Annotated in this window: 113 protein-coding genes, 1 pseudogene and 1 riboswitch (1 of these 115 cut by a window edge); of the genes and pseudogenes, 71 read left to right on the forward strand and 43 right to left on the reverse strand. The window is 32.4% G+C overall.

Annotation, left to right across the window (positions count from 1 at the left end; all coding sequences use genetic code 11):
• Positions 1 to 1,018: 1,018 nt before the first annotated feature.
• On the reverse strand, positions 1,019 to 1,387 hold the full coding sequence (locus tag HMPREF2706_RS05615; RefSeq protein WP_049428388.1) for a YbgA family protein: 369 nt from the start codon (positions 1,385 to 1,387) through the stop codon (positions 1,019 to 1,021).
• A 165-nt stretch (positions 1,388 to 1,552) separates the two neighbouring features.
• Between HMPREF2706_RS05615 and HMPREF2706_RS05620 the strand changes: the two genes are divergently transcribed.
• Positions 1,553 to 2,995: a sucrose-specific PTS transporter subunit IIBC gene (locus tag HMPREF2706_RS05620; protein ID WP_070862241.1), complete on the forward strand. Its 1,443-nt coding sequence runs from the start codon at positions 1,553 to 1,555 to the stop codon at positions 2,993 to 2,995.
• 62 nt (positions 2,996 to 3,057) lie between these two features.
• Here HMPREF2706_RS05620 and HMPREF2706_RS05625 read toward each other — a convergent pair whose 3' ends face one another.
• Both HMPREF2706_RS05625 and HMPREF2706_RS05630 read right to left on the reverse strand, forming a co-directional pair.
• Positions 3,058 to 4,005, reverse strand: a complete 948-nt coding sequence (locus tag HMPREF2706_RS05625; RefSeq protein ID WP_002432912.1) for a magnesium transporter CorA family protein — start codon at positions 4,003 to 4,005, stop codon at positions 3,058 to 3,060.
• A gap of 70 nt (positions 4,006 to 4,075) precedes the next feature.
• Entirely contained in the window at positions 4,076 to 4,687 is a 612-nt protein-coding gene (locus tag HMPREF2706_RS05630) for a TetR/AcrR family transcriptional regulator (RefSeq protein ID WP_023351218.1), read from the reverse strand.
• Positions 4,688 to 4,849: 162 nt separating this feature from the next.
• Here HMPREF2706_RS05630 and HMPREF2706_RS05635 point away from each other — a divergent pair, with 162 nt between their 5' ends.
• The 6 genes from HMPREF2706_RS05635 (at position 4,850) to HMPREF2706_RS05660 (ending at position 10,407) form a co-directional block, all read left to right on the forward strand.
• A complete protein-coding gene (locus tag HMPREF2706_RS05635) occupies positions 4,850 to 6,127 on the forward strand; it encodes a YhgE/Pip domain-containing protein (protein ID WP_030062329.1) in 1,278 nt (425 codons plus the stop codon).
• A gap of 247 nt (positions 6,128 to 6,374) precedes the next feature.
• A complete protein-coding gene (locus tag HMPREF2706_RS05640; protein ID WP_070597666.1) occupies positions 6,375 to 7,625 on the forward strand; it encodes a copper resistance CopC/CopD family protein in 1,251 nt (416 codons plus the stop codon).
• Between the two features lie 11 nt (positions 7,626 to 7,636).
• Positions 7,637 to 8,233 carry a YcnI family protein gene (locus HMPREF2706_RS05645; protein WP_037550230.1) on the forward strand — a complete coding sequence of 199 codons (597 nt, stop codon included), beginning with the start codon at positions 7,637 to 7,639 and terminating at the stop codon, positions 8,231 to 8,233.
• Positions 8,234 to 8,366: 133 nt separating this feature from the next.
• The gene (locus HMPREF2706_RS05650) at positions 8,367 to 8,783 is read left to right on the forward strand and encodes a DUF2871 domain-containing protein (protein ID WP_002432207.1); all 417 of its coding nucleotides are present in this window, start codon (positions 8,367 to 8,369) and stop codon (positions 8,781 to 8,783) included.
• 163 nt (positions 8,784 to 8,946) lie between these two features.
• The gene (locus tag HMPREF2706_RS05655) at positions 8,947 to 9,981 is read left to right on the forward strand and encodes an NAD(P)/FAD-dependent oxidoreductase (protein WP_070597665.1); all 1,035 of its coding nucleotides are present in this window, start codon (positions 8,947 to 8,949) and stop codon (positions 9,979 to 9,981) included.
• A 24-nt stretch (positions 9,982 to 10,005) separates the two neighbouring features.
• Positions 10,006 to 10,407 carry a GNAT family N-acetyltransferase gene (locus HMPREF2706_RS05660; RefSeq protein ID WP_049428377.1) on the forward strand — a complete coding sequence of 134 codons (402 nt, stop codon included), beginning with the start codon at positions 10,006 to 10,008 and terminating at the stop codon, positions 10,405 to 10,407.
• 55 nt (positions 10,408 to 10,462) lie between these two features.
• On the opposite strand, the gene HMPREF2706_RS05665 is transcribed toward HMPREF2706_RS05660, so the two are convergent.
• Positions 10,463 to 11,461, reverse strand: a complete 999-nt coding sequence (locus HMPREF2706_RS05665; RefSeq protein WP_070862242.1) for an acrylyl-CoA reductase family protein — start codon at positions 11,459 to 11,461, stop codon at positions 10,463 to 10,465.
• 307 nt (positions 11,462 to 11,768) lie between these two features.
• Here HMPREF2706_RS05665 and efeO point away from each other — a divergent pair, with 307 nt between their 5' ends.
• From efeO to HMPREF2706_RS05680, 3 genes are read left to right on the forward strand one after another with little or no spacing between them, the layout of a single operon-like run.
• Positions 11,769 to 12,623 (forward strand): iron uptake system protein EfeO, encoded by an 855-nt coding sequence (gene efeO, locus HMPREF2706_RS05670; protein WP_049428372.1) that lies wholly within the window; start codon positions 11,769 to 11,771, stop codon positions 12,621 to 12,623.
• Positions 12,620 to 13,846, forward strand: coding sequence for an iron uptake transporter deferrochelatase/peroxidase subunit (gene efeB, locus HMPREF2706_RS05675; protein ID WP_002432933.1), 1,227 nt, complete (start codon positions 12,620 to 12,622; stop codon positions 13,844 to 13,846). Before efeO ends, efeB begins: the two co-directional genes overlap by 4 nt.
• Positions 13,827 to 15,545 carry an FTR1 family iron permease gene (locus tag HMPREF2706_RS05680; protein ID WP_049428368.1) on the forward strand — a complete coding sequence of 573 codons (1,719 nt, stop codon included), beginning with the start codon at positions 13,827 to 13,829 and terminating at the stop codon, positions 15,543 to 15,545. Before efeB ends, HMPREF2706_RS05680 begins: the two co-directional genes overlap by 20 nt.
• Before the next feature lie 24 nt (positions 15,546 to 15,569).
• Here the strand turns inward: HMPREF2706_RS05680 and tatC are convergent, their stop codons facing one another.
• On the reverse strand, positions 15,570 to 16,349 hold the full coding sequence (gene tatC, locus HMPREF2706_RS05685; RefSeq protein ID WP_070862243.1) for a twin-arginine translocase subunit TatC: 780 nt from the start codon (positions 16,347 to 16,349) through the stop codon (positions 15,570 to 15,572).
• Positions 16,288 to 16,509: a twin-arginine translocase TatA/TatE family subunit gene (gene tatA / locus HMPREF2706_RS05690; RefSeq protein WP_002432296.1), complete on the reverse strand. Its 222-nt coding sequence runs from the start codon at positions 16,507 to 16,509 to the stop codon at positions 16,288 to 16,290. The genes tatC and tatA overlap by 62 nt, the downstream gene beginning before the upstream one ends.
• A gap of 162 nt (positions 16,510 to 16,671) precedes the next feature.
• On the opposite strand from tatA, the gene HMPREF2706_RS05695 reads away from it, so the two are divergent.
• From HMPREF2706_RS05695 to HMPREF2706_RS05705, 3 genes are all read left to right on the forward strand, one after another.
• Entirely contained in the window at positions 16,672 to 17,190 is a 519-nt protein-coding gene (locus HMPREF2706_RS05695) for a GNAT family N-acetyltransferase (protein WP_049428364.1), read from the forward strand.
• 399 nt (positions 17,191 to 17,589) lie between these two features.
• Positions 17,590 to 19,758 carry a bifunctional glycosyltransferase/CDP-glycerol:glycerophosphate glycerophosphotransferase gene (locus HMPREF2706_RS11890; RefSeq protein ID WP_083319930.1) on the forward strand — a complete coding sequence of 723 codons (2,169 nt, stop codon included), beginning with the start codon at positions 17,590 to 17,592 and terminating at the stop codon, positions 19,756 to 19,758.
• A 324-nt stretch (positions 19,759 to 20,082) separates the two neighbouring features.
• A complete protein-coding gene (locus HMPREF2706_RS05705) occupies positions 20,083 to 20,679 on the forward strand; it encodes a hypothetical protein (protein ID WP_049428362.1) in 597 nt (198 codons plus the stop codon).
• Between the two features lie 55 nt (positions 20,680 to 20,734).
• Here the strand turns inward: HMPREF2706_RS05705 and HMPREF2706_RS05710 are convergent, their stop codons facing one another.
• Positions 20,735 to 22,414, reverse strand: coding sequence for a CDP-glycerol glycerophosphotransferase family protein (locus HMPREF2706_RS05710; RefSeq protein WP_070862244.1), 1,680 nt, complete (start codon positions 22,412 to 22,414; stop codon positions 20,735 to 20,737).
• Between the two features lie 351 nt (positions 22,415 to 22,765).
• On the opposite strand from HMPREF2706_RS05710, the gene HMPREF2706_RS05715 reads away from it, so the two are divergent.
• Positions 22,766 to 24,373 (forward strand): L-lactate permease, encoded by a 1,608-nt coding sequence (locus HMPREF2706_RS05715; protein ID WP_070862245.1) that lies wholly within the window; start codon positions 22,766 to 22,768, stop codon positions 24,371 to 24,373.
• 54 nt (positions 24,374 to 24,427) lie between these two features.
• On the opposite strand, the gene HMPREF2706_RS05720 is transcribed toward HMPREF2706_RS05715, so the two are convergent.
• On the reverse strand, positions 24,428 to 25,573 hold the full coding sequence (locus HMPREF2706_RS05720; RefSeq protein ID WP_049428356.1) for a glycosyltransferase family 4 protein: 1,146 nt from the start codon (positions 25,571 to 25,573) through the stop codon (positions 24,428 to 24,430).
• A 344-nt stretch (positions 25,574 to 25,917) separates the two neighbouring features.
• Between HMPREF2706_RS05720 and HMPREF2706_RS05725 the strand changes: the two genes are divergently transcribed.
• The gene (locus HMPREF2706_RS05725) at positions 25,918 to 27,396 is read left to right on the forward strand and encodes a malate:quinone oxidoreductase (protein ID WP_023351236.1); all 1,479 of its coding nucleotides are present in this window, start codon (positions 25,918 to 25,920) and stop codon (positions 27,394 to 27,396) included.
• Between the two features lie 133 nt (positions 27,397 to 27,529).
• Here HMPREF2706_RS05725 and HMPREF2706_RS05730 read toward each other — a convergent pair whose 3' ends face one another.
• On the reverse strand, positions 27,530 to 28,897 hold the full coding sequence (locus HMPREF2706_RS05730; RefSeq protein WP_049428354.1) for a sensor histidine kinase: 1,368 nt from the start codon (positions 28,895 to 28,897) through the stop codon (positions 27,530 to 27,532).
• The gene (locus tag HMPREF2706_RS05735; protein WP_030063514.1) at positions 28,890 to 29,564 is read right to left on the reverse strand and encodes a response regulator transcription factor; all 675 of its coding nucleotides are present in this window, start codon (positions 29,562 to 29,564) and stop codon (positions 28,890 to 28,892) included. Before HMPREF2706_RS05735 ends, HMPREF2706_RS05730 begins: the two co-directional genes overlap by 8 nt.
• A gap of 132 nt (positions 29,565 to 29,696) precedes the next feature.
• Here HMPREF2706_RS05735 and HMPREF2706_RS05740 point away from each other — a divergent pair, with 132 nt between their 5' ends.
• Positions 29,697 to 30,752: an ABC transporter permease gene (locus tag HMPREF2706_RS05740; protein WP_037550194.1), complete on the forward strand. Its 1,056-nt coding sequence runs from the start codon at positions 29,697 to 29,699 to the stop codon at positions 30,750 to 30,752.
• Positions 30,752 to 31,414, forward strand: coding sequence for an ABC transporter ATP-binding protein (locus tag HMPREF2706_RS05745; protein WP_070862246.1), 663 nt, complete (start codon positions 30,752 to 30,754; stop codon positions 31,412 to 31,414). Before HMPREF2706_RS05740 ends, HMPREF2706_RS05745 begins: the two co-directional genes overlap by 1 nt.
• Positions 31,415 to 31,479: 65 nt before the next feature.
• Here HMPREF2706_RS05745 and HMPREF2706_RS05750 read toward each other — a convergent pair whose 3' ends face one another.
• Positions 31,480 to 32,433: a YdcF family protein gene (locus HMPREF2706_RS05750; protein WP_070862247.1), complete on the reverse strand. Its 954-nt coding sequence runs from the start codon at positions 32,431 to 32,433 to the stop codon at positions 31,480 to 31,482.
• A gap of 185 nt (positions 32,434 to 32,618) precedes the next feature.
• Between HMPREF2706_RS05750 and HMPREF2706_RS05755 the strand changes: the two genes are divergently transcribed.
• The 3 genes and pseudogenes from HMPREF2706_RS05755 (at position 32,619) to HMPREF2706_RS05765 (ending at position 36,075) form a co-directional block, all read left to right on the forward strand.
• Complete coding sequence (locus tag HMPREF2706_RS05755) at positions 32,619 to 33,074, forward strand: MarR family transcriptional regulator TcaR (RefSeq protein WP_049428348.1); 456 nt, start codon at positions 32,619 to 32,621, stop codon at positions 33,072 to 33,074.
• A 280-nt stretch (positions 33,075 to 33,354) separates the two neighbouring features.
• Positions 33,355 to 34,752, forward strand: coding sequence for a membrane-associated protein TcaA (locus tag HMPREF2706_RS05760; protein ID WP_070862248.1), 1,398 nt, complete (start codon positions 33,355 to 33,357; stop codon positions 34,750 to 34,752).
• A gap of 123 nt (positions 34,753 to 34,875) precedes the next feature.
• Positions 34,876 to 36,075 (forward strand): annotated as a pseudogene (locus HMPREF2706_RS05765) (multidrug effflux MFS transporter).
• Positions 36,076 to 36,165: 90 nt separating this feature from the next.
• Here the strand turns inward: HMPREF2706_RS05765 and HMPREF2706_RS05770 are convergent.
• Entirely contained in the window at positions 36,166 to 36,717 is a 552-nt protein-coding gene (locus HMPREF2706_RS05770; protein WP_016898612.1) for a TetR/AcrR family transcriptional regulator, read from the reverse strand.
• 131 nt (positions 36,718 to 36,848) lie between these two features.
• On the opposite strand from HMPREF2706_RS05770, the gene HMPREF2706_RS05775 reads away from it, so the two are divergent.
• Both HMPREF2706_RS05775 and HMPREF2706_RS05780 read left to right on the forward strand, forming a co-directional pair.
• Positions 36,849 to 37,496: an HlyD family secretion protein gene (locus tag HMPREF2706_RS05775; RefSeq protein ID WP_002432737.1), complete on the forward strand. Its 648-nt coding sequence runs from the start codon at positions 36,849 to 36,851 to the stop codon at positions 37,494 to 37,496.
• Between the two features lie 12 nt (positions 37,497 to 37,508).
• Positions 37,509 to 39,560, forward strand: coding sequence for a DHA2 family efflux MFS transporter permease subunit (locus HMPREF2706_RS05780; RefSeq protein ID WP_037550167.1), 2,052 nt, complete (start codon positions 37,509 to 37,511; stop codon positions 39,558 to 39,560).
• A gap of 173 nt (positions 39,561 to 39,733) precedes the next feature.
• Here the strand turns inward: HMPREF2706_RS05780 and HMPREF2706_RS05785 are convergent, their stop codons facing one another.
• Complete coding sequence (locus tag HMPREF2706_RS05785; protein WP_037550164.1) at positions 39,734 to 40,372, reverse strand: hypothetical protein; 639 nt, start codon at positions 40,370 to 40,372, stop codon at positions 39,734 to 39,736.
• A gap of 217 nt (positions 40,373 to 40,589) precedes the next feature.
• Here HMPREF2706_RS05785 and HMPREF2706_RS05790 point away from each other — a divergent pair, with 217 nt between their 5' ends.
• A complete protein-coding gene (locus tag HMPREF2706_RS05790) occupies positions 40,590 to 41,489 on the forward strand; it encodes an alpha/beta hydrolase (RefSeq protein ID WP_023351247.1) in 900 nt (299 codons plus the stop codon).
• A gap of 51 nt (positions 41,490 to 41,540) precedes the next feature.
• Here HMPREF2706_RS05790 and HMPREF2706_RS05795 read toward each other — a convergent pair whose 3' ends face one another.
• Positions 41,541 to 41,933: a hypothetical protein gene (locus HMPREF2706_RS05795; protein ID WP_002432953.1), complete on the reverse strand. Its 393-nt coding sequence runs from the start codon at positions 41,931 to 41,933 to the stop codon at positions 41,541 to 41,543.
• Between the two features lie 2 nt (positions 41,934 to 41,935).
• Positions 41,936 to 42,412: a thioesterase family protein gene (locus HMPREF2706_RS05800; RefSeq protein ID WP_037550161.1), complete on the reverse strand. Its 477-nt coding sequence runs from the start codon at positions 42,410 to 42,412 to the stop codon at positions 41,936 to 41,938.
• 107 nt (positions 42,413 to 42,519) lie between these two features.
• On the opposite strand from HMPREF2706_RS05800, the gene corA reads away from it, so the two are divergent.
• Both corA and fni read left to right on the forward strand, forming a co-directional pair.
• On the forward strand, positions 42,520 to 43,467 hold the full coding sequence (corA, locus tag HMPREF2706_RS05805; RefSeq protein ID WP_002432313.1) for a magnesium/cobalt transporter CorA: 948 nt from the start codon (positions 42,520 to 42,522) through the stop codon (positions 43,465 to 43,467).
• Positions 43,468 to 43,512: 45 nt separating this feature from the next.
• Positions 43,513 to 44,562, forward strand: a complete 1,050-nt coding sequence (fni, locus tag HMPREF2706_RS05810; RefSeq protein WP_047796623.1) for a type 2 isopentenyl-diphosphate Delta-isomerase — start codon at positions 43,513 to 43,515, stop codon at positions 44,560 to 44,562.
• 129 nt (positions 44,563 to 44,691) lie between these two features.
• Here fni and gltS read toward each other — a convergent pair whose 3' ends face one another.
• Positions 44,692 to 45,900 (reverse strand): sodium/glutamate symporter, encoded by a 1,209-nt coding sequence (gene gltS / locus HMPREF2706_RS05815; RefSeq protein WP_002453872.1) that lies wholly within the window; start codon positions 45,898 to 45,900, stop codon positions 44,692 to 44,694.
• Between the two features lie 330 nt (positions 45,901 to 46,230).
• On the opposite strand from gltS, the gene HMPREF2706_RS05820 reads away from it, so the two are divergent.
• Genes HMPREF2706_RS05820 through HMPREF2706_RS05830 form a run of 3 tightly spaced genes read left to right on the forward strand, consistent with a single transcriptional unit; the run spans position 46,231 to position 47,910 of the window.
• Complete coding sequence (locus tag HMPREF2706_RS05820) at positions 46,231 to 46,554, forward strand: PadR family transcriptional regulator (protein WP_016898615.1); 324 nt, start codon at positions 46,231 to 46,233, stop codon at positions 46,552 to 46,554.
• Positions 46,547 to 47,107 (forward strand): HAAS signaling domain-containing protein, encoded by a 561-nt coding sequence (locus HMPREF2706_RS05825; RefSeq protein ID WP_002453870.1) that lies wholly within the window; start codon positions 46,547 to 46,549, stop codon positions 47,105 to 47,107. Before HMPREF2706_RS05820 ends, HMPREF2706_RS05825 begins: the two co-directional genes overlap by 8 nt.
• The gene (locus HMPREF2706_RS05830; RefSeq protein WP_070597498.1) at positions 47,104 to 47,910 is read left to right on the forward strand and encodes a DUF4097 family beta strand repeat-containing protein; all 807 of its coding nucleotides are present in this window, start codon (positions 47,104 to 47,106) and stop codon (positions 47,908 to 47,910) included. Before HMPREF2706_RS05825 ends, HMPREF2706_RS05830 begins: the two co-directional genes overlap by 4 nt.
• Before the next feature lie 45 nt (positions 47,911 to 47,955).
• On the opposite strand, the gene HMPREF2706_RS05835 is transcribed toward HMPREF2706_RS05830, so the two are convergent.
• On the reverse strand, positions 47,956 to 48,564 hold the full coding sequence (locus HMPREF2706_RS05835; protein ID WP_023351251.1) for a DNA-3-methyladenine glycosylase: 609 nt from the start codon (positions 48,562 to 48,564) through the stop codon (positions 47,956 to 47,958).
• Between the two features lie 204 nt (positions 48,565 to 48,768).
• Here HMPREF2706_RS05835 and HMPREF2706_RS05840 point away from each other — a divergent pair, with 204 nt between their 5' ends.
• The 4 genes from HMPREF2706_RS05840 to HMPREF2706_RS12370 all read left to right on the forward strand — a co-directional run bounded on the left by HMPREF2706_RS05840 (position 48,769) and on the right by HMPREF2706_RS12370 (position 50,425).
• Positions 48,769 to 49,362, forward strand: a complete 594-nt coding sequence (locus HMPREF2706_RS05840; RefSeq protein ID WP_023351252.1) for a DUF805 domain-containing protein — start codon at positions 48,769 to 48,771, stop codon at positions 49,360 to 49,362.
• Positions 49,363 to 49,489: 127 nt separating this feature from the next.
• On the forward strand, positions 49,490 to 49,687 hold the full coding sequence (locus HMPREF2706_RS05845; protein ID WP_002453866.1) for a helix-turn-helix transcriptional regulator: 198 nt from the start codon (positions 49,490 to 49,492) through the stop codon (positions 49,685 to 49,687).
• A complete protein-coding gene (locus HMPREF2706_RS12365; RefSeq protein ID WP_002469682.1) occupies positions 49,680 to 49,958 on the forward strand; it encodes a hypothetical protein in 279 nt (92 codons plus the stop codon). The genes HMPREF2706_RS05845 and HMPREF2706_RS12365 overlap by 8 nt, the downstream gene beginning before the upstream one ends.
• The gene (locus HMPREF2706_RS12370; protein ID WP_037560636.1) at positions 49,955 to 50,425 is read left to right on the forward strand and encodes a hypothetical protein; all 471 of its coding nucleotides are present in this window, start codon (positions 49,955 to 49,957) and stop codon (positions 50,423 to 50,425) included. The genes HMPREF2706_RS12365 and HMPREF2706_RS12370 overlap by 4 nt, the downstream gene beginning before the upstream one ends.
• Before the next feature lie 44 nt (positions 50,426 to 50,469).
• Here HMPREF2706_RS12370 and HMPREF2706_RS05860 read toward each other — a convergent pair whose 3' ends face one another.
• A complete protein-coding gene (locus tag HMPREF2706_RS05860) occupies positions 50,470 to 52,089 on the reverse strand; it encodes a ribulokinase (protein WP_070862249.1) in 1,620 nt (539 codons plus the stop codon).
• A 193-nt stretch (positions 52,090 to 52,282) separates the two neighbouring features.
• On the opposite strand from HMPREF2706_RS05860, the gene HMPREF2706_RS05865 reads away from it, so the two are divergent.
• The 5 genes from HMPREF2706_RS05865 to HMPREF2706_RS05885 all read left to right on the forward strand — a co-directional run bounded on the left by HMPREF2706_RS05865 (position 52,283) and on the right by HMPREF2706_RS05885 (position 56,932).
• Positions 52,283 to 53,182, forward strand: a complete 900-nt coding sequence (locus tag HMPREF2706_RS05865) for an ABC transporter ATP-binding protein (protein ID WP_070862250.1) — start codon at positions 52,283 to 52,285, stop codon at positions 53,180 to 53,182.
• Positions 53,175 to 54,410, forward strand: a complete 1,236-nt coding sequence (locus HMPREF2706_RS05870; protein ID WP_070597501.1) for an ABC transporter permease — start codon at positions 53,175 to 53,177, stop codon at positions 54,408 to 54,410. Before HMPREF2706_RS05865 ends, HMPREF2706_RS05870 begins: the two co-directional genes overlap by 8 nt.
• A 244-nt stretch (positions 54,411 to 54,654) precedes the next feature.
• Entirely contained in the window at positions 54,655 to 54,981 is a 327-nt protein-coding gene (locus tag HMPREF2706_RS05875) for a YnfA family protein (protein ID WP_002432587.1), read from the forward strand.
• A 29-nt stretch (positions 54,982 to 55,010) separates the two neighbouring features.
• Positions 55,011 to 56,021, forward strand: a complete 1,011-nt coding sequence (locus HMPREF2706_RS05880) for an aldose epimerase family protein (protein ID WP_070862251.1) — start codon at positions 55,011 to 55,013, stop codon at positions 56,019 to 56,021.
• A gap of 224 nt (positions 56,022 to 56,245) precedes the next feature.
• A complete protein-coding gene (locus HMPREF2706_RS05885) occupies positions 56,246 to 56,932 on the forward strand; it encodes a ribose 5-phosphate isomerase A (RefSeq protein ID WP_023351260.1) in 687 nt (228 codons plus the stop codon).
• 168 nt (positions 56,933 to 57,100) lie between these two features.
• Here HMPREF2706_RS05885 and HMPREF2706_RS05890 read toward each other — a convergent pair whose 3' ends face one another.
• Positions 57,101 to 58,177 carry a peptidoglycan release complex CPBP-like subunit SdpC gene (locus tag HMPREF2706_RS05890; protein WP_049428334.1) on the reverse strand — a complete coding sequence of 359 codons (1,077 nt, stop codon included), beginning with the start codon at positions 58,175 to 58,177 and terminating at the stop codon, positions 57,101 to 57,103.
• A 246-nt stretch (positions 58,178 to 58,423) separates the two neighbouring features.
• Between HMPREF2706_RS05890 and hutG the strand changes: the two genes are divergently transcribed.
• The gene (gene hutG / locus HMPREF2706_RS05895; RefSeq protein ID WP_049428332.1) at positions 58,424 to 59,359 is read left to right on the forward strand and encodes a formimidoylglutamase; all 936 of its coding nucleotides are present in this window, start codon (positions 58,424 to 58,426) and stop codon (positions 59,357 to 59,359) included.
• 119 nt (positions 59,360 to 59,478) lie between these two features.
• Here hutG and HMPREF2706_RS05900 read toward each other — a convergent pair whose 3' ends face one another.
• On the reverse strand, positions 59,479 to 60,348 hold the full coding sequence (locus HMPREF2706_RS05900; RefSeq protein WP_002432524.1) for a LysR family transcriptional regulator: 870 nt from the start codon (positions 60,346 to 60,348) through the stop codon (positions 59,479 to 59,481).
• A gap of 269 nt (positions 60,349 to 60,617) precedes the next feature.
• On the opposite strand from HMPREF2706_RS05900, the gene hutU reads away from it, so the two are divergent.
• The 9 genes from hutU to HMPREF2706_RS05940 all read left to right on the forward strand — a co-directional run bounded on the left by hutU (position 60,618) and on the right by HMPREF2706_RS05940 (position 70,142).
• A complete protein-coding gene (gene hutU / locus HMPREF2706_RS05905; protein WP_070862252.1) occupies positions 60,618 to 62,279 on the forward strand; it encodes a urocanate hydratase in 1,662 nt (553 codons plus the stop codon).
• Complete coding sequence (hutI, locus tag HMPREF2706_RS05910; RefSeq protein WP_049428328.1) at positions 62,279 to 63,514, forward strand: imidazolonepropionase; 1,236 nt, start codon at positions 62,279 to 62,281, stop codon at positions 63,512 to 63,514. The genes hutU and hutI overlap by 1 nt, the downstream gene beginning before the upstream one ends.
• A gap of 227 nt (positions 63,515 to 63,741) precedes the next feature.
• Positions 63,742 to 64,920: a SulP family inorganic anion transporter gene (locus HMPREF2706_RS05915; RefSeq protein ID WP_070862253.1), complete on the forward strand. Its 1,179-nt coding sequence runs from the start codon at positions 63,742 to 63,744 to the stop codon at positions 64,918 to 64,920.
• 3 nt (positions 64,921 to 64,923) lie between these two features.
• Positions 64,924 to 66,060: an amidohydrolase gene (locus HMPREF2706_RS05920; RefSeq protein ID WP_023351265.1), complete on the forward strand. Its 1,137-nt coding sequence runs from the start codon at positions 64,924 to 64,926 to the stop codon at positions 66,058 to 66,060.
• Positions 66,061 to 66,176: 116 nt separating this feature from the next.
• Positions 66,177 to 67,058 carry an SDR family oxidoreductase gene (locus tag HMPREF2706_RS05925; protein WP_030063404.1) on the forward strand — a complete coding sequence of 294 codons (882 nt, stop codon included), beginning with the start codon at positions 66,177 to 66,179 and terminating at the stop codon, positions 67,056 to 67,058.
• Between the two features lie 189 nt (positions 67,059 to 67,247).
• The gene (locus HMPREF2706_RS12220) at positions 67,248 to 67,421 is read left to right on the forward strand and encodes a hypothetical protein (protein ID WP_002453847.1); all 174 of its coding nucleotides are present in this window, start codon (positions 67,248 to 67,250) and stop codon (positions 67,419 to 67,421) included.
• 14 nt (positions 67,422 to 67,435) lie between these two features.
• Complete coding sequence (locus HMPREF2706_RS05930; RefSeq protein WP_070862254.1) at positions 67,436 to 67,837, forward strand: hypothetical protein; 402 nt, start codon at positions 67,436 to 67,438, stop codon at positions 67,835 to 67,837.
• A 71-nt stretch (positions 67,838 to 67,908) separates the two neighbouring features.
• Positions 67,909 to 68,005, forward strand: a riboswitch (SAM riboswitch).
• Between the two features lie 195 nt (positions 68,006 to 68,200).
• Entirely contained in the window at positions 68,201 to 69,502 is a 1,302-nt protein-coding gene (locus HMPREF2706_RS05935) for a Na+/H+ antiporter NhaC family protein (RefSeq protein WP_002432627.1), read from the forward strand.
• A gap of 127 nt (positions 69,503 to 69,629) precedes the next feature.
• Entirely contained in the window at positions 69,630 to 70,142 is a 513-nt protein-coding gene (locus HMPREF2706_RS05940) for an SRPBCC family protein (RefSeq protein ID WP_002432851.1), read from the forward strand.
• A 62-nt stretch (positions 70,143 to 70,204) separates the two neighbouring features.
• Here HMPREF2706_RS05940 and HMPREF2706_RS05945 read toward each other — a convergent pair whose 3' ends face one another.
• The gene (locus HMPREF2706_RS05945; RefSeq protein ID WP_002432676.1) at positions 70,205 to 70,966 is read right to left on the reverse strand and encodes a MurR/RpiR family transcriptional regulator; all 762 of its coding nucleotides are present in this window, start codon (positions 70,964 to 70,966) and stop codon (positions 70,205 to 70,207) included.
• A 212-nt stretch (positions 70,967 to 71,178) separates the two neighbouring features.
• Here HMPREF2706_RS05945 and HMPREF2706_RS05950 point away from each other — a divergent pair, with 212 nt between their 5' ends.
• Positions 71,179 to 72,777, forward strand: a complete 1,599-nt coding sequence (locus tag HMPREF2706_RS05950) for an alpha-glucoside-specific PTS transporter subunit IIBC (RefSeq protein ID WP_049428326.1) — start codon at positions 71,179 to 71,181, stop codon at positions 72,775 to 72,777.
• A gap of 103 nt (positions 72,778 to 72,880) precedes the next feature.
• Here HMPREF2706_RS05950 and HMPREF2706_RS05955 read toward each other — a convergent pair whose 3' ends face one another.
• Entirely contained in the window at positions 72,881 to 73,411 is a 531-nt protein-coding gene (locus tag HMPREF2706_RS05955; protein ID WP_002432504.1) for a hypothetical protein, read from the reverse strand.
• A 260-nt stretch (positions 73,412 to 73,671) separates the two neighbouring features.
• Here HMPREF2706_RS05955 and HMPREF2706_RS05960 point away from each other — a divergent pair, with 260 nt between their 5' ends.
• The 3 genes from HMPREF2706_RS05960 to HMPREF2706_RS05970 all read left to right on the forward strand — a co-directional run bounded on the left by HMPREF2706_RS05960 (position 73,672) and on the right by HMPREF2706_RS05970 (position 75,531).
• The gene (locus tag HMPREF2706_RS05960) at positions 73,672 to 74,586 is read left to right on the forward strand and encodes a bile acid:sodium symporter family protein (RefSeq protein WP_070862255.1); all 915 of its coding nucleotides are present in this window, start codon (positions 73,672 to 73,674) and stop codon (positions 74,584 to 74,586) included.
• A gap of 106 nt (positions 74,587 to 74,692) precedes the next feature.
• Positions 74,693 to 75,331, forward strand: a complete 639-nt coding sequence (locus tag HMPREF2706_RS05965) for an HAD family hydrolase (RefSeq protein ID WP_037550110.1) — start codon at positions 74,693 to 74,695, stop codon at positions 75,329 to 75,331.
• An 11-nt stretch (positions 75,332 to 75,342) separates the two neighbouring features.
• A complete protein-coding gene (locus HMPREF2706_RS05970) occupies positions 75,343 to 75,531 on the forward strand; it encodes a hypothetical protein (protein ID WP_002453841.1) in 189 nt (62 codons plus the stop codon).
• Between the two features lie 131 nt (positions 75,532 to 75,662).
• Here HMPREF2706_RS05970 and HMPREF2706_RS05975 read toward each other — a convergent pair whose 3' ends face one another.
• Positions 75,663 to 75,848, reverse strand: a complete 186-nt coding sequence (locus HMPREF2706_RS05975) for a hypothetical protein (protein ID WP_002432292.1) — start codon at positions 75,846 to 75,848, stop codon at positions 75,663 to 75,665.
• Between the two features lie 2 nt (positions 75,849 to 75,850).
• The gene (locus tag HMPREF2706_RS05980; protein ID WP_023351271.1) at positions 75,851 to 76,204 is read right to left on the reverse strand and encodes a hypothetical protein; all 354 of its coding nucleotides are present in this window, start codon (positions 76,202 to 76,204) and stop codon (positions 75,851 to 75,853) included.
• 276 nt (positions 76,205 to 76,480) lie between these two features.
• Between HMPREF2706_RS05980 and HMPREF2706_RS05985 the strand changes: the two genes are divergently transcribed.
• Positions 76,481 to 77,899, forward strand: a complete 1,419-nt coding sequence (locus HMPREF2706_RS05985) for an amino acid permease (protein ID WP_002432870.1) — start codon at positions 76,481 to 76,483, stop codon at positions 77,897 to 77,899.
• A gap of 88 nt (positions 77,900 to 77,987) precedes the next feature.
• Here the strand turns inward: HMPREF2706_RS05985 and HMPREF2706_RS05990 are convergent, their stop codons facing one another.
• The 5 genes from HMPREF2706_RS05990 to HMPREF2706_RS06010 all read right to left on the reverse strand — a co-directional run bounded on the left by HMPREF2706_RS05990 (position 77,988) and on the right by HMPREF2706_RS06010 (position 82,782).
• A complete protein-coding gene (locus tag HMPREF2706_RS05990) occupies positions 77,988 to 78,860 on the reverse strand; it encodes a MurR/RpiR family transcriptional regulator (protein ID WP_023351272.1) in 873 nt (290 codons plus the stop codon).
• A 1-nt stretch (position 78,861) separates the two neighbouring features.
• Positions 78,862 to 80,304, reverse strand: coding sequence for a PTS transporter subunit EIIC (locus tag HMPREF2706_RS05995; protein ID WP_070597513.1), 1,443 nt, complete (start codon positions 80,302 to 80,304; stop codon positions 78,862 to 78,864).
• A gap of 12 nt (positions 80,305 to 80,316) precedes the next feature.
• Positions 80,317 to 81,204: an N-acetylmuramic acid 6-phosphate etherase gene (gene murQ / locus HMPREF2706_RS06000; protein ID WP_049428320.1), complete on the reverse strand. Its 888-nt coding sequence runs from the start codon at positions 81,202 to 81,204 to the stop codon at positions 80,317 to 80,319.
• Complete coding sequence (locus HMPREF2706_RS06005) at positions 81,176 to 82,252, reverse strand: MupG family TIM beta-alpha barrel fold protein (RefSeq protein ID WP_049428318.1); 1,077 nt, start codon at positions 82,250 to 82,252, stop codon at positions 81,176 to 81,178. The genes murQ and HMPREF2706_RS06005 overlap by 29 nt, the downstream gene beginning before the upstream one ends.
• A 191-nt stretch (positions 82,253 to 82,443) precedes the next feature.
• Positions 82,444 to 82,782, reverse strand: coding sequence for a hypothetical protein (locus HMPREF2706_RS06010; protein WP_002453833.1), 339 nt, complete (start codon positions 82,780 to 82,782; stop codon positions 82,444 to 82,446).
• Between the two features lie 51 nt (positions 82,783 to 82,833).
• On the opposite strand from HMPREF2706_RS06010, the gene HMPREF2706_RS06015 reads away from it, so the two are divergent.
• Positions 82,834 to 83,580 (forward strand): CPBP family intramembrane glutamic endopeptidase, encoded by a 747-nt coding sequence (locus tag HMPREF2706_RS06015; RefSeq protein ID WP_049428317.1) that lies wholly within the window; start codon positions 82,834 to 82,836, stop codon positions 83,578 to 83,580.
• 23 nt (positions 83,581 to 83,603) lie between these two features.
• On the opposite strand, the gene HMPREF2706_RS06020 is transcribed toward HMPREF2706_RS06015, so the two are convergent.
• Positions 83,604 to 84,302, reverse strand: a complete 699-nt coding sequence (locus HMPREF2706_RS06020) for a helix-turn-helix transcriptional regulator (protein ID WP_002432593.1) — start codon at positions 84,300 to 84,302, stop codon at positions 83,604 to 83,606.
• Between the two features lie 466 nt (positions 84,303 to 84,768).
• Here HMPREF2706_RS06020 and HMPREF2706_RS06025 point away from each other — a divergent pair, with 466 nt between their 5' ends.
• The 7 genes from HMPREF2706_RS06025 to HMPREF2706_RS06055 all read left to right on the forward strand — a co-directional run bounded on the left by HMPREF2706_RS06025 (position 84,769) and on the right by HMPREF2706_RS06055 (position 92,909).
• Positions 84,769 to 85,557, forward strand: coding sequence for an inositol monophosphatase family protein (locus HMPREF2706_RS06025; protein ID WP_049428315.1), 789 nt, complete (start codon positions 84,769 to 84,771; stop codon positions 85,555 to 85,557).
• 236 nt (positions 85,558 to 85,793) lie between these two features.
• The gene (locus tag HMPREF2706_RS06030; RefSeq protein ID WP_002432962.1) at positions 85,794 to 86,744 is read left to right on the forward strand and encodes an LCP family glycopolymer transferase; all 951 of its coding nucleotides are present in this window, start codon (positions 85,794 to 85,796) and stop codon (positions 86,742 to 86,744) included.
• A gap of 290 nt (positions 86,745 to 87,034) precedes the next feature.
• Positions 87,035 to 89,989 carry a formate dehydrogenase subunit alpha gene (fdhF, locus tag HMPREF2706_RS06035; RefSeq protein ID WP_049428310.1) on the forward strand — a complete coding sequence of 985 codons (2,955 nt, stop codon included), beginning with the start codon at positions 87,035 to 87,037 and terminating at the stop codon, positions 89,987 to 89,989.
• Positions 89,989 to 90,456 (forward strand): helical membrane plugin domain-containing protein, encoded by a 468-nt coding sequence (locus tag HMPREF2706_RS06040; protein ID WP_002432356.1) that lies wholly within the window; start codon positions 89,989 to 89,991, stop codon positions 90,454 to 90,456. Before fdhF ends, HMPREF2706_RS06040 begins: the two co-directional genes overlap by 1 nt.
• Positions 90,457 to 90,624: 168 nt before the next feature.
• Positions 90,625 to 90,846 (forward strand): hypothetical protein, encoded by a 222-nt coding sequence (locus tag HMPREF2706_RS06045; protein ID WP_002443867.1) that lies wholly within the window; start codon positions 90,625 to 90,627, stop codon positions 90,844 to 90,846.
• A 21-nt stretch (positions 90,847 to 90,867) separates the two neighbouring features.
• Positions 90,868 to 91,641, forward strand: a complete 774-nt coding sequence (locus HMPREF2706_RS06050; RefSeq protein WP_002432770.1) for an N-acetylglucosaminidase — start codon at positions 90,868 to 90,870, stop codon at positions 91,639 to 91,641.
• A gap of 143 nt (positions 91,642 to 91,784) precedes the next feature.
• Complete coding sequence (locus HMPREF2706_RS06055) at positions 91,785 to 92,909, forward strand: FAD-dependent monooxygenase (protein ID WP_049428309.1); 1,125 nt, start codon at positions 91,785 to 91,787, stop codon at positions 92,907 to 92,909.
• 61 nt (positions 92,910 to 92,970) lie between these two features.
• On the opposite strand, the gene HMPREF2706_RS06060 is transcribed toward HMPREF2706_RS06055, so the two are convergent.
• The 5 genes from HMPREF2706_RS06060 to HMPREF2706_RS06080 all read right to left on the reverse strand — a co-directional run bounded on the left by HMPREF2706_RS06060 (position 92,971) and on the right by HMPREF2706_RS06080 (position 96,468).
• A complete protein-coding gene (locus HMPREF2706_RS06060) occupies positions 92,971 to 93,930 on the reverse strand; it encodes a 2-hydroxyacid dehydrogenase family protein (RefSeq protein ID WP_070597517.1) in 960 nt (319 codons plus the stop codon).
• A gap of 138 nt (positions 93,931 to 94,068) precedes the next feature.
• A complete protein-coding gene (locus HMPREF2706_RS06065) occupies positions 94,069 to 94,383 on the reverse strand; it encodes a DMT family transporter (protein WP_002432642.1) in 315 nt (104 codons plus the stop codon).
• Between the two features lie 2 nt (positions 94,384 to 94,385).
• Complete coding sequence (locus tag HMPREF2706_RS06070; protein WP_002432921.1) at positions 94,386 to 94,715, reverse strand: DMT family transporter; 330 nt, start codon at positions 94,713 to 94,715, stop codon at positions 94,386 to 94,388.
• Positions 94,716 to 94,905: 190 nt separating this feature from the next.
• Positions 94,906 to 95,580 carry a CHAP domain-containing protein gene (locus HMPREF2706_RS06075; protein ID WP_070862256.1) on the reverse strand — a complete coding sequence of 225 codons (675 nt, stop codon included), beginning with the start codon at positions 95,578 to 95,580 and terminating at the stop codon, positions 94,906 to 94,908.
• A 327-nt stretch (positions 95,581 to 95,907) separates the two neighbouring features.
• Positions 95,908 to 96,468 (reverse strand): DUF4870 domain-containing protein, encoded by a 561-nt coding sequence (locus HMPREF2706_RS06080; protein WP_049428303.1) that lies wholly within the window; start codon positions 96,466 to 96,468, stop codon positions 95,908 to 95,910.
• 351 nt (positions 96,469 to 96,819) lie between these two features.
• On the opposite strand from HMPREF2706_RS06080, the gene HMPREF2706_RS06085 reads away from it, so the two are divergent.
• Complete coding sequence (locus tag HMPREF2706_RS06085) at positions 96,820 to 97,890, forward strand: NAD/NADP octopine/nopaline dehydrogenase family protein (protein ID WP_070597519.1); 1,071 nt, start codon at positions 96,820 to 96,822, stop codon at positions 97,888 to 97,890.
• Positions 97,891 to 97,955: 65 nt separating this feature from the next.
• Entirely contained in the window at positions 97,956 to 99,353 is a 1,398-nt protein-coding gene (gene nhaC, locus HMPREF2706_RS06090) for a Na+/H+ antiporter NhaC (RefSeq protein WP_037550066.1), read from the forward strand.
• Positions 99,354 to 99,743: 390 nt separating this feature from the next.
• On the opposite strand, the gene HMPREF2706_RS06095 is transcribed toward nhaC, so the two are convergent.
• Complete coding sequence (locus HMPREF2706_RS06095) at positions 99,744 to 100,454, reverse strand: CHAP domain-containing protein (RefSeq protein ID WP_049428300.1); 711 nt, start codon at positions 100,452 to 100,454, stop codon at positions 99,744 to 99,746.
• A 601-nt stretch (positions 100,455 to 101,055) separates the two neighbouring features.
• On the opposite strand from HMPREF2706_RS06095, the gene HMPREF2706_RS06100 reads away from it, so the two are divergent.
• The 4 genes from HMPREF2706_RS06100 to HMPREF2706_RS06115 all read left to right on the forward strand — a co-directional run bounded on the left by HMPREF2706_RS06100 (position 101,056) and on the right by HMPREF2706_RS06115 (position 104,879).
• Positions 101,056 to 103,026 (forward strand): helix-turn-helix transcriptional regulator, encoded by a 1,971-nt coding sequence (locus tag HMPREF2706_RS06100; protein WP_070862257.1) that lies wholly within the window; start codon positions 101,056 to 101,058, stop codon positions 103,024 to 103,026.
• 35 nt (positions 103,027 to 103,061) lie between these two features.
• On the forward strand, positions 103,062 to 103,790 hold the full coding sequence (locus HMPREF2706_RS06105; protein WP_070862258.1) for a transcriptional regulator, SarA/Rot family: 729 nt from the start codon (positions 103,062 to 103,064) through the stop codon (positions 103,788 to 103,790).
• Between the two features lie 36 nt (positions 103,791 to 103,826).
• Positions 103,827 to 104,150: a PH domain-containing protein gene (locus HMPREF2706_RS06110; RefSeq protein WP_002432947.1), complete on the forward strand. Its 324-nt coding sequence runs from the start codon at positions 103,827 to 103,829 to the stop codon at positions 104,148 to 104,150.
• Between the two features lie 387 nt (positions 104,151 to 104,537).
• Positions 104,538 to 104,879 carry a SarA family transcriptional regulator gene (locus tag HMPREF2706_RS06115; protein WP_002432301.1) on the forward strand — a complete coding sequence of 114 codons (342 nt, stop codon included), beginning with the start codon at positions 104,538 to 104,540 and terminating at the stop codon, positions 104,877 to 104,879.
• A gap of 110 nt (positions 104,880 to 104,989) precedes the next feature.
• Here HMPREF2706_RS06115 and HMPREF2706_RS06120 read toward each other — a convergent pair whose 3' ends face one another.
• From HMPREF2706_RS06120 to HMPREF2706_RS06150, 7 genes are read right to left on the reverse strand one after another with little or no spacing between them, the layout of a single operon-like run.
• Positions 104,990 to 105,826: an urease accessory protein UreD gene (locus HMPREF2706_RS06120; RefSeq protein WP_070862259.1), complete on the reverse strand. Its 837-nt coding sequence runs from the start codon at positions 105,824 to 105,826 to the stop codon at positions 104,990 to 104,992.
• Complete coding sequence (gene ureG / locus HMPREF2706_RS06125; RefSeq protein WP_002453820.1) at positions 105,826 to 106,440, reverse strand: urease accessory protein UreG; 615 nt, start codon at positions 106,438 to 106,440, stop codon at positions 105,826 to 105,828. The genes HMPREF2706_RS06120 and ureG overlap by 1 nt, the downstream gene beginning before the upstream one ends.
• A 12-nt stretch (positions 106,441 to 106,452) precedes the next feature.
• On the reverse strand, positions 106,453 to 107,142 hold the full coding sequence (locus HMPREF2706_RS06130) for an urease accessory protein UreF (protein ID WP_002432764.1): 690 nt from the start codon (positions 107,140 to 107,142) through the stop codon (positions 106,453 to 106,455).
• Positions 107,135 to 107,587: an urease accessory protein UreE gene (gene ureE, locus HMPREF2706_RS06135; RefSeq protein WP_049428293.1), complete on the reverse strand. Its 453-nt coding sequence runs from the start codon at positions 107,585 to 107,587 to the stop codon at positions 107,135 to 107,137. Before ureE ends, HMPREF2706_RS06130 begins: the two co-directional genes overlap by 8 nt.
• Positions 107,588 to 107,598: 11 nt before the next feature.
• Positions 107,599 to 109,314 (reverse strand): urease subunit alpha, encoded by a 1,716-nt coding sequence (gene ureC, locus HMPREF2706_RS06140; RefSeq protein ID WP_023351288.1) that lies wholly within the window; start codon positions 109,312 to 109,314, stop codon positions 107,599 to 107,601.
• On the reverse strand, positions 109,314 to 109,721 hold the full coding sequence (locus tag HMPREF2706_RS06145) for an urease subunit beta (RefSeq protein WP_023351289.1): 408 nt from the start codon (positions 109,719 to 109,721) through the stop codon (positions 109,314 to 109,316). Before HMPREF2706_RS06145 ends, ureC begins: the two co-directional genes overlap by 1 nt.
• A gap of 13 nt (positions 109,722 to 109,734) precedes the next feature.
• A complete protein-coding gene (locus HMPREF2706_RS06150; protein ID WP_002469713.1) occupies positions 109,735 to 110,037 on the reverse strand; it encodes an urease subunit gamma in 303 nt (100 codons plus the stop codon).
• Between the two features lie 256 nt (positions 110,038 to 110,293).
• On the opposite strand from HMPREF2706_RS06150, the gene yut reads away from it, so the two are divergent.
• The 5 genes from yut to HMPREF2706_RS06175 all read left to right on the forward strand — a co-directional run.
• Positions 110,294 to 111,193 (forward strand): urea transporter, encoded by a 900-nt coding sequence (yut, locus tag HMPREF2706_RS06155; protein ID WP_049428292.1) that lies wholly within the window; start codon positions 110,294 to 110,296, stop codon positions 111,191 to 111,193.
• Between the two features lie 247 nt (positions 111,194 to 111,440).
• Positions 111,441 to 112,586, forward strand: a complete 1,146-nt coding sequence (locus HMPREF2706_RS06160) for an acyl-CoA dehydrogenase family protein (protein WP_070862260.1) — start codon at positions 111,441 to 111,443, stop codon at positions 112,584 to 112,586.
• A 152-nt stretch (positions 112,587 to 112,738) separates the two neighbouring features.
• Positions 112,739 to 113,659: an ABC transporter substrate-binding protein gene (locus HMPREF2706_RS06165; protein ID WP_070862261.1), complete on the forward strand. Its 921-nt coding sequence runs from the start codon at positions 112,739 to 112,741 to the stop codon at positions 113,657 to 113,659.
• 125 nt (positions 113,660 to 113,784) lie between these two features.
• The gene (locus HMPREF2706_RS06170; protein WP_165764339.1) at positions 113,785 to 114,723 is read left to right on the forward strand and encodes a nucleoside hydrolase; all 939 of its coding nucleotides are present in this window, start codon (positions 113,785 to 113,787) and stop codon (positions 114,721 to 114,723) included.
• A gap of 94 nt (positions 114,724 to 114,817) precedes the next feature.
• On the forward strand, positions 114,818 to 115,343 hold the 5' portion of the coding sequence (locus HMPREF2706_RS06175) for a biotin transporter BioY (RefSeq protein ID WP_002432276.1). Its footprint extends 23 nt past the window's final position; only the first 526 of its 549 coding nucleotides appear in the window; its start codon is at positions 114,818 to 114,820; the stop codon falls past the right edge of the window.

A 115,343-nucleotide genomic window follows, 5' to 3' on the forward strand; every position in this document is an offset into this window, starting at 1 on the left:
TTAGCTATATTTTTTTACTTTGCAACAGAACCAATGTTATTATAATCGATTCGTCTTGAAATAGTAATAGAGAAATATAAAAATTTTTCCTTGTAAAGTTAAGCAACCAATCAAAAATTATAAGTAGCACACAATACAAATAATTATTTAGAAATATAGAGTTCTTATTTTGAAAATTTTGGATAGAGTGCAAACGAATTTTTTAGTACATAATAAATATAGATTTCGACCCAATTGAAATTCTAAAAAGAAGTTAATGTAAATTTTTAGACGATTTGCGATTAATTTTATAGTGAATTAATTTTTGGATGGAAATCGTAGCAATAAATGTACTATGTATGTTAATATATCAAGAATCAACAGCATAAAGAGAGAGACAACAAAGAATAGCACACATTTTCTATTATTTAATTGTTTAACTATACTAATAGAATAAACAACTAGAAAAATTCAGTTATACTTAATAATTTTCTCGAAACTTATTCATCAACCAACTCAAGTTAAGTCATCTAGAAAGAAATGACACCATGGAATAAGAAGAATGCATAACATCGAAGAATAAGATCAACAAGAATAAAATTCATTCTTCTCAAACATCAGGAATCAACATCAAGACTAATTAATGTTAAGACAAATTATTGAAACACATGAAATACTTACTATTTCAACAACAGGAATCAACATCTATGCACATTAAAGTATAATCGATCAACAACAATTGTTTAGTAGCAACAATTAGAAGATTTTTAATTAAAATTACTCTCCCCCGAAGTACTATTAAATTAAAGAAATATATTTCGTGTAGTGTCATGGTAAAGTTTTATATTTTATTAATTATCAGCTTAATGTTTTAATTATTCGAATGACATAGCTATAAGGCAAGATATTCCATTAGTGTTTTATTAACAAGCCTTAATGCTATTACAGTGTGAAACAACTTAGACAATTACTCTTTTTAGAAATAATATAACACGTACATTATTGCGAAAGACTTAGGTGTTTTCACCTAGGTCTTTTTTTAATTTAGTACTGTACTTTCTTGAAGGTATTTAATGTCATACTTATTAGCAAGTTGACTCAAATAACTTAGTAGGGCGTCCAATTCAATTTGATGATTCATAAAGTCATCCTTTAACATCAATGCCTTATGTTTTTCATTATCAGTTGCTATATTTTTAAAATAACCCCACATGTGTTCATAGGCATTAATTATTGAGCCAGTTGTTGGAGAATGATTAATTGCTTCATTAATTTGAAATTGTACTTCTTCAAGAGAGGGTGATTCTTTTAGCAGTGCTCTAATTTTGTTATAGGCATTTTGAACATGTAGTAATACGCGATATTTCTCTTCTCGCCAAAGCTTTTCTATTTTTCCACGTTCTTTCATTAAATTATTCACCTCATCTTATATTATTAAGGTTACCCAGAAGTTAAGTTTCTAAATTAATATTATTACTAATAAACGATTGATGAGCTATTGCGTAAAAGTTTGGAACCGGTTACAATAAAGTTAAATAAATGGAACCGGTTTCTAAATAAGGAGGCTTATTTAATGAGCTATAAGAAATCTGCTGAAGATATATTACAAGCAATAGGTGAGGAAGAAAACCTTGATGCTATTGCACATTGTGCTACAAGATTAAGATTAGTTCTTAATGATGAAAGCAAAGTTGATGAAGAAACGCTAAATAATATGGATGTAGTAAAGGGAACTTTCTCAACTGGGGGACAGTATCAAATCATTATTGGTATTGGGACTGTTAACAAAGTATTTAATGAATTAGAGAAAATTACTGGTAAAGAGGCATCAACGACATCAGATGTTAAAGATAAGTCGACTAAAAATATGAATCCTTTACAAAAATTTGTGAAAATGTTGTCTGATATATTTGTTCCTATTATTCCAGCAATTGTAGCTGGTGGTTTATTGATGGGATTGAATAACATTCTAACTGCCAAAGATTTGTTCTATAAAGGACAATCATTCATTGATGTTCACAGTCAATTCGCTGGCTTGGCTGAAATGATAAACGTCTTTGCAAATGCACCATTTACTTTACTTCCTATTTTAATAGGATTTAGTGCAGCTAAACGTTTTGGGGGTAATCCTTTCTTAGGTGCCGCACTAGGCATGATATTAGTTCATCCTAGTTTAATGAGCGCTTATGATTTTCCTAAAGCAGTGGAAGCAGGGAAAGCTATTCCCCATTGGGATATTTTTGGATTACATATTAATCAGGTGGGCTATCAAGGACAAGTGCTTCCCATGTTAGTTGCTGCGTATATTTTAGCTACAATTGAAAAGTGGCTACGTAAAGTGATACCGACTGTTTTGGATAATTTACTGACACCATTGTTATCTATATTTGTTACAGCTTTTATCACATTTTTATTCGTTGGACCTATTACACGTCAATTAGGATATTGGTTATCAGATGGACTAACTTGGTTGTATGATTTTGGTGGGGCTATAGGAGGTCTCATATTCGGCTTACTTTATGCACCAATTGTAATTACTGGCATGCATCATAGCTTCATCGCAGTTGAAACGACCTTGATTGCTGACGCCACCAAAACAGGAGGTTCGTTCATCTTTCCAATTGCTACTATGTCTAATGTTGCTCAAGGTGGTGCAGCCATTGCAGCATTCTTTATAATTAAACATAATAAAAAACTAAAAGGTGTGGCATCTGCAGCTGGAATTTCTGCATTATTAGGTATTACGGAACCAGCGATGTTTGGTGTCAATCTTAAATTAAGATATCCATTTATAGGTGCTGTTGTGGGATCTGGATTAGGTTCAGCTTATATTTCATTTTTCAAAGTGAAAGCTATTGCACTGGGTACTGCAGGTTTACCAGGATTTATATCTATTAATCCAGCGCATGCAGGTTGGTTACACTATCTCATAGGTATGATGATTGCCTTTATTGTGTCAATCGTTGTTACATTTGTTTTATCGAAAAGAAAGACCTATAAAGCTGCAGCTAAATAATTAAAAAGTCCCGCTTGAATTTAAAATCAAATTCAAGTGGGACTTTTTATATAAAATATGATTTAAAGCTTTTGTTTACGCCATAAATAGATACTCACTATTGCAACAAGTATCAATGATATACCTACAACGATTACCCATGAAACATAACTATGGTCGTCTATAGGTAATGGTACGTTCATACCGAAGAAACTAAACACGAGCGTAGGAAGAGTAAGTAATACAGTAAACAGTGTTAATGTCTTCATTATTGTATTCATGTCGTTAGATAGTAATGAAGCATAAGATGTTGTAATACTTTCAAGGATACGTTGATGTAATTCGGTTGTTTCAATAGCTTGATTATTTTCGATTACTAAGTCTTCAAGTAATTCTTCATCTTCTTCAAAGCGTTTGATTGCAGGTAAACGAAATAGTTTTTTAATAATTGTATCATTACCTTTTAATGCCGCTAAGAAATAAACTAAGCTTTTTTCAACTTCCATAAGTTTAAATAATTGTTTGTTAGTAATGTTATTCTTTAAATCTTTCTCGATACGAATTCGCGATTTATTTAATAATCTTAAATTTCTATTATAGTGATTTGCAATTGTTAATAAAATTTCAAGTGCAAAGCGACTATGAAATTTTAAATTAATATCATCTTGTCTTGCAAAATTTTCAAGAAATTCATTTTCGGCATCACAAACGGTCATGATAATGCCATTACCTATAATGATACCTAGTGGAATAGTAACAAACGAAAGTACGCGACGGTTTGTAGAGTTGACAATAGGTAAGTCGATAATAATGAGTGAATAGCCAGTATCTTCGTCATATTCTATACGTGCACTTTCTTCAGAATCTAATGGGTCACGGATAAAGTCCTCTGGAATGTTGTAGAATTCCATTAATTCTTCAATTTCTTCACGTTCAGGTTCAACAACGTTAATCCAAGACGCGCTATGATCCACTTTAGTTTCAATGATTTCATTTGAATTTATACTTTCATGTTTATAAGCAGTAATCATAACTATAATTCCTTTCAAAGTCTTCTATATTCAATTTGATTAACAGTTAGATAGTATTTGAACGATTAAGTTAGGCATGATTCATTTTATATTTATATTCTGCCATAATTCGTAATGGTCCATTATAAACAATTTTATAAATATGATGTGTTAATTCATCAACTGAAATACGATTTGGGTCTAAAACCCAATATTTAATAGTATTTATTGTAGCGCCTGCGACATAGCTATGAAAATACATCTCTGGTATACCATCTATTTCATGATTAATACTCATATATCGATTCATATTTTGTTTAATTAATAAACTTATTTTCTCTTCAAGTTTACTTCGACGATCTAACTGTAGAATGATTTGATAAAAATCTAAATTATCATCTATATGTTGAAGGATTTTAGTAAGAACTCTATCTATAAAGAGTTCTGAAATAGCTTCAACAGTGTCCCCATCTATTTGATTAAAATCCGTTAGATGAGCTAGCTCTGAAATACACTCATCTTCCATATCTGAAAGCAACATATATTTATCTTCATAATGTAAATAGAAGGTTCCTCTATTCACATCAGCTTCAGTTGTAATATCTCTAATCGTAATTTTATCGAGCTCTTTGTATTGTAATAATGTTGTAAATGCTTTCTTAATGGAAGATTTTGTCTTTCTTATTCGCCTATCTTCTTTCAATTAAATATAACCTCCCAATGATTTAATAGACAATTTACAACAAAGTGTTCAATAACAGACGTATTTTATTAAATTGATTATTGTTAAATTGTTCTTACCTATTATAATAGACAACGTAAAGAATATTCAACACATTGTTCAATAAAAAAAGGAGGTCAATTCATGAATATCTTTAAAAGCAAATTATTATGGTTAGCACCAATTGCTGCGATTTTAATCTTAGTTATTTTTTCACTAGCATTTTATCCAGCATTTAATCCAAAACCTAAAGATTTACCAATTGCCATCGTCAATAATGATGAAGGTACAACTATTCAAAGTAATAAAGTTGATATTGGTAAGAAAATAGAAGATAAATTATTAGATAGTGATTCAGATAAAATTAAATGGGTTAAAGTTGATAAAGAATCTGATTTGAAAAAAGGATTCGATAATGAGAAATATTATGGGGCAGTTGTATTTGAAAAAGACTTTTCAAAAAATGCAATGAGTAAAACTCAAAAAGTTGTTATGGATAGTAAAAAGTCAGAGATGAAAGAAAAAGTTGAATCTGGTGAAATTCCAGCACAACAAGCTCAAAAAATGAAAGAAAAAATGGGTAATCAAAGTGTTGATGTAAAACAAGCAAAACTTAAAACGATTGTAAGCCAAGGTTCAAATTTACAAGCATCAAACATTGTTACAAATGTACTATCAGGTGTCGGACAAAACTTAAATAAACAAATTACTAAACAAAGTTTATCTACACTTCAAAAACAGAACGTAGATGTAAGTCCTAAAGATATCCAAGGCATTACTAATCCAGTTAAAGTTGATGATCACAAAGTAAATAAAGTTAAAGATCATCAAGGTGGCGGTAATGCACCATTCTTAATGTTTATGCCAGTTTGGATGGGCTCAATGATTACTTCAGTGTTATTATTCTATGCGTTTAGAACTAGTAATAACTTTGCGATACAACATAGAATTATTGCATCTGTAGGACAAATGGTAACTGCAGTACTTGCAGCTTTCCTAGGCAGCTTTGCATATGTGTACTTTATGAAAGGTGTATTAGGATTCCATTTCGATCATCCTAATAGAGTTGCTTTGTTCATTGCTCTAGCAATAATGGGATTTGTTGGATTAATACTAGGAATTATGGTTTGGTTAGGTATGAAATCTCTACCTATCTTCATCTTACTCATGTTCTTCAGTATGCAAATGGTTACTTTACCAAAACAAATGCTCCCAGAAGGATATCAAAAATGGGCTTATGGATGGAATCCATTTACACACTACACTACTACACTCAAAGAGCTTATTTATATGAATAAAGCAATTGAGTTAAACAGTACAGTTTGGATGCTAATTGGCTTTATGATTTTCGGTATCATTTCAAGTTTAATCGCAGCAATAGTTAGAAAACATAGTACTAAACGTACTGAAATACCTTCATAATATGAATTAAACAGCGTTAGTTTATAATGAGCTAACGTTGTTTATTTAGTAGTTGATAAAGAAGAGTTGCTTCCAGAAGTATAATTTTAAAAGACAAGTTTAAGAGACGTTAGAGGATAAGGTTTCTTACTTGTCTTCTTTTTTGTCGAAATAGTGAAAAATTAGAATTGTTATTGTTAAGTGGAAATGTAAGCTATATTATTGGGAACAGGGCAAAATTTAAAAGCACTTATATGGGGAGGTTTCAATGTTAGTACATAGTAAAATGACAAAGTACATGATTGCATTGATAGTTATAATATTAATGACATTGGTTCCAGCCTTTCAGCAACAAGCTTCTGCACATGCAACTTTAGAAAAAACAACACCGCAAGATAGAGGAGTTGTTAAAGATAAACCAGAAGACATACAGCTGGAATATAATGAGCCAGTCAATGCAAAGTATTCAAATATAACTTTATATAATGATAAAGGTAAAAAAATAAGTGAAGTTAAACCTACAACTTCAGGATGGTCAAAAACTTTAGAATTTCCTGGAGATCAAATTGCTAAAGGGACAAATACAGTTGAATGGCATGCGATTTCAGCAGATGGTCATGAAGTGAGTAATAAATTTGAGTTTTCAGTAGGCAAGGTGACTGCTAAAAATGTTGATACCTCTGATTCTTTTTATGAACAACCAAGCTTTTGGTTTGGTGTATTTAGATACCTTACAGAAGGTGCAACGATTATTTTAGTTGGCTTGTTCTGGATGAATGGTATTGCTAAACGTCGAGGATTAAAGCAATTTAACATATTACCTAAACAGGTCGGTGTCGCATGGATAATGGGGATGTCGATTCTTATGTCGATACTCGTTTATATGATGACACTCACATCAGATGTGTTAAACGATATTTTATCTTTTAAAGCTAACGTCATTATGCAATTTCCATATATCATTAGTTCAATTGCGCTTATTGTATTATTTATATTAATGGTTCTTAAAGATATGGAAAAATTATGGTACTGGCTTGTGTCGTTTGCAATGATATTAGCTGTAGCAATGTCTGGTCATGCGTGGTCACAACATGTGCCACTTTGGTCTATAGTAATTAGAACGCTACATTTAGCAGGAATGACACTATGGTTAGGCGCGTTAGTCTATCTGATTTGTTACGCTAAAAATGGACGTGGCAATCAATTAACAAATGTTAGACATATGCTTTTGAAAACGAATATTACAGCGGTAGCTATATTGATAATTTCTGGTGTCCTGATGGCTATTGATGAAACGAATGTCTTAGCTATATGGAATAATATACAAGCTTGGACAGTATTTATCATTATTAAAGTGATTGGTACATTAATCATGATGATTTTAGGATTTTACCAAACATACCGTGCTTTAGGTAAAAGAAATCATGTAAACAAAGTAACTCTATTTACAGAACTTATTATCGGCATTATTTTAATTTTTGCCGGTGTGATGATGAGTCAAATTAATATCCCAAGTTAAGGAGGAAAATCATGTTACGCAAATTGATATCAATGACAATTGTTTTATTTTTTGCGATTGGATGTTTTAAATACGCCGATGCGCACGTGACACTTAATCCCAACCAAAGTGAACCAGGATCTTATGACAAATATGATGTGAGGGTTCCAGTTGAGCAAGATAATAACACTGTCAAAGTTGAATTGAATGTCCCTAAAGGTGTCAACGTAGCAAACGTTGCACCTGTTGAAGGATTTAAACATCAATTTAAAAAAGATAAGAAAGGCAATATCACAAAAATTACATGGAAAGCTACTGGTAAAGGAATAGGACCTAACGAGTTTATAGAATTTCCGATTGTAGCAGCTAATCCTGAAGATGAGGGCACATTTAAATGGAAAGCATATCAAACGTATGATAACGGTGATGTTGTAAAATGGACTGGTAAAGAAAATAGCGAACATCCTGCTCCAACTACTACTGTGAAAAAAGGTGCAAGTTCAAATGGTAATAAATCTGAAGCATCTACTTCAAATGGTGGAGGCTCAATCGCTTTATGGATTGTGTCCATCTTTGCAATAATTATTTCATTAGTTGCTCTATTTAAACATGCACGTAATAAAAAATAAAGAGCTCAAAAATTCCTAAAAAGTTTACTTTATCTTTTTAGGAATTTTTTGTAATCATCTCTATTCTTCGTGATTTTGTCACTTTAATATTTAGTAATATGTTCTATAATATAACCGTGAGGGAGGATTCATCATGCGTAGATTACTATATTCTTTTTTATTCTATATGATTATAGGACTATTAAGTGGTTTCTATTACAGAGAATTAACTAAAGCGCATCATTTTACGGGTGATACACAATTAGCATTAGTACATACTCATACACTTATACTCGGAATGTTTATGTTCTTACTTTTATTACCACTTGAAAAGGTATTTAAATTAAGTAGTTATTATTTATTTAATTGGTTCTTTATCGTCTATCATTTAGGTGTCATAGTGACAATAGGCATGATGACTTATAAAGGTACTTTACAAGTGATTGGTGCAAAATATTCACCAGAAGCTTTAGCAGGCTTTGCTGGTATAGGTCATACGGGAATGCTAGCAGGACTGTTATTATTATTCTTTTTACTTAGACAAGCAATTATTACTGAACCTAAGGATTAATTTTAACTCGTGAGTTTTTAATGACTCACGAGTTTTTTATGTAGTGCTAATATGAATATCTTCAATACGCATTTCACATATAGTATAATATTGATGAAATAAATGATAATAATTATCACTGGGAATTAATTTATATGCTTTACATATTACAGGAGGAAGCAATATGAAAGACGTTACGATTATAGGTGGCGGTCCAGCTGGCTTGTTTGCAAGTTTCTACTCTGGGTTGAGAGGGATGTCAGTTAGAATCATTGATGTGCAAGATAAGTTAGGTGGTAAAATGCAAATTTATCCGGAGAAAATTATTTGGGACATTGGTGGTGTTGCACCTAAACCGTGCTACCAGATTATAGAAGATATGATTGAACAAGGTTTACATTTTAATCCTAAAGTAAATTTAAATGAACGTGTTACTGATATACGTAAAGTTTCAGAAAGACATTTTGAAATTGAAACAAGTGAAGGGCACATTTATGAATCCAAAGCAGTTATTTTCGCTATTGGAGGAGGAATCATTAATCCAAAACCGCTTGATATTAAAGGTGCAGAACGTTATCAACTTACCAATCTTCACTATGTCGTTCAGTCATTTTCAAAATTTAGAGATAAAGATGTCCTTATTTCTGGCGGAGGAAATACTGCATTAGATTGGGCGCGAGATATTGCGAAAATTGCCAAAAGCGTAACGGTGATTTATCGAAAATCAGAAACAAGTGGTTATGAAGCTATGAATGGGATTCTTAAAGAACTTGGTGTACAATTACTGCCAAACACTAAAATTAAACAACTTATTGGAAATGACAATGATACACGTATTCATCAAGTGAAACTGGAGAATGTTGAGAGCGGTAAAATCGAAACTCAAGCTTTTGATGAAGTCATAATTAGTCATGGCTTTGATCATGAGAATCCATTACTCAAAGATTGTACATCACAATTTGAACTTTATGATGAATACCGAGTTAAAGGCTTTGGGAATACGACTACTAGTATAGAGGGTATTTACGCATGTGGCGATATCGTGCACCATGATGCTAAAGTACATTTAATTGCGAGCGCATTCAGTGATGCTGGTAATGCTGCTAATTTAGCTAAGACGTACATCGAACCTCATGCAGCAACTGAAGGTTATGTATCAAGTCATAACGATATCTTTAAGGAATCAAACAAAGATATTGTGAACCAATATCTATACTAAGTTTATTGAAAGGATAGCATAGTGATGGTAGAAATTAATTTTGAAGCACCTAAAGTTCAAGAATACTGTGATTTAAGACTCAACGCTGGTATGAGTCCTAAGTCAATTGAAGCTGCTGAAAAGGGGTTACCCAATGCCTGTTTCAATGTCACTATTTATGATGACAATAAGCTCATTGGTATGGGGCGTGTTATAGGAGATGGTGGTACTGCTTTTCAGATTGTAGATATCGCAGTAAATAAAGAATACCAAGGTTTGGGACATGGGCGTACTATAATGGAAGAAATTATGAAGTATATTGATCGAGTGGCTGAAAAAGGAACATATATAAGTTTAATGGCAGATTATCCAGCTGATAAACTTTATGAAAAGTTTGGGTTCATAAGTACCGAGCCATATTCAAAAGGAATGTATATCAAGTATTAAAGATTTGAGCGCGAGTAGACTATGAGGTGTACTCGCGCTCTTTTTCTTATATTAATTATTTTGAAGCATTAAAATCTATTATAATGCGACCAGTATTTTCATGGTTAATCACTTTATCAATAGCTTGAGGAAGTTCATCAAAAGAAATGACATGCTTAATATCATGAAGTTGATTTGGTTTTAAATCTCTTGCTAATCTTCTCCATACACGACGACGTAACTTGATTGGTGTGAAAACTGAATCAATGCCAATAATACTTACACCTCTTAAGATAAATGGGAAAATCGAACTTTCAAACTCATTGCCACCAGTCATACCAATTACTGCTACACTGCCATTATTATCTAAACGTTTAACAATATAAGGTAAATTTTGACCACCGACAGAGTCAATGGCTGCTTGCCAAGTGCGTGATGCCAATGCTTTTTCATCATTATCTGGTAGGCGATTGATTACTTCAGTAGCACCAAGTTCTTTTAAATCAGCGTCAACATTCTTTCGTCCGGTACTAGCTATCACGTCATATCCCAGATTCTCTAACATAAGCATAGCAAGTGTGCCAACGCCACCTGTTGCTCCTCTTACTAAAACTTCTTTTCCTTCAATAGTCATGCCAGCTTTTTCTAATTTTTCAATAGCTAAGCCAGCTGTATATCCAGCAGTTCCATAAATCATAGCTTCTTCTAGAGTAAGTCCCTCTGGTAAGTTAATAACCCACTCTGATTTCACACGTGCGTATTCACTGAAACCACCATAATGACTTACACCTAAGTCATAGCTTGTAACAATGACTTCATCTCCAACTTCTAATCCAGGTGCATTCGTTTCTTCAATAGTACCAGTCAAATCAATACCAGGCACCATAGGATAACTTTTTACAATTGCATTGTTATCTTGTGTAGCCAAAGCGTCTTTATAATTAATTCCAGAATAGTGAACCTTAATGAGAACGTCACCTTCAGGTAAATCCTCTTTACTTATCTTTTTAAAATCATGAGAAACGTTACCTTTGTCGTCTTGATCAACTATAAATGCTTGAAACTTTTCTACCATAGTATAGCCACTCCTATAAGTATCTTTTTAAATTCTAAAAATTATAGTAATCGTCAACTCTAAATTCCCTTATTCATAGTTTACCCAGTCATTTTATTTTTAAAAATAAATAACACATAAATGTCTCCTAAATTCTTTAAAATTTAAAAGGATTTTTAGATAAAAAATCAAAAGAGTTGTTATTGACACAAATATCACCCACGAATATAATATTCTTGATAATGATTATCAATTGAGAACTTTAACTCCAACTCGATGTGAGTCACAATAGGTTAATCATTTATTTATCAATCTATGAGGTGAAGTAATGAAAAAGTTACCGGTTATTTTATTAGCATCAACGTTAATGTTAGCAGCATGTGGAAACGACAATAATAGTAAAGATAGTTCAAGTTCAACAAATAATAGTAGTGGTGGTAATAAAAAGGAATTAAATGAAGCTACTAAGAAGTATGAAAAGTACACAGATAAGCAACTCGATCAATTCTTAAAAGGTACGCAACAATTCGTTGATGCAATTAAAGATAACAATCTGCAAAAGGCTAAAGAATTATATCCTAAGGTACGTATGTATTATGAACGTTCAGAACCAGTTGCCGAGGCTTTCGGTGATTTAGATCCTAAGATTGACGCTCGTTTAGCAGATATGAAAGAAGAAAAAAAAGAAGATCAATGGACTGGATATCATAAAATTGAAAAACAACTTTATCAAGATAATAAAATTGACAGTACAACTAAAAAGGATGCTGATCAATTGTTAAAAGATGCTAAAGAATTACATGCAAAAGCTGATACATTAGATATTACACCTAAATTAATGCTTCAAGGATCAGTAGATTTATTAAATGAAGTTTCAACATCTAAAATTACAGGTGAAGAAGAAATTTATTCTCATACTGATTTGTACGACTTTAAAGCTAATATTGAAGGCGCGCAAAAAATATATGAGTTATTTAAACCTACTCTAGAGAAAAAAGATAAAAAGTTAAGTTCAAATATTCAAAAGAACTTTGACAAGGTAAATAAATTACTTGATAAATATAAAGACGGTGATGGTTATAAATCTTATAATGATGTAACTAAGAAAGATAGAAAAGCATTGGCTGATGCTGTAAATGCTTTAGGTGAACCATTAAGTAAGATGGCTGTGGTTACAGAATGAGTAAACTAGACAAAGACCAATCATCACAAATGTCACGCCGTTCATTTCTAAAAATGTTAGGCATAGGTGGCGCTGGTGTAGTCATTGGTGCAAGTGGAGTAGGAAGTATATTCTCTTTTAAATCAATGTTTGATACACCAGAAGATGAAGAGAAAGATGCATATGAGTTTTATGGCAAAGTTCAAGCCGGTATTACTACACCCACACAACGCTCAATTAACTTTGTAGCTTTAGATTTAAAATCGAAAGATAAAGCTGCAATCAAAGATATGTTCAAACAGTGGACGAAAATGGCAGCGCAGATGACGGACGGAGATTCTGTCGGTAAAGAGAGTAGTAACCCATTATTACCACCTGTTGATACTGGTGAAGCAATTGGCTTAAGTGCGAGTAAATTAACGCTTACGTTCGGAGTAAGTAAATCTTTCTTGAAAAAGATTGGTATGAAAGACAAGATACCGAAAGATTATAAAGATTTACCACATTTCCCTAATGATCAATTATCGGATGATTTTAGTGATGGAGATATCATGATTCAAGCATGTTCAATGGATGATCAAGTTACTTTCCATGCTATCCATAACTTAATAAGACCATTTAGAGATATTGTACAAGTTAAATGGTCTCAAACAGGTTTTGTTTCAGGACAACTTCATGAAACGCCACGTAACTTAATGGCATTTAAAGATGGGACTGTTAACCCTCGCCATACTGACGAGTACAAGGATTATGTATTTATTGATGACGGTTGGGCTAAAAATGGTACATATTGTATTATTCGACGCATACAGATTCATATTGAAACATGGGACCGCACTGCACTCGAAGAACAAGAAGCGACGTTTGGACGTAAACGAATCTCTGGTGCTCCGCTAACTGGTAAGAAAGAATTTGATGAAATGGATCTCGGTGCAAAGGATAGTAGTGGAGAGTATGTAATTCCTGCAGATGCTCATGCACGTTTAGCGCATGAAGCGAAGACGTCCATTAAACGTCGTGCTTATAACTACACTGCAGGAACAAATGACAAAACTGGAGCTTTAGAAACAGGGTTATTATTTATTAGTTTCCAAAAGGCGACTCAACAATTTATTGATATTCAAAACCATTTAGGTCATAAAGATAAATTAAATGAATACATTACACATCGTGCCTCCGCAACATTTATCGTATTACCTGGTGTGAAAAAGGGAGGATACCTCGGTGAAACACTATTCGATTAAGATACTTATCGTCTTAATTCTAATATTAAGTTTATTTAAAATAGCACCAGTACATGCTGAAAATGCCTCAATGAGTGAAGTATATGTTTCAATTACGGATGCTAAATCAACGATTAGTGATAATTCAAAAAAGGATAGCGATAAGAAAAAAGCTATCAAGCAAGTTAGAAAAGAAATTAATGCTTTAAAAGTAAAAGATAATAAAGAAGGTAAAGCAGTCAAGAATAAACTGAAGGAAGTTGAAAGTGCTAAAACTTCAGATGATCAAGCTGATAAGTTATCAGACTTAACTAAAGCATTAATTACATATGAAAATACACAAAGTTCTAAAGATGCATCAGGTCAAATTAAAGAATTAAAGCAAGCAGTAGACGCCAAAGATGAACCTATTCAAAAAGCGATTAAAAATAAAAATCGTTCAGAACTCGAATCCATTAATAATAGTTTGAACCAAATTTGGACTAGTCATGAAACTGTCATTCGTAATTACGATGAAGGGAAATATGGGACGATTGAAGTGAATTTAATGCAACTTCGTGTAGCCATACAAAAGGAACCATTAGATCCAAAGAAAGTTAAGAACGCTTGGGATACGTTCAAATCAAGTATAGATACTGTGGACCAAAAACAATCATCAGAAGAAAATGGTAAGTACAAAGTGTCACAATTGAATGATGAGTTAGATAAGGCGATAACTGGTATCAATAAAAATGATTTAAAACAAACGGATGCGGCTTTATCTAAATTTATTCAAATTTGGCCATATGTCGAAGGTAAAATTCAAACTAAGAATAATAGCTTATATACAACTATTGAAGATAAAATACCTTATTATCAAAGTATTTTAGATGACAGCAACAAAGAGCGTGTCAAAGACGGTTTAAAAGAGATCAATAATGATATTAAAGATACGGTTGGAACAGGAGATTATACTTTCGTTGATGTAATGGTAATCTTCTTACGTGAAGGCTTAGAAGTACTATTAATCGTCATGACCTTAACAACCATGACCCGCAAGGTGAAAGACCATAAAGGTACATCTAGTGTGATAGGTGGTGCACTCTTAGGATTAGTATTAAGTATAGCGTTAGCAGTTGTTTTGATTTCAACAATTGGCAATAATGGTATTATTCGTGAGGGTATGGAAGCGGTACTTGGTATCGTAGCCGTTATTTTAATGTATGTGGTTGGTGTGTGGATGCATAATCGATCAAGTGCAAAACGTTGGAATAAAATGATTCAGTCGATGTACCAAAATGCAATTAGTAACGGTAACCTTGTTTTATTGGGAACAATCGGCTTGATATCAGTACTTCGTGAAGGTGTTGAAGTTATCATATTCTATATGGGTATGATTGGTAGTATTAAAACGCAAGACTTTATAATAGGAATAGTAATAGCGATTGTAATTTTAATCATCTTCGCTTTACTATTTAGATTTATTGTCAAGTTAATTCCAGTTCACTATATATTTCGAGTGCTTTCAATACTAATCTTCATTATGACATTTAAAATGTTAGGTGTAAGTATCCAAAAAGCTCAATTACTAGGTTGGATACCTCAACATAGTATCGAAGGTTTGCCTACAGTGAGTTGGATTGGTTTCTATCCTAGTGTCGAAACAATAGTAGCTCAAATCATTTTAGTTATTTTAATACTATTATTTGTATTTAAACAACGTAAAAAGAATCAACAATAAAGAAAAATCACAAATGAGACTCATTTAGAGTTCATTTGTGATTTTTTGTTTTCTATAAGTGAATTTTGCGATAAACATGCTGATTTCAAATAAGAGAATTAATGGAAGTGTTAATGCTAAGTTTAATATTAAATCAGGTGGTGCGATAATACTTGCTACTACAAAACAAGCAAAGTAAACATATTTTCTATAATGACCTAACTGATTAACATCTATAAGTCCAAAATGAGCTAATCCCATAAATAATATAGGTAATTGGAATATAAATCCAAAAACGAGGAGCCATCTAATTAGCTCTCCTAGGTATGCTTTAAATCCAATAACTTGGTCTATATTGAGCATATGAGATAGTTTTTCAGAGAAATTAATAATCATTGGAAAGCCAACAAAAAATGCGAAGGCTACTCCTATAATGAATAATAAAGCACAGAAAAAACTATATTTATAAATAAATTGTCGCTCGTAAACATGTAGGCCTGGTGCTATAAAAGACCATAGCTGATAGAAAATAATAGGTACAATTAAACATATTGCTACTGTGAAAATAATCATTACATAAATTTGTATCGTTTCGGTAAACGAGAAGGTATGTAAAGTAACATGTGCTCGTTTAATATATTTTATAAAAGATTGCATCCACCAATGTGATGAAATATAAACTAAGAAGACTGAAACGATAAGTGCGATCAATACAATGACAAGCCTGTGACGTAACTCTCCAAAATGCTCTAATAGTGAAGAACTATTTTGATTGTTCTCGCTGTGATTTAGAAGCTTTACTGGGAGTCTCGTGTGAATCTTCATCAATATGTTCTGCTGCGGATTTAAATTCTTTTAACGTTGAACCAACAGCTCTTCCAAATTGTGGTAATTTTGTAGGTCCAAAAATAATTAATGCGATAATTGCGATTACGACTAAACTTGTAGGACCAGTGATACCTACGACAAACATATTTTCAAACATATAATAACCTCACTCTATTTTTTAAACAATTTTCATCTATAACTTTATACTCATTGATAAAGATTATCAATAGAAAAATGATAGTATTATAAAACAAAAAAGCGTGACTCGTCCGATAAAATAAGTTAAAGTAGTTTAAACGACAAAAAGGGGTTGTTTGGTATGAGTGAGAGTATCCGTGAGGTAAGAAGTGATGAAGTTGAAATATTACAGGATATAGCTAAGAGAACTTTTTATCATACATTTAAATCGTCTTATGATGATAGAGATTTTAATAAATTTTTTGAAGAGGCGTATAACATTAATCAATTATCTCGTGAACTTCAAGAGAAAGATTCATTTCACTATTTTTTTAGAGATGAACAAAAAGTAGTAGGATATTTAAAATTAAATATTAATCATGCCCAAACAGAAAAAAAGGGAGAAGATTATTTAGAAATTCAACGAATCTATTTCGATGAGGCATATCAAGGTGGCGGGAGAGGTAAAAAATTCATTGACTTGGCTGTCAAAAAAGCAAAGGAATATCATAAAACTAAGATTTGGCTTGGTGTATGGGAGCACAACCCACAAGCACTTCGATTTTATGAAAAAAGAGGGTTTGTCGTTACAGGTTCACATGAATTTTATACTGGTGATGTCGTAGATAAAGATTTAATTATGGAAAAAAGTTTAATTTAAAATATACCAAAAAGTATATAAAATTAGAACGTTGAACTTGTTATTATTAGCGTAGGTATTAAAAATTAGATATAATTATCACGTTAAATTTTTATGAATTTTACGTAAAATTTTAGTAAAAGCAAGGCGTTGATTTTATTATAACTAGTAATCATTATCGTCAATGTTTCAGTTGCTATGATGACAGTTAATCATTGAATTAAAATGTGTTTATGATAATCGTACATTTTATTTTAATGAGTATACTAGTTTTAATTATCCTAAGCATTTCACTTATGAAGAATTAAATACGTAATACAAAGTGAAAGAGGAATTACAAATATTAGATTTATAAAATCTAATAGCATGTCTGCCAAATCACGTTATATTCATATAGAGTTATTAGAAAGGACGTATAACATGAGTACACTGACAATTATTGTCACATATTACAACTCAGAAGAGTACATAAAAAGTTGTATTGAAAGTATTAAACAACAGAGAACTCAAGATTTTGAAGTGATTATCGTTAATGATGGTTCTACTGACAATAGTGAACAATTAATGAATGAAGCTTTAAAAGATTATGATAAAGATATTAATTATATCAAATTAGAGAGTAATCAAGGACATGCACATGCACGTAATGTTGCTCTAGAACAAGTGGAAACACCTTATTTTATGTTTCTTGATTCAGATGACGTTTTAGCCTCATATGCAATCACATTTTATCTAGATAAATTTAATTATACTGATGGCTTGATAGCGCCTATTCATTCATTTACACTTCAACGTCCTCAATACGTTGATTTAGATCGTGTTAGAGTTGAGTATTACAATGCTGACGCGAACGTTAATTCATTTTTAAGAAAGCAAACAGCTTGTAATATAATATTCCGAACTGCAATCGTCAAAGCACATCATCTGAAATTCAACGAAGATTTAAGTATTTATACTGATTGGTCATTTACGCTTGAATATATGAAGTATGTTAATAAGTTTATGCGTATTTTTAACTTCCTGTTCTACTTCCGTGGAGAAGTTTACGATCCTTTTGAAACAGTAACGTTAAGTGAGCAAAGTTTTGATGTTCTTTTTGAAGAATATGTAAAGAGCTTCTATGATGCTTTAGAACGTACTTCGAATAAAATGACGCGAACATTTATTATTAATAAAATGGAAAATAGAATTTCCCGTGATTTTGATCCAACTCATTATGATATTAAAGCGAGATACGAGGCTCACAAAGATACACTTGTTGAATTAGCACAATATCTTAACGTCCAACTAGTTAAACATCAAAAACTTATCAATATCATAGAAACGGTTTTATTGATGAATCAAGATACAGAGAATGCTTTTAAAGTGAACCAATTTAGAAAGACATTGCGTCATGTTAAAAATGTCTTACTCAGAAGAAAAAATAAAGATCGTTCTATATATGAACTTACTGATAAAGAAGAAAATGTTAATCAAGGAACGATTGTTTTCGAGGCATTTGGTGGTAAAAATTATAGTGATAGTCCGAAATATATATATGAATATATGCAAAAATACTATCCAAATTACAATTATGTTTGGTCACTTAAAAAACCTGATAAGAGTGTAATTCCAGGTAATGCTAAAAAAGTGAAACGTGGTTCTGCTGAATACTATCAAGCATACTCTGAAGCAAGTCATTGGGTAACAAATGCACGTACACCGTTATATTTAAACAAAAAGGATAACCAAACTTATATTCAAACTTGGCACGGTACGCCATTAAAACGACTTGCAAATGATATGAAAGTCGTTCGTATGCCTGGTACAACAACTTCAAGATATAAACGAAACTTCAACCGTGAAACGTCACGTTGGGATTATTTAATTTCGCCTAATAGATATTCTTCAGAAATTTTCAGAAGTGCATTCTGGATGGATGAACCTAGAATATTAGAAATAGGCTATCCAAGAAACGATGTATTAGTGAATCGTGCAAACGATCAAGACTATATCGATGAAATCAAGACAAATCTTAACTTACCAAGTGATAAAAAAGTAATTATGTATGCTCCAACTTGGAGAGATGATGAATTTGTTAGTAAGGGTAAATATTTATTTGAGTTAAAAATTGATTTAGAAAATCTATACAATGAGCTAGGGGATGATTACGTTATCTTATTACGTATGCATTATCTTATCTCTAATGCTCTTGATCTAACAGGATATGAAAACTTTGCAGTTGATGTGTCTAATTATAACGATGTTTCAGAGTTATTCTTGGTAAGTGATTGTTTAATCACTGATTATTCATCTGTTATGTTTGATTATGGTATTTTAAAACGTCCTCAATTTTTCTTTGCATATGACATTGATAAATATGATAAAGGATTACGTGGATTCTACATGGACTATATGAAAGATTTACCAGGTCCAATTTATACTGAACCATATAGATTGGCTAAAAAACTCAAAGACTTAGATAAAGTTCAAGATGAATATCAAGACCAAATTGATGCTTTTTATGATAGATTCTGTTCAGTTGATGATGGTAAAGCTTCTCAATATATCGGAGAGCTTATTCACAAAGATATCGAAGAAAACAAGTAGAAATATAATATTTATATATAAGGCTGTGACTAATTTTATTGTCACAGTCTGTTTTGTATCTAAACTTAAGAAAATTCATTTGAAAGTTAAATCAATATATGGGACAGGTGTCTCGAAAGTAATTTGAAAATGTTTATTTGATACTAATTAGATGGGAGAGGACTTCTTATAGTCTGTATATAAATCTAATACTCAATTAATAAATATAGGGTATAATATTAATAAGGAATTAATATTATACTCTTTTTTTATGCTTTTTATAAAAATACGATGTTATAAAATGAGAGTAATGGTAGATAGATTCAAAAGCTGGAGGAGAGATTCATGAAGAGATTATTCGCAAGTATCACAGTTCTAACATTAATACTAGCAGCATGTTCTCATAGTGGAAGTGATGAAAATGAGAAAAATGATGATAGTTCGAAGAAGGAACAAAAAGAGAAAAAGTCTAAAACTGATTCAAAGGATAAGTCTAAAAATCATAAAGATAAAGACAGTACATCTAAATCTAGTAGTAATAATGAACTTTCGTCGTCTGATTCACAAACTGAAAATACTAATACATCAAAACAGCAACCTCAATCTAACCAAGATAATAGTAAAAATAAGGACTATGTTGCACCTTATCAAAGCAACCACGCGACACAGGTCGCTAGAAGCTTGTCTCCATTTAATGGAAATGAAGGTCAAGCACTACAACAACTTCCAAATTTTGAAACAGCACTAGATATAGCAAAGAATGAGGCAAACATGTTTGGTAACTCACATAAAAAATATAATGACTACTCACTCGAGGCTACTAATGATGGATTTAGATATGTATTTAGCTTTAAAGATGCCTCAAAAGACAATAGTTATTCAATAGTCACAGTGAATCGTCAAGGTCAACCAACACTTATAGATCCAAACTATCATCAATAGTATATAAATAACGCGTTCACTTAATTTAAAAGTGAGCGCGTTATTTAAGTAATTATCAATGTATTTGCTGAGCTATTAAATGACTAAGTTTGTCTAATGAATGATTTTGTCTATTAATATATTTACTATTTACATGTGGTATTGAATCAGAAATTAAATGATTTGTAAGTAATTCTGCATCTGTATACCATACTTCTTTTAAGCTATTGAGTACATCTTCATATACACCACGTTCTTCAACATATTGAGCATGATTTGGCGTATATAAACATACGTTTTTATTAAGAGTGAGTGCATCAAAAATAATAGAAGAGTAGTCGGTTAGAACAATATCAGCTATCATAATTAAATCTTGTGTTTCTACACTTTCAGGTGGGACAATCACGCCATCAGGAATGTAATTATCTTTACTTTCAACGTGCCCTTTGAATATTACATTATATTTATTGAGTAACTTATCAGATAAAGGTAGTATATCTTCTTCAGATGTATTTGATTTCCAAGTTGGGGCATACAACAGAACTGGCTTAGAGGTATCTAATTGTAACCCTTTGATAATTCTTTTTCTTAGGGTGAGATCTTGAGATTTATTTAATAAATAATTGACTCTTGGATAACCGATAGGTAGGATATCTAATTTATGACTCGGAAAAGCAGATTCAAAATATTTTACAACCTCTGTAGAATCAACGACAAGATAATCTTGATGGACCCATTTATTATATTTACGTGCTCGATAGTTATAAATGTTTAGATTTTGATGCGGTTCTTTACTATCTAAAAAGAGACGCTTAATAGGTGTTCCATGCCATAATTGAATGACCTTTCCATTAGGACGAACATCATCAGGTAGATAGCTTTCTATGATTACAACACTAGCAGTTTCAATGACTTCCTTTGCATTCTCATCATTAGGAGATATGAAATGTGGGCCAGTTCTATCATCAGTAATAAAATATGATTCTACTGTAGCGTTATGTTTTACAAAGTAATTAAATAGATACTTAGAATTTCCTCTATAATGATAATCAAAACCTAAAAATACGACATGTGATTTAATTTTAGAATCATCTTTATCATAAATATAACTAATTTCCTTATGTTTACGTAATGAATAATTTTTAATTGGATTTACGAGCCATCTTGGTGCTTTGAATTTAGTACTTAATAACACGGAATCAGAATAACGTATACTATCATGATCATTGAAAGGTACACGTGTGAAAGGGATTCTACGTTGATGTTCATATGCAATTTTATTAAGAAAGAATTGATCTCTATAATTTAATCCATTACGGTCAAAACTTCTCCAGAATACCTTGCTTGTTCGGAGGGAGTCTTTAAAATCAAGTGCCACATGTCCTTCTACAGCTACATGGCCCTTAAGAATAGTAAATAAAGCTAAGTCAAATATCGTTTCAACCTCAAATTTATTCAATATCTTAAGCACTGAATTGATTTCGTAAATAACATTAGGATATAAATTAATATTTTGTACCCAATCTTCAAAGTTAATATATGTTTTACCAAAGTATCTACAATCATTAAGATACGTATTATGTATTGTATAATCGACAACAAATGAAGTTGAAGGTAGCTCAATGGATTTTAACATTGATTGATGAATCTGAATTTCATTTGAATAGGGTACAAAATGTGTGTAACCCTCATGTAAAGCTTTTTCTAATAGTCCTTCCAACTTCTCCATATGTGAAATGTTTATTTGTTTTATCATTCGTTTTCCTTCTATCTATTAAACTTTTATTACTACTATTTTATCATGTGGCTCACTATAATTCATGAATTCAATGCTTAAAAATGACTTTCAATGTAATAAATCTAAAAACTTAGTACTATATTTTTTTTAGGAAAATATTAAACTTTGAGGTTTTGAAATCTTCTTGAATAAACTATAAAAAGTCTATTGTATTTTTAAAAGAAAGATGATATATTTTTCTTGTGAAAAAGTTCACAAATATTTGTGGGGATGACATACTAATTTTTATTTAATTTTTGTTAACTGTTTAAAATTAGTATGTTGCTAGTTAAATTCATAGAAAATTTTTTAGGAAAGAAGAGTCAAAATATGTTAGTACAAACATTTAATCCATTTGGTAATTTAATATTATCAAGTTTAGTAGCAGCAATACCTATCATTTTATTTTTACTATGTTTAACAGTTTTCAAAATGAAAGGAATTTATGCAGCGATAACTACACTTGTAGTGACATTGCTCATTGCAATTCCATTTTTCAAATTACCAGTGGGAATCGCTTCTGGTGCAGTTGTAGAAGGTTTCTTCCAAGGGGTGATACCTATTGGTTATATTGTAATGATGGCGGTATTACTTTATAAAATTACTTTAGAGTCTGGGCAATTTTCAACTATACAAGATAGTATAACAAGTATTTCTCAAGACCAACGTATTCAATTATTACTGATAGGATTTTCGTTTAATGCGTTCTTAGAGGGTGCTGCAGGTTTTGGGGTGCCAATTGCAATTTGTGCTTTATTATTATCACAACTTGGCTTTAAACCACTTCAAGCAGCAATGTTATGTTTAGTAGCTAATGCAGCGTCAGGTGCCTTTGGGGCAATAGGTATACCAGTTGGAGTGGTCGATACATTACATTTACCGGGAAATGTTACAGCTATGGGTGTTTCACAAACCGCAACACTGACATTAGCCATTATTAATATTAACTTCTTTATTCCGTTTTTATTAATTTTTATTATTGATGGCTTCCAAGGTATTAAAGAAACATTACCATCTATTTTAGTTGTTTCTGTCACTTATACAGTTTTACAAGCACTATTAACTGTATTCAATGGACCAGAGTTAGCAGATATTATTCCGCCACTTGCATCTATGCTAGCTTTAGCTTTATTTTCTAAAAAGTTCCAACCTAAACATATCTTTAGAATTCAAAAAGATGTTGAACCAGAACCAGTTAAACATCATAAAGGTAAGGAAATATTATATGCATGGAGCCCATTCGTTATTTTAACAATCATTGTCATGATATGGAGTTCTCCATCATTTAAAGGGTTATTCTTACCAAAAGGTAAATTATCATCACTTGTGTTTAACTTTAATCTACCAGGTACATTCAGTGATATAGCACACAAACCAATTGTATTATCACTTAATATTATTGGCCAAACAGGTACAGCTATTCTACTAACGATCGTTATTACTATATTGATGTCTAAGAAAGTAAACTTTGGAGATGCTGGTCGTTTATTTGGTGTCACTTTTAAAGAACTTTGGCTACCAGTCCTTACTATTTGCTTTATTCTGGCAATCTCAAAAATTACAACATATGGTGGATTAAGTAGTGCGATGGGTCAAGGTATTTCTAAAGCAGGTAGTGTCTTCCCAATCTTATCACCTATACTTGGATGGATTGGCGTATTCATGACAGGTTCCGTCGTCAACAACAACTCATTGTTTGCACCTATTCAAGCATCAGTTGCTCAACAAATAGGTACTAGTGGATCATTGCTTGTTGCTTCAAATACTGTAGGTGGTGTGGCAGCCAAACTCATCTCACCACAATCTATAGCGATTGCAACAGCTGCCGTTAAAGAGGTTGGTAAAGAATCTGAGTTACTTAAAATGACATTACGATACAGTATCGGTTTACTCGTATTCGTATGTTTATGGACATTCATCTTATCATTATTACTATAAAAAAATAACATCTCCAAGCCTTTAAAAGTTCTTAGTAGGCTTGGAGATGTTTAATTATTTGAACATATTCATAAAGTCTTCATATACTGAATCCGGGTGATATAATTTTAAGGTTTCTTTGGTATTTTGAATAATATGATCAAGTTCATTATAATTATGTGTTGTTAAATCAATTTGCTTGGCTAATTGTGATACATTTTCATACTCTACAAGATAACCATTATGGCCATTTTTTATAATAGCTTTAGGACCTACATTGCCTTTAAAACTAATAACTATATTATCCTGAAGCATCGCTTCTAAAATAATCATCCCAAAACCTTCATTACGTGAAGGTACAACAACAATTTTGCTTTGCGCTAATTTACTATTTAATTCTTGTGTAGACGCATTGATTTGAATAATATCGCTTAAGTTATATTGATCGATAAATTCTTGTAATTGTTGTTGTTCTTTTCCATCCCCATAAAGATGTACTTCATAGTTTAAACTTCTTAAATAATCTTGTATAAGTCTCACACTCTCAAGAAGTAAATCGAATCCTTTTTCATATTCTAAACGACCAGCGGCCAAGATAATATTTTTCTTCGGCGCAGCAATTTTTTTCTCAGTTACCATGTTTGGTACGACGTATACAGGAGTTTTAAGTCGAGATTGATAGTTTTTTTGATCACTTTCAGTTAATGTAGTGACTTTATTTAAGTTTCTATAGGCAGCAATAATTTCTCTTTGATATTGCTCAGGATGAGCATCAAAATTCATGTGTTCCATACCTATTTTGGTGATATGAGTTTTGGCATATTTTGAGATTAAAATATTGAAGCTCGCACGAGTACCAATTAATACATCTGAAGACACATTTTTGATGGCTTTAATCATTTTCTTTTCGACATAACTTGAAAACTGATTAAATCCTGGTTCATGTTGAGAAATTTTTTGCGGTTTTAAAAGTGGAGTGTAAGATTTTACACGATTAGCGACAATCGCTTTGAAATTTTTGGCTTTAAAACGATAGTCAACTAATACTTTAATATTAATATCTTTGTTTAATTTAAAATAGGGCGATTGAGCGCCTCTAAATACTGAGATGATTGTAACTGAGTGACCTTTTTTAGACAGAGTATTAGCGAGCTGGGAAATAGATTTTACTGTTCCACCCATAGCATATATATTATGCATGAAAAACGTGAACGATTTCATGTAAAACACCTCATTGTTTCTATAATCTTGTAGTTCATTATAACATTAGTCAGACTACTAAAGGTAATATGTTAGAATGGATTAATAGCATTATTTAAGGGTAAGAGTTTAACAATTTATAGATATCTGACTTTTTATCCTTTTGTGAATAGCAATTTATAGTATATAATTAAACTAGTTTAATCAATGGTTATGATGAGGGAGAATCAAGTCTTCCTTAAATAACTCTTGGGATAAATTTTTTATAGGTTTAGAAAGCGCTTTAATATAGAAATCTATATTAAAACAAATCCATTAGAGTCAATCGTTCCATTTATTCATTGAAAAGGGGGACTGTATTTGTTATGAGTACACAACATAGCAAAACAGATGTCATCTTAATTGGTGGCGGCATTATGAGTGCAACATTAGGAACATTACTTAAAGAATTATCACCTGAGAAAGAAATTAAATTATTTGAAAGATTGGACCAACCTGGTGAGGAAAGTTCAAACGTTTGGAATAACGCTGGTACAGGGCATTCAGCATTATGCGAGCTGAATTATACTAAAGAAGGTAAAGATGGCTCAGTTGATATCACTAAAGCGATAAAGATTAATGAACAATACCAAGTGTCTAAACAGTTTTGGACGTATTTAGTACGTACGGGTCAATTAGATAGCCCAGGTAAGTTTATCCAATCTGTACCACACATGAGTTTTGTTAAGGGCGAAAATAATGTGCGTTTCTTGAAAAGTCGTGTAGATAGTCTTCAAAAGAATGTTCTTTTCGAAAAAATGGAAATCTCTGAAGATCCTGAAAAAATTAAGAAATGGGTACCATTAATGATGGAAGGGCGTAAGTCAGAAGAGCCTATTGCTATCACTTATGATGAAACAGGGACAGACGTGAATTTTGGTGCTTTAACGAAAAAATTAATTAGCAATTTACAAGAGAAACATGTCGAAGTGAATTATAAGCATGAAGTTCAAGACATTAAGAAACAGGATAATGGTAATTGGAATGTTGTTATTAAAGATTTAACATCTGGTCAAATAACAAATTATGAAACGGAATTTGTATTTATCGGTGCTGGTGGCGCTAGTTTACCTTTATTACAAAAAACAGGTATTAAAGAATCTAAACACATTGGTGGTTTCCCAGTAAGTGGATTATTCTTAAGATGTAAAAATCCTGATGTTATTAAACAGCATCATGCAAAAGTGTATGGTAAAGCAGAGGTGGGAGCACCTCCAATGTCTGTACCTCACTTAGATACACGTTTTGTTAACGGTGAACGTTCTTTATTATTTGGACCTTTCGCAGGTTTCTCACCTAAATTCTTAAAAACTGGCTCATATTTAGATTTAATTAAATCTGTTAAACCAAATAATATAGTAACGATGTTAAGTGCAGGTGTTAAAGAGTTTAATTTAACTAAATATCTTGTATCTCAATTAATGTTATCTAATGAAGAACGTGTTGATGACTTACGTGTGTTCTTCCCTGAAGCTAAAGACGAGGATTGGGAAGTAATTACTGCAGGACAACGTGTTCAAGTGATTAAAGATACTGATAAATCTAAAGGTAACCTACAGTTTGGTACGGAAGTTATTACTTCTGAAGATGGTACACTAGCAGCTCTTTTAGGTGCTTCACCAGGTGCGTCAACAGCAGTAGATATTATGTTTGATGTATTACAACGTTGTTATCAATCAGAATTTAGTGGTTGGGAATCTAAAATCAAAGAAATGGTACCTTCATTTGGCTTGAAACTCTCAGAACATGAAGATGTATACCATGCCGTAAATAAAGAAATTACAAAGTATTTAAATGTTAAATAATTTGTAGAAGCTAAGTTAATGATAAAGTAAGTCAATTAAAAACAAAGGCTCTAAGATGGTTTCAAACTTGAAATCATCTTAGAGCCTTTTTTATGAAGATAAAGTATAAACTAAAACATGGTTAGGAGTTAGTTTATACAGTGTTTTTAATTGGTAATTGAATTGTGAAGATTGTAGCGTCGTTAGATTGAACAGAAATAGTACCATTGTGCAATTCTACGATGGATTTTGTAATTGCGAGACCTAAACCATTACTACTCTGATCATTGTTTAATTTATAAAATCTTTCGAAAATGTGAGACATATCTTTATCACTGACTGCGCCCTCATTTTCGATGGTAAAAATAATATTGGAAGCTTCTATTGATAAATGTATCTGGATTAAGCCATATTGTGGTGTGTATTTAATGGCATTAATGATAAGATTGCTTAACGCTTGATGAATAAGTCTTTCATTTCCTAGGAAATATACCTCATCTAATTCTGTCATAATTACTAAATCTTTTTCTTCAATATGGAATTGCTCATGTCTGACAATATCTTTAATTAAATCATTTAAGTGGATGCGATTATCTAAAGTTAAATGTTCTGCGTTATCTAATTCAGATAGTAATAATAGTTCTTGCGTTAAATCACTGACTTGAGTAGTAATATTAAATAGCTCATTAACATGCATTTGTCTTTCTTCTTTACTTTTAGAAAATTGTAGTTGAGTTAATATACTTTGAATGTGTGTCAGTGGAGTTTTGATTTCATGAGATACATTTTGGACAAAATGTTGTCTCATTTCATCTACTTGTCCTAAACGTTTGCGCATTGTATCAAACCTTGATTGTAAGGTGCCAATTTCATCTTGACGTGTTTGATTGATAGGAGTTTGAAAATCGCCTTTCATCAGTCTATGGGTTGCACTTTTCAGAGCAGAAACGGGTTTAATAATTGAATACGTAGAAGCAATAACTAATGAAATTGAGATGACAAGTAATAGCCCAAGTAACACGGCTAAAAATATTCTAAACTCACTAAATGTTTCACCAATATCAGGACGCATAAATACCGCAACTGGTTTATCGTTAGTTTTAAAGCGTAAGCCTACCGTGTTATCCGTTTCATTATCGAAAAAACCTGTGACAAATAATTCAAATGGCTTATTTTTAATACCGTGATAATTTTTACCATTCATTACAGATTGAATAGCAGATTGTGGTAATGTATCTCGACGGAATGGTTCTCCATAAAAATGTTTTGTACCATGATTATCTACAGTAAGTATTTGATAATTCATATCTCCCAAATGTTTAAAATAAGAGGAGAGTGATTGAGTGTTTTGTGCGTTTTCATAATTGCGTGCTTCTTCTAAGGTTTTCATAATTTTAGCATCATTAGAGGCTTTTAAATTAAAATGATAATAGATATTTGTAAGGACAAAGCTTATAAAGGCGCTAAAAAGTATCACTGTGATGGTATAGATTGCAATTCTAGAATAAAGTGTTTTAAACATCTTGATTCACCTTATACCCTTGTCCACGGACCGTATGTATTGAAATTGATGCACCTAATCTAGACAACTTTTGACGGAGTCTTTTAATGTGTACATCAACAGTTCGATCATCACCTTCATAATCAAAGCCCCAAATTTTTTCAATGATGTCATTTCGAGTAAAAATGTGTTTTGGATTAGACACTAATAAAAATAATAATTGGAATTCTTTATTAGGAAGATTTATCGTTTTAGCATCAACGCTTATCTCCATATATGGTTGATTGAGTGTTAAATTTCCAAGTTTAAGTTCAGACTCAGCATTGATTTGATATCTTCTTAACACCGCTTTGATTCTAAATAGTAATTCTTTCACCTCAAATGGTTTAGTTACATAGTCATCTGTCCCGCTTAAGAAAGCACGTTCTTTATCACTTAAAGCGTCTCTTGCCGTTAACATAATAACGGGTATATCATAATCCTCTTTTAAAGTTTTACATAATTCGAAACCATTTATGCCATTCATCATAATATCAACGATAGCTATGTCGACATTCTCTTTTTCAAGAAAATGAAGTGCCTCCTCACCACTTAAAAAAGCGTGTGTTTCAAAATGTTCATTTATTAGATGAGATTTTACATAATCTAATATTTTTCGATCATCATCAACAACTAAACAGCTCGCCATCATCTTTTCGCTCCTAAGTTTTTTATTTATTATACTATTTTCAATTTTAATTTAACATATCGAAGTTCGTTCATATTCAGTTCACATTCACTTCTTAAAATTTTGGTGACAAAGATAAAGGAGTGACTATAAATGAATTTAGCATGGAAGGAAATTAAATTTTATAAATTCAGATTTATTCTTATAATGCTTATCGTATTTTTAATGTCTACGATGGTTTTATTTATCAGTGGGTTGGCTCAAGGACTAGCCAGGGAAAACATTTCTCTATTTGATCACCTCAAAGGGAACCAATTTATTATTCAGAAAATGAAGGAACCACAACTAGAAAAATCTTCATTAAACTCTAAACAACAATTTAAAATAAACAAAATCGTTAACGAGCAACCAATAAAAATGATGTCAAAAACTTTAAATATAAAAGGTAATGAAGAAAATGTCGTTGCATTAAACTATACGACCGAAAATAAATTTAATCTAAAATCTGGAACATATCCAAATCATAAAAATGAAATTGTAGTGAATGAAAAACTTATCGCAAAAGGGATTAAAAAAGGAGATAAAGTGAAGTTCACCAAAGAAGGTAAGCCATATAAAGTCGTAGGAATTCTTAAAGATGCTATGTATTCGCATAGTAATGTGATTCTTATGAATCAAAACGTATTTCAAAATAAAAATAATGGTGTGGCTTCATTTTATTCATTGAGTCATTTATCTAGTAAACAGAAGCATGAAATCAATTCAATTAAAGGTGTGCAACATGTAAAAGCACAAGAATTAACGAATCATATTGCTAGCTACAAAGCTGAGCAAAGTCCATTGAAAATGATGATTTATAGTTTATTTATTATCACAGCAATAGTATTAAGCGCATTCTTTTATGTAATGACGATACAGAAAATTTCCGAGATAGGAATACTTAAAGCTATAGGCATTTCCACACCACATTTACTTATTTCATTAATCGTTCAAATTTCAGTAATTACTCTGATTGGTGTAATTATATCTGAAGCTTTAATTATATTAATAAATCAAATTTTACCGGTTACAATGCCATTTCATTTAGAAGTGAGCAACATGTTAGTTGTATTAATAATATTTTTATTCGTTGGTTTAATTGGCGCGTCACTCTCGTTCATTAAACTTTTAAAAATTGATCCGATAGAAGCGATAGGGGGAAATGAATAATGACATTAATGGTAGATAATATTGTTAAAACTTTTGGAGAAAATGAATCTGAAACGCAAGTTTTAAAAGGAATCAATTTTGAAGTTCAGGATGGAGAATGCGTTATCTTAAATGGTGCTTCTGGTTCAGGCAAAACTACATTATTAACGATACTAGGCGGTTTATTATCACCTACATCTGGTAAACTCATCTATGAAGAAAGACCTTTATTTAATAACAACAACAATACTAAAATGAGGCTCAACGACATCGGCTTTATATTTCAAGCGTCATATCTCATCCCGTACCTCACTGTAGAAGAACAACTGATCACTGTTGGTAAAGAAGCGGGAATGTCTAAAAGAGAAGCAAAGTTACGGGCTAATGAATTACTTGATGAGATTGGTTTAACACATAGGGTGAAAAGCTATCCCTATATGTTATCAGGTGGAGAAAAACAACGTGTAGCGATTATGAGAGCGTTTATGAATCATCCTAAAATCATACTAGCTGACGAACCTACCGCAAGTTTAGATGCAGAGAGAGCTAGAGATGTCGTAGCAATGATTAAAGAACAGATTAGTGACAAACGTATGATTGGTATAATGATTACACATGATGAAAGTTTATTTAAATATGCAGACCGTGTTATAGAACTTTATGACGGTAAAATAATCAACTAATAAAAAGAGCGAGGTAACGTTAGTCTACTTGAATAGTAATTTTCGTTATCTCGCTTATTCATTTCTTAGACGATGATCATGCGTATAAGACTTACCCAAAAGATAATCGCAAAATAAATAGTTAGAATTACTTTATATTGATACATTAATCCTAAAAAATCTTTGATAAGCGCTATACTGAAAAAATGATAGGGTGTATGGCTCCCGAGACCATAGAATTCTAAACCTACTTTATTAGCAAGACGCAATGATCTTAAAATATGGAATTGGCTTGTAACACATAAGAATTGTGCCCGTCTTCCAAAATGTCCTTCTATGATTGGCTTTGAATATTGAAAATTGGTATACGTATTAGTAGATTGTTCTTCCATTAGAATACGTTTCTCCGGCACACCCTTCGCGATGAGATAGCGTTTCATTGCTAGCGCCTCAGTAATGGGTTCATCGGGACCTTGCCCACCACTTACTAACATATATGGAGAATGCTTTTGAGATTCATAAACTTTGATTGCGCAATTTAACCGTTCAGCAAGCATAGGAGTGACTTCCTCTGTAAAAATACCTGCTCCTAGTACCATAATTAGGTCTACATTTTTAGAACATAAATGACTACCATAAGCTGATGACCAAGAAATATAACAAATAAAAGCGAATATAGTACTATAAGCGATGGTGGCGAACCATAAGGCCAATCCATTAATAATTGGGATGTCTACCGTACTGATATATATACATGCTGATAGGAATAATATGATGCGATAAAGGTAAATAAACATGTGTTTCAAAAATAGACGTCCACGTTTAAAGTTAAATAAATGTCGATGTTTAATGAGAATAAATAATGAAGCAATCAACATTAAGCTTGTTAAATCATACGGAATAGTTAAATGATAAATTGTAATGATAAATCCGATAATAATAGAAGAAATATAAGCTCTTAAATTAAGAGTGAGTGGTTGATTGACATACAAAGATGCAATAAGGATAAAAGCAATGATTGTTAGTATAATTGATATCATGAATGGATTACCTCTACATTTATTGTATATATAATGTAGACTAGCTATTCATAATTAGCAATCTTTTAGCTATAAAATACATGAGCTCATTAGAGGTTTCAATTTGATAGTATTCTTGCTATTATTTAAAAGTATGAAAAATAATTTTTTTATATAAATAGATAAAATAAATTAGGAGATTCTACATGGTAAGACGAATAGAAGATCATATCATTTTTTTGGAAAAATTCATAAATGACGTAAATACATTAACTGCAAAGCTACTTAAAGATTTACAAATTGAATATGGCATTTCTATAGAGCAATCTAATGTGTTGAATATGTTAAGTAATGAATCATTAACAGTGAGTCAAATTACTGAAAAACAAGGCGTCAATAAAGCAGCAGTAAGTAGAAGAGTTAAAAAATTATTAGATGCTGACTTAGTTAAACTCGAAAAAACAAATGCCAATACTGACCAACGCTTAAAAATTGTAATTTTATCAGAAAAAGGCAAAGAATATATTGTAAAAAGAAAAGCAAACATAAGTAATATTGCTAATGATATGACAAGTGATTTCTCAACAGAGGAAATAGAAAAAGTTAGACATGTTTTAGAGGTCATTGATCATCGTATCAAATCGTTTAATTCTAAATTATAAATATTCTGAGAATCAGACTATACACTGAATCATTGATAGGAATATAATGAAAAGTGTAAATTATTTTATGTATTTAGGACTAATTATGTATTTAACTTAAGCTGTTTTATTAATATAATTCGAATAAGTGCGTAAATGCTTTTTAATTAAAATAAAATGAAAACTACATATATTAGAAATTGTAATTTTAAATCAAAATCTGTAAAATAAACCAGGTGGATAAAATAATTATATAATATAAAAATTAAGTGAATGTAGTGTGGGAATAAGAGGTGATATAATGAATCAATGCCCAAACTGTGGACATACAGTTAGTGGTGATAATGAAAGCTGTCCAAATTGTGGGCAATCATTATCAAGAGATAAGAAAAGAAAAAATAAAACTAAACAGCAATCATCTCAATCGCAAAATAATAACGCTACGAACCTCAAATTACGTAGAATTGTTCCACTAGGAATCGTCTTTTTTATTTTAATACTTATTGTGGTTTTATTTTTCCTATTAAAGAACTTTAATTCTCCAGATGCACAAGCTAAGATTCTTGTTAATGCAGTAGATAATAATGATACGCAAAAAGTAGCAACTTTATTAAGTACTAAAGATAATAAAGTAGATCCAGATGAGGCGAAAGAATATATTAAATATATTAAAAACGAAGTAGGTATGAAAAGTTTTATTAGTAATATTCGAGAGACAGTGGACAAATTGAATAAAAATAATTCAAGTGTCGCATCGTATATCCAAACGAGAAGTGGTCAAGACGTACTGAGAATTAGTAAAAATGGTACGAGATATTTGTTCTTTGATAATATGAGCTTTACTGAACCCACGAAACAACCAATTATTAAACCTAAAGAAGAAACAAAATATGAATTTAAAACAGGTGGTAAACGCAAAACTGTCATTGCAGATGCACACAAGAATACACCATTAGGTGATTTCATACCGGGTACTTATCACATGCCTGCTAAAAAGATTACTAAGAATGGTACATTCAATGGCTATTTAAATTTTGATTTTAGAGAAAGTAGTTCTGAGACAGTAGAAGCTTCGGAAGATTTTGATCAGACCTATTTAAATATCAAATTAAAAGGTGCAAGTAAATTAAGTGATAGTTCAGAAAAAGTAAAAATTAATGATCGTGAAATGTCATACTCAAATTCTAAAGAGTATGGTCCGTATCCGAAAACGAAAGATATTACTATATCTGCCACAGGTAAAGCAAAAGGTAGAAAATTTAGTTCAGAAACCAAAACAATTAGTGCTGATGATTTAAAAAATAATACGACTGTGACATTAAATTTTGAAAGTGATAAAATCAATAGTTATGTTGAGAAAAAAGAAAAAGAAGAGAACAGTCTCAAAAATAAATTAACGGAGTTCTTCAGTGGTTACTCAATGGCGATTAATTCAGCTTTTAATATGAATAATTTTGATTTTATATCAAGTTATTTTAAAAAGAATTCTTCTATTTATAAACAAATGAAAAATAACTTTGCAAATCATACAACTGTTTCAATGCTATCACCACAAGTATTAAGTGCCAGTAGAAGCGGAGATAAAATTAAAACCACGATTCAACAAATTGATAACTCAGGTAACTTTGTTAACAAAGACTATGAACTAGAAATTGACTCTGATAATAGTAATATGCAACTCACAAAAGGTGATGAATAAAAGCCAAATGCAAAATGCATTTGGCTTTTTTATAGCTATTTAGTAATATAATTAATTATCAGAAAAAGCTTAAGAAAAAATAAATGCTTGATTTCCTTTTAAAGGTATAAAGGAGGCTTCACTTTGGAGCAATCACAACCCAAACATCGCAATTCCCTATTATTTATCATCATTTTAGGTGCGCTTACTGCTATAGGACCGTTGTCAATTGACATGTTCTTACCAGGTCTACCTAACATTAAGAATGATTTTCATACAACAGCATCAAATGCTCAATTAACAATTTCATTTTTCATGGTGGGATTAGCATTCGGTAACTTGTTTGCTGGTCCTATTTCCGATTCTAAAGGTCGTAAAAAGCCTCTTCTTATTGCGATGGTTATTTTCACGCTGGCAAGTTTAGGAATCATTTTTGTTACGAATATTTGGGTGATGATTATATTACGTCTTATACAAGGTCTAACTGGTGGGGCAGGTGCAGTCATATCCAGAGCAGTGGCAAGTGATAAATACTCAGGAAATGATTTAACCAAATTCTTATCACTTCTAATGTTAGTTAACGGTGTTGCACCAGTTATCGCACCAGCACTTGGGGGTTTGATACTAAGTTTTACTGGTTAGAGAATGGTCTTTATTATATTGACCATTTTCGGTTTACTTATGTTCATAGGAACACTTTTCAAAGTTCCAGAATCCCTTGAAAATGAACACCGTGTTAATAGCAACATTGGCACAATGTTTAAGAACTTTAAAGATTTATTTGCTACACCAAGATTTGTATTACCTATGTTGATACAAGGCGTGTCATTTGTTTTATTATTTACTTACATTTCAGCCTCACCATTTATTGTTCAAAAAATATATGGATTTTCGCCTTTACAGTTTAGTATCATGTTTGCATCCATAGGTATTACTTTAATTATTTCAAGTCAACTGACCGGAAAGTTAGTAGATTACTTTGATAGGCAATCTATACTTAGAATGATGACTGTAATCCAAATTTTAGGTGTCATCATAGTAAGTATGACATTAATCAATCATTGGAATATCTGGTTATTAGCGTTTGGCTTTGTAATACTTGTAGCACCTGTAACAGGTGTAGCAACACTTGGTTTCTCTATTGCAATGGATGAAAGTAAAAGTGGAAAAGGCAGTTCTTCAAGCCTTCTTGGACTATTTCAAACATTATTAGGTGGACTGATGTCACCACTCGTAGGTATTAAAGGGGAAAATGATCCAACACCCTACATTATTATTGCTATAACAGCTGTAATTCTGATTATATTACAACTTTTAAATAGACGCGTATTTAAAAAAAGCTAAACCGTTTAAGATGATTTAATCTCAGTCTACTTCAGAGTTAAAATTAACTTCGAAGTAGACTTTTTTCATCTTCAGTTTAGCTTTAAATGTTTACCTTTGCAGTTTAATAGTATTTGCGAGTAAGACTTCTGCTATGACTTTTGGAGACTCTACACAACCACGTCGTAACCAATCGATAATAATACCGGCTTGACCTCCTACAGAATAAACAACAAACATGTGTTTATTCTGAATTGAGGTTTCATATCTATTCATCACCTTTTCATAACAATCTCTAGTTTCATTAATATAATCCAAAGCAATATCTTTATTAGGATGAGTAATTAATGTTGCTTTATAAAAGGCTTCCCTACGTTTGATATAACTCGCAACAAGTAAAAAGAATTTATACATTTTCTTTTGATCTTGCTTAATGCTATGAAAGTCATGATAAAAAGAATTAAGTAAAGCTTTATATTTATCGAGATGATAATTTTGTATACGTTCTAATAAATGATATTTATCTTGAAAATGATCATAAAAAGTTGAGCGATTTACGTTACTATATGCACAAATCATTTTGATAGTAATGTCCTCAAATGGATATTCTTCAAGTAATTCAATAAGACTTTGAATGATTTTATATTTAGCACGTTGCTTCATTGTTTCACCTGATTAATTTTTTTATATAAGTTTTTATCCAACACAATTATAAAAATTGTTGGTGTTATTTTTAGATTCACATCTCTATAATAGATAAAGTGAATTTTAAAAGCAAATAGGAGGATATATTCATGAAGAAAATGGTATTAGTGAATGTCATTACTATCATTGTCTTAGTAGTTATAGGTGTTCTAGCTTTCTGGTTCTGGAACAATGCGACTAGCTACGTAACTACTGACAACGCAAAAGTAGACGGAGATCAAATTAAAATCTCAAGTCCAGCTTCAGGACAAATTAAATCTCTTGATATTAAACAAGGAGATAAACTTGATAAAGGTGATAAAGTAGCTGAAGTTTCAGCTCAAGGTGAAGGTGGTCAATCTAAAGATATGAGCATCAAAATGCCTCAAAAAGGTACTATCGTAAAAACTGATGGTATGGAAGGGTCTATGGCTCAAGCTGGTAACCCAATCGCTTATGCATACAATTTAGATGATTTATACATTACTGCTAACGTAGATGAAAAAGACATTTCTGATGTAGAAAAAGGAAACGATGTAGACGTTGATATCGACGGTCAAAAAGCTTCTATCAAAGGTAAAGTTGAACAAGTTGGTGAAGCAACTGCAGCTAGTTTCTCATTAATGCCTTCATCAAACAGTGACGGCAACTACACTAAAGTGTCTCAAGTAGTGCCAGTTAAAATTTCTCTAGATTCTGAACCATCTAAAAATGTTGTTCCAGGTATGAACGCTGAAGTTAAAATCCATAAAAATTAAGGGGGTCATTTTATGACAGCGACCTTCATTATTGTTTATATTGTTATAGCGCTCATACTTATTGGTCTTATTAATGTTTTTCTTTCTAAATCTAGGAAAAAAGCAAAAGGTCAAAAAGCGGAACAACGTTCGACTAAGGATTCTAAGAATCAAAGTTATCAATCTAAATTTAAAGCAAGTGATCTAGATAAACAATCTGAGTCTAACAATGCTTCAAGTCATGTCAGAAATCATTCTGATAATATCGAAGATGATAAAAGAAAACATCACTTCGAATCTACTAAAGAGGGAGATCAAAGATCTTCTAATGCAACACATTCAGAAAGTAGATATGATGACTATCCTGGTTCTTTACGTCGTTCAGATCAACATGAAGAAGAAAACGTAGAGAAACACGATAATCAAAATAATCATTCTACAGAATCAAATGAAGAATCAGATGAAGTTTTAAATCCTATTAACCCTAATTCTGTAGAAGGTAGAGTTAATGAGAAAATTAAAAACCAAGAATCTAACTTCATTTTTGGTAAAGGTATTTCAAGAGGTAAGATTTTAGCTGCAATGTTATTTGGTATGTTTATTGCGATTTTAAACCAAACATTATTAAATGTGGCATTGCCTAAAATTAATACTGAATTTAATATTTCTGCATCAACTGGACAATGGTTGATGACAGGTTTCATGTTAGTCAATGGTATTTTAATTCCAATTAGTGCTTTCTTATTTAACAAATATTCGTATAGAAAACTATTTATTGTGGGCTTAGTGCTCTTTACGATTGGTTCACTTGTCTGTGCGATTTCGTTTAACTTCCCAATTATGATGGGAGGACGTGTGTTACAAGCCATTGGTGCAGGTATCTTAATGCCATTAGGTTCTAACGTTATTGTAACGATTTTCCCACCTGAAAAACGTGGTGTTGCAATGGGTACAATGGGAATAGCTATGATCTTAGCACCAGCCATTGGTCCAACACTATCAGGTTATATCGTTCAAAACTATCATTGGAACGTCATGTTCTATGGTATGTTCTTTATCGGTTTAGTTGCAATTATTGTAGGTATGTTTTGGTTTAAACTTTACCAACGTACCACAAATCCTAAAGCCGATATACCAGGAATTATCTATAGTACAATAGGTTTCGGTGCTTTATTATACGGTTTCTCCGAAGCTGGTAATAAAGGCTGGGGTTCTACGGAAATTGTAACAATGTTTGTTATTGGTATTATCTTCATTGTTCTATTTGTAATTAGAGAGTTAAGAATGAAGGCTCCAATGTTAAATCTTGAAGTATTAAAATATCCAACATATACACTTACAACAGTTATCAATATGATTGTAATGATGAGTTTATATGGCGGTATGATTTTACTTCCTTTATATTTACAAGATTTACGTGGCTTCTCAGCATTAGACTCAGGCTTACTCATGCTTCCGGGTGCCTTAGTCATGGGTGCTTTAGGTCCTATAGCTGGTAAGCTATTAGATACTATAGGTATTAAACCATTAGCAATCTTTGGTATCGGTATTATGACTTATGCTACATGGGAATTAAGTAAATTGAACTTAGAAACGCCATATCTTCATATTATGGGCATATATGTATTGCGTTCGTTCGGTATGGCATTTATTATGATGCCTATTATGACAGCAGGTATGAATGCTTTACCTGCAAGATTGATCTCACATGGTAACGCATTTGTTAATACAATGAGACAATTAGCAGGTTCTATCGGTACAGCTATATTGGTAACAGTAATGACGACTCAACAAACCAATCATGTTGCAGCATTCGGGGATGAATTAGATAAAACCAATCCTGTTATCCAAGATCATATGCGTGAATTAGCACAACAATATGGTGGCGAATCAGGTGCATTAAAAGTGTTATTACAATATGTTAATAAACTTGCATCTGTTGAAGGTGTTAATGATGCATTTATCATTGCTACTGTTATTAGTGCTATCGCATTAATCTTAAGCTTATTCTTACAAAGTAAGAAAAAAGCAGAAGCGTCAGCTAAAAAAGCTAACGCAGAAGATAAAACAGCTCACCAAGAGTAAAAACTAATTAAGAGATAAAAATGTGTTGTGGGGACACTTAGAGCCACTTACAATCGGAAGATTGTTAGTGGCTCTTATGCATGCGCGAGAGCGCAGGCGAACGGATTAAATTATTAATACGAATAAAAGGCCAATCCAGAACTTGATTAAAAGTTCTGGATTGGTCTTTTGCATTATCTTATACGTGCTAGTCGATTACGGAAGAATAAACTAATGAATAAGAGTGCAATACTACAAGCAAGTAAAATGAGTGCATTATGTATTGCATCAGCTTCATTAATTACTTGGTCTGGAGAAACAGTTAAATAATATTGTTTAAGAGATTCAGAAATTTTTTGCGCAATTGTATGAATAATATAGCTAAAATACAAAGTAATCAGTAACATAGCTGCTAAAATAAATAAATTGAAAATCTTCAATAAAGTTCTATTAAGAATAATTGTAATTACAGTAATAAACATACTAACTAAACAAAGAATAAAGAATATATTAAACACCATTATGAGGTTATCTATAGATTTTTGTAGATCATCCATATTGCCCAAATTAATATTTAAATTACCGATTTTAGTTAGAGTATCTTGGAAGTTTTGAATTTCATGGAAATTAATTGTTTTATTAGCGAAAGCAAGGTTAAAAATAGGTTGTTTCAACATACTATAACCTGTTATAGCAGTTAAAATGAGTATGATCAGATGGATGATAATACTAACCCATGAACGCTTTTTCTTCCCATATCTTTTGCCTCGGTGTATTTCTTGCTCATGAAATTGAGCGTTGAAGTTACTTGGATTTTGATTAGGTTCAGACACTAAGATGCCTCCTTTAATTTTGCTGTCCTATATTTATCATTTTCACTTTATGTTTGTTATAATTGGCTTTATTCAAGACATATACGCGCAAACATAAAGTGGTTTAAGATTCATCTAACTCATATAATATTATATCTTTTTTAGAAAAATGAATATAGCACTTTAAACAAATTGTTTTCTAAATTTAAAATTTGAAAAGAGGTAGGTCAAGCAAGCTATGAAAAATCGTTTAATGAATAGAGTAGTCAATAAATATATACTTCATAACAGATCAATATTTTTCGAAAATGACGATGAGGTAGAGCAATTTTTAGAAAAAAGAAGAGACGAAAATAGTAAAAAACATAAACAACCCTCATCATTAAATGTAAAAGCAAATCTTGATAAATTATCTTTAGGGGATATGCAAGTATTCAGATTTAATTTCAGACATGAGTCTAATAATAAAATTCTGTATTTACATGGGGGATACAATACATTGCAACCCTCACCATTCCACTGGAGATTGTTAGATAAATTAGCATTAAATACATTACATGAAGTTGTGCTACCTATTTATCCTAAAGCGCCTGAATATCACCTAGAAGATACATACAACGCGATTAAGGAAGTTTATGATGAATTAGTAGCTGAAGTTGGTGTTGATCATATCGTCATCATGGGAGACGGTTCAGGTGGCGGATTAGCTATGCGATTTGTACAATCCTTAATTGAGGAAAATGAACCTGTTCCAAGTAAACTATTCTTAATTTCACCACTTTTAGATGCGACACTATCAAATAAAATGATTACCGAAGACTTAGAAGACGAAGATATATTAGTAAGTCGATTTGGTGTGAATGAACTTATGAAAGTATGGTCTAATGGTCTACCATTAACGGATAAACGTGTTTCACCACTCTATGGTGAGCTAAGAGGATTACCTCCTGTATACATGTATGGAGGAGGCAAGGAAATACAAAATCCTGATATGAAAGAGCTCGCACGTTTACTAGAAGATTATGGTCAATATGTTGAGTTTAATGAATACCCAAAAATGGTGCATGATTTTCCATTATATCCAATAAGACAATCACATAAAGTCATCAAACAAATTACGAAGGCTATTCGGAAATAAAGAACAAGGACTTTGGTTAAATCAAACTACCAAAGTCCTTGTTCTTTATTGTTATTCTATTATCGAATTAATATGTGTGACAATAAAATTTTGTCCTTTTAAATAGTAAAAAGATGCCATAAAATCATCAAATTGACGTGGTATGTCAGTAAAATTACTAAAAGTAAATTTCTTTTCTAAGTTTTGATCTTGAACATATTTTTCAAAATTATTATATTGAATAAGAAATTCTTCATCGATTTGGTTCTCATCAATAAGCGTAAATATTTCATCAATCGCAAACTTTTGTCCTTGTAAATAACTCATATGAATTGCTCGTTTAAAAAGTTGAGATGCAGGCCCATTGATGACTAATTCTTTCTGATTGTTTAACTCACTCAACTCAAATTTAACGTCATCTTTCAAATCTATAAGCTCGTTTTTTATACGTTTCCTAGTAGGCATAACTATTCTCCTTTCTTAGGTATACCAATGCGATGTCCTATTTGTTTAGGCCACTCAATTTTTTCCTGTTCTAAATCATAAGCTTCTATAATTTCCATATATTTCTCAGGAAATGGTGCAGAGCGCCGTTGATTCTTGTCGATACCCATCATCATTACTTCATTTGTAGCAGCTATAGTTCCATCTTCATGCAACATTCTTAAAAATAAGTGCGTACGTTTATAATCATAGTCGTAAAGGTATAATTCTACAGTGAATGACTGATCAAGAGACAGTTCTGCTAAATATGTAGTATGTGCTTCTATTGTAAATACTGTAAATTGACTTTCTTCTCTTTCTTTAAGAGATAGCCCATGACTATAATTAAACTCATTAATTACATCGCTAAAAATTACATTATAATATGCATCATGCATATGGTTATTATTATCAATCAAATCTTCAGTTACTTTTCGTGTTACAGTAAATGTTTTAGACATCTCTTATCCCCCTTGAATATAACTCTATCTTACTAAATTAAATTAACACATACACGTGATTGATTTCATGATAGAATGTAACTGAGATAATTGGAGGGGGAAGTAAGATGACAATGACCGTAAGATATCAATCTTTAACACAACCTCTTACGGAAGTATCAAATATTCAAGACGTCCCTAGTGATGCGACAATTATTTGGTATGATTTTGAAAATGCTTCAAATAAAGAAAATGAATTTCTAAGAAATAAATTCGATTTTAACTATTTAGAAATTGATGATGCTATTACAGGTATACCACGAGTTAAATACAAAGAATATAAAGAATATCAATATATGATTTTTCACAGTATTATTGATAAAGATTATTCACCCATCGCATTAAATGTATTTCTTCAAAATAATATACTTGTCACGTATCATCATAAACCTTTTCAATCTTTAAAGAGGGTCGCCGAATATAATGCTGAAAACCATGATTCAGAATTAGATTGCGCGGATATAGTGATACATATACTTGATAGTATGGTAGATAAATATTTCGATTTCGTATATGGTATTGAAGATAAAGTTTATAATTTTGAAGCTCGTCATGTTGATGATCGCTATAGTAAGAATGTGATGGAAAACGTTTTTCAGTTACGTTCAGATTTGATTAAAATTAAACGAGTTATGTTTCCAATGCAAGAAGTTGTTGATACGATTAAGAGTGAAGGTAATATCATTAAAGATGCTAAACACTCAATGTACATTCAACATATTGATGACCACCTTATTAAACAGAGAAATGTCATTAGAACAGCTCAAGAAATGACAAATGAAATTCGAGAAAATTATGAGTCATTCACCTCATTTAGAATGAATAGTATTATGCAAATACTCACACTTGTATCAGTTATTTTCTCACCTTTAACATTTATAGCTGGTGTTTATGGAATGAACTTTGATTATATGCCAGAGTTAAAATGGCATTATGCTTATTTTATATGTTTAGGCGTAATGCTTGTGATAACAATTGTTTTAGTCGTCTTTTTCAAAAGGAAAAAATGGTTCTAAAACTTTAACAAAAATATTTGAATTTAAACAAAGGAAGGTATTTCAATGAGTGATTCACTGAGAGAACAAAGAAAAAATGAACATGTAGAAATTGCTATGTCTCAACATGATGCGCCTCAATCTGATTTTGATAAATTAAGATTTGTTCATCATTCCATTCCTAGCATTAATGTCGATCAAGTTGATTTAACAAGTCATACTTCTCACTTTGATATGCAATCCCCAGTGTATATTAATGCGATGACGGGCGGTAGTGATTGGACGAAGCAAATTAACGAAAAGTTAGCAGTAGTCGCTAGAGAAACTGGACTAGCAATGGCGGTTGGATCTACACATGCTGCTTTAAGAAACCCTAAAATGGCAGAAACATTTAACATTGTAAGACAGACTAATCCTGAGGGTATGATATTTAGTAATGTTGGTGCAGATGTGCCTGTTGAAAAGGCGTTACAATCAGTTGAATTACTTGAGGCACAGGCATTACAAATTCATGTGAATTCACCACAAGAATTGGTTATGCCAGAAGGTAACCGTGAATTTGTAACTTGGATGGATAATATAGAAGCTATTGTGAATCGCGTGGATGTACCAGTAATTGTTAAAGAAGTTGGGTTTGGTATGAGTAAAGAGACCTTTAAGTCTTTAGCTGAAATTGGCGTTCAATATGTAGATGTAAGTGGTCGTGGTGGAACGAATTTTGTTGATATAGAAAATGAACGTCGTTCAAATAAAGATATGGATTACTTAACCCAATGGGGGCAATCGACAGTTGAATCTCTACTTGAAAGTACAGATTATCAAGATAAATTAAATGTATTTGCAAGTGGTGGGTTACGTACACCTTTAGATGCAGTAAAAAGTTTAGCCTTAGGTGCTAAAGCTGTTGGTATGTCTAGACCATTTTTAAATCAAGTAGAGCAATCAGGTATTACTAATACGATTGAATATGTAGAATCTTTCTTAAATCATATGAAAAAAATTATGACGATGTTAGATGCTAAAGATATTGATTCACTTACTCACAAAGATATTGTATTTAGTCCTAAACTACTTTCTTGGATTGAACAACGTGGCTTAGATATTCACAGAGGCTAAAGTTTAATATATAAAATGTACGAAAATATAAATTAAAGGCTGAAAGAAGGCTTCGTTACGAAGCTTTCTTTCAGCCTTTTTTAGTTTAATTATATGCACGATTGTTTTCATGCTATTAGAGGTTACGTATTAACTAAAAAATTGTATAAAGCTCATTACAATAATAACGCCGATTAGATCTATTAAAAATGCACCAACTATAGGAACTACAAGATATGCTTTAGGTGAGCTACCATACTTTTTAGTAATAACGTCAAGGTTAGCCATTGCATTAGGTGTCGCACCTAAACCATGACCAATAAATCCACCAACCATTACTGCAGCATCATAGTCTTTACCTAGTCCTCTGAATAATACGAAGATAGAGAATAGTACCATGAAGACGACTTGTATCAATACAATGATGATTAAAGGAATAGCGAGTGAATAAATTTCGGTAAGCTGAATACTCATTAATGCTAAAGATAAAAAGATACCAAGTGAGATATCACCAATTTGGTCGTTAATTTTTAAATCAACAATGTTTAATCCAGCAAATTCTGATACATTTCGAATGATAACGGCAACAAACATTGAACCAACATACATAGGAATGTTGACGCCAGTCATGTGAGTGAATGTATCTCCGATATATGTCCCTAAAGCCATACAAAATACTAGAATTGTAAATTGAATGAAAAATATTTGTGTTGGTTTAAATTTATTATGAAGTGATTGGTTATATTCTACTTCACCATAATTCTTATATGATTCATCACGATGTTCTGGAGTAAGGTTATATCGTTTTATTAAGTATTTAACAACTGGTCCGCCGATTAATCCTCCAAAAACAAGACCTAGTGTTGCGGCAGCAAGTGCTGCGGTTACAGCGGAATCAATACCCATGTCTTGGATTGTTTTACCGTATGCAGCTGCATTACCATGTCCACCTTCCATTGACATAGAGCCAGCAGTTAACCCTAATAAAGGCTGGATATTTAAAATTTTAGCGAGAGATACACCTATAATATTTTGACATATCGCCATGATTCCACAAAACATGAAATAAAGAAGCATGACTTTACCGCCAATTTTAAACAACTTTAATGATGCGCCTAAACCAATAGTAGTGAAAAAGGCCAACATAAAGAAATCTTGTATAAATGATGCATCGAGTTTGATTTTAACAATATGTAAAGAATCAAGAATGGCTACGAGAATTGAAAAGAGTAAACCGCCTATAACTGGAGCAGGTATACATATTCTCCTTAATATCGATACATGATTAATGATTGATTGTCCGATTAAATATAGAACACATGCTAAACACAAGGTTGTGATTGCATCTAACTCTATCATAAAAATGCCCCCTTAGAAGTAGTCCCAAAACCTATGTTTAATACTTAATCTATATAATTATGTAAGCGTTATAAAAAGCCATAATAACCATTATACATGTAGAATTTAAATAAATCTAGGAAATCAAATAATATTATTTATATATATCTAGTATTCAGAACATTTTAATTTGAATTAAATAAAAGTTTAACAATAAATTAAAAAATGCACGTTAAATTTACATAATGTTAAAAATCAGTACCTTGCAATGTACAGTAGTGGGTGCTATATTAGTTATAACAACTACTGTGTATTGTTCAATACTGAATAATACATAAAGGAGGTAGATACATGAACACTCAATTTAAAAAGGGCGCTCTAGAGTTAATTGTCTTATTAATTATTAAAAAAGAAGATCAATATGGGTATTCTTTAGTTCAAAATATCTCACGCTATATGACTATTGCGGAAGGGACTGTGTATCCATTGTTAAGACGTTTAGTCAAAAGTGGAGAACTTGCTACTTATTATCAACCATCATCAGAAGGTCCATCTCGAAAGTATTATAGTCTTACTGAACAAGGGCTGGAAAGATTAGACATACTTAAAAATGAATGGGATTTATTCTCTAAAGCAGTCAATCAATTTATAGAGGAGAGTGAAGCAAATGAATAAAGATCATTATTTAAAGTTACTAAAGAGATATTTAGGACATATCAATAATGATGAGAAGCAAGATATTCTAAATGAGTATGAAACACATTTCTATAGTGGAAAACAAGAAGGGAAATCTGAAGAACAGATTTCTCAAGAACTAGGTAATCCAAAATCTATTGCAAAAGAATTAAGAGCTACTGCAGCGGTCGAGAGAGCAAAAAGTAATAGCTCAATAAGTAATATTTTTTCTGCGATTATTGCAGTTATGGGACTCAGTTTATTCAATTTCTTTATTATATTGTTCCCCGCTGTCATGATCTTTTTTGCAATTGTATCTTTAATTCTCTTCACTATTTCAATGCTAGGTGCACCAATAATGCTAATTGTTAAAGGATTTATTGATGGTTTTAGTTCAATTATTCTTTACGATGTTTTTATGGCTGGACTAATGTTCGGCATTGGATTAATGGTCGTAGTTATAACTATTTATATTATTAAATGGATATATATTATGATTGTGAAATATCTAAAATGGAATGTCTCAGTTGTGAAAGGAAGTGTTCAGTCATGAAGAAATTTCTTATCACATTATTTATTTTTGGCTTTGCTTTAGTTGTTATATGTGGTATAGGTCTGTATGCACAAGGAGAAAAACTTGAAAAAAAAGATAGCTACAACGATAAAGTAACGACAAATCTCTCAAAAAAATATAAAAAAGATATTCGCTCGATTGAAGTCAATTCTGACATGAGCGATGTTACAATCAAAAAAGGAAATCACTTCTCAGTAACATCTAGAGGTGATGATAAGAATGTAAAAGTTAAGAGTTACATTAAAGATAAACAGTGGATTCTTAAAGAAGAAACTAAAGAATCAGTGATTAACTTTAGGCCTTTAAATAATGTCGAAAATCATATCACTATAACAGTTCCTAAAAAAACTAATAAATTGTCTGTGAATGCGAGTGATGGAGATTTAAAAGTAAATAATATTAATGTTGAAAAAGCAAAATTGAATGCTGATTCAGCTGATATATCAATTAACAAAGGTAAGTTTGATCAGCTTTATGTGAATAATGATTCAGGAGACATTTCAACATCAAATATTAATTCCAAAAAACTTATAAAATTGATCAATGACTCAGGAGATATTAATTTGCAAAAAATGCAACCTGATGTAAATACAAATATTAAAAATGATTCAGGAGATATTTCATTACATTATAAAGAAAAGCCTAAAGATACCCTTTTAAAAATACATAATGATTCAGGTGATTCTTATGTAGGGTTAAGGGAATTAAAAGATAAAAAAGTAGGTAATGGTAGTAAAAAACTACAATTATTTAATGATTCAGGAGATATTAAAGTGAATTAAATGCAAAGAAGCGAGGATGCTCTTAACGAGTTCCTCGCTTTCTAATTATTTCCAAGTATGATCTGGGTTTTGAAAGTCTGATTTACGCATTCGTGATACATAGGGATTTCCTTTGACAGTATAACGTAAGGGTTTATCAGTCCATTCTCCTTTATTTGGGATGCCTATTCTTCCACTTTCAATTATTTCTTTAGGAAATTTTCTGTTTTTAGTATCTATGGATAATCTGCAATCATTTAATGTTGAGCCATCGATAGCTCTTGGTATATTTAAAGCTTTAGTCCATTTACCTGGACCGTTAGTTATCTCATATCCAGTTTTTCCACGATTAGCTTTCATTGCTTCAATACCGTCTTCTGGTTCAATTGCACGAATGAGTACTCCTTCTGGAACACCCTTAGTGCGAGTAACAAAATTAATCAATAAATGAGTATGCATGACATGTGCGTATATGGTCCCACCATTTTTGTATAGTGAGGTGACTTTGGGAGTTTGCTTTCCACCATAACCATGTGCAGCCTTGTCTTTAAAACCTAAGTAGGCTTCAGTTTCTACAATGTAACCAGAATAATATTGGTATTCATCTTGATATATGATTTTAACCCCTAATAAATCTTTTGCTGTTTGAATCGTTTGTTTATTAATAAAGTCCACTGTGATCTCACCTTAGAAATTTATAATAAGAATTCTTTTTGACTTTTTAAATTGAGAAATAAATTTAATTATATATTTTGATTAAACTTATGTTTTGATATACTCAAAATGCTAGTTACTTTCCAAGTGTACTCTTCTTAATTTATCAAAGAGTAAATAAATTTAAAACACTTTTACATAACAGAGCATAAAGGAGATTTAAATATGCGACAAAAAGCGAGATTTGGACAAGCGCTTAAATTATTTTGGTCTAACTATGTGAACTTCAAAGGACGCTCAAGACGTAGTGAATTTTGGTATGCTATGTTGTGGAATTTAATATTTATGATTCCTGGCATCATAGGACTATTTCTTGGGTACGTTTTTATTATTTCTGGTGCAATAAGTAATAAAGAAGGTAGTCTTCTCTTCGGTGGAGCGTGTCTTATTATAGGTGGTTTATGGTATCTAATCTATTCACTCGCAACATTAATTCCCAATTTAGCTATTTTAGTGCGTAGATTTCATGATTTGTCACTTTCAATGTTGATACCTATTTGTTTTATTGTTGCCAATTTTATCATATATATCATATCTAATATTATTGTGGAAAATCCTAATACGTCTGAAAATGGATATGCTTTAACTTTTATTATGATATTAAATATATTCATCTGGGTTTTCTCAATTTATGTTTTAGTGATGACATGTTTAAATAGTAAAAAAGAAACTAATAAGTATGGTCCGAGTCCTAAATTTACAGATTTCAATCATAGTTTAGATGGCGAAAATCATAATCCATTAGATAAAGATGAATAATTTCAAATTTTAAGCGATCTCTTTATGAGGTCGTTTTTTTAGGTAAGGATGTCGTATATAATTGACTATTCATTGTTCATTTTATTATGATAAAAGTAATTATGATTGAGGAAAAGGGGCTGTAACATTGAATAGAGTAAAGCAATATAGAGCACATCAAAAAATATCGCAACTTGCTTTAGCCCGAGCAGTAGGCGTTTCTCGACAAACGATTAATATGATAGAAAATGATAGATATAATCCATCTTTGAAATTATGTATAAACATCGCTAAAGAACTCAATGTCACATTGAACGATTTGTTTTGGGAGGATAAAAATGGTTAGCAAGCTATTTAATGTCAAAGACGAGTATCAACTAGAACAATTTAATCGCTTATTTGCCAAAATAAGTGCCCTTGTATCTATTTTAATGTTGGCTTTGTTATATTTTGAAGCTATTTTTGATGTTGAGAGGTCTTATTTATCACCTTATTTAATAGGTGTATTACTTTGTCTCATCGTATTAGCATGTATGTTAATGACAAATGGGTATAGTGAAGAATCGAAAGAAATATATGTTAGAAATGAAGAAGAGAAAAAGTGGCTTAAAAAATGAGTTTAAAAAAACGTATGATAGCTTTCGGTATTACTAGCATTTATTTACTTTTAGTAAATTTAATCATTGTGCCTTTAGTAACTAAGGGCCATATCGATAGGTTTCAATTTTCGCAAATTACTCCATTTATTGTACCATTTATAATTTTGATACTCAGTGATAAAAGGATTAAAGTATCAAAGACACCTACCGCACCAGCTAAGGAAAAGCTGAATACCACAGATAGGTTACTTAATTTAATCCCTCAATACAATTTTAGCGATGAGTATGAACGAATGAGAATAGAAATGGAATATGCCAAAAATTGTATATGGTTATTACCTGCATTATTAATCATATCCATTGTAGATATCATCATTTCAGTGGTTATGCACCATATGCCGTATGCACCTTTGATTACACTTCTTATAATTGTCATTTTTATAGCCATTGCTTTATTCAAAGTACACAAGATAAAAAAAGCTTAAAATAATAGTGGTCAAAGTAAAATATCTACTTTGACCACTATTTATTATTTGTGTATATAAGATAAAGTTGGATGTTCACGTCCAAGAATATCATGAAGTTGACGATACTTATCAAAGAGTCTTTTATAAGCTTTCACTTTTTCGCTTTCAGGTTCTTTAACGTAATGAATAGGTTGCTTCATATGCTCTACAGCATCTTTAAGCGTCGAATAAGCACCACCAACATTTGCGCCTAACATAGCAGCGCCTAATGCTGTTGCGTTTGATGATTCCAGCACAACTACTTTTTTATTTAACACATTGGCGTAAATATCGACTAAGAGTTTACTTTTTTTAGGGATACCCCCAGAAGCATAAACGGTATGAACAGGAATATGATGGTCTTCAAATTGATTCATTATCATTTTTGTACCGAAGGCAGTAGATTCTAAGTAAGCACGATGAATCATTTCGAAAGGTGTTTGTAATGTTAAACCGAACACACTACCTGTAAGGTGACTATCACTTAGAATACTTCTATTACCATTGTGCCAATCAAGTACTATAACATGTTGATCTTCTACATTAATATTACTTGCTAACTCTTCCAAGTACTCAAGTAAGGGGACATCACTTTCAAGGGCAGTATCAGTAATTGACTTTGGAGCCAGTTGTTCTGAGTAATTAAATAGATCACCAACAGCGGCTTGGCCTGCTTCATAGGCATATAAACCGGGTATAATAGCATCTTTTACTGAACCAGTAATTGCAGGAATAGGTTCTTGTTTAGGATCTAGCATAAGGTGGCAGGTACTCGTTCCAATAACAGCTGTGAATTCGCCTTGTTCAATGGCACCTGCTCCTAGAACGCCTGAATGTGCGTCAATCATGTATGGAGAAATTTGAACTTGAGAGGGAAGTCCCCACAATTCCTGATAATATTCAGCTAAAGTGCCTGCGCTTTCTCCAATATTAATTACTGGTGCTTCACATTTTTCTTTTACAATATTAGGTAAATCTTTGTCTACAGCTTCGAAAAACGCATAGTTAAAACCATTTTCTCTATTCCAAAAGCCTTTAAAACCTATACCGCAATTGGAACGTATATTTTTATATGTAAGTAAACTGGTAATGTAATCTCCAGCTTCCATAATATAATGAGTGTGTTCTAACAATTCAGGAGCTTTATGTTTCATTTCAAGTATTTTCGGAATCATCCATTCACTATTGACGCTTGAACCATAATAATCAAGCCAGTTCTGATTCTCTTGTTGATTAACTTCAACCATTTGTGTTGCTTCATCTTGAGCCCCATGATGCTTCCATAATTTGACATATGCATGGGGATTACTTTTAAAATTATCATGTCTATGTAGAGGTTCGAAATGTTCATCTAAAAATACAATAGTACAACTTGTAAAATCTACACCAATTCCTATTACCTCATTTCTATTCACTTGACTTTCTTCTAATACATGCGTAACACCATTTTCAAGTATGTACTGATAATCATCAGCATTTTGTAAAAAATAATTACGCGGTAACGTTTCCCCGTATAGTGATTCAGCAATAGTACCGTGAGGATATGTCTCTTCATAGCTTGAAATAATATCGCCATTTGATGTATCCACCAGAATCACTCGACCAGAAGCGGTGCCATAATCAATTCCAATACTGTAGCTCATTTTACTAACCCCTTTATTTTATGAAGATAATCAACGTCTATCTAACGATGAATTGTTTGTGAATAATGATAGGGCTTTCAAAATTATTTGTAAAGTTTATTAATTTTATGAAGTTTACTTATATTATGCAATTAAATAATGTTATATTGAAAAAGAATTCAAAATAGAAATTTTAGTGTTAGGAGTAGAAACGATGGGTTTGTTAATTGAACATGTCACCAAGAAATTTGGATATTTTACAGCAGTAAATGATATTTCGCTAAGACTTGATAAGGGGAAAATGTTGGGATTCTTAGGGAGAAATGGTGCGGGAAAAACAACGACATTTCGCATGATTCTTGGCTTAAGTGAAACAACAACAGGCCATATTACATATGAAGGGAAAAATATTAACAAACATATGTATAACAAAGTTGGCTATTTGCCAGAAGAGCGTGGCCTACATCCCAAAATGACTGTAGAGGAAGAACTCACTTATCTTGCCACTTTAAAAGGTTTATCAAGTAGAGATATTCAACAACGTATTGATTATTGGTTAGAGCGATTTGCAATTACTGAGAATCGAAAGAAACGTATTCAATCTTTATCTAAAGGTAATCAACAAAAAATTCAATTACTTGCAAGTATGCTTCATGAGCCAGAATTACTTATTTTAGATGAACCTTTTAGTGGGCTAGATCCCGTTAACGTTGAATTACTTAAACGTGCAGTTAAAGATTTAAATGATAAAGGATCTACTATAATATATAGCTCACATCGAATGGAGCACGTTGAAGAACTATGTGATGACGTTTGTATTATTGATAAAGGACAACTTGTTGTTTCAGGAGATATACAGAAAGTTCGCTCTGAACATGGTAATAAATTAGTTATCGTCGAATCAGATCACCAGATAGATGGTCTTGATGATATACCAGGAATCTTGAAAAAGGAGCATCGTAAACATGATGTTCGTTTAACGATTGAAAATGAAGCGGTTGCGGAAAAGATTTATAATACTGTAATTAAACAAGGATACGTGAGACGTTTTCAAGTCTTAGAACCATCGCTTAATGATATATTTATCGATAAAGTAGGTGAACTACATGAGTAAATTTTGGTCAACATTCAAACTCACTTATATGAGTAAAATTAAATCAAAAGCATTTATTATATTTATGGCCATCGTTGTTGTGCTCATGGTTGGACTTTCAAACATAGATAAAATTATGGGGTTATTTGATCATGGTCCAGATAAAGTAGGTATAGTTACACAGAATGAACAAATATATAAAGTGTTAAAGCAACAAGGACATAGTCTTGAAGATGACGCGAAATTTAAAAAAGTAAGTAAAACCAAAGCAGAAAAGTTAGTTAAAAATGAAAAATTAGATAGAGCCTATATAGTCAAACAAAATAAAGATAATCAATTGTCAGGTACTATATTAAGTAAGGACAATGTTGATGTTGAAGATAAACAGCGGTTTACTGAAGTATTAACAACAATGCAATCTCATTTAGTTGCCTCAAAGCTTGACTTAAGCCAAAAAGAGTTAAAACAATTGCAATCGCAAAGTCAAGTAGATAGTAAAATCATGTCTGATAAAGAAGATAGTCAATTAAATTCTGGCCAAAAAACGCTAAATTACATTTTGATTTACGCAACATTAATGCTAATATTTTTCATCATTTTCAACTTTGCAGGTCAAGTGGCAATGGAAATTGCTACGGAGAAAACATCCCGGGTGATAGAAATGATAATTACAAGTGTTTCACCAGTTGTACATATACTTGCTAAAATTGCTGCAGTAATTGCTGTTGCTTTCACTCAAGTTATCATGATTATTCTTACGGCATTAATATGTATATTTGCATTTGATTTAAAGAAATTGTTCAAAAACTTTGATATACAAATGAATCACCTTGCATGGCAAATTATTGTTGTGAGCTTGCTATGTCTGATTGTAGGTATTTTCTCTTATGTGTTGCTTGCAGCTATTCTTGGATCGCTCGTCTCAAGAATTGAAGATATGAATCAAACTTTAATGCCATTAACATTATTAGCTATGATTGCATTTTACATCGCGATATTTAGTATCATGAAGCCAGATATGTTACTCACTAAGATTACAAGTTTTATACCATTTTTAGCACCGTTCGAATTATTAGTACGATCTCAATCATCTGATCTAGACATATGGGAAATTATTGTCAGCATGGGGTTATCAGTGATTGTGATTATCTTATTATTATGGATAGCAGTAAAAACATATAAAGATTCTGTTCTCACATTTGAGAAAGGATTATTTAAATCTATACATCGACTCATTAAAAATAAATAACTCAGTAAAGCCAAGTATTTGAATTTTCATCAAATATTTGGCTTTTTATGTGGTTAACCTATGGAATAATAAAAGAAAAAGTGTAACAATATGTAAGTGAAAACATCGTCGTTAAATTAATGATAGATTTATAGAATTTAACATTGATACAATGTAACTTAACATATTAAATAAATTTCTTTTGAGTTTATCTACCTCTAAACAATAAAGAATGAGACTATTTGATAGGGTGGTGCATTGTATCGTGTTTTATCCAGTATTTATTTTTATATTAGCAGGCCTTTGTGAAATTGGCGGAGGCTATTTAATATGGTTATGGTTAAGGGAAGGCCATACATATTGGCTAGGTTTAATGGGAGGCATCATACTCATACTTTACGGCGTGGTTGCAACGTTTCAATCATTTCCTACTTTTGGTAGAGTATATGCAGCTTATGGAGGCGTATTTATTATAATGAGCCTGTTTTGGGCTTATGTAGTAGATAAACAATCGCCAGATAAATATGATGTTATAGGCGCTATAATATGTATCATCGGTGTGCTTGTCATGTTATTACCTAGCAGAGCTTAATTTAACGTGGTTGAAAGGGAGATTATGTAATGATAGTTGAAGTTGAGCATCAAAGACATGATGTTGATTTAATTAAAATCGATAATGATGAAACAAAAATTGTATTCTCGAACTACGGTGCTAGAATTGTATCGTGGAAATATCATGACAATAACATTATTTTAGGGAATGTAGTAGAAGCGGATGAATTCTATTTTGAAAATCCATTTAACTTTGGTGCGACAATTGGTCGTTATGCAGGTAGGATTAAAGATGCATCATTTAAGTTAGATGGACATACATATGAATTAGAGAACAATGATAGCCCACATCATATTCATGGTGGTTCCAAAGGTCTGGATAAACGTATCTTTGATTATGAAATTATTGATGAAATTGGACAAATTAAAATTATATTCACTACAACAATTAAAGAAATGGAAGATCATTATCCTGGAGATATGACTATTAAGGTAACGCATACATATGATGCTGACCATCGATGGACTGTACAATATGAAGCTGAATCAACGAAAAGGACATTATTCAACCCTACAAACCATGTATATTTTAATTTAAATCGTGATAACAATGTGGTTGATAATCATCGAATGTCCAGTTCATCGTTAAAGATGTATACACTTGATGATGAAAATATCGTGACAGGCGATGAGCCACTCAACTTTAGTCAAATATTTGAAGACGAACACATTCTCTTTAAAGATATATTTGATAGTACGAATCAAAAGCTTCAAGAACAAATGCAACGTTATAAAGGTTTAGATCATCCATTTAAAGTGGGTGACCAACAACTTGCTATAGATAATAAAGAGTTTGAACTTCTGATCGAAACGGACATGCCCAATATGGTTATATTTACATTTAACGAACCTCAAAATTGGGACAGCGATTTTAATATTTATAAATCTCATTCTGGTTTCACAGTAGAAACGCAACATATTCCTAATGACATTAATATGTATGGAGAAAAAGCACAATCAATTTTAAACCCCCATACACCATATTTTTCTAAAACAAGTTATCAAATCAATGAAAAGTAACTCATATCGGATACATTGCTTTATAGCAGTAGTATCCGATTTTTTAGTTTTAAAATTATTTATTATCTCAAAATATAAAGGCTGTTTCAGCAACACTTTCAAAAATTTAAAAATTGATGAAGTAATAATGTACAGACTTTTTTAAAAATAATCGGGTATTCAAAAATAAACAAAGTCATGTAAAATAATATTAAGGATTAAAGAGAAAAGGAGACTTTCGGCTAATGAAAGACGTAAAAGAACTTAAACTTATGACATTAGATGATGTAACGAGCCAAATAAAAGATGGTATGACACTCGGAATCGGTACAGGAAGTACTATTGAGTTGTTAGTACCTAAAATTGCTGAGTTGATTCATCAACATCATTACGAAATTACAGGCGTGTGCACATCAAATAAAACTGCTTTTCTTGCCAAGGAGTTAGATATAAACATTGTTGAAGTCAACGACGTAAAAAAAATTGATCTTGCTATAGATGGTGCAGATGAAGTTGATCCAAATCTCAACCTTATTAAAGGTGGGGGCGGTGCACTGTTCAGAGAAAAAGTGATTGATGAAATGGCTGAAAGGTTTGTTGTCATTGCCGATGAAAATAAAATCGTTGACTATTTAGGTCAAACGTTTGTTTTACCAGTTGAAGTTGATAAATTTAATTGGTATCAAGTTTCCAAAAAGATTGAGAGTATTAAGGGCGTAAAAGTGAATAGACGTGTGAATGAAGACGTTCCATTTACAACAGATAATGGAAATTATATATTAGATTGTAATTTACCAGAAGGCATTGATCCGTATGAAATGCATGAATTTTTGATTCATTTAACAGGAGTATTAGAAACAGGATATTTTCTCGATATGACTGATCAAGTGATTGTAGGTACCCAAAATGGCGTAAAAATCATGGATAAATAAATTGAGTTAAGATGATGAGATAAATTTTTGAAATGACTTACATAGGTGTATTGTCATCAATCCTGGTATCAAAATATGGTTTTGCAAATGAAATTTAGAATTTGAATAAACAAAATTAAAAGGCAACTTCTACTGAATTAATTTAGAAGTTGCCTTTAATATACTTAATTATTCTTTTTTAGTTGAATCACTCATGTCTTGTTCTTCAACTTGATTAATTTCTTTCTTTACATCGCTAACAACAGATGAATGACGATCTTCTGTATATTTAGCGCTGTCCTTTAAATCTGTATCACTCGTGTTTGAATGCTCTGAACTCGCTTCTGAATTATTATCTTCTTTATTAGCAACGCTATCATTTTCAAATTGATGATTTTTTGAATCATCATTTTTATGACTTTCAAAATCATCTTCTTCGGTGTGGTCTAAATAATTATTGGGTTGCACTTCATCTAAACTTTGTTTCGTTGTTTTGTAAGCAATGGCACGAATAATTAAACTGATAATGATAAACAATACGCCTACAATTGTAGTGGAAAGTGCAATCACTTTCATTGAGAAAAGATCACCAGTTTCTTCACTGAAAAGAAAAACTAAGGCGAATGTCATTGCTGCATGGAATATAGTCGCAATATAGATTGTACGTCCATGTGTTGCTCTGATTAATTCACCAATAATCATCGAGAACATAAATGTATATAAGAAATGGTAACCAGCATATTCAATACCATAAGTAGTGTTTGCGGTGAAGATTGAATAAATTACACCTACAATAATACTAGCAAAGAATGTGTTCATCTTAGATTCAAGAATACTTTGTAAGTATGAACGGAAACCAAATTCAGTAACAAACGCCATTAATAAATGGCCAATTAGAATTGTAATTAAAGATACTGATAAATCTGATGTTTGTAAAAGGATAAAACTGTCAGCAAAAGTATTGAAACAGAACATACCAATCATAAAAATGATAAGCGGTAAAATGAGTGCTAATAGGATACGTTCAATAACTTTTAGACTGAATGAAAATTTTAATCCGGCTAATTGTTCTTTTTTATACTTAAATACTAAAATACATACTAATGATGCAATAAATGGAGCTAAGTCTTTGATGTCAAAAACAAATCTTTTAACTCCAATGGACGCTTGGAAATCTCTAAGTATAATGGATAAGGCCATTGTAATAACAAAGAAGACAAAGACCATCATTGCCCATTGAAACCCAGAAATTCGAGAGTTTTTCATTTTTGTAACCTCCATTAGGTAACAGCCAAATTTCTTTTATTTGCAATTATACATCTTACAAGCATATGTTTAAATTGTCTATTTTAATTATCATAAAAATGTAATAGTCCTGAAGTATTTTGTTAGATAATCGTAATTAATCAATTTTAATAGAGGGTATCACTTAACTACTAGCGTTGAATTCGATAACATCAATAGTTATACTTTAAATAGTTTATATAATAAATAAATTAAGGGGGAAATATCATGTATAGACTTGCGGAACCGGATTTATGGAAAGGTCGTTTAGATAGTGAAACAGATTCAAGACAATTTAGACATTTCCAAACTGTAAAATTTGGAGATTTAACTAAAGTTGAAAAAACTAATAACCCCAAAGGTGTAGGTATACTTGGATATGCTGTAGATAAAGGGGTTGAATTAAATAAAGGTCGTGTAGGTGCAAAAGAAGGACCTAATAAAATTAAACAAGCCTTTGCTGGATTGCCAGATTTAAATCAATGTGAAGAGCTCATTGATTACGGTAATGTAGAACATGATCATGATTCACTTATAGATACGCAACAAGAGTATGCTGAGCTTGCAGCGAAATCAATTCAAAATCATAAACAAACTTTCTTACTTGGTGGTGGACATGATATTGCTTATGCACAATATTTAGCCACGCGTAAAGTTTATCCAAATGAGTCTATCGGTGTTATAAATATTGATGCACATTTTGATACTCGTGACGAAGGTGAGTCTACGTCGGGTACTAGTTTTAGACAGATTCTAGATCAAGACGATAATGCTGATTACATGGTATTAGGTATTTCTCAAGGTGGTAATACTCAAGGTTTATTCGATTTTGCTAAAGAGAAGAATGTTCAATATGTGTACGCAGATGAGTTGCTACACCAAGTTTCTCCCCCGATTAAAGATATGATTGAACATTTTATACATGATCATGATGTCATCATGTTTACTGTGTGTATGGACGTTGTAGACAGTGCATTTGCGCCTGGTGTGAGTGCGCCTGCCGTTTTAGGTATCTATCCTCATACTGTATTTGAGCTAGCGAAACGTATTATTCCTAGTGAGAAAGTGGCTTCGATTAGTATAGCAGAGATGAATCCTGAGTATGATTTAGATAATCGTACTGCAAAACTAGTAGCAAACTTAGTTCATCATTTCTTAATTTAATACCTTTAAAAAATGGATTACTAATATTGAAAAAATAAATATTCATGATATACAACAGCCCAATTAGCGTCACAAAGATAATTTTAACGCTAATTGGGCTTTTTTTAATATAAGTTTATTTAAGTATCCCAATACGCTATACAAAGTTGTATTAAAGACATTACTTGTTCAGAATGCTTACGCTTATTTAAATAATTAATAAAAATCTTACGTCCTAAATTCGGGCGAATTTTAATACTATCCAAATCATTAGTAAAATTTGATTGATAATAAAAACGAGGTATCACTGCATAACCTAATCCTAAATGAACAAAGTTTGTTGCTGATTCAAAGCGATCGGCTTCTAAGACTATATTAGGGTGTTGATTCATACGATTGAAATAATCATCTAAATGGTCACGTACTTGTGAATTTTTGTTTGGCATTATTAGAGGAAGATGCTCAATAGTAATTGTCTTCTGATTTGGAAATTCATCCTTAGGCGTAATTAACACATAAGGTTCCTTATACAATGGAATAGATGCGATATCTTCATGAGTGATTTCTTCATTCGTTAGTGCAAAATGAACATCAAAATTAAGCAATTTGTCTATAGATGAATGACGGTCATGTACTTCGTACATACGATATTGTTGATTAGGATAATCATTATGATGTTGTTTTATCACTTTACCCATCCATTGACTTGTGGATTCTAACATTCCCATTTTAATTCTAGGTTCAGATGTAATATTTAAGTCATACATTTTTTCAACTGTGGAACGATATTCCTGTACGATATGTGTCGCATGCTTATAAAATTGAATGCCTTTTTCAGTGATTTTAATGTCTTTAGTTGTACGCATAAATAAGTCATAACCTAAATCAGCTTCCATCTTTTTAATTGTTGCTGTTAGCGAAGGTTGGCTTATATGAAGGAAATTAGCCGCTTTAGTAAAACTATTATATTTAACTATAGCTAAAAAATATTCAAGCTGAATAATCTTCAAGTGTGACACCCCTATTTATAGTTTTAAGTTATAAATAATTAGTTTATTTATATTTGTTGTCTATATCTTAGTACATTATACTATAAATGTAAGATATTTAAAGCAGTCTAAATGTTTGGAATTTGAATTATTTGAATATTTAATTAATTTTCTAATGGCATTAAAGCTTCTTAATTAATATTCGTTTAGAAGGGGGTTCATTTTTCAAATAGGGTTGCTGAGCTCATTTAAATAGGTTTGAATGATTATTCCAGATGGGAGAGATTAATATGAGAAAAATTCAAGCAAAAAAGGGTTTAGATATTGAGTGTAAAGGTTGGGAGCAAGAAGCGGTATTAAGAATGTTATATAACAACTTAGACCCAGAAGTTGCTGAACATCCTGAAGAATTAGTTGTTTACGGAGGTATTGGTAAGGCTGCTCGTAATTGGAAAGCGTTTGAAGCAATTGAAAACACTTTACGTGATCTTGAAGCAGATGAAACGATGTTAGTGCAATCTGGTAAACCAGTTGCCGTATTTAAAACGCATGAAGAAGCGCCACGTGTCTTAATATCAAACTCAGTTTTAGTTCCAGAATGGGCGAACTGGGATCACTTTAATGAACTAGATACAAAAGGGTTAATCATGTATGGTCAAATGACCGCTGGAAGTTGGATTTATATAGGTTCACAAGGTATCGTTCAAGGAACTTATGAAACCTTCGCTGAATTAGCTAATCAAGAATATAAAAGTGATTTAACAGGAACAATTACTTTAACTGCAGGTTTAGGTGGTATGGGTGGGGCACAGCCACTTGCTGTAACTATGAATAACGGAGTCGCAATTTGTGTGGACGTTGATGAAACACGTGTTGATAAACGTGTAGAAACAAAATATTGTGATGTTAAATCTACGGATTTAGATGAAGCTCTAAAAATGGCTCAAGAGGCAAAAGACAAAGGTGAAGCTCTATCAATTGGTTTAGTTGGTAATGCAGTGGATATTCATAAAGCAATTTTAGATAAAGGTTTCAAAATTGATATCATTACAGACCAAACGAGTGCGCATGACCCATTAAATGGTTACGTGCCACAAGGCTATTCTGTTGAGGAAGCGAAGAAATTACGTCAAGAAGATCCAAAAAAATACGTAGAATTATCTGAAGCTTCAATGGCTAAGCACGTTGAGTTGATGTTGGAATTCCAAAAAATTGGTGCTGTAGCATTTGATTATGGTAATAATATTCGTCAAGTTGCATACAATAATGGTGTTGAAAATGCTTTCGACTTTCCAGGATTCGTACCAGCATATATCCGTCCACTCTTCTGTGAAGGTAAAGGACCTTTCCGATTCGCAGCATTAAGTGGTGATCCTAAAGATATCGAACGTGCTGATGAAGAAATGAGAAGATTATTCCCAGATAATGAAAAATTATTAAGATGGTTAGATTTAGCTGAAGAAAAAATTTCGTATCAAGGTTTACCATCAAGAATTGCATGGCTAGGTTATGGTGAACGTGCAAAGATGGGTCTAGCTTTAAACAAGCTTGTACGTGATGGAGAAATTTCAGCACCCATTGTTATAGGACGTGACCATTTAGACTCTGGTTCAGTAGCAAGTCCTAACCGCGAAACTGAAGGTATGCAAGATGGCAGTGATGCAGTTGGTGATTGGGCTGTACTCAACGCATTGATTAATACTGCAGCTGGTGGTTCTTGGATTTCATTCCATCATGGTGGCGGTGTAGGTATGGGTTATTCATTACACGCTGGCATGGTAGTAGTAGCAGATGGTTCAGAACGTGCTGATAGAAGATTAGGACGAGTTTTAACTACAGATCCGGGTATGGGAGTAGCGAGACACGTTGATGCAGGATATGACATCGCTATTAAAACGGCTAAAGATAAAGGTGTCCAAATTCCAATGATTGATGAAGCAGGTGATAAATAATGAATGATTTAATAATCCAAAATATTCAAGAATTAATTTTACCTAAATCTACTGACAAACCTTTAAAAGGGGGAGAGTTGGACGAATTAGAAGTTGTAGAGAATGGTACAGTTGTAATTAAAGATGGGAAAGTGGTTTACTCTGGACCTCATACAGATGACTATGAGGCTAAAGAGGTCATTGATGCTAGTGGTAGAGTGGTATCTCCTGCACTTGTAGATGCGCATACACACCTCATTTTTGGTGGCTCACGTGAACATGAAATGTCATTAAAACGCCAAGGGAAATCCTATTTAGAAATATTGGAATCTGGTGGAGGTATTCTTTCAACTGTAAAGTCTACTCGAGAAATTAGTGAGGAAGATCTTTTCAAAAAAGCAGAGCATGATTTACTAACAATGATTAAACATGGTGTGTTAACAGTAGAAAGTAAAAGTGGCTATGGTTTAGATAAAGAAAATGAATTAAAACAGTTAAGAGTATCGAACCGTTTAGCTGAAAAATATAACCTAAACATGAAACACACTTTCTTAGGGCCGCATGCAGTGCCTGAAGAAGCTGAATCTAATGAAGCGTTCTTAGAAGAAATGATTAAATTATTACCAGAAGTTAAAGAATATGCAGATTTTGCTGATATTTTTTGTGAAACTGGTGTATTCTCAGTTGAAGAATCTAAGCGATATATGGAAAAGGCTAAAGAAGCTGGATTTAAAGTTAAAATTCACGCTGATGAAATTGATCCATTAGGCGGATTAGAGTTGGCTATTGATGAAGGTGCAATTTCAGCTGACCATTTAGTTGCTTCTAGTGAAGAAGGTAAAGCTAAACTTAAAAATAGTGATACTGTGGCGGTATTATTACCAGCTACAACATTTTACTTAGATAAAAATGACTACGCAGATGCACGTGGTATGTTGAATAATGGTGGTGCGATTGCAGTAGCAACTGACTACAATCCAGGTAGTAGCGTAACAAATAATTTACAACTTGCGATGGCGATTGCTGCATTGAAATTAAAATTATCACCAAATGAAGTTTGGAATGCCGTGACAGTAAACGCAGCTAAAGCAATTGATGCTGATGCAGGTACGATTAATCAAGGGGACCAAGCAAATATTGTAATTTGGGATGCGCCAAACCATGAGTATATCCCATATCATTTCGGTATTAATCACGCTCAAAAAGTGATTAAAGATGGTAAAGTTATCGTGGATAATGAATTTAAGTTAGATTAAAGTAAATCAGTTACTTGTAAATGAGCTAGGCGGTTATGTTATCAAAAAGTGTTAAAGCGTTCGTTTATAGTCTTTAGCGAGTCCTTTGAGGGCTCGCCTTTTTATATTCAAACGAGAGGTTTATAATATAGTGAAAAAGTGAAAATAATGATTATACTTATATCGATATGAGAGGTTCAATAGTTTGAAATGAAGCCTCTAAAGCTTAGCAAAAAGGGGATGTATTAATGACCGAGTTGCATAAAATTGCTTATATAGAGGAATGGAAAGGTCATTATGGTCAAAATATTTTAGCAGGTATACTCATGGCATTAGCACTATTACCGGTCGCTATTGCTTTTTCTTTTATAGTACATATTAAGCCAACGTTAGGACTGATGAGTTGTGGTTTAATGATGTGTCTCATTTCTTTGTTCGGTAAAAGGTTAGCAATGGTTTCAGGACCAAGTAGTGGTATTTCTATCATAGGTGGGCCTTTAGTAGAACAATATGGGGTTCATTATTTGGCTCTTGCAACAATACTCATGGGAATGATTTTATTTATATTTGGTTTATGCCATATTGATAAAATATTAAAACTCATACCTAATACTGTTGTGATGGGGTTTATGAACGCCTTGGGACTTCTATTATTGTGGACACAAATGAAGTATATATTTGGTATCTCAATAGCAACTTATGTGGTAAGTGCACTCACTTTTATAATTATTTTTATTTCATCTAGAACAATTAAAGTAATTCCGGCACCGCTGATTACTATTATCGTATTAACATTTGCGACATGGCTTATTCATCCGAATTTGCAATACGTACATGATATGGCGGATATACACTTTTCAATGCCATCGATTCATATACCTCAAGAAATGTTTGAACTGAGTGCTTTCTTCATTGCTTTAAAATATGCTTTCACAATGTCCGTTATTTCAGTAATCCAAACCAACTTAACAAATGATATGATGAATATGATTTCACAACATCCAACTAATAAAGACAGAGAGATTGTAGGACAAGGGTTATCAAATATTATCGTTGGTTTATTCGGAGGATATGGTTCAAGCGGTTTAGTTGGACAATCGAAATTTAATTATCGTATGGGAGCAAGAACACGAGTAGCGACGCTCACTACCGGTATTTTCTTATTATTATGTGTGTTCGTCTTAGGACAACTCGTTGGTTTAATACCAATGGTGGTACTCGCTTCGGTACTCATTACTATTTCTTTGAATACCTTTGATAGACGCACTTTTCAACATATTAAAGGTGCACCAGTTAAACGTGGATTGGTTATGGGATTAACGATGATTTTAATTTTAATTACTAATAATTTAGCTATTGGAGTTATTGCAGGCACGTTATTTTACTACATTTTACGCTTATTTTTTAAAAAAGAAGGGACTGAATAGCTTATGCCAAATTATTCAGATTATGTTAATTGGAGACGTACATTTCATCAATTCCCAGAGCTTTCTGATAAAGAGTATGAAACTACAAAGCGACTTAAACGTATACTTGAAAGTTTTGATATAACCATTTTAGATGTACCTTTAGAAACGGGTTTAGTGGCTGAAATAGGTAGAGGTGAACCGGTGATTGCAGTAAGAACTGATATTGATGCATTACCGATAAACGAACAAGTTGTGCACGAGTTTACATCTACAAATGAAGGAGTAATGCATGCATGTGGTCATGATATCCATATGGCAAGTATTTTAGGCGTAGCAACTCAACTTAAAGAGCTTGAAAACGAATTAAGTGGACGAGTGAGAATATTGTTTCAAGCTTCTGAAGAATTAGGTCATGGTGCAATTAAGTTAAGTGAAACTGGAGTACTTAAGAACGTTAAAGCAGTCTTAGGTTTTCATAATTATCCTTCACTAGACATTGGTGAATTCGCGATTAAAAGTGGTGTAATCACTTCCGCTGTAGATCGTTTTGAGTTTCATATTCAAGGAAAAGGTGCTCATGCAGCAAAACCAGAACAAGGAAATGACCCGGTCATTGTAGTAGGTCAACTGATTAACAGCCTACAATCTATTGTGAGTCGTAATTTATCAGCATTTGATAGTGCGGTCGTTACGATAGGGGAAGTGTCATGTGGGAATACATGGAATGTCATCGCTGATCAAGCTTATATTCAAGGTACTGTTCGTTCATTTGATTCTAAAAAACGTCAACTTATAAAGCAACGTATGAAAGAAATTTCAGATGGGTTATCTCTAGCATTTAATGTAGACATTAAATTCGAATATACACAATTACCGGGTGCTGTCGTAAATGATGAAACACTTACCCAACAAGCGATTGAAGCAGCTAAGGAAGTAGGTTACAACATTCAAATGATGGAAGAACCACTAACGATTGGTGAAGATTTCTCAGGTTATACGAAAGATTATCCTGGTGTCTTTGCTATCATTGGCTCAAATAGTGAATATGATTTGCATCATCCTAAATATGACCCAGATGAACGTATTTTAGAGAAAGTACCAACGTATTTTGTAACGCTCGTTAAAAAGTTATTGAATGGTAAATCTATACGGCAATAGTTGCCATGTAGCTATTTAAAGTGCTATTGAATTCATTTTCAGAGATAAAATGATGATTAAAATATACTTTATGATGGGTAAATAATATTAAATCTTAAATATGGAGATGATGAATGATGTCAGCACAAGATCCTAGAAATAAATTTAAAACGTCTGATTATGATCAACAAGAGCAAGAGTTACCAGGTCTACAATCGAAAATGACACCTCAACCTGATTGTGGTGAAACATCTTACAAAGGTCATGAGAGATTAAAAGGCTATAAGATGTTAGTGACTGGAGGAGATTCAGCAATTGGACGCGCAGCTGCAATCGCTTATGCTAAAGAAGGTGCAGATGTGGCTATTAACTATTTACCGAGTGAAGAAGAAGACGCACAAGAAGTAAAACAAGTGATTGAGGATGCTGGTCAGAAAGGTATTCTAATTCCTGGAGATTTAAGGGATGAACAGTTTAACTATGATATGGTAGAAACGGCTTATAATGAATTAGGCGGTTTAGATAATGTAACGTTAGTTGCCGGCCACCAACAATATCATGATGATATTCACGGATTTAATACTGAAGCTTTCGCAGAGACGTTTGAAACGAATGTATATCCAGTATTCTGGACAGTTCAAAAAGCGTTAGAATATTTAAAACCTGGCTCATCAATTACGACGACGTCTTCCGTTCAAGGATATAATCCGAGTCCAATTTTACATGATTACGCAGCTTCTAAAGCAGCAATTATTTCATTAACGAAAAGTTTCTCTGAAGAACTTGGTGCGAAAGGTATTCGAGTGAATTGTGTTGCTCCTGGGCCATTCTGGTCACCGCTTCAAATTACTGGAGGTCAACCTCAAAGTGCAATTCCTACATTTGGACAACAAACGCCACTGGGTCGTGCCGGTCAACCAGTTGAATTATCAGGTACTTACGTTTTACTTGCTTCAGAAGATTCAAGTTATACTACTGGCCAAGTCTTTGGTGTAACAGGTGGTACGCAAATCGACTAACAATTGATTTACTTTTAATATGTAAATTATATATTGATTATTTTAAGGTGATGGGGACTCGACTGAGTTCCCATTTTTTAGTGTGAGAGTAGAAAGTTTTCACCATATTAAATGGTGATTTGATAATAGTTGAAGCTTTCATGTAAGATGTATGTGATTGGTGAAATATAGAATAAAGGTGATTATAAAATGAAGAATTTTTTAATCAGATGGTTACCTAATATCTTAATTGCTTTAGCTTTACCGTCACTAATATTGTGCCATCATAATCTAATAGTAATATTAGCTATAGCTGTGATTATTTGTACATATATTTCTGCAGTTAATGTTTATTTAGTTAACGAGAATGTAAAAAAGGTATAACTTGGTTTAATCCTGTGATTGATTATATTTTAGCAATTGTTTCTGCACTTGCTTATTTTGGAATGTTCAGTTGTGTTATTACACAACCTTTTTCAAATGTTACGATGCTACTAATCATTATTTGTTCTGGAAGTATTGCTTACGTCCTTGAAGTGAAGCTTAAAATTAGTGAAGCAAAAAATGGTAAATTTCTTCATGGCGACGAAATGAGTGAATATAAAATTGTATCGGTTAGAACTGAAAAAATTTTCAAAAGGGTATCTTTATGTTCAACAATTATAAGCATTTTACTCATATTTATAAGTCTTTATTTGAAATGGTGGATTGTTTTTGGTGTAGCTATTGTGTTATTGATTATTGTTGCTTTAGCAATCACGATTTATGAGAAATTTTTCACTACACAGATTGAAGAATAATTTTAAAATACAATAAACTTTATGTATTGACGTGTCTATAATTATCTTGTAACGTTAGACACAATTCGAATAACTTATCGAGAGAAGTGGAGGGACTGGCCCTAGGAAGCTTCGGCAACATTTTATCATGTGCCAATTCCAGTAACCGCTAAGGTTAGAAGATAAGCTGAAATGCTATGCCAACAGAGTATAAATGGTGAAATAACATATCTTTTAATCACTTGTTGGTATGAGTTGACTCTATTGATACACACTTGGGTTAGTTTTCAAATAAAGTCACTTACCGGAGCGGAATGAAGAAATGATTCATTGAGAATGAAATTTCTGTTTCGCTCCTATTTTTATGGAAAGTAGGTCAAATTTATGGAGAAAGTAAAGAAAGGTAACGCGTGGGCCCTGCTCCCATTACTCCTATTTGTATTACTCTTTTTAGGTGTAGGAATTATTTCAGGAGATTTTACAACTATGCCTTTAAATGTTGCAATTACAATAACAGTAATCGTTGCCTTACTTATGAATAGAAAAGAATCTTTTGCCAAGAAGGTAGAAGTATTTACTAAAGGTGCTGGACATTCGAACATTATCTTGATGATGTTAATTTTTATCTTGGCAGGTGCGTTTTCAACTACTGCTGAAAAAATGGGTGGTGTTACATCTACTGTTAATTTAGGTTTATCATTGATTCCTCAAAATTTAATCATTGTAGGCCTATTTGTTATTTGTATGTTCGTGTCTATTTCGATGGGGACATCAGTTGGGACTGTTGCAGCGATAGCCCCAGTAGGATTTGGATTCGCACAAGCAACACATGTGCCCGCAGCTTTAGCTATGGCTACGGTAGTCGGTGGTGCAATGTTTGGTGATAATCTGTCAATGATTTCGGACACTACCATTGCTGCAGTAAGAACTCAAAAGACTAAGATGAATGACAAGTTTAGAGTTAATTTTAAAATCGTTTTACCAGGTGCTATTTTAACGATTATAATTTTATTTTTCTTAACGAATGGTATTTCAATCGATCATGCCAAAAGTTATGATTATAACTTAATTAAAGTTATTCCATATTTATTAGTACTGATACTCGCACTTGTAGGTGTAAACGTCATCATTGTACTCATTGGTGGTACAGCCTTAGCAGGTTTAATAGGATTAATTGATGGTTCCTTTGGTTGGAAAGGACTTCTCAGTGCCGTATCTAAAGGTATAATTGGAATGGAAGATATTGCAATGATAGCATTACTGATTGGTGGCCTTGTAGGTATCATTCAACATAATGGTGGCATAGATTGGTTACTACAGTTTGTACGTGCTAGAGTTAAATCTAAACGTGGTGCAGAATTAGGTATTGCCAGTTTAGTAAGTGCCGCGGATATATCTACTGCTAATAATACAATTTCTATTATTATGGCAGGACCTTTAGCCAAGAATATTGCTGATGAGTATGATGTCGATCCGCGCAAGTCAGCTAGTATATTAGATATATTCGGAGGATGTTTCCAAGGGTTACTCCCATATAGTCCTCAAGTTATTTCAGCAGCTGGTGTTGCTGGTATTTCTCCATTCTTACTTGTTCCTTATAGTATCTATCCAATTTTATTAGGAATCTGTGGTTTAGTGGCTATTATTTTGAGAGTCCCTCGTTTAAAAGATAAACCTCAAAAATAAATATAAATTAAAAGGAAGCTACTCATTTAGATTTTAGCTTCCTTTTAACTTTTTCAGAGCTTTCAGAGTTTGTGACATAGCTTAAATACGTTAAAATAGAAATAAGAGTGAAAGTAGGTGAAAGAGAGTGGCAAAATATAATGTAGAGAATGAACACGTAGAAATCGACATCGAACGTTTACTAAAATTTACTCCAGAAGTTGTTTATGAAGCATGGACAAAAGTGGAGATTCTTAAACAATGGTTCATGACAACACCACGTACAAATAAGACTTTTGAAGCGGATGTCCAAGAAGGCGGTACATATCGTATAGTAGATAGTAGAAATGGGAAGCAAAATGTTATCGAAGGTAAATACGAAGAGCTTGTAATGGATGAATACATTAAAATGACAATAGGTATGCCTGGTTTAAGCGCCGAAGAGGATGTCATAGAAGTAGAATTCTTTGAACGTGAAAATGGTGGTACTCAAATGTTGTTTTACTACCGCTCATTAGTTGAAAAGGAAAGACGTTTAACTGCGTTGGAGTACAAACAGAAGAAGAAAGAATATCATGATTCAACTGCGCATGGTTTTGAATTAATGATTGATCAAATGCAACATATATTAGAAGAACTAGAAGAACAACAGCATAATTAAAAACAATCGCAAGCATTAAATGAGTAGCCCCTAGGTGTTACAAATAATGCTTGCGATTTTATTTATAATAATTCATTTTTTTCTTTACGTTCATTATATTTTCTTAAAAGTGTTTCAAAAAAGATATGGTAACTAATAAAGCTTGAATAATCGGTACCGTCATTTAAATAAAATGTATTACTTGAAACATATATATTATAGTTTGCTTGTTGAGCGAGTGAGTTATCTTTCATCGTTGTTACTGAGATAAAATATTTCTGTCTTAATTGAAGAAGCTGTGTAACTTCGGTCAATTGATATGTCTCGCCAGATAATGAAATAATAAAGAATAAATCCTCTGGAACAGTTTTATTTAACACCATTTTTAATTCATGAACATCATGTAGGATTATAATGTTTTTATGCATTGTAAGTAAAATACGTTGTGCTTCTTCAGCCACATTCATTTGAGCGCGTCCTGTTCCGTAAAGATAAATCGTAGTGGCTTCATGCATTTTATTCGTTAATAATTGATAATCAATGCGATCTAAATAACTAAAGGTATTTGCTATTTCTTGTTTAAATTGTTCCATTGAATCAGAAGGAAGCTGATTCTTTTTTTCATTTTCAAATTTCAAAAATGATTTAAAATCACTGTAGCCATCAAATCCTAGTTTACGTGTAAAACGGTGGATAGTGGCATTTGATGCATGCGTATGTACAGCTAAATCTTGAATTTTCATATTTTTACATTCTTCTATATGTGTATTAACATAACTTGCGATTTGTATATCATTATCATTCAATTTATCGAAATGAGTGTTCACACGTTCATCTAGTATCATTTAAGCACCTCATTGTTTTGCATGAAAAAATTTCCGTTCAATGAAAATATAATCTGATTATACAAAATAGTTTCAAAATGCGTCAACGTCGTTGTTATTATGTAAGCGTTTACTATATATTGAAATTAACTTATTTAGAGATACTAACACTTACTAATAAACATATAAGTAAATGATAGTGAGAAATAGATTGGGATGTGGAGGTTTTAATTATGAATGCTATCAAACGATTCGGTAGTGCGATGATCGTGCCAGTGTTGATGTTTGCTTTCTTTGGTATCGTACTTGGGTTTGCGACACTTTTCAAAAATCCAACAATCATGGGCGGTTTAGCAGATCAGCATACATTCTGGTTCAAATTCTGGTCAGTGATAGAGTCAGGCGGATGGGTCATCTTTAATCACATGGAAATCGTCTTTGTTGTGGGTTTACCTCTATCTTTAGCTAAAAAAGCACCTGGGCATGCAGCATTAGCCGCGTTGATGGGTTATTTAATGTTTAACACATTTATTAACGCGATTCTAACGCAATGGCCTCATACGTTTGGTGCTAACTTAAAGAAAGGCGTAGAAAACGTCACTGGATTAAAAGCTATAGCAGGGATAGAAACGTTAGATACAAATATTTTAGGGGCTATTATTATTTCAGGGATTATTACATGGATACATAATCGATACTATAGTAAAAGACTGCCAGAAATGTTAGGGGTTTTCCAAGGCCTCACATTTGTAGTTACCATTTCATTCTTTGTAATGTTACCTATTGCAGCAATAACATGTGTGGTTTGGCCAACAATTCAACATGGAATTGCATCAATACAGCATTTTATCATTTCTTCTGGATACGTTGGCGTGTGGTTATACCATTTCTTAGAACGCGTATTAATCCCTACAGGATTACATCACTTTATATACGCGCCAATTGAGGTAGGACCTGTGGTAGTAAATCACGGTTTAAAAGCAGAATGGTTACAGCATTTGAATCAATTTGCTGAAAGTAGTAAACCTTTAAAAGAACAATTCCATTATGGTTTTATGTTACAAGGCAATGGTAAAGTATTTGGATGTTTAGGAATTGCGCTTGCAATGTACTCGACAACACCGAAAGAAAATCGTAAGAAAGTGGCAGCACTACTCATACCTGCAACGCTAACAGCGATTGTTGCTGGTATTACTGAACCTCTTGAATTTACATTCTTATTTATTGCACCATATTTATTTGTGATCCATGCTATCTTGGCAGCTACAATGGATACTTTAATGTATGCTTTTGGTGTTGTAGGTAATATGGGAGGCGGTGTGCTAGATTTCTTAGCTACAAACTGGATCCCGTTAGGTAAAGATCACTGGATGACATATGTTGCTCAAGTAGTGATTGGTTTTATATTTGTGGGAATCTACTTCTTCCTATTTAGATTTTTAATTCTTAAATTTGATATACCACTTCCAGGTCGAAAAAAAGGAACAGAAGAAGTAAAACTATTTTCTAAACAAGATTATAAAGATAAGAAAGGTGGCACTGCTTCATCAGAACAACCAAAATCAACTGGGAACGAATATGATGACAAAGCAGCTTACTATTTAAAAGGCCTAGGTGGTAAAGAGAATATTAAAGACGTAACAAATTGTACAACTCGCCTACGTTTAACAGTGAATGATGAAAGTAAAGTTCAAGATAGTAGTTATTTTACACATAATCAAATGGCTCACGGTTTAGTGAAAAGTGGTAAAAGTGTGCAAGTTGTAGTCGGTATGTCTGTACCTCAAGTACGAGAAGCGTTTGAACATTTAGTTTACGAGGAAGAAAAGTAATTAAATATCACAATAAGCGTCTCAAGGAGAAAAAATTATATCTTCTTGAGATGTTTTATTGTCAAAAAAACCAGTGCTATTAACAACACTGGTCTTTAAATTATTATGAAATTCTAGCTTTATGAAGCATTTTGGCACGATAGCTTGCTGATAAAATATCTATATTACGTGTTGCAATTGTATGTAGCAATTGAGCGAATATCTCTGGAGAACATACGACACTTGCACAATTGTTATTCAATGTATAGTTTACATCGTGATGGTTAGCAAACATATTCATGATATCAATTACTTTGTCTTTAATGAAAGCATCTTGTAAACCATCGATAGCTAAATCAAAACGCTTGGCTGATTGATAGAGATGTTCTGAATCAAGAAGTTCATCGAAATGCTTAGGAGACAAAATTTGGTAAATAGAATAATTGTGGAAGCTCAAAAAGCTTATTAAATATGGTAACTGTTGCTTAGGTAAACTGACCTCAAGTGCAAACATGTTATTTTGTTTGAAAATCGAAAATTGAAATGACTCACAAAATTTTATTTCTTTACATAAATGAGTTAATTTTTTTCGCGTTGAGCGAGATTTCAAACCTGCAATATTGATAATGTAGGTTTCAAATTTATCAATCAACATGTTATGACCTCCCGTGAATTTGGCATATAACTGAAGCATACGATGTTCGTTTAAATAGATTGTACCACTCTTTTTTTATATAATCACTAAGACTTTTGAACGAAGTTAAAAACTTATTCTTTTGTAATCTTTTCTTTACAAAATATATAAATGTAAAAGTTATTTCGAGTTAAATAATAAGAAAATTCTGAAAATTATATTGAGTTTGTCTTTGTCTTGTGATAATATGTGAAATTATCGCATTTAGGGAAGTGTTCATTATGTTAAATAGAGTCAGTCAGTTTGCGACTAAAACGTTTTTATTTTGGATGTTGATTGCAGCAATTATAGGATTTGTTTTTCCGAAATCATTAGCGCACTTGGGAACATTAGTGCCATACCTTTTGGGTATCGTTATGTTAGGAATGGGAATGACAATTAATCCAAAAGATTTTAAGGTGGTATTTAAATCACCTAAACCGGTCATAATTGGGGTGATACTACAATTTACAATTATGCCTACATTGGCTTTTTTAATAGCAAAGATTTTTCATCTCCCACCTGAAATTGCAATAGGTGTAATATTAGTAGGATGCTGTCCAGGTGGGACATCAAGCAATGTTATGAGTTACTTAGCAAATGCTAATGTAGCTTTATCAGTAGCTATTACAAGTGTTTCCACATTGTTAGCGCCAATAGTGACTCCTGCATTGATTTATCTTTTTGCAAATGAATGGTTAAAGGTTTCATTTCTGAGTATGTTTTGGTCAGTGGTTCAAGTCGTTTTAATACCTATAGCAATTGGGTTTATTTTCCAAAGTATTACTAAAAAAGTTGCAGAGAAAACTGTGGCTATATTACCAAATGTTTCTGTAATAGCAATTTCGCTTATTCTTGCATCTGTTGTAGGTGGCAGTAAGGAACAAATTCTTAAAACTGGTTTACTTATATTTTTAGTTGTCATAGTGCATAATGTTCTAGGATATACTATCGGCTTTATTTTAGCACGTGTATTTAAACTTGAACGCCGTGATCAAAAAGCAGTATCAATTGAAGTAGGTATGCAAAATTCAGGTCTTGCAGTATCATTGGCAACTGTTCATTTTAGTCCTCTAGCAGCTGTGCCAGGTGCAGTATTTAGCTTTGTACATAATATTTCAGGTCCTATTCTTGATAAATATTGGTCAAAACGCTAAAAATTACGTAAGGACTTTGATAATGCTTATGACTATCTCGTCACGATAGTCATTTTTTTATGTTAATATGGGAAATAAATAGCTACATTTACAAGGAGAAAAATGAATGTACAGAGCAGTTATCTTTGATTTCGATGGAACAATTATCGATACAGAACGTCATTTATTTGAGACAATAAATAAACATCTCAAATTTCATAAAGCTGAACCTATTTCAGTAGATTTTTATAGAGAATCTATCGGAGGGACAGCTACAGATTTACATCAGCATCTCGAGCAGGCCATAGGCGCAGATAATAAAGAAAAAATATATCAAGAACATCATCAAACTAGTGGTAATTTGCCAATTATCAGTACAATCAAAGAGTTAATGGATTATCTTAAAAAGCGTCATATACCTATGGCAATTGCAACTAGTAGTTATCGAGAAGATATATATCCAACATTTAAAAAGTTGGGTTTAGATAACTATATTGATGTCATTATTGGTAGAGAAGACGTTGATAACGTTAAACCAGATCCAGAACCTTATTTAATGGCTGTTCAAAACCTTAATTATAATCCAACAAATTGTTTAGCAATTGAGGATTCGTTGAATGGTGCTACAGCTGCTATGATGGCAGGATTAGATGTTGTCGTTAACACGAATTTGATGACAGCAGAACAAAATTTTTCAACTATTAATTACGTCGGAAAAGATATGTCGATTGAAGATATTGTGACATCTTTATTTGAGAAGAAATAGGAGGTATAAGCGTGGGTTACATTATACTTTTCTTTATAGCTGGTCCAATTATTTTAGCAATAGGGAATCTGGTTCTTGGTCCTATTTTTAATAAACGTACACCATTTCATGTTCAAGTTAGATCATTCATAATTGGATCTATTGTTTATCTTTTACTTGCAACCATAGGATATTTTCTTTTATTGCAAGGAAAGCTTTAAAAGAATTATAAATTTTTTAGCAAATGATAATTTAACACTGTAATGAAATCTTTTCTTAGTGGAATCTTAAATTAAAAAAGTCTATAAATGAATTTAGTTATCAAAATTCATTTATAGACTTTTATTTTGTATTAACTATTCATTTTTAAAATTAATGTTATAGCGATGAGTACGATTAAAATTAAATCTATACCTACCATAATTGTGTATCGTGTAGGTTTCTGACCTTGGTTTTTAGCTAATTTCATTGCTTGATAATTTGGTATCAAACTAATTACTAATAGTATGATAATGACTACACCTATAATTATTGTCATGATTACTTACCTCCATGATTTCCTCTTGTTATAAGCTCCCATATAACGCCTGTTATAATTCCAATAACTAAACCACTAATGATTCCTATTTGAGGTGTGAAGAACAAAGCTCCAACTAATATACAAATTATAAGTGCTATTGGAATGGTTGTGCCATAAATCATTTTTCGTTCTGGAGAACTTAGAATGGTAAAGGCAACTAAATAAAGAATGAAGAAGGCTACCGTAGCAAGAAGTGTTCGACCTACGACAGACATGATATCAGGTTGTTTCATAGTAAAATAATTAAGTAGGAAAAATATAATCATAAATATTAATGTAACTTTAATTGAACGATTAATGAGTGCCTTATTCATATCCGAACTCCTTAAACTATTTAGAAAAAGTATATCATACTCCATAATTCAATTAGAAAGAAAGCATATTATGTAATAAAAATGCAATTAGCTTTAATTTTCAGAAAAATATTCAAAATAGGTGTTTTCAAAAATCAAAAAGCTTGCTATGATACATGTGTAAGCGATTTCATTAAATTGTAAAAATTTTGTTTCAATTTCGTCAATTTGTAGTATAATTACGGAAATAAGATTATCATTAAAATAATAATCTAGATTTAGAGATGGGGTAAAGTTATGGAAAACAATGAATTACAAAGGGGACTAAGTGCACGTCAGATGCAAATGATTGCACTTGGGGGAACAATTGGTGTCGGTCTGTTTATGGGGGCAACAAGTACAATCAAATGGACTGGCCCATCAGTTATTTTTGCATACTTAATCGCTGGTATATTTTTATTCCTAATTATGAGAGCAATGGGGGAAATGATTTATCTTAATCCTACAACTGGATCATTCGCAACATTTGCAAGTGATTACATACACCCAGCAGCGGGTTATATGACGGCTTGGAGTAATATATTCCAATGGGTTGTAGTAGGGATGAGTGAAGTTATCGCAGTTGGTGAATATATGAACTATTGGTTCCCAAATTTACCTAACTGGATACCTGGTATCGTAGCAGTGGCATTATTAATGGGAGCAAACCTTGTTTCAGTTAAAGCCTTTGGGGAATTTGAATTTTGGTTTGCATTAATCAAAGTTATTACAATTATTTTAATGATTATCGCAGGTTTTGGCTTAATCTTATTCGGAATTGGTAATGGTGGTCATGCAATAGGGATTTCAAATCTATGGTCTCATGGTGGATTTATGCCACATGGAATCGTTGGTTTCTTCTTCGCACTGTCAATAGTTATTGGATCTTATCAAGGGGTTGAACTCATTGGTATTTCTGCTGGAGAAACTAAAGATCCTCAAAAGAATATTGTTAAAGCAGTGAATGGAGTTATTTGGAGAATATTAATCTTCTATCTTGGTGCAATTTTTGTAATCGTTTCTGTTTATCCTTGGGACAAATTAGGTGACATAGGAAGTCCTTTCGTTGCGACATTTGCTAAAGTAGGGATTACTTTCGCAGCTGGTTTAATAAACTTTGTTGTATTAACAGCTGCTATGTCAGGTTGTAACTCAGGTATATTTAGTGCTAGCCGTATGATTTATACATTATCTAAGCAAGGACAAATGCCTAAGATTTTCTCGAAAGTATTAAAAAATGGTGTTCCGTTCTACACAGTACTTGCAGTATCAATCGGTATCTTAATCGGTGCATTACTAAACGTCATTCTCCCTTTATTTATTAAAGGTGCAGCAAGTATTTTCGTTTATGTTTATAGTGCGTCTATATTACCAGGAATGATTCCTTGGTTTATGATTTTATTCAGTCATTTACGCTTTAGAAAGTTACATCCTGAAGAAGTTAAAAATCATCCGTTCAAAATGCCAGGAGGCGCATTTGCTAACTATCTTACAATAGCATTCCTAATTTTAGTCTTAATCGGTATGCTATTTAATAAAGAAACAGTTGTTTCTGTAGTTATTGGTATTGTGTTCCTAGCAGTTGTGACACTTTATTATTTCGTTCGTTATAATAAAAAGGATCAACAAGCTAAAAAAGCAGCATTAACTCAGAAAAACCAAAAAGGCTTAGAATAATAGCTATATAGTTAAACAAAAAAGCGATTCGTTCATACACTCTAATATAAAGAAATTTAGAGTATGACAAATCGCTTTTTTTATTTATTTAATGTTTAAATTCAATATTTGATAAATGTTTACGGTAATTATCCAAAGCCATTTTAGATTGTGTTATAAAATCTAAGGATGATTGATAATTTAGAGCAATGTAACGATAATAAAGTACATCTATTGTAAACATTTGTGCAAACAATGAAGTCGTTGCACCCATGCGCATTTCATTTTCATCAGTTTGGCCGTAAGACAAGACGATATCTGAACGATTGGCTACTGGATTATCTTTCGTACTAGTAATAGTAACAACTGGTATATGATAGTCTGAAACAACTTTGGCTATTGAACGCATTTCACTTTGCATACCATTGTTTGTAATAAATACGACGCAGTCTTTAGCATTATGTGTCGCTAACATGGTCGTGAAGATATGTGTTTCTTGTACCAATTGTATATTTAAACCAATGCGAGATAATTTTTGATATAAATCTGTAGCCACTACAAATGAAGCACCATAACCATAGATGAAAATGGTTTCTGCACATTTAAATAAATCGCAAATTCGGTCTATCGTCTTATCGTCAATTTTTTCATTGGCGTTGTTAAGCGCACCTTTAGCACGAGAGTGCATTTTCTTTTTGAGAGAATCTGTATTTTCATTGTCTACAAGTTCAACATTGTATACAGATGCTTCTTTAGGCAGAAATTTAGATAAACCAATTTTAAGTTCGTGAAAGCCACCTTCAGTTATTTTCTTACTAAACCTTATTATAGAGGAGGGGCTGGTATCTAAAACTTCTGCTATATCTTGAGAATTCATATTAACTACCTTATGAGGTGAGTTGAGTATGAATTGAGCTATCTTTTTTTCATTTTTAGTTAGGTAGGGGTACTGGTTGTCAATTTCATTTAAAATGTTTGGCAATTTAATCACCCATTTGATCAGAATTTCTCATTTCTTTAGTCGTGCCAAAGAAATAAGTGAAAATGAAACCTCCAGCGTAAGCAGCAAGTAAACCTGCAATATAACCGAGGTACATATGATTATCTATTAACGGTAGAAGAGAAATACCACTAGGCCCTACAGCTGTAGCACCGATATGACCAATACCACCAACAACAGCGCCACCAATACCGCCGCCAATACAAGCTGTAAAGAATGGTCGACCTAATGGTAATGTGACTCCGTAAATTAAAGGTTCTCCAATACCTAAGAAACCAACAGGTAGAGCACCTTTTAAAGTATTACGTAATTTAGTATTTTTACGACATCTAACCCATAAAGCTAATGCGGCACCGACTTGTCCAGCACCAGACATAGCTGCAATAGGTAACAGATAAGTAGAACCCGTTTTATTAATTAATTCGATATGAATTGGTGTGAAAATATGATGCAATCCTAGCATGACTAGTGGTAAGAAGAAAGCACCAATGATGAAACCACTAAATATGCCTCCTACACCAATAATCCAGTTAATGACATGCACCAATCCATCAGATATAAAGCCAGCAACTGGCATTATAATAAACAATGTTAATAAACCAATAATTAATAATGAAATAGTTGGAGTTACAATAATATCGATAGCATTTGGGACTATTTTATGTAATCTTTTTTCAATTAAACTAAGCAACCATACTGCAAATATAACGCCAATAATTCCACCTTGACCCGCGACGAGGTGTTCACCAGTAAAGATATTTTTAATTGGGTTTTCATCAGTTATACCAGTAAGTAAGGTTGCACCACCAATTACACCACCTAATCCAGGCGTAGCGCCGAACACCTTCGCTGCATTGATTCCAGTGAAGATAGCTAAGTAGGCGAGCATCCCATCTTTAATGACACTCAGCACTGAAACAACTTGTTTAAGCCAATCTCCAGATAGAGTTCCAGCTGTTAATAAGTTATTCAATATCGCTGCAATACCACCTATTAACCCGGCACCTATAAATGCTGGGATTAAAGGTATGAAAATATTAGCAATGGACTTTAAAACTTTATTCCATTTACTTTGTTTGCGATGACTTTGAAAATTCTGTTTATTTTGTCGTGCTTGTTCTTCAGCTTGCGCTTTATAGCTTGTATTTTCAGTATGAGAAGTATCATCATCTAAAGGTGCGCCACTTGTTTCAGACATATAATTTGCAACTTTGTTAACAATGCCTGGTCCAACTACAACTTGGAGGCGTTCATCTTCAACAACACCTAAAACACCATCAATACTTTTCAATTCATTGTAATTAACTTTATCGTAATCATGAATTTTAATTCGAACACGAGTCATACAATGAATAATATTATCAATATTATGATTACCACCAACGGCGTTAGTGATATCTTTAGCAAGACGTTCTTCTTTGTTCATGGAAACTCCCCCTTAAACGTTGATGGCTTGCTTGATCACTCCATTACTTTTATATAAACGCGTCTCTGCATCTTCTTTAGTTGTATTACATAAATACATGACAACTGCTGTTTTAATATGATTTCCCGCTTCTTCATACAATGTTTGTGCAGCTTGTTCATCTAAATCACATATATCTTGAATAATGGTGATTGAACGATTGACCAATTTTTTATTCGTAGGTCGTAAATCCACCATTAAGTTATCATATACTTTTCCGACCCCAATCATTGTCATTGTAGAAATCATATTTAATATGAGTTTTTGAGCAGTGCCAGATTTTAAACGAGTAGATCCTGTTAAAACTTCTGGTCCCACATTAACTTCTAAAATATGCTCTGCACAAGCACTTATTTCACTATTTGTATTACACGAAAGAGCAACAGTATCAGCATGAATATCGTTTGCATAAGTGAGGGCGCCTTTGACGTAAGGTGTGCGACCACTTGCAGATATTCCAATAACAATATCATTATCATTTAGCTGAATATCTTTTAAGTCTTGTGCGCCTTGCTCGCTATCATCCTCAGCCCCTTCTACTGCGACGGTCATCGCTTTTTGACCACCAGCAATAATACCAACGACCTCTTCAGGACGTGTATTAAAAGTTGGTACACATTCAGCAGCATCTAAAACGCCAAGACGTCCACTTGTACCAGCGCCTATATAGATTATTCTTCCTCCACGATTAAAACGTTGGATAGCACTAGTTATAACCTGTGATAACTGAGGAATCACTTGTTCAATGGCTTTTGGTACTTTTTGATCCTCACGATTTATTGTTAGTAGTGCATCTTGAATAGTCATTTCATCTAAATGCATCGTTTGAGTGTTACGAGTTTCTGTTGTTAAACGATTCATTGTCATTCTCCTTCGTATATGTAAATTTAAAAGTATCTCCAGGCTGAATCAGTGTTAATAATTGAAGATCTTCATCGCTCACTGTTGCAATATGGTTAATATGAGAATGTCCTTTGAGTGGTGTTTTAACGACTTGAATTTCACCTTCATATCGCCCATTTAGTTGGTTATCTACAGTGATATCCCCAATGTCTCTTTCAGTTATTCCTATAGGATCTATAGGAGTATCATTGTTAACACGTGAATATTGAGAACGTATGATATGCTCTGGTGCGTCAATGCGCGATGTATGTGTTCTTAAGACTCTCTCAGAAAATGATGGATCCAAGTCTTTAAGCTTGAGCGTAAAATGTCGACGATGCATCATATCAGACAATTGTTGAGCAATTAATAAATTGATTGCTGTGTCACCGATAATAACATGAGAGATATCTAGGGATTGTAATTCATGCGTAGCAACTAAAGGATGTGATGAACGATGTGACTCAACTGTTGGTAACCCTTTATGTAAAGGGCCTCTTAGCTCTGTTCCTGGTATAAAGGCATATATTTTTGCATGTTTATCGTAAGTTTTAATAAGTTGATTTTTATATTCAATGAAAGAATATGAAAGACCTGTATCAGGTCGTGGATAATAATTGTGACAGTATAATAGTTGAGACTGATAATCTTGTTTATAAATGCGCTTCAACATATCTTCTGTGATATTACTCGCATTAAGACAGCATTGGAAACCATGACTTTGAACTTCATGGATGAGTTCAACATCCAATTGATCATCAATACGTATAGAAAATGCCCCATGTGGCAATTGATTTAAATAACTGTAAAGCGTTGGATTAAGTAAAGAAGGATTAACATCAATGATATAAGTGATATTATATGATGAAAGAAGCTGACATAATTCCCCAAAATATGACAACTGATGTTGCTTGTTTTCTTCAGGGATTTGTAAAGATGTAAAGATCACATCATAACCCATAGAAGCCATGTTAAGAATATACTCTTTATCTAAAGCATTTCCTAAATAAACTGAGAAGCCAAGCACATCTAACACTCCTTTTAAATACTTAATCAGTACGATTATAACGCTATTATTAAACGTTTACAATTTGAGGTATTTTTAGAATAATATAATATTAAAATTTAAAGCACATGATGTTTTAAGTTACATGAAATTTAAATAAGTGCAATGTATCGAAACGTTGATAAATGAAATTAAAGATAAATTTATAATAATTAGGAAGTCGAAGGTTTGATTTTTAAAAGTTGTTCATGTAATAAAAGTTGTTTGATATGAATATAAAAAAGCATGTCTCCTTGTTTGATTGGTATAAGAGGGTGTTCTGATAAATGAAGAATGACATAATAGTAAGATGTTAATTCTGGTGTGGTACTTAATATTGATTTATGCGATTCTATCCAAATTTTTTCAACTTCTACTTCTTGATTAAATACGTTCAAAGTTTCTTCAAATTTGTTATGATGATTGAGTACATAATATTTAGCATTTTCAGTCAGAGAGAGCAATTTTATAATTCGTTGTTCAATGTGTCGTGTGATTTCTAAATAATTCATAATTCCTCCAATAAATTTTAAAAATGATTGAGTAATAGAAAGGAAACGTCTATGAGGCAGAAAGAAGTTAAGAAAAAATATAAATTTAGTGATATTGCGTGGAGAGATTTAAGTCTAATTGCAGTAGTATTGGTGGGACTTTTTCTATTTAGCGTTGCAGGTATGGCGCTAGGTGCGCTTTTTCTAAAACATATGTCACAGTTACAATTAGCGATGATTAGTACATTAGCGCAGTTAATGGCTTATGTTGTTGTGATATTTGTATTTTACTTTTTACACATCCATACATTTGGAGAGAGGTTTAAAAAAGGTTTACAATACTTGAAACGACGATGGTTCATTATTATTATCGCTTTTTTATTAGCGTATGGTTTGTCTAGTTTATATGAATGGTTAATGCAGTTTTTACCTAAGCATCTACAATATTCTGATACGCAAAATGAGATGGCTTTAGATCAATTGTTCAAATTACATGCATTTATACCTTTCGCGTTTTTATTAATCGTGATTGTAGGACCTATCGTCGAAGAATTAGTGTTTAGACACATACTAATAGGAGAGTTAGGAAAGAAGTTTAATTTTATTGTAATGGGGATTATATCAGCTGTATTATTTACTTACATACATGTAACTGATGCGAAATCACCGTTTGAATTCGGAGCATACTTTATTTTAGCCATTGCTTTAGTCTCAGTGTATTTAGTTTCAAAGAGAAATTTAGCAGCATCGATTAGCTTGCATATGTTAAATAATCTAGTGTCATTTATCTATACTCTATGGTCAATATTTTATAATTAGTTTAAAAACCCAGCTGATTCACATTAACTGTTTATGTCAGCTGGGTTTAAAAATTGCTGATAGTTATCTATTGAGATATCTTGAGTTTTAATAGTTTTTTCGAATGAGTAAGAAATATCGTGTATGTCCATGATTGATAATTCACGTGTATGACCACGACCTATATCAAAGATCACTGCATGCCACTGACCATCTTTACACAATAAACCTATAAAAATAACATTTTCAGCGTGCGCTTTTCCTTCTTCAATATAATCAACAAGCATGACATTTCGTTCTGTACAGTATATTAATATATCCGAAAATAGTTGTGGTAATGAGTAATTATTACTATCTTCAAATTTAATATAATAATCCATCTTTTTTAATAGCTTACGTAATCGTGTTTGAGGTAAACCTAAACATTGTTTAATAATGGCTTGAATTTCTGTTTGATAAGGGAGAGTAGAATAAGACTGACTTTCATTTAGTGTAAGAAACAACGCTGACAGTTGATTTTCTGTTAAAGATAAAGAAATTTTTGATTGAGCATCTTTAATTTGATAACCACCGAGTTTACCGTGTTGTGCGTACACTTTTACACCTTGTTCTTCTAAATCATCAATATCCCTTAAAATAGTACGTTTCGAAACTTTAAATAGTTTTGCAAGTTGTGAAGCGGTCATTTTATCTGAATTTTGTATAGACTGAATGATTTGATTTTGGCGTTCTAATTTATTCAATGAAAGTCACCTCCATAAACATTACATATTACATTTATTATAACATATAAGCGACAATGATGACATTTTCTTATTTTTGGTCGGTACAAAAGTGTAAAATTTCTTATTTTTCTTTTAGAAAACGCTTACAATATAAAAATCATTATGTTACTATAATATTTGTAACAGGGGGAGCGATTAGACAAAGGGGTAGAGCTATATAACAGATAGCTGTGTAATCGTTCGAGTTACATCAAAACATCTTCAATATTTATTACTTACTTTCCTTTCTATTTGTCGGCTAGCTCGTGACTAGCCGATTTTTTCTTTTTTAAAAACTTATTAATTATTATTCCAAAATCTTGATGACTTCGTATAAAATAAATATAAGTAAATAGAGAGATTTCGATAATTAAAGTTTACTTATAATATATAACTGATTTATTAATTCTACATAAATTTATTTTATTTGGTGGTGAAACATAGGATGACAGAAAGTTTAAAGCAGATTGATCGTTTAATTTGTGATTGGTTAAAAATTGTTGATGATATTTTACCGCGTCTTATTCAAGAGATGCATACAGATACTAAAAAGGATCGTTTTGATTTAGTTACTAACGTAGACAAACAGATTCAAGACCATTTTCAAACATTCTTGTCAAATCAATTACCTGGGCATCTACTATTAGCTGAAGAAAAAAATAATGATGATATTGATCCTTATCATGGACATGTTTGGATTATGGATCCTATTGATGGTACGGCTAACCTTGTAAAGCAACAAGAAGATTATTGTATTATACTAGGATACTTTGTGGATGGAGAGCCAAAACTATCTTATATCTACGATTATCCTCATAATAAATTATATAAAGCAATAGCAGGTGAGGGAGCATATGAGAATGATTTACCGATGTTAAAGCCTGCAACACTAACCATTGAAGATGCAATATTGTCGTTTAACCCACATGTTTTAAATGATAGAACGATAAACGCACTTTTCCAAACTTCATTTAGTTATCGAATTATTGGTTCATGTGGTTTAGATTCAATTAGAGTCATTAAAGGTCAATTCGGCGCTCACATGAATACGAATCCTAAACCTTGGGATATAGCCGCTCAGTTTCTTTTTGCGCAAGAACTTAATTTGAAAATGACTAGCTTAGATGGTGGCAAAGTTGATTTTGGTAAGGGTGGCCCTTTTATAATTAGTAACCCTGGTTGTCATCAAGATGTACTGGATATTTTGAATAGCGGTAAGGGCTATCAAAAATAAGTACAATTATATTAATATAATTGTATAAGTGAATTGTTAATGTCGGAGCCTTAGAAAGAGTTTCTTTTTAAGGCTTTATTGTTGTCCTCAATTATAATTATGTGAGTTAAAATTCATTTTTAAGTTATTCGAAATGTATAAATGAATAGGTCTACAGATGTATAGTAAATAATTTATTTTATAATATAATTATCTATGGAATATGAATATGAAATAAATGTAAAGGAGTGGTAGGAGTGAAACGTTCAGATAAAAGAAAAATGAGCCTGCCAACTAAAATTTTACTTTGGATAGTAGGAGTATTATTTTTACTCGCTGTTATTGCAGTAATATACATCTGTGCCAAGATATTTATTACAGGGGATAAGATACATAATCCTCTAAATAGAAGCCATTCAGAGTTACGCTCAGGAAAGGTTAATTTAAAAGAAGGCGACCCTTTTACAATTGCATTATTTGGTGTGGATTCAGATGCGGAGCGAAAACATCAAGGTGGTGGAGAGCGTAGCGATACCATTATGATTTTATCAATTAATCCTAAAGAGAAAAAAACAGAACTCGTTAGTATTCCTCGTGATACTCAAGCTCAAATTGTAGGACGAGGTACGACAGAAAAAATTGCTCATGCCTATGCTTACGGAGGACCCAATATGGCGGTAAATTCTTTAGAGAAATTAATGAATGTACCAATTGACCACTATGCAACAATTGATATGGATGGATTACACGATATGATTGATACCTTAGGTGGTGTGGATGTGGTAAGTAATGACACCTTCACAATTAGTGGTTTACATTTTGTAAAAGGGCAAAAAACACATGTTGATGGGGATGCTGCAATGAGATTTATACGTAGCCGCAAGGAAGAAGGTGCTGGTGGGGACTTTGGTAGACAAGAACGCCAACAACTTGTACTTGAAGCTATGGCTAATAAAATGACAAGTCCAACATCAATAACACATTTTAATTCATTAATGAGCGAAATACAGCAAAATGTTAAAACTGATTTATCATTAAGTGATCTGAATCTTGTCAGAAAAAATTATAAAGATGCTAACGATAACGTAAACCGTCATCAACTTGACGGAGAAGGTGGTATTCAAAGTGATGGTTTATATTACTTTGTCCCAAGTGATGCTTCTAAAAATAGCAACACGCAACTACTAAGAGATAATTTAGATTTATAAACTGTATATGAGCACTGTGAGAACCATTCTCACAGTGTTTTTGTGTTTATAATGTATTTTTACAAGGTATATAAGTATTAAATGTAATAAGTAAAAGGATCATTAATTGATAATGATTTTCAAATAAGTAATTTATGAATATAAATTATTTATAAATTCTTAACTTTTTGCAAGTAAAGTAATACAATTTAGATAATTCTATCTTGAAATATATGTGGGGTATTTTTCAGATAGATCTAGCTAACATGAAAAGTCTATTACGGTAAAATTAATATAAATGGGGTGAGCCTATGCAAGAACATTTGGTAGTCACACTTGATGGCACAGATTATCTTGTCGAACCAGGCACAAATTTACTTGAGTTTATTCGATCTCGAGATACTTTCGTTCCAGCGATTTGCTACAATGAATCGATGGGGCCAATTCAAACATGCGATACATGTATGGTTGAAATTGATGGAGAAATTGCGCGTGCATGTGGCACAACAATAGACCGTCCAATGAATGTAAAAACAGATAACAACGATGTTAAATCAAGTCAAAAAGAAGCATTAGATCGTATTTTAGAAAAACATATGCTTTATTGTACGGTATGTGACTATAATAATGGAGACTGTGAAATCCATAATACTATGGATGAGTGGGGCATCCAGCATCAAACATATGAATATAAAGAAAAACCTTATGAGAAAGATTATGGTCCATTCTATCGTTACGACCCAGACCAATGTATATTATGTGGTCGTTGTGTTGAAGCCTGCCAAGACATAGAAGTAAATGAAACAATAAGCATTGATTGGGATCGTGAACATCCACGTGTCATCTGGGATAATGATGTACCAATTAATGAATCTTCATGTGTATCATGTGGTCAATGTGCAACAGTATGTCCATGTAATGCCATGATGGAAGTGAATATGGAAGGCAACGTTGGTTACATGACTGATACTGAGCCAGGGTCACTTGTAGCAATGATCGACTTAATCAAAAAATCTGAACCAGGATATGGTCCATTATTGGCACTTTCTGACTCAGAATCTGAAATGCGTAAAGAACGTATAAATAAAACTAAAACAGTATGTACATATTGTGGTGTTGGTTGTTCATTTGAAGTTTGGACAAAAGATAGAGAAATTTTAAAAGTTCAACCATCTCATGATTCTCCTGCTAATAAAATTGCATCATGTGTTAAGGGTAAATTCTCATGGGGGCACATCAACTCTGATCAACGTATTACTAAGCCATTAGTAAGGAAAGATGGTGCTTTCCATGAAGTAGAATGGGAAGAAGCACTGCAAGTGATGGCAGATAACTTTAACAATATTAAAGATCAACACGGTGCAGATAGCTTGTCATTTATTTCATCTTCTAAAGCGACGAATGAAGAGTCATATTTAATGCAAAAATTTGCTCGACAAGTGATAGGAACAAATAACGTAGATAATTGTTCACGTTATTGCCAAGCACCAGCTACGAAAGGTTTGACTCGTACAGTAGGAATCGGCGGCGACGCTGGTGGTATTGATGATTTAGAAAAGGCAGCTATGACAGTGTTGATTGGTACAAATACTGCTGAAGCACATCCTGTCATTGCTTCAAGAATGAAACGTGCTCAAAAATTATTCGGTCAAAAATCCCATGTCTTTGATATTAGAAAACATGAAATGGCTGAACGTGCAGATGAATTTTATCAACCCAAACCAGGTACTGATTTAGTATGGTTAGGCGCGGTGACAAAGTATATTATCGATAATGATTTACATGATAAGGCATTCTTAGACGAATGGGTCGATTATTTTGATGAATATTATAAATCATTAGAACCATTCACAATGGAGTTCGCTGAAGAAACAACAGGTATTCCAAAAGAACGATTAATTAAGTTCGCTCATGAAGTTGCGAAAGCTGAATCAGTTGCAATCTGCTGGGCGATGGGTATCACGCAACAAGACATCGGTAGTGATTCAAGTACAGCTGTTTCTAATTTATTACTTGTAACTGGTAATTATAGAAAGCCTGGCGCTGGAGCATATCCTCTTCGTGGTCATAATAATGTACAAGGTTGTAGTGATATGGGTAGTATGCCTGATCAATTCCCTGGTTACCAGCTTGTTACTGATGATGAAATTAGAGCTAAATTCGAAAGAGAATATGGCGTAGAATTAAGTGCAACTCCTGGTCGCGATAATCATCAAATGATAGAAGGTATCCATAATGGAGACGTTCATTCACTTTATTTATATGGTGAAGACACAGGTATCGTAGATTCTAATATTAATTTTGTTCAAGCAGCTTTTGAGAAATTAGACTTCATGGTTGTACAAGATGAATTCTTAACATTCACTGCTACTTATGCTGATGTGGTATTACCTGCAAGTCCTTCTCTAGAAAAAGATGGTACATTTACCAACACGGAACGTCGTGTGCAACGTTTATATAAAGCGTTAGATTCACTGGGGGATTCTAAACCAGACTGGGAAATATTCCAACTTATTGCTAATAAATTAGGCGCAGATTGGGATTATAGTCACCCTGGAGAAGTGATGGATGAAATCGCTCGACTTACTCCGTCATATGCAGGTGTAAGCTACGACCGTTTAGAAGGTTTTAATAGTCTTCAATGGCCTGTAGATAAAGATGGGAAAGATTCTCCAATTCTTTATTTAGATGGATTTAACTTTGAAAATAAAAAGGCAAAGCTTTATCCATTAACATTTGATAATTTCTTCAAAGAAGATGAAGTTTATGATATTCATGTTAATAATGGTCGTTTACTTGAACATTTCCATGAAGGTAACATGACTTATCAAACTGAAATGATTAGATATAAAGTACCACATCCATTTGTTGAGATTTCACCAGAACTAGCACAAGATCGTGATATACATGAAGGTGCTGAAATCAAATTGATTTCAGAAACTGGTGAAGCAACGTTGGTAGCTCATATTACAGATAGAGTTAAAGGTAAAGAAATCTATATTCCACTTAATAATGATGCTTTAGAAAATGGAGATATGGGAGCAATTAACTTACTCACAAATAGTGATGTAGATAAATACACTGATACACCGTCATACAAGCGAACAAATGCACGCATGGAGGTTATATCTAAACGTGGTAAGTCACCATTAAATCCAACTAACTTCCGTGTTGATAAACATCGTCATCCTCAATATAGTGTTCAAGTACAGAAAAAATGGAATCGTTCTGATTACGTATTCCCAGGGAAGCAGAGTGATAAATAATGGCTGAAAGAATTACTGAAATTAAACGTCTAAAAAAGTCACCTGAGCAAATAAAGAATGAAAATTTAAACGAAGTCCTTGATGCTATTGCTGAGAATAAAGATAGCATTCTTAAAGCAATCCGTTTAATTCATACTTTAGATGAAGCGAAAATTTTAGATGCACTCAATGGTGGATTTAAAGCACGACAAGTAATTATCAATAAGTTTGCAGTGGAGTTAAATAAGGATATTTACACAGGATTATTATCTAATATGGCACAAATGGTCTTTTTACTTGGTGACTTAAATGTGAAAGATTTAAGTGAAATGCTTAATCGTCTTAACAAAGGTCTTCATGTTGCAAACCAAGCAAGTCCTAATGCACGTACATCTATTAGAAACTTAATGGGTATCCTTAAAGATGACGACATGAATCGTAGTTTAACTTACATGCTTAATTTACTTAAGGGCATGTCACGAGAATAAAATCATATCAATGATTATGTGAGCATAGGGGCGAAGAAGCATTCTATAATGACTTCCGAGCCTCTATTTTAATATCGCATATCTATAAATTTTCATGTATGATGAAATGTATATTGAAAAGTTTAAATAAAGGAGTGAAGTCGTATCAATCCTAATATTTTGAAAGCCATGGCAATCACTTCCAATGTCTTATTAGTTATTGGTATTGTATTTCTAATTATGCTAAAACTTATGCTTGCAATAGCATTCTTCGCAGTATCTTTAGCTATTAGTCTAGTCATATTTAATGTCATGTTTAGAGATCGCACAGGTATGAAGATTGCAATCAATGTATCATTCTTTATTGTTGTCATTGCAATTGTTATCGCATATTTCGTTTTATCAAAATAAAGCTTTGGGAGTTAGATAACAATGAAGAATACTAGATTTCGTATAACGACAATCTTAATAATAGCTATTTTAGTAATATTTGGAATTCTATTCCTCATTTTTGATACTAATCTTTTCAAAAATGATATCAAATATACTTTCAATGAAGCTGTAGAAAGACAGATAGGTGAAGGTACGCTAAATACTAAAGAGAGAGATGGAAAGTTTGTCAATGCGAAAGAAAAAGATGTTGAACAAGCCATGAGTATTAGCCATGGAGACAATCCGTTGAAATATATGGATATTTCTGAAAAAGTGCCTATGTCTGAATCAGAAGTCAATCATATTTTAAAAGGTAAAGGTATTCTTGAAGATCAAGGCCATACCTTTATAAAAGCTCAAGATAAATATGAAGTTAATATTATTTACTTAATAAGTCATGCATTAGTAGAAACTGGGAACGGGAAATCAGAACTTGCTAAAGGCGTTAAGGATGGAAGTCATAGATACTACAACTTTTATGGAATTGGCGCTTTCGATGAAAATGCTGTCCATACTGGTAAAAGCTATGCTAAACAACAATCCTGGACTACACCTAGTAAAGCAATTATGGGTGGCGCATCTTTCGTACGTAATCATTATTTTGAAAATAATCAACTTAATTTATATCAAATGCGTTGGAATCCACAGAATCCTGGGCAACACCAATATGCGAGTGATATTAAGTGGGTAGACAATATTGCTGATATGATGAAAAAATATTATGACAACTTTGGTATTAAAAAAGAAAATATACGAAAAAAATACTATAGATAGCAATGAGGTTAGCACATGGTCATCAATGTCGCTAACCTTATTTAGATATGTAAAATTTACCATTAAAAGTGTGACGACAAACTTTTAAACAACTAAACATATGATAAAATATTAACGAATGATAAATTTGAGGTGTAAAAACAATGAAAGTTGCAATTGTAGGCGCAGGAATTGGTGGTTTGACTGTCGCTGCATTATTAGAAGAGCAAGGTCATGAAGTGAAAATTTTCGAGAAGAATAATTCAATTAGTGAAGTAAGTGCAGGGATAGGAATAGGGGATAATGTACTAAAAAAATTGGGTAATCATGATCTTCAAAAGGGCATTAAAAACGCTGGTCAAAATCTAACAGCTATGAATGTATATGATGAACGTGGGCGCGAATTAGTGTCCGCTAAATTAAAAAATAATACTTTAAATGTAACGCTAGCGCGACAAACTTTAATAGATATTATTCAATCATATGTTAAGTCTTCTTCAATATATACTAATCATTTAGTGACTGGTTTAGAACAAACAAATTCTAAAGTAACAGTTCACTTTTCAACACAAGAAAGTGAAGCATTTGATTTGTGTATCGGAGCAGATGGCATTCACTCAAATGTAAGGGAAGCTGTTGGTGCCTCTACCAAGTTGATTTATCAGGGCTATACTTGCTTTAGAGGGATTGTTGATGATGTCAATCTTAAAAATGAACATGTAGCTAATGAATATTGGGGTGCAAAGGGAAGAGTTGGTGTTGTTCCATTATTAAATAACCAAGCTTATTGGTTCATTACGGTTCCAGCTAAAGAAAGGGATCCTAAATATCAAACATTTGGTAAACCGCATTTACAAGCATATTTTAATCATTTTCCAAATGAAGTACGACAAATACTTGATAAGCAAAGTGAGACGGGCATATTATTAAATGACATTTATGATATGAAACCTTTAAGAACCTTTGTATATGGAAGAACAATTTTATTAGGAGATGCTGCCCATGCTACTTCACCAAATATGGGGCAAGGTGCTGGACAAGCGATGGAAGATGCAATCGTTTTAGTCAATTGCTTGGAAGCTTATGATTTCGATAAAGCACTTGAACGATATGATAAATTACGTGTTAAGCACACTGCCAAGGTAATTAAGCGATCAAGAAAAATTGGAAAGGTTGCACAGAAACGTAATAAATTAATTGTGAACATACGCAATTCAATTATGAAAATGATGCCTAACGCTTATGCATCATCACAAGCAACATTTTTATATAAATCAAAAGAAAAATAATTAAAGGTGAGCGGACGACATTAAATGTTCCGCTCACCTTTTGTACGTTTAGAGTGATAAATTATTTACGATTTACGACGAATTGTGGTTCTTCACCATTTAATTTTTTAATTGCATCATTTGCAACGATTTTAGCCATCATATCTCTAGCTTCATATGTCGCATTACCGATATGTGGTGTAAGAACAATATTTTTAAACGATTTGAGCTCATCTGTTATCTCAGGTTCGAACTCATATACATCTAGGGCAGCGCCTTCGATTTCTTTATTTTCAAGCGCTTGTACAAGTGCTTGTTCATTGACGATAGGTCCTCGACCAGCGTTAACTAGATATGCTGTGGATTTCATCTGTTTAAATTGTTCACTATCAATTAAATGATGAAGGTCAGGATTATAAGCCGCATTAATAGTAATGAAGTCTGCATTCTCTAATAAAGTATCTAAATCTACATATTTAGCACCGATTTCTCTTTCTTTTTCTTCTTTACGGTGTGGGCCTGAATATAATACATCCATATCAAATGCACGTGCACGTTTGGCAACAGCACCACCAATTTCTCCTAAACCAATAATTCCAATTGTCTTGCCTGAAACTTCTCTTCCACGGAAAAATAGAGGCGCCCAGCCGTCAAAGCCTTTAGTTCTTGATAATTCATCACCTTCGACAATTCGACGGGCAACGCTAAGTATCAAGCCAATTGTTAAATCAGCAGTTGCATTTGTGGATGCTTTAGGTGTGTTAGTCACATCGATATCTTTTTCCCTTGCATAATCGACATCAACATTATTGAAACCAGCGCCATAGTTAGTAATAATTTTAAGATTTTTACCGCTATCTATTACGTCTTTATCCACATTAGTAGAGAGTAAACTTACTAAAGCAGTGGCATCTTTAACGCCTTCTTTTAAAGTTTCTTTATCAATAATTCCCTCGCCATCGTACATCTCAACTTCAAAATGTTCTTTCAATAAGTTTAATCCTACTTCAGGAATTGCGCCTGCGATATATACTTTTTCCATAATTATCACTCCTTCTTTATTAATAGTATAGTAAAAGAAGAAAGCGCAAACAATAGAAAGCGTTCAACCACATTAAGATTAAAATAGCTTGGCTAATGGCAGTATATAAGATTCTTATGAACTATTTCACTATATAAATTAGCCAATCAAACGTAATCCGACTACAGCTACAAGTATCATTAAAATGCAAATAATTCGACTAAAGTGTTTCGATTCTTTATAAAATAACATGCCGATAATGGTACCGCCTGCGGTTCCTATACCTGTCCAAATAGCATAAGCTGTGCCCATAGGTATTTCATGCATGGCAAGTTTTAAAGTGCTAAAGCTTAAAATAAAGGCGAGGCCAAGTAATATGATGAATAATTTATTTTGTGTACGTGATAATTCATTCAGTAGTACCACACCGAGTATTTCTAAGCTTCCGGCTATTAAAAGAAAAATCCACGCCATCGTTATTGACCTCCTTCTTCATTTTCATTAGTAGTGAGTTTTAAGCCTATAATACCTGCAATAAGAATTATGATTAATATAAGCTTGGTAGGTGTAAAGGGTTGATTGAAGAAAATCATATCTACAAGTACCGTACCTACAGCACCTATACCTACAAAAAAAGCATAAACGGTACCTACTGGTAAATGCTTAGATGCATCAATGACAAGATAGAAACTGAGGGCAATAAAAAAGAGGGTAACAACCCAACTTAATAAAGAATGCGCATTATCTAATCCTGTAACCCAGATGATTTCTACAAATCCAGCTATAATTACCTTTAGCCATTGCATTATCAATTGCCTCCAATTTAAAGTGATATCACTATTTTCTCAAATAAGTGATAGTGTAGCAATATTTAAAAATTGACGTAATAGTTAAGTATTAATTTAGTATATTGAATTAAAAACCCGTCAAGTTACTTAGATATAAATCGCAACTTTGACGGGAGTTAGAGCTATAAGATAGTTGTAAATATAGTGTTTAGTCGAGGTGAATGTAATTGTAAGAACTTGCTTCACTAGATGAGATTGTACGTGTATCTACAACGTATGGTCCACCATTATAATTCATTTCTGATACAGTAACTGAACCATCACTACCAACACTCTCTACATAAGCAACATGTCCATATGCACCTGCAGATGATTGAAGAATTGAGCCTTTTTCTGGAGTATGATTAACAGTATAACCAGCTGATTGAGCTGATGTTGCCCAGTTATTTGCGTTACCCCAAGTTGAACCTATCTTACCTCCAACTTTATCATAAACATACCAAGTACATTGACCAGCTGTATATAAGTTTCCTGAAGAAGACGTTATCTTAGTTGAAGTAGTAGATGAACTGCTTGAATTAGAGCTTGATGAGGAGTTTAAGTCAGATGATGTTGTAATTGTATTTTTAAAAGTGTGTGTATGTGTATTTTGATTTAAGCTATGCTGATCCTTGTAGTAGTTAAATGGACGTTGTGGGTGATAGTTAAAATGCTTCAAGTGATTATTATGTTCTTGAAAACCATTGTTCATGGGATGGCGAGAATGTTGATTCCACTGTTGATTACCATGACTATTTTCTGCAGCATGTGCGTTTGTCGTAGTTCCAAATAAAGATGCACCAATACCTGCTGTTAATGTCGTAATTGTAACTAATTTTTTCATAATTAAAAGTCCTCCCAAAAATAAAACAATAATATGATATATCTTAAAGGTGTAGCGACCAATGAGTAAGAATATATCATTTTATGTTATTTATTCGTCATCTTTGACGACACAACAACTCTAACAAAATATTTTATGTTTGTGATTGATGTTACGCTTTCGTAAACCAATTAAAAAAACCTTGACCATCGTTGTAATAAACGTTAGTCAAGGTTACAGTGTGTTACAAAACTTCAATGAAGCACTGTTCTTAAAATTAAATAGGTTTTGTTGTTTAAAAACTTAAGCTTTTGTTACAGGTTATTGTAATAAAATAAGACCTAACTTTTATTTTATGATAGGGAGGCTGAATGGTATTTTATAGGTTTTGCCTGAAAAATACTTAACGCACCCAATAATAGTACATACTATACTAATAATTGATAAAACAAGTAAGGCAAGAGTGAGAATTAACATACAAATTAATGCAAAAATTTGAATACCTGTATTATTATCACTCAAGGTTGATATGAAAAGAAAGCCATAGACTAAAATCACTGCAACTACAGAATATATAAAATAAGAAATGTAGTAATTTAGATATGTCTTTCCAGCTGTATCTATAAGTTTAGAATCTTTTCGTTTTACTAACCATATTACAAGTGGACCAATAAAACTTGTAAATAAACCTAATAGATAAATTAACATTGACATTAATCGCTCGTCTTGCTCTTCATCTTTTGCGATTTGATTGTTTTCTTGTGAAGTATACTGATTGCTTCTATTATATTGTTGGTAATCACTATTTTGATTAGATTGGTTTCGTTCACTATTTAAGTTTTGAGATGACATTTGACCTTCTGAAGTTGTTTCTGAATGATCAAAACGATGATTTTCACTATTATTCATAATGAATAGCCTCCGAATTTATTATTTATATACATAATACACTTATTACTATATCAAAATAGAATATATTATTAAATGATAAATTTAAATTTTCAACTTCAAATATTGAATAAGTTTAAAAAATGGTTTATTCGGTTATATAGTATTGTTATTATACAGAAGAAGTCATGTTTTTGAGTAAGTGAATGGCTTTGACTCATACTTATTAAACACGTTATTTATAGTTATCGCGGGGCGGGCCGCAGAATTCTTCCTATACGATTGATGAATTCAGACCCACTCCTTTTTTATTGGATTATTTAAATTAACAAACATGAACGCAACTATTTTAATGAAGAAAGAAGGAAAATTATGAAAATAGCTATTGTAGGTTCAGGTAATGGTGCAGTAACTGCGGCTGTCGATATGGTAGACAAAGGTCATGACGTAAGATTGTATTGTCGTAACGAGTCAATTGAAAAATTTAATGCTGCTTTCGAAAAAGGCGGTTTTGATTTTAATAATGAAGGACAAGAAAAATTTATACCTTTCACAAATATTAGTGATGATATTGAATATGTTCTAGAAGATGCAGATATCGTTCAAGTCATTATTCCATCATCCTTTATTGAATATTATGCTAAAGTCATGTCTCACTTTGTGACAGATAATCATCTTATCTTTTTCAACATAGCTGCTTCTATGGGGTCTATTCGTTTTATGAACGTTTTAGAGGATCGTCACATTGATGTACACCCTAATTTTGCTGAAGCCAACACGCTTACTTATGGTACACGTGTTGATTTTGAAAATGCGCGAGTAGATTTATCACTTAATGTACGTAGAGTATTTTTCTCAACATTTGATAGAAGTGAATTAAATGATAGTTACGAAAAAGTATCACAAATTTATGAATATCTAGTTAAAGAGGAAAGTCTGTTAAAGACAAATCTAGAGAATGGTAACCCAGAAGTACACCCGGGTCCTACTTTACTAAACGTAGGTCGAATAGATTATGCTGAGAATTTCTCATTATATAAAGAAGGGATAACTAAACATACAGTTCGATTATTACATGCGATTGAACTTGAACGATTGAATTTAGGGAGAAAATTAGGGTTTGAGTTATCTACAGCAAAAGAATCTCGTATTCAAAGAGGTTATTTAGAACGACAAGATGAAGATGAACCTTTAAATCGTCTATTTAATACGAGTCCAGTATTTTCTAAAATACCGGGACCTAACCATGTAGAAAATAGATATTTAACTGAAGATATCGCTTATGGATTAGTCTTATGGTCTAGTTTAGGGAGAGTTATAGATGTACCAACACCTAATATTGATGCGGTTATAGTTATCGCATCAACAATTCTCGAACGAGACTTCTTTGAAGAAGGGTTGACAATAGAAGAATTAGGATTAGAAAAATTAGATTTAGAATAAAAATTTAATCACAAGTTTACGAAAAGAGGTTTTGCATCAAAAAACTGCTGAAGGGAGCAATTAATATGACGCATAAGTACAGGAAACCCACATTTTTGGAGTCCTTATCTACGATTATATTTATGGTAATAGTGGTAGTAATAGGATTTATCTTCTTTAATATACCTATTCAGATATTATTATTAATATCATCAGCTTATGCTGCATTTATTGCATATCGAGTTGGGTTAAGATGGGAAGAATTAGAAGAAGGTATAACTAAGAGGCTTACTACAGCTATGCCTGCTATTTTTATCATTTTAGCCGTAGGGATTATAGTTGGCAGTTGGATGTTTTCTGGAACAGTGCCAGCATTGATTTATTATGGCTTAAAGTTCTTAAATCCGAGTTATTTTTTAGTTTCTGCATTTATCATCAGTGCAATTACTTCGGTCGCTACAGGTACAGCTTGGGGGTCAGCATCCACAGCAGGTATAGCATTGATTTCAATTTCAAATCAGTTAGGCGTAGCGCCTGGTATGGCTGCAGGTGCAATTATTGCAGGTGCAGTGTTTGGCGATAAAATGTCGCCTTTATCAGATACAACTAATTTAGCCGCATTAGTTACTAAAGTGAATATCTTTGCTCATATCAAATCAATGATGTGGACAACAATTCCTGCATCCATCATTGGCATGATTGTGTGGTTCTTTGCGGGATTGCATTCAAAAGGTCATACGAATCCTAAACAAATACAGACATTACTCCATGAGTTAGATAAAGTTTATAACATTAATTTAATTGTATGGATTCCTTTAGTTGTAATTGCGGTTTGTTTATTTTTAAGAGTCTCTACAGTACCATCCATGCTCATTTCTAGTTTAAGTGCTTTAATTGTTGGGACATTTAATAATCATTTCAATATAGTTGATGGTTTGAAAGCAATGTTTGAAGGTTTTAATCATAGTATGGTAAATCAATCACACTTATCTAAGAATGTGACCACTTTAATAGAACAAGGTGGTATGATGAGCATGACAGAAATTATTGTTACTATTTTTTGTGGCTATGCCTTTGCAGGTATTGTAGAAAAAGCAGGATGCTTAGATGTCATGTTAAATACTGTATCTAAAGGTGTAAAATCAGTTGGAACTCTTATACTTATTACAGTGGTTTGTAGTTTGATGCTTGTTTTTGCAGCAGGTGTTGCTTCTATTGTAATTATCATGGTTGGTGTGTTAATGAAAGAAATGTTTGAAAAGATGAATTTATCAAGATCGGTATTATCTCGAACACTTGAAGATTCAAGCACTATGATTTTACCACTTATTCCATGGGGAACTTCAGGTATATATTATTCACACCAATTAAATGTGTCAGTAGGAGATTTCTTTATTTGGACAGTACCTTGTTACTTGTGTGCACTAATAGCAATTACTTACGGTTTTACAGGTATAGGTATAAAGAAATTAAATAAAAGTTAAGTTTAATATTTTTACAGAGTGGAATATACTAAATATGTTGAAACAATATACATAGATATAACTTGTAGCGATTATATCTAGTGTTGGTTTTAGCATATTAATATCCTTCTATATAGTGATTGTATTTATTTTGTAGCGGAATAAATACTTGACTGTATGTAACGAATTCTTTTATACATCTTAATTATCAATTTTAAAATGATATAGAAAGACTAAACAAGAACATTTGAATTTGTTTTAGAAAAAACTATTTTTAGCCTATTACTTTCTAAGTAATAGGCCTTTTTTATGTTTAATTATTTTTAAATTGATAGGGCATTCAATGAATAAAAAAAGCATTCATACCTAAAATGGAATGAATGCTTGACGTTATTAAATATAATTGCATTATTAGTGAATATAATTATAAGAAGCAGCTTGACTAGCTGAGATAGTACGTGATGTTACAACACCTACACCGTGGCCATAGTTCATTTCTGAAACAGTAATTGAACCATTGCTGTTGACACTCTCAACATAGGCAACGTGACCAAATGCACCTTGTGAAGTTTGTAAAATCGCACCTTGTGAAGGTGAGTTATTTACTGTATATCCTGCTGAAGCGGCAGCGTTTGCCCAGTTATTAGCGTTACCCCAAGTAGAGCCGATTTTTCCACCAACTTTATCATATACATAGTATGTACATTGACCTGAAGTATATAAGTTACCACCTGCTGAAGATGCGTTTGATAATGACACACCATTTGAAGATGGAGCAGAAGTTGTTGTTACATGTACGTTACGACTTGTTGAAGAATAGTTAGCACCTAAGCCACCAGTTTGGTTATTAGAATTACTATAATTACTGCTATTGTAATTATTATTTGAGTAGTTACTGTAACTATAATTGTTATGAGAATTTAAACGATTTGGGCTCCAGTTACCTTTCCAAGTGTAGTGGTAATCTCCTTGTTGATCGATAGTGTATGAGTAACTATATGAAGTTGGATCATTTGGATTATAACCACCATTATTTTGTTCTGCTGCGTGAGCATCGTTGTGTGCAAAAGCGAAAGTAGCGATTCCCGCAGTTGCGATTGTAGCTGTAGCGATTTTTTTCATTGTTAAATATCCTCCTGAGAATTAAATTATCTTTTTTATTTAATAGTCATGTGACCAATGAGTTACTAATTTCTTTCGTTCTTTTTTAACGACAAGCAATACTTTATCAGAAAAAAGTATGCTTGTGTGGCTTGTTAACGTTTTGTAATTTTTTGCTAATATTGTTACACGGTTTGTTATAATCCAACATTTTAGTCGAATCTGTTGGAAAACGATTATGACGGCATTTTATTTTTGTTTGAATTAAAAAACATATTTTGTTGTTACAACACTGTAAATTTACAGAAAATTCTTAAAGCAAATGTATTTAAATATTTATTGAATTATATATTGAATAAACTAGATGATGTTTGCCTGTTCAATAAATCGTTTGTGTGGATATTGAAAGATTTATTAAGGATATTAATCGAAAAATATTAGGTAAAGCTATTTAAATTAAAAAGAAAATTGATATAATATTAATCTAATTTGCTACAGCTAAAAATTTAAAGATTGTATAATTAAGAATGAAATATAGATGTTGTCTAGTTAAATTTAGTTTTTAACAATCGGGGAGAATTTTAATAAACAAAAACACAATACTACATTGTGAGGCAGACATATGAGAGAGAATTATTCGATACGTGTTTTTAATCAATTAGCTATTAAAACAACTAAAGCATTAAATGTAAGAGTATTCTATTGTTTACAAGGTAAGAGTGAGTTAACTATTAATTTGAACAAGTATGAATTAATTAAAGATGAAATTGCATTCGTACTTTTAAATGATACATACTCATTTAAAAGTGAAAATGATTCAATTTGCTGTGTTATTGATATACCTTATGATTCATATCTTAGAATTGCGAATAACTCAATGTTATCTAATGGTCTAAAAATAAATAAAAATGAGCAAGAAAGAGTTAAATTTTGGATAATAAAGTTATTGGAATTACATACTCTAAAAAAAGCTTACAAAACAGAGGCCAATAAATTAATTCTGTATTTAATTGTTGAACTAAGTCATTTTGAGAATACTGACCACCCATTTAATCAAAAAATGTACATTTCAGAAGAAGTTCATGAATATTTAGTTAATCACCATGAAAATAAAATAAATAAGCAAGACTTAGCTAATGCAGTTCAGTTATCTAATCAAACACTTACAAGTATGTTTAAAGAAACGCCCTTTCAAACATTTAACCAATACCTTAACCATCTACGTTTAAAGTTTTGTCTAAATGATATTTTAACTACACGTCGACCTATAGAAGAGATAGCAATTGATCATGGCTTCCACCATTATTCTCGATTTATACAATTATTTAAAGATACTTATGGTAACACACCTAAATTAATTAGAAGAGATTATATAGCAACGTCTATCTTCCAAAATAAATCTGAAGAAATTGATTTAAATCGACATATTCTAAAGTCTCTAAGTGAATTCAGAGAAGAAACTTCACTTGAAATAGAAGAGCGTACAATTAAAGTGGCAGAAAGTAACAATATATATCAATCACCGGACTTTTATATTGAACATATTAACAATAATTATTTTGACCAATGTTCATTTCTAAACATGAAAAGAGCACTAAATATCAATAAAGGAAATGTACATTATATAGTAGATTTAAATTATAAAGATATATTTAAAGATAGAGAGTCGTTTATAAAAGAGTTGTTACAACTTCTTCAATTTATATCTGATTTAAATATGCATCCTATATTTAAAGTATCAACTTCAAGGCCAGATGTATTTAACTCATCAGAGAAAATGTCATTTCATCAAGCATTGGAAGTATTATTTATATTTTTGCGTCAATTTAATCATTTTCAATTAGGGTTTTTAATAGAAGAAGTTAAGTGTAGTTTAATCCACCAGTTACAACAATCTATTAATAAGTATTTTGATGATTATCAATTGATTTATCGAGTAAAACCTGGCCAATATGAAGAGTTAGGTTTAGCGCGAATAGTAAATGATGTGGATAAAATAATGATACCGATTAACTTATTAGAGGACCTCGATATTTATCAGTCTAAAATAATTATTGAAGTAGACCAATTAATAAAAAATAAGGAAAAACTACTAAATATACAAACAATTGATTATATAAGATTATTAATGAACCAATATGATAAAGTGAGTGGTTTATCGTTACCTTATTTAGAAAAATATGTGGTAGTTAATATAGCTCAACAAGAGCCGAATGCATTCCAGTTAGTATCTTATGTAATCAGTATGTTAAACCAACTGAGAGGCGAAATAGTTTATAGAAATAACCAGATGGTAATGACTCGATATAAACACGAGTATCAAGTAATTACATATTTTTTAAATATCAAATCAAAGATGAATGTGAATCAATATCGATTAATTTTTTCAGATATTAAACAACTCAACCATGCAGAGGTAGAGTATTTCGATATTCAAAGGTATGCGATAAGTGAGAACAATAGTCTGGACAATCTAATGCTTTATCATCAACACCATTGGTTAGCAAAATTAAATTTCAAAGAAATTTCAACATCTTCGATAGAAATTCCTAAAGATAGTATTGCCCATATTAAATTTCTTATTTCATTGTAGAGCGTGGTTGGTTGCTAAGAGAGGATTGTCATCATATGCATCAACAGAAGATTAAAAGTTTTCTAGCTCACTTTGTATTAGATCACATTTCGATAAAATATTTGAGAGTTTCCTATAATTTAACGGTGGAACAATTAAAATTATTACAATTCATATACCATTTTACTGAGAAACATAAAGAAGGATTAAGTTTGAATGCTATTATCTTTTATAGAAATTATTCAAAAAACCATCTTCTTAAATTAATAAATCAACTATATGATTTTAATTGGCTCACTAAAAAACGTGATCCGCTTGATCAACGACGATTAATCATTTGTCTATCAGCAGTGCAACATGAAAAAATAGCCCTTATGTTTGAGGATTTTAAATCATTTTTAGAATTAAAATCTAAATCCATCGCTTACATTAATCAACATACTGCACTTCCTTATTATTTAAATTGTCATGACCAATTTGAAAGCATTGAAAAAGTGCCGTTTCAAGACCAGTTATCTTTAGAAGAATTATATATATTAGGGCTACTGATTATTAGTAATGAACCATCCACTTATAAAAATATTAAAGCTCATTTATTAAAAGGGGTTGTTACAGTCAGCCCTATTATCAAAAAATTGTATGCCAAAGGATATATTAATAAAAGTAGAAGTACTGAAGATGAGAGAAATATTGTTTTAAGTGTTAATGAAGAAAAAGTGGACTACATTAAATCAACCATTAGTGAATGTTACAATAGCTTGGAAACGGGAATAGAACGACTATAAAACAAAATTGATTTGATAAAGTAAGGAGAATAGATAATGATTTTAGATAATGTAAATCCGGACGATTTGTTCCCAACTGAAAAGAAAGGACCTTCTGTATTAGGTATCATTGAATACAATGTACAGGGGCAAAGTGAATTTGAAGGTGCATTCATTGCTACTAATGAACGTTTGATTATGAATGTAGATATGAATGGTCAATTCTATTATAGAAATATTAGATATGATGAAGTAAATCAAGTGGAATTTGATGGCAAAGATATTATGTTTGAATTTAATATCGGTAAAGTGCCTATGAAACAAATTAAAACTGAAGATGTTCAAGCATTTGTAGATTATGTTAAACAGAAAATTCAATAACTAGTATATGCTAAGTTATTCATTAATACTCCAAAATATTGGTATGCTTATGAACAGTAAAGAATAGTAAACAATAAAAACCACTCTTGACGACTATGCGATAAAGCTAATTAAACTGATAGGAATTATATAAAATTTTAAAATTACTATGATGCAATTAGTGTTATATAAATTGAATTATAATTTTTAATTACATCAAATTCACTTATATAAATGTATAGGTTAAGAAATAAATCTATAAATGCATTTTGTAGTAATAAAAATATTGAATTTTTATACCTATTTGTTTAAAATGTATTTTGTAACATGGGCGGAGAAATTTTCGGTTAGATAAAATACATGTGAACCTTGCTACAACAAGATGTGCATCAGAGGAGTGGTTTTAATATGGGAAAAATCAAAGATATCAATGATTTGGTCAATGCTACATTTCAAGTAAAAAAGTTTTTCAGAGATACTAAAAAGCAATATAATTTAAATTATGAAGAAATTTATATTCTTAATCACATTTTAAAAAGTGAATCTAACGAAATCTCTTCTAAAGAAATTGCTACATGTTCAGAATTTAAACCTTATTATTTAACTAAAGCATTACAAAAATTAAAAGACTTGAATTTATTATCAAAAAAACGAAGCGTGCATGATGAAAGAACAGTTATTGTATTTGTAACAGCGGAGCAACGAGAGAAAATTAAAAAATTAATTGTTGAATTAGAACAATATATTTAAAAAATACTAGAGAACTGAAGTTTCATGTGTGTTTTAAGGATGAAGATTTCTAAAAAAAGACTAGGTCTACTATCGGAGTAGTATGCCTAGTCTTTTAATGTGAATAATAGTTAATATTTTCTTAAAAATTCTATTTCGCGCTGATAAAGTACTTGAGCGATATATGATTGAACTTTCGTTAATATTTTTTCGATAGTTTGTGTACGATTCGCTAAAATACGTATTGCAAGTCCGTGTGTGGGTAACTGTGTAATGCCTAATCTACAATTCAATTCATTTTCATAATACGATACTTGTTTATAAATATCATCAATAAGATTCTGATTTACTTTTGGATGTATAAAATAAGCTGAGCCTAAATGTGTATAGTCTTCCATATAGCCTATTGAACTAAGTTGATTTTTCTCAGGGTTTAATAGCATATTATCATATGTGACTAACTCGTCTTCTACGTAAATTTCATTAATTAAGTGCATATATTTATAAGTGAAATCATGATCGTCTGAAGAATAGCCAGGCGTTAGAATATCTGTGTAAAACATAGAACTTTCAGCTTCTAAACGAAACGTATTATGTTGATAGAATTTTGCATTTTCATAAGCGATAATTGGATCGGCTACAAATTCCATATAAGAGTGATTCGCCAAATTAAAAGATTGATATTGTTCTACGCGATCATTTAGTGTCTTGTATATTTTTGTGGCGCCTTGGGATGTCAAGGTAACTTGGGCGTTTTCTTCAAGATTTATGTTTAGACGATACCGATCTCCATCTAAATAGCCACCACCGACGTTAACAATATAAAATGTTGGAATTGTAGATTGATTAAGATACACAGGACGAAGGACTTTCAGTGCTTTCTCAAAAAAGATATTTCGAGCAACGGAACGATGCCCGTTATTAAAGACTGTTAAGTCGAGTTCTCCTGTCCATTTAGATTGTGCCATTAAGCTAATCCTTTAAGTAGTGTATCTCGCTCAATCCATTCAATCACTTCATCTAGACCTTCATCCGTTTTCAAATTAGTGAAAGCGAAAGGACGGTTACGACGAAAGACTTTCGTATCTTCTGCCATTTGTTCTAACGAAGCACCAACATAAGGAGCTAAATCTGTTTTATTTATAATGAAGAAATCAGATTTAATCATTCCTTGTCCGCCTTTGCGAGGAATTTTCTCACCTTGAGCCACATCAATAATATAAATTGAAAAGTCTACAAGTTCAGGACTAAAAGTAGCTGCTAAATTATCGCCACCAGATTCAATGAAAATGAGTTCAATGTCATCATTGCGTTCTAATAATTCATCAATAGCAGCAAAGTTCATAGAAGCATCTTCACGGATTGCAGTATGCGGGCAACCACCTGTTTCTACACCGATAATTCTATCTTCAGGTAGCACACCGCTATTGACTAATATTTTTTCATCTTCTTTAGTGTAAATATCGTTAGTTATGACACCGATACTCATTTCTTGAGATAGACGTTTAACAACTTTTTCTATTAATTGAGTCTTACCTGCACCTACAGGTCCTCCAATTCCAATTCTAATTGGTTCAGCCATAAAATATGCCTCCTATGATATAAATATTCTCACATTCACGTTTTCATGTTCCATTTGGTTTAGTTCTAATCCTGGAGCAGTCATACCAAAATCAGATTCTGCTAGCTCTAATATGTGTTGACGTGTTTTTTCAATATATGGAATCATGTTCGTTACGACTTTTTGTCCGGCAGTTTGACCAAGAGGGATAGCTCTAACAGCGTTCTGAGTTAAACTGGATACGTTTTGGTATAAATAATAATCTATGATTGTGTCAATGTTCATTCCTAAATGATGACCTAAAATAGTAAAGCATATCGCAGGATGTAGCTTTGCTTTTTTGAGATTCATTTGTTCATGATACCACTGGATCCACGGTGCATCATAAAGTTCCATTGCCAATTTAACCATTCTCGTGCCCATTTGTTTCGTACCAACTCGAGTTTCTTTTGGCACACTTTGAACAAATATTTTTTTATCGATGTCCAAAATTTTTGTCTGATTATTATTTTCTAAAGCATCATATACAATTCGCATTGCTAAACCATCTGAATAAGTCAACTGTTCATTTAAAAAGAGTGTAAGCCATTGTGTAAATGATTCAGCATCATGTACCGTCTGTCGTTGAATATAAGTTTCAAGACCAAATGAGTGACTAAATGCACCAGTCGGAAATTGAGAATCACAGAACTGAAAAAGTCTTAGATGTTGATGATCAATCATGAGAATGTCCTATATGTCTAAATGCTTGATTTACCTTTCTATCTTCATGATTAAAAGGAATACCTAATTGCTTAAGTAAATCTTCAACTAAATAGTCATATTGAACTAACATTTCAGTATCTGTAAATTGTGCTGGAAGGTGACGATTTCCGAGTTGATGTGCAATATCTCCCATCTCTTTAAGGTTTCTAGGTTTAATTACTAATAAATCTTCAGAGTTTACGTCGACCACAATAATATTTGTTTCATCTTGGTATAAGATATCGCCGTATTGTAAATCAATCGGTTGTTTTAATCTGATACCTATTTCATTACCGTGATCAGTTTTGACACGTTGAATTCTTTTTACTAAATCAGAGTTCTCTAAGTAAACTTTTTCAATGTGTTTTTGTTTCTCTTCAGGAGATAAATTCGCAATGTTGCCTTGAATTTCTTCGATAATCATTTGTATGCCTCCTAGAATAAGAAGTATCTTTGAGTTAATGGTAATTCAGTAGCAGCTTCACTAGTGATTTTTTCACCATCTACAAATACTTCATAGGTTTGTGGATCTACATCTAATTTAGGTGTAGCATTATTATTTTTCATATCTGCTTTAGATAACTGACGTATATTTTTAACAGGACGAACCACGCGTTGTAAATTTAATTGACGGGATATACCATTTTCGTAAGCAGTGTTTGATACAAAAGTCATTGCTGTATGAGTAATGTTACCACCGTATTGACCATACATTTTACGATATTTTTGTGGTTCTGAAGTTGGTATAGAACCATTGGCATCACCGTTCACAGCTGAATTAATAAGCCCCCCCTTAACGATGAGTTCAGGTTTGACACCAAAGAATGCTGGGTCCCACACGACAAGGTCGGCAAATTTACCCGGTTCAATTGAACCAACGTAATCTGAAATACCATGAGTGATAGCAGGGTTAATTGTATATTTAGCAATATATCTTTTAATACGATTATTGTCATTATATTCAGAGTCACCTTCTAGTAATCCGCGTTGCTCTTTCATGCGGTGGGCAACTTGCCAAGTACGAATAATCACTTCACCCACACGTCCCATTGCTTGTGAGTCAGAACTAATCATACTGAATACGCCCATATCTTGAAGTACGTCTTCGGCCGCAATCGTTTCTTTACGAATTCTTGAATCTGCGAAAGCAATATCTTCAGGTATAGAAGCATTTAAATGATGGGTAATCATTACCATATCTAAGTGTTCATCTACAGTATTATGTGTATAAGGTAGGGTAGGATTCGTAGAGGACGGTAAAATATTTGGATAAGCAGCGGATTTAATTAAGTCTGGAGCATGTCCGCCACCAGCACCTTCAGTATGGTACATGTGTAACACTCTATTTTTAACAGCTGCCATCGTATCTTCCATAAAGCCAGCTTCGTTTAACGTATCCGCATGAAGTGCGATTTGGATATCAAATTCGTCTGCGACATCTAATGCATGACTTAATGCTGAAGGCGTAGCACCCCAGTCTTCGTGTACTTTTAGACCGATTACACCAGCATGAATTTGTTCAATCAGCGCTGTATGATTTACGGCCTGACCTTTACCAGTAAATCCTACATTAATAGGGAGTTCTTCTGCGGCTTCTAACATACGATGTATATGCCATGGGCCTGGAGTCACAGTAGTTGCTTTAGTACCTTCAGATGCACCAGTACCACCACCAATATGTGTAGTAATACCGCTCTCAAGGGCTACTTCAGCTTGTTCCGGATTGATAAAGTGTACGTGTGTATCTATACCTCCGGCTGTAACGATTTTACCTTCTGCAGCGATAATGTCAGTGTTTGAACCAATAATAATATCTACATTATCCATAATATCAGGATTACCTGCTTTACCAATTTTGAAAATGTAGCCATTTTTAACGCCAATATCTGCTTTGACAACTTTGTCATAATCGATAATTAGGGCATTCGTTAATACAAGATCTGCTACGTTTCTATCATCTCGGGTTACATTCGGATTTTGTGCCATGCCATCGCGAATTGATTTACCACCACCGAAAGTAGCTTCATCACCGAAATTAGCATAGTCTTTTTCAACTTGTGCGAAAAGGTTTGTGTCTCCTAATCTCACTGAATCACCAACGGTAGGACCGTATAAGCTTGTATACTGAGATTGTGTCATTTTAAAACTCATTATTGCTTACCACCTTTTTTATTCGCATTTTGTTCGCCTTCATCACCGAAAATGCCAGCATTTTCATCATTTTTACCAGTTGGACGATAGACGCGTTCTTCGTCTATATCACCATTGACCAAACCGCGGAAACCAAAGATTTTACGATGACCAGCATATTCAACAAGTTGAACTTCCTTTTCGTCACCAGGTTCAAATCTAACAGCAGCTCCAGCAGGGATATCTAAATGCTTTCCATAAGCTTTTTCGCGATCAAATGCTAAAGCTTTATTAGCTTCAAAGAAATGAAAATGAGAACCAACTTGGATAGGTCTGTCACCTGTGTTCTTTACTTCAATAACAGTTTCAGGATGATGTTTATTGATTTCTATTTCTGTACTTTTAACTTTTATTTCACCAGGAATCATTATATAGTCCTCCTTAAACTATCGGATGATGGACAGTAATTAATTTAGTTCCATCTGGAAATGTTGCTTCGATTTCAATTTCTTTTATCATACTTGCAACACCGTCCATGACATCGTCTTCATTTAAAATCGTTTTGCCATAGCTCATTAGTTCAGCAACAGTTTTACCATCTCTTGCTCCTTCAAGTAGTTCATCACTAATCAAAGCAAGTGCTTCAGGATGATTGAGTTTAAGACCTCGTGCTTTACGGCGACGAGCAACTTCTGCAGCCACAACTATCATTAACTTATCTTGCTCTCGTTGTGTGAAATGCAAAAATAATCCCTTCTTTCAAAAAAATTTGCCTTGCAAAATTAATCTTAGAACGATTTAATTGAATAAACAAGTAATGCGGTAAGATAATTTTGTTATTTTAATAAAGGTGTTTTACAATTAGTGTACAAATAACATCGAATATAATTTTTATCTAATATTTAAAAATATTCTATTAGAAAAAGGATTATTAATATTTAAGATATTTTATTTTAGCACTAGAATATACTTAAAATTTTTAAGAATTAAGGTGAAAGAATTGAAAACAATTGAAGTAATATTGAAAAATATCGCTCAGGTATTATTGATTAATAGTAAATGGACTGGTTTATTAGTATTGATTGGTTTATTTGTTGCGAATTGGAAAGTGGGTTTAAGTGCACTTCTTGCTAGTAGTATTGCTTACTTACTTGCACCGTATATGAACTACTCACAAGAAGAAATTGACAATGGGTTAGCAGGATTTAGTCCGGTACTAACTGCTATAGCATTAATATTATTCATAGACAATAATTGGAGTGGTGTATTAATTACGTTAATTGCAACAATATTAACACTACCTATGGGTTCAGCAATTAGAGAATTTCTGAAATCATATGGTGTATCTATGCTAACTTCACCTTTTGTCATTATGACTTGGATTACTGTATTAATACCTGGACAAGTTAAACATTTAACTACTGAACTAGATATCATTCCTGGTCATATTAAAAAAGCGTCATTTGATCTTGGGAATGAACATATCCAATTTTTTAAATCTCTTATAGAAGGGTTTAGCCAAGTATTTCTTGTACCAAATTTTATAGGTGGTTTATTTATCCTAGTTGGTATATTTATAGGTTCTAGGAAGGCTGGCATTTACGCAGTTATTGCTAATCTTGTGGGTTTCGTCATCGTTGGATTATTAGGTGGTAATTATACAGACATCAATGAAGGTTTATTCGGCTATAATTTAGTTTTAACGGCAATTGCACTAGGTGTTACTTTTAAAACAACGATGAATAGCTATTTGGTTACAGGTTGTGGTGTATTGTTAACAGTATTTATACATCTCGGATTAAATACGTTGCTTGAACCTTTTGGTTTGCCTGCATTAACCATGCCGTTTATTTTAGCAACGTGGTTGATGCTGTTTGCAGGAGGGAAACATCGCACTTAAATTATTTTGCTGAAGATGTAGTTCGATTTAGGAAAGTTGTTCGCTAAGTTAAGTGTTAAATATTAATTACGTAATGTAGAAAATAAAGCCTTGGATGATACAATTTGGAGATCATTCAAGGGTTTTTTAGAGGGTTCGGAAATATATTTTAATCGTGAGAAACATTTTCAAAAAGGAGACTTTCAAATATAAAAGTCGAGTGTTAAACTAGGATTAATTAAAAGGGAATGTATTTGAGGTGAGAGAAGTGGTACAGTCGTTTCTAGTACGCACAGAAATTCAAAAAAGATGGATCGCAAAGTTTAAACAAGTGGAAGATATATTTAAACAACGAGCTGCGGAAAATGATATTCAAGGTCAATTTCCATTTGAAAATATAAAATGGTTAGTCGATGAGGGATATACTAAATTGACTTTACCTAAAGAGTACGGTGGAGAAGGTGCAACAATAGAAGATATGGTCATCTTACAAAGTTATTTAGGTGCAATAGATGGCGCAACGGCTTTATCAATTGGATGGCATCTCAGTGTGGTTGGTCAATTATATGAACAAAATATGTGGGAGCAAAGTATGCTCAATACATTCGCGAATGAGATTGTAAATGGAGCGCTAGTTAATCGTGCTGTTAGCGAAGCAGAAACCGGTAGTCCTACTAGAGGTGGGCGGCCAGGTACACATGCTGTTAAAGAAGACAATGGTTATGTGCTAAATGGAGTTAAAACATTTACCTCAATGAGTAAAGCATTAACGCATTACATTGTTGGAGCTTATGTAGAAGAGCTCGATACAGTTGGATTCTTCTTAGTACCTCGAAAATTTGATGGCGTTGAAGTTGCTGATAATTGGAATATGGTAGGAATGCGTGCCACTGAAAGTCATGACTTAGTTCTTAATGATGTTCATATACCATACGAGTATTTTGTTGAAGCTAGTCGTAAACCTCAACCGAATGGGTGGATTCTTCATATACCAAGTTGTTATTTGGGTATTGCGCAAGCTGCTCGAGATTATGCAGTTCATTTTGCGGAAAATTATAGCCCCAATAGCATCGAAGGAACAATAGCAGATTTGCCGACCGTTCAACAGAATTTAGGTAAAATGGAAAGTTTATTATTGTCGGCGCGCCATTTCTTATGGAGTACTGCACAAGGTTACCAAATATATGAAGAAGATGCACAAATTTGGAATGTAACTTCAGCTAGTAAGGTAATGGTGATGAATCAAGGGATGGAAGTCATAGATTTAGCAATGAGAATCGTTGGAGCTAAAAGTTTAGAGATGGATCGGCCGTTGCAACGTTATTATAGAGATATGAGGGCTGGATTGCATAATCCTCCTATGGAAGACATGGCTTATACGAATATTGCTAAAAGTATTACAGGTAAGATGTAAGGGGTGTCTTAATACAACATGTTATCGTTCTCGGATAACATGTTGTTTTTTTAATTTTTAAAAATACGAATTTAATAAACTATTGTAAAACTACAATGATTTTCGTATAATTAATATCGAAATTGATAATCGTTATCACTTAGGAGGGAACTATGAGAAAATTATTATTACCTTTATTTGTCTTAGTCCTAGTATTAGCAGCATGCGGAAACAACTCAGGAAACAGTTCAAAGGACTCAGATAAAAAGGCAGAAACTAAGTCATATAAAACAGATGATGGTAAAACAATTAAAATACCTAAAGATCCAAAACGTATTGCAGTTGTTGCACCTTCATACGCAGGTGGAATTAAAAAATTAGGTGGAAATATCGTTGCAGTAAGTAATCAAGTTGATCAAAGTCATATTTTAAAAGATAAATTTAAAGGTGTTACTAAAGTGGGAGACGACGATGTTGAAAAAGTTGCCAAGCAAAAACCAGATTTAATCATCGTTTTAGATCAAAATAAAAATATTAAAAAATATAAAAAAATTGCAGCTACTGTACCTTTCAATTACCAAAAGCATAAATACCTAGAGCAACAAGAGGAATTAGATAAATTACTTGGTAAAGAAGACGAAGTTAAAAAATGGGAAAAACAGTGGAAAGAAAAAACAGCTAAAGACGGTAAAGAAATCAAGAACAAGATAGGTAAAGATGCTACAGTTTCAATCTTCGATGAATTTGATAAAAAATTATATACATACGGTGATAACTGGGGCCGTGGTGGCGAAGTATTATATCAAGCATTCGGATTAAAGATGTCTAAAGGTCAAAATGATTTAACTAAAAAAGCAGGTTGGGCAGAAGTAAATCAAGAGCAAATTGAGAAAGTTGCAGGGGATTATATCGTGTCAACAAGTGCCGGTAAATCTACTCCAGGTTATGAAAAAACAAATATCTGGAAAAATTTACCTGCAGTTAAAAAAGGCCACGTTGTTAAGGTAAAAGCTGAAACTTATTGGTATAATGATCCTTATACGTTAGACTTTATGCGTAAAGACTTGAAGAAAAAATTAATGGATGCAAAATAATATTCAAAAAAGGGAATTAACGAATATCAATTGGTTATATTGCAGGTTGCTACAATAGTGGCAACCTGTTTTTAATACACTATGAGAATTTTGATAAAATAATAATTAAGAATGGAGGAGAGATAATTATGACTAAAGTTTATTTTAACCATGATGGTGGAGTTGATGATTTAATTTCTTTATTTTTATTACTGCAAATGGAAGATGTTGAATTAATTGGTGTGAGTACAATTGGAGCCGACTGTTATCTTGAACCTTCATTGAGTGCATCAGTAAAAATTATTAATCGATTTTCTAATCAATCGATACAAGTTGCACCATCTTACGAAAGAGGTAAAAATCCATTTCCTAAAGAATGGAGAATGCACGCCTTCTTTATGGATGCATTACCAATTTTAAATGAAAGCCAAACGCCTAAACGAGCTAATGAAAGTAACTATGAAGCTTATGAAGATATAATCCAAAAAGTAAACGCAAGTACTGAAAAGGTGACATTACTCTTTACTGGTCCACTTACCGACTTAGCTAAAGCGATGCGTCATGATCAATCATTCCTATCAAATGTAGAAAAATTAGTATGGATGGGTGGAACTTTTCTAGATAAAGGCAATGTTGAAGAACCAGAACACGATGGCACTGCAGAATGGAATGCGTTCTGGGACCCTGAAGCGGTTAAAACGGTGTTCGATAGTAATCTTAAGATTGATATGGTAGCTTTGGAAAGTACAAATCAAGTGCCTTTGACATTAGATGTGCGCCAAAAATGGGCGGACGAGAGAGAATTTGTAGGGATTGATTTTTTAGGAGTAAGTTATGCTGCAGTACCACCATTAACGCATTTCTTTACAAATTCTACATACTTTTTATGGGATGTTCTAACAACTGCATATGTTGGTATGCCTAAACTAGTAAAATCAGTAAAAATGAATGTGAATGTAATAAGTCATGGGCCGAGTCAAGGAAAGACATACAAAGATGATAACGGGCGTAAAGTGAATGTAGTTAATTATGTTGAACATAATGCGTTTTTCGATTATATTTCTTATTTAGCGAAAAAAGCTTAATAAGTAGAATTAATAATTTCAGGATATGTAAACTTTTTATTTATTAAAGTTTACATTGGTGTTATAATCATTCTCATGTAAGGAGGATGAACAAGTGAGTACAAAGAATTTAGTTTTTACAGCTTTGATGACTGCCATTATTTGCATTTTAGGATTAGTACCTGGTGTGCCTTTACCGTTTATGCCGGTACCAATTGTGTTACAGAACATTGGTATCTTTTTAGCTGGGATCATATTAGGGCGTAAAATGGGCGCATTGAGTGTGATTGTCTTTTTATTGTTAGCTGCCACAGGTTTACCAGTTTTATCCGGAGGACGTGGAGGAATAGGTGTATTTGTTGGCCCATCAGCAGGATTCCTATTTTTATATCCATTTATAGCTTACTTTATTGGATTAATTAGAGACCGTTATTATGGGAAAATTAATTTCCTTATACTCTTCGTCACTACATTAATTATCGGGGTTCTAGCTTTAGATATCATCGGTACTATCATTATGGGATTCATTATACATATACCGATTTCTAAGGCATTTTTACTATCATTTACATTTATGCCTGGAGATATTATTAAAGCTATTATATCTAGCTTGATTGGTGCGACCATCTTAAATCACACTC

Origin of the sequence: Staphylococcus sp. HMSC067F07, from assembly GCF_001837405.1 — a bacterium.
Lineage (GTDB): Bacteria > Bacillota > Bacilli > Staphylococcales > Staphylococcaceae > Staphylococcus > Staphylococcus capitis.

What these genes read in the sequence shown, in the direction of transcription:
- HMPREF2706_RS05780 (WP_037550167.1), top strand. Translation starts at nt 37,509, where the DNA reads ATGACAGCGACCTTCATTATTGTTTATATTGTTATAGCGCTCATACTT.
- HMPREF2706_RS06070 (WP_002432921.1), bottom strand. Translation starts at nt 94,715, where the DNA reads ATGCAATGGCTAAAGGTAATTATAGCTGGATTTGTAGAAATCATCTGG.
- HMPREF2706_RS05960 (WP_070862255.1), top strand. Translation starts at nt 73,672, where the DNA reads ATGTTAAATAGAGTCAGTCAGTTTGCGACTAAAACGTTTTTATTTTGG.
- murQ (WP_049428320.1), bottom strand. Translation starts at nt 81,204, where the DNA reads ATGAATCGTTTAACAACAGAAACTCGTAACACTCAAACGATGCATTTA.
- HMPREF2706_RS05655 (WP_070597665.1), top strand. Translation starts at nt 8,947, where the DNA reads ATGAAAGACGTTACGATTATAGGTGGCGGTCCAGCTGGCTTGTTTGCA.
- HMPREF2706_RS06060 (WP_070597517.1), bottom strand. Translation starts at nt 93,930, where the DNA reads ATGGAAAAAGTATATATCGCAGGCGCAATTCCTGAAGTAGGATTAAAC.
- HMPREF2706_RS06065 (WP_002432642.1), bottom strand. Translation starts at nt 94,383, where the DNA reads ATGGCGTGGATTTTTCTTTTAATAGCCGGAAGCTTAGAAATACTCGGT.
- HMPREF2706_RS06115 (WP_002432301.1), top strand. Translation starts at nt 104,538, where the DNA reads ATGGGAAAAATCAAAGATATCAATGATTTGGTCAATGCTACATTTCAA.
- HMPREF2706_RS06105 (WP_070862258.1), top strand. Translation starts at nt 103,062, where the DNA reads ATGCATCAACAGAAGATTAAAAGTTTTCTAGCTCACTTTGTATTAGAT.
- HMPREF2706_RS05825 (WP_002453870.1), top strand. Translation starts at nt 46,547, where the DNA reads ATGAATAAAGATCATTATTTAAAGTTACTAAAGAGATATTTAGGACAT.
- HMPREF2706_RS05625 (WP_002432912.1), bottom strand. Translation starts at nt 4,005, where the DNA reads ATGATTACTGCTTATAAACATGAAAGTATAAATTCAAATGAAATCATT.
- HMPREF2706_RS05955 (WP_002432504.1), bottom strand. Translation starts at nt 73,411, where the DNA reads ATGTTGATTGATAAATTTGAAACCTACATTATCAATATTGCAGGTTTG.
- efeO (WP_049428372.1), top strand. Translation starts at nt 11,769, where the DNA reads ATGAAAAAGTTACCGGTTATTTTATTAGCATCAACGTTAATGTTAGCA.
- HMPREF2706_RS05965 (WP_037550110.1), top strand. Translation starts at nt 74,693, where the DNA reads ATGTACAGAGCAGTTATCTTTGATTTCGATGGAACAATTATCGATACA.
- HMPREF2706_RS05935 (WP_002432627.1), top strand. Translation starts at nt 68,201, where the DNA reads ATGGAGAAAGTAAAGAAAGGTAACGCGTGGGCCCTGCTCCCATTACTC.
- HMPREF2706_RS05950 (WP_049428326.1), top strand. Translation starts at nt 71,179, where the DNA reads ATGAATGCTATCAAACGATTCGGTAGTGCGATGATCGTGCCAGTGTTG.
- HMPREF2706_RS05640 (WP_070597666.1), top strand. Translation starts at nt 6,375, where the DNA reads ATGTTAGTACATAGTAAAATGACAAAGTACATGATTGCATTGATAGTT.
- HMPREF2706_RS05920 (WP_023351265.1), top strand. Translation starts at nt 64,924, where the DNA reads ATGCCAAATTATTCAGATTATGTTAATTGGAGACGTACATTTCATCAA.
- hutI (WP_049428328.1), top strand. Translation starts at nt 62,279, where the DNA reads ATGAATGATTTAATAATCCAAAATATTCAAGAATTAATTTTACCTAAA.
- HMPREF2706_RS05695 (WP_049428364.1), top strand. Translation starts at nt 16,672, where the DNA reads ATGAGTGAGAGTATCCGTGAGGTAAGAAGTGATGAAGTTGAAATATTA.
- tatC (WP_070862243.1), bottom strand. Translation starts at nt 16,349, where the DNA reads ATGAAGATTCACACGAGACTCCCAGTAAAGCTTCTAAATCACAGCGAG.
- HMPREF2706_RS05645 (WP_037550230.1), top strand. Translation starts at nt 7,637, where the DNA reads ATGTTACGCAAATTGATATCAATGACAATTGTTTTATTTTTTGCGATT.
- HMPREF2706_RS06055 (WP_049428309.1), top strand. Translation starts at nt 91,785, where the DNA reads ATGAAAGTTGCAATTGTAGGCGCAGGAATTGGTGGTTTGACTGTCGCT.
- HMPREF2706_RS06045 (WP_002443867.1), top strand. Translation starts at nt 90,625, where the DNA reads ATGGCAATCACTTCCAATGTCTTATTAGTTATTGGTATTGTATTTCTA.
- HMPREF2706_RS12365 (WP_002469682.1), top strand. Translation starts at nt 49,680, where the DNA reads ATGGTTAGCAAGCTATTTAATGTCAAAGACGAGTATCAACTAGAACAA.
- ureE (WP_049428293.1), bottom strand. Translation starts at nt 107,587, where the DNA reads ATGATTATCGAAGAAATTCAAGGCAACATTGCGAATTTATCTCCTGAA.
- hutG (WP_049428332.1), top strand. Translation starts at nt 58,424, where the DNA reads ATGTATAGACTTGCGGAACCGGATTTATGGAAAGGTCGTTTAGATAGT.
- nhaC (WP_037550066.1), top strand. Translation starts at nt 97,956, where the DNA reads ATGACGCATAAGTACAGGAAACCCACATTTTTGGAGTCCTTATCTACG.
- HMPREF2706_RS05615 (WP_049428388.1), bottom strand. Translation starts at nt 1,387, where the DNA reads ATGAAAGAACGTGGAAAAATAGAAAAGCTTTGGCGAGAAGAGAAATAT.
- HMPREF2706_RS05735 (WP_030063514.1), bottom strand. Translation starts at nt 29,564, where the DNA reads ATGGCGAGCTGTTTAGTTGTTGATGATGATCGAAAAATATTAGATTAT.
- HMPREF2706_RS05660 (WP_049428377.1), top strand. Translation starts at nt 10,006, where the DNA reads ATGGTAGAAATTAATTTTGAAGCACCTAAAGTTCAAGAATACTGTGAT.
- HMPREF2706_RS12370 (WP_037560636.1), top strand. Translation starts at nt 49,955, where the DNA reads ATGAGTTTAAAAAAACGTATGATAGCTTTCGGTATTACTAGCATTTAT.
- ureC (WP_023351288.1), bottom strand. Translation starts at nt 109,314, where the DNA reads ATGAGTTTTAAAATGACACAATCTCAGTATACAAGCTTATACGGTCCT.
- HMPREF2706_RS05975 (WP_002432292.1), bottom strand. Translation starts at nt 75,848, where the DNA reads ATGACAATAATTATAGGTGTAGTCATTATCATACTATTAGTAATTAGT.
- HMPREF2706_RS05915 (WP_070862253.1), top strand. Translation starts at nt 63,742, where the DNA reads ATGACCGAGTTGCATAAAATTGCTTATATAGAGGAATGGAAAGGTCAT.
- HMPREF2706_RS06010 (WP_002453833.1), bottom strand. Translation starts at nt 82,782, where the DNA reads ATGAATTATTTAGAAATCACACGACACATTGAACAACGAATTATAAAA.
- HMPREF2706_RS06110 (WP_002432947.1), top strand. Translation starts at nt 103,827, where the DNA reads ATGATTTTAGATAATGTAAATCCGGACGATTTGTTCCCAACTGAAAAG.
- HMPREF2706_RS06015 (WP_049428317.1), top strand. Translation starts at nt 82,834, where the DNA reads ATGAGGCAGAAAGAAGTTAAGAAAAAATATAAATTTAGTGATATTGCG.
- hutU (WP_070862252.1), top strand. Translation starts at nt 60,618, where the DNA reads ATGAGAAAAATTCAAGCAAAAAAGGGTTTAGATATTGAGTGTAAAGGT.
- HMPREF2706_RS06040 (WP_002432356.1), top strand. Translation starts at nt 89,989, where the DNA reads ATGGCTGAAAGAATTACTGAAATTAAACGTCTAAAAAAGTCACCTGAG.
- HMPREF2706_RS05745 (WP_070862246.1), top strand. Translation starts at nt 30,752, where the DNA reads ATGACATTAATGGTAGATAATATTGTTAAAACTTTTGGAGAAAATGAA.
- HMPREF2706_RS05635 (WP_030062329.1), top strand. Translation starts at nt 4,850, where the DNA reads ATGAATATCTTTAAAAGCAAATTATTATGGTTAGCACCAATTGCTGCG.
- fdhF (WP_049428310.1), top strand. Translation starts at nt 87,035, where the DNA reads ATGCAAGAACATTTGGTAGTCACACTTGATGGCACAGATTATCTTGTC.
- HMPREF2706_RS05820 (WP_016898615.1), top strand. Translation starts at nt 46,231, where the DNA reads ATGAACACTCAATTTAAAAAGGGCGCTCTAGAGTTAATTGTCTTATTA.
- HMPREF2706_RS05720 (WP_049428356.1), bottom strand. Translation starts at nt 25,573, where the DNA reads ATGAAATCGTTCACGTTTTTCATGCATAATATATATGCTATGGGTGGA.
- HMPREF2706_RS05715 (WP_070862245.1), top strand. Translation starts at nt 22,766, where the DNA reads ATGTTAGTACAAACATTTAATCCATTTGGTAATTTAATATTATCAAGT.
- HMPREF2706_RS06130 (WP_002432764.1), bottom strand. Translation starts at nt 107,142, where the DNA reads ATGATTGATCATCAACATCTAAGACTTTTTCAGTTCTGTGATTCTCAA.
- HMPREF2706_RS05705 (WP_049428362.1), top strand. Translation starts at nt 20,083, where the DNA reads ATGAAGAGATTATTCGCAAGTATCACAGTTCTAACATTAATACTAGCA.
- HMPREF2706_RS06145 (WP_023351289.1), bottom strand. Translation starts at nt 109,721, where the DNA reads ATGATTCCTGGTGAAATAAAAGTTAAAAGTACAGAAATAGAAATCAAT.
- HMPREF2706_RS05740 (WP_037550194.1), top strand. Translation starts at nt 29,697, where the DNA reads ATGAATTTAGCATGGAAGGAAATTAAATTTTATAAATTCAGATTTATT.
- HMPREF2706_RS05775 (WP_002432737.1), top strand. Translation starts at nt 36,849, where the DNA reads ATGAAGAAAATGGTATTAGTGAATGTCATTACTATCATTGTCTTAGTA.
- HMPREF2706_RS06080 (WP_049428303.1), bottom strand. Translation starts at nt 96,468, where the DNA reads ATGAATAATAGTGAAAATCATCGTTTTGATCATTCAGAAACAACTTCA.
- HMPREF2706_RS06095 (WP_049428300.1), bottom strand. Translation starts at nt 100,454, where the DNA reads ATGAAAAAAATCGCTACAGCTACAATCGCAACTGCGGGAATCGCTACT.
- HMPREF2706_RS05980 (WP_023351271.1), bottom strand. Translation starts at nt 76,204, where the DNA reads ATGAATAAGGCACTCATTAATCGTTCAATTAAAGTTACATTAATATTT.
- HMPREF2706_RS05725 (WP_023351236.1), top strand. Translation starts at nt 25,918, where the DNA reads ATGAGTACACAACATAGCAAAACAGATGTCATCTTAATTGGTGGCGGC.
- HMPREF2706_RS05880 (WP_070862251.1), top strand. Translation starts at nt 55,011, where the DNA reads ATGATAGTTGAAGTTGAGCATCAAAGACATGATGTTGATTTAATTAAA.
- ureG (WP_002453820.1), bottom strand. Translation starts at nt 106,440, where the DNA reads ATGGCTGAACCAATTAGAATTGGAATTGGAGGACCTGTAGGTGCAGGT.
- HMPREF2706_RS05830 (WP_070597498.1), top strand. Translation starts at nt 47,104, where the DNA reads ATGAAGAAATTTCTTATCACATTATTTATTTTTGGCTTTGCTTTAGTT.
- fni (WP_047796623.1), top strand. Translation starts at nt 43,513, where the DNA reads ATGAGTGATTCACTGAGAGAACAAAGAAAAAATGAACATGTAGAAATT.
- HMPREF2706_RS06085 (WP_070597519.1), top strand. Translation starts at nt 96,820, where the DNA reads ATGAAAATAGCTATTGTAGGTTCAGGTAATGGTGCAGTAACTGCGGCT.
- HMPREF2706_RS05650 (WP_002432207.1), top strand. Translation starts at nt 8,367, where the DNA reads ATGCGTAGATTACTATATTCTTTTTTATTCTATATGATTATAGGACTA.
- HMPREF2706_RS11890 (WP_083319930.1), top strand. Translation starts at nt 17,590, where the DNA reads ATGAGTACACTGACAATTATTGTCACATATTACAACTCAGAAGAGTAC.
- HMPREF2706_RS05985 (WP_002432870.1), top strand. Translation starts at nt 76,481, where the DNA reads ATGGAAAACAATGAATTACAAAGGGGACTAAGTGCACGTCAGATGCAA.
- HMPREF2706_RS05760 (WP_070862248.1), top strand. Translation starts at nt 33,355, where the DNA reads ATGAATCAATGCCCAAACTGTGGACATACAGTTAGTGGTGATAATGAA.
- gltS (WP_002453872.1), bottom strand. Translation starts at nt 45,900, where the DNA reads ATGATAGAGTTAGATGCAATCACAACCTTGTGTTTAGCATGTGTTCTA.
- HMPREF2706_RS05665 (WP_070862242.1), bottom strand. Translation starts at nt 11,461, where the DNA reads ATGGTAGAAAAGTTTCAAGCATTTATAGTTGATCAAGACGACAAAGGT.
- HMPREF2706_RS05620 (WP_070862241.1), top strand. Translation starts at nt 1,553, where the DNA reads ATGAGCTATAAGAAATCTGCTGAAGATATATTACAAGCAATAGGTGAG.
- HMPREF2706_RS05870 (WP_070597501.1), top strand. Translation starts at nt 53,175, where the DNA reads ATGAGTAAATTTTGGTCAACATTCAAACTCACTTATATGAGTAAAATT.
- HMPREF2706_RS05800 (WP_037550161.1), bottom strand. Translation starts at nt 42,412, where the DNA reads ATGTCTAAAACATTTACTGTAACACGAAAAGTAACTGAAGATTTGATT.
- HMPREF2706_RS06100 (WP_070862257.1), top strand. Translation starts at nt 101,056, where the DNA reads ATGAGAGAGAATTATTCGATACGTGTTTTTAATCAATTAGCTATTAAA.
- HMPREF2706_RS05925 (WP_030063404.1), top strand. Translation starts at nt 66,177, where the DNA reads ATGTCAGCACAAGATCCTAGAAATAAATTTAAAACGTCTGATTATGAT.
- tatA (WP_002432296.1), bottom strand. Translation starts at nt 16,509, where the DNA reads ATGTTTGAAAATATGTTTGTCGTAGGTATCACTGGTCCTACAAGTTTA.
- HMPREF2706_RS12220 (WP_002453847.1), top strand. Translation starts at nt 67,248, where the DNA reads ATGAAGAATTTTTTAATCAGATGGTTACCTAATATCTTAATTGCTTTA.
- HMPREF2706_RS06025 (WP_049428315.1), top strand. Translation starts at nt 84,769, where the DNA reads ATGACAGAAAGTTTAAAGCAGATTGATCGTTTAATTTGTGATTGGTTA.
- HMPREF2706_RS05860 (WP_070862249.1), bottom strand. Translation starts at nt 52,089, where the DNA reads ATGAGCTACAGTATTGGAATTGATTATGGCACCGCTTCTGGTCGAGTG.
- HMPREF2706_RS05750 (WP_070862247.1), bottom strand. Translation starts at nt 32,433, where the DNA reads ATGATATCAATTATACTAACAATCATTGCTTTTATCCTTATTGCATCT.
- corA (WP_002432313.1), top strand. Translation starts at nt 42,520, where the DNA reads ATGACAATGACCGTAAGATATCAATCTTTAACACAACCTCTTACGGAA.
- HMPREF2706_RS05710 (WP_070862244.1), bottom strand. Translation starts at nt 22,414, where the DNA reads ATGATAAAACAAATAAACATTTCACATATGGAGAAGTTGGAAGGACTA.
- HMPREF2706_RS05770 (WP_016898612.1), bottom strand. Translation starts at nt 36,717, where the DNA reads ATGAAGCAACGTGCTAAATATAAAATCATTCAAAGTCTTATTGAATTA.
- HMPREF2706_RS05885 (WP_023351260.1), top strand. Translation starts at nt 56,246, where the DNA reads ATGAAAGACGTAAAAGAACTTAAACTTATGACATTAGATGATGTAACG.
- HMPREF2706_RS05755 (WP_049428348.1), top strand. Translation starts at nt 32,619, where the DNA reads ATGGTAAGACGAATAGAAGATCATATCATTTTTTTGGAAAAATTCATA.
- efeB (WP_002432933.1), top strand. Translation starts at nt 12,620, where the DNA reads ATGAGTAAACTAGACAAAGACCAATCATCACAAATGTCACGCCGTTCA.
- HMPREF2706_RS05730 (WP_049428354.1), bottom strand. Translation starts at nt 28,897, where the DNA reads ATGTTTAAAACACTTTATTCTAGAATTGCAATCTATACCATCACAGTG.
- HMPREF2706_RS05795 (WP_002432953.1), bottom strand. Translation starts at nt 41,933, where the DNA reads ATGCCTACTAGGAAACGTATAAAAAACGAGCTTATAGATTTGAAAGAT.
- HMPREF2706_RS06120 (WP_070862259.1), bottom strand. Translation starts at nt 105,826, where the DNA reads ATGGCACAATCTAAATGGACAGGAGAACTCGACTTAACAGTCTTTAAT.
- HMPREF2706_RS05945 (WP_002432676.1), bottom strand. Translation starts at nt 70,966, where the DNA reads ATGATACTAGATGAACGTGTGAACACTCATTTCGATAAATTGAATGAT.
- HMPREF2706_RS05995 (WP_070597513.1), bottom strand. Translation starts at nt 80,304, where the DNA reads ATGAACAAAGAAGAACGTCTTGCTAAAGATATCACTAACGCCGTTGGT.
- HMPREF2706_RS06075 (WP_070862256.1), bottom strand. Translation starts at nt 95,580, where the DNA reads ATGAAAAAATTAGTTACAATTACGACATTAACAGCAGGTATTGGTGCA.
- HMPREF2706_RS06050 (WP_002432770.1), top strand. Translation starts at nt 90,868, where the DNA reads ATGAAGAATACTAGATTTCGTATAACGACAATCTTAATAATAGCTATT.
- HMPREF2706_RS05840 (WP_023351252.1), top strand. Translation starts at nt 48,769, where the DNA reads ATGCGACAAAAAGCGAGATTTGGACAAGCGCTTAAATTATTTTGGTCT.
- HMPREF2706_RS06165 (WP_070862261.1), top strand. Translation starts at nt 112,739, where the DNA reads ATGAGAAAATTATTATTACCTTTATTTGTCTTAGTCCTAGTATTAGCA.
- HMPREF2706_RS05890 (WP_049428334.1), bottom strand. Translation starts at nt 58,177, where the DNA reads ATGAAAAACTCTCGAATTTCTGGGTTTCAATGGGCAATGATGGTCTTT.
- HMPREF2706_RS05790 (WP_023351247.1), top strand. Translation starts at nt 40,590, where the DNA reads ATGAAAAATCGTTTAATGAATAGAGTAGTCAATAAATATATACTTCAT.
- HMPREF2706_RS05865 (WP_070862250.1), top strand. Translation starts at nt 52,283, where the DNA reads ATGGGTTTGTTAATTGAACATGTCACCAAGAAATTTGGATATTTTACA.